At 67.7% G+C, this 111,232-nt stretch carries 105 protein-coding genes and 5 pseudogenes (1 of these 110 running past the window's edge); 64 read left to right on the top strand and 46 right to left on the bottom strand.

The genetic code is table 11. The features are described 5' to 3' along the window. Nucleotides 1-46, bottom strand: the start of a protein-coding gene (locus CR157_RS01290; protein WP_110281736.1) for a DNA topoisomerase III. It extends 1,889 nt beyond the left edge of the window; only the first 46 of its 1,935 coding nucleotides appear in the window; it begins with the start codon at nt 44-46; its stop codon lies beyond the left edge, outside the window. A 131-nt stretch (nt 47-177) separates the two neighbouring features. Here CR157_RS01290 and CR157_RS01285 point away from each other — a divergent pair, with 131 nt between their 5' ends. Both CR157_RS01285 and CR157_RS01280 read left to right on the top strand, forming a co-directional pair. Beyond that, entirely contained in the window at nt 178-1,422 is a 1,245-nt protein-coding gene (locus CR157_RS01285) for an ABC1 kinase family protein (RefSeq protein WP_110281735.1), read from the top strand. A 62-nt stretch (nt 1,423-1,484) separates the two neighbouring features. Further along, nucleotides 1,485-3,317 (top strand): SEC-C domain-containing protein, encoded by a 1,833-nt coding sequence (locus CR157_RS01280; protein WP_110281734.1) that lies wholly within the window; start codon nt 1,485-1,487, stop codon nt 3,315-3,317. Between the two features lie 22 nt (nt 3,318-3,339). Here CR157_RS01280 and CR157_RS01275 read toward each other — a convergent pair whose 3' ends face one another. Beyond that, nucleotides 3,340-4,707, bottom strand: coding sequence for an AmpG family muropeptide MFS transporter (locus tag CR157_RS01275; protein ID WP_110281733.1), 1,368 nt, complete (start codon nt 4,705-4,707; stop codon nt 3,340-3,342). Nucleotides 4,708-4,864: 157 nt separating this feature from the next. Between CR157_RS01275 and rfaH the strand changes: the two genes are divergently transcribed. The 5 genes from rfaH to CR157_RS01255 all read left to right on the top strand — a co-directional run bounded on the left by rfaH (nt 4,865) and on the right by CR157_RS01255 (nt 7,961). Continuing rightward, on the top strand, nt 4,865-5,401 hold the full coding sequence (gene rfaH, locus CR157_RS01270) for a transcription/translation regulatory transformer protein RfaH (RefSeq protein WP_110281732.1): 537 nt from the start codon (nt 4,865-4,867) through the stop codon (nt 5,399-5,401). A gap of 52 nt (nt 5,402-5,453) precedes the next feature. Beyond that, the gene (locus CR157_RS01265) at nt 5,454-5,960 is read left to right on the top strand and encodes an FKBP-type peptidyl-prolyl cis-trans isomerase (protein ID WP_110281731.1); all 507 of its coding nucleotides are present in this window, start codon (nt 5,454-5,456) and stop codon (nt 5,958-5,960) included. A 128-nt stretch (nt 5,961-6,088) separates the two neighbouring features. Then, nucleotides 6,089-6,202, top strand: coding sequence for a cytochrome c oxidase subunit CcoM (gene ccoM, locus CR157_RS23195; RefSeq protein WP_276316473.1), 114 nt, complete (start codon nt 6,089-6,091; stop codon nt 6,200-6,202). Nucleotides 6,203-6,399: 197 nt separating this feature from the next. Continuing rightward, a complete protein-coding gene (locus CR157_RS01260; protein ID WP_181421931.1) occupies nt 6,400-6,732 on the top strand; it encodes a hypothetical protein in 333 nt (110 codons plus the stop codon). Continuing rightward, nucleotides 6,732-7,961, top strand: a complete 1,230-nt coding sequence (locus CR157_RS01255) for a PqqD family protein (RefSeq protein ID WP_110281730.1) — start codon at nt 6,732-6,734, stop codon at nt 7,959-7,961. Before CR157_RS01260 ends, CR157_RS01255 begins: the two co-directional genes overlap by 1 nt. Before the next feature lie 22 nt (nt 7,962-7,983). Here the strand turns inward: CR157_RS01255 and CR157_RS01250 are convergent, their stop codons facing one another. The 17 genes from CR157_RS01250 to CR157_RS01170 form a co-directional block, all read right to left on the bottom strand. Beyond that, nucleotides 7,984-10,677, bottom strand: a complete 2,694-nt coding sequence (locus CR157_RS01250) for a bifunctional diguanylate cyclase/phosphodiesterase (protein WP_110281729.1) — start codon at nt 10,675-10,677, stop codon at nt 7,984-7,986. Nucleotides 10,678-10,699: 22 nt separating this feature from the next. Then, nucleotides 10,700-11,356, bottom strand: coding sequence for a transglycosylase SLT domain-containing protein (locus CR157_RS01245; protein ID WP_110281728.1), 657 nt, complete (start codon nt 11,354-11,356; stop codon nt 10,700-10,702). Nucleotides 11,357-11,363: 7 nt separating this feature from the next. Next, entirely contained in the window at nt 11,364-13,085 is a 1,722-nt protein-coding gene (locus CR157_RS01240; RefSeq protein ID WP_110281727.1) for a proline--tRNA ligase, read from the bottom strand. A 141-nt stretch (nt 13,086-13,226) separates the two neighbouring features. Then, entirely contained in the window at nt 13,227-13,820 is a 594-nt protein-coding gene (locus tag CR157_RS01235) for a GNAT family N-acetyltransferase (RefSeq protein ID WP_110281726.1), read from the bottom strand. A gap of 286 nt (nt 13,821-14,106) precedes the next feature. Next, a complete protein-coding gene (locus CR157_RS01230; protein WP_110281725.1) occupies nt 14,107-14,865 on the bottom strand; it encodes a DUF3307 domain-containing protein in 759 nt (252 codons plus the stop codon). Next, entirely contained in the window at nt 14,862-15,503 is a 642-nt protein-coding gene (locus tag CR157_RS01225; RefSeq protein WP_110281724.1) for a hypothetical protein, read from the bottom strand. The genes CR157_RS01230 and CR157_RS01225 overlap by 4 nt, the downstream gene beginning before the upstream one ends. A gap of 148 nt (nt 15,504-15,651) precedes the next feature. Then, on the bottom strand, nt 15,652-16,554 hold the full coding sequence (locus tag CR157_RS01220) for an NAD(P)-dependent oxidoreductase (RefSeq protein ID WP_110281723.1): 903 nt from the start codon (nt 16,552-16,554) through the stop codon (nt 15,652-15,654). A 750-nt stretch (nt 16,555-17,304) separates the two neighbouring features. Then, a complete protein-coding gene (locus tag CR157_RS01215; protein WP_110281722.1) occupies nt 17,305-19,110 on the bottom strand; it encodes an ABC transporter transmembrane domain-containing protein in 1,806 nt (601 codons plus the stop codon). A gap of 145 nt (nt 19,111-19,255) precedes the next feature. Further along, nucleotides 19,256-20,482 carry a GGDEF domain-containing protein gene (locus CR157_RS01210; RefSeq protein WP_110281721.1) on the bottom strand — a complete coding sequence of 409 codons (1,227 nt, stop codon included), beginning with the start codon at nt 20,480-20,482 and terminating at the stop codon, nt 19,256-19,258. A 390-nt stretch (nt 20,483-20,872) separates the two neighbouring features. Continuing rightward, nucleotides 20,873-21,892 (bottom strand): nucleoid-associated protein YejK, encoded by a 1,020-nt coding sequence (gene yejK, locus CR157_RS01205; RefSeq protein WP_110281720.1) that lies wholly within the window; start codon nt 21,890-21,892, stop codon nt 20,873-20,875. A 41-nt stretch (nt 21,893-21,933) separates the two neighbouring features. Next, on the bottom strand, nt 21,934-22,695 hold the full coding sequence (locus CR157_RS01200; RefSeq protein ID WP_110281719.1) for an ABC transporter permease: 762 nt from the start codon (nt 22,693-22,695) through the stop codon (nt 21,934-21,936). Next, a complete protein-coding gene (locus CR157_RS01195; protein WP_110281718.1) occupies nt 22,692-23,615 on the bottom strand; it encodes an ABC transporter ATP-binding protein in 924 nt (307 codons plus the stop codon). The genes CR157_RS01200 and CR157_RS01195 overlap by 4 nt, the downstream gene beginning before the upstream one ends. A gap of 7 nt (nt 23,616-23,622) precedes the next feature. Continuing rightward, nucleotides 23,623-23,829: a DUF6494 family protein gene (locus tag CR157_RS01190; protein WP_110281717.1), complete on the bottom strand. Its 207-nt coding sequence runs from the start codon at nt 23,827-23,829 to the stop codon at nt 23,623-23,625. A gap of 137 nt (nt 23,830-23,966) precedes the next feature. Continuing rightward, a complete protein-coding gene (locus CR157_RS01185; RefSeq protein WP_110281716.1) occupies nt 23,967-24,245 on the bottom strand; it encodes a peptidylprolyl isomerase in 279 nt (92 codons plus the stop codon). A gap of 89 nt (nt 24,246-24,334) precedes the next feature. Continuing rightward, on the bottom strand, nt 24,335-24,664 hold the full coding sequence (locus CR157_RS01180) for a hypothetical protein (protein ID WP_110281715.1): 330 nt from the start codon (nt 24,662-24,664) through the stop codon (nt 24,335-24,337). 50 nt (nt 24,665-24,714) lie between these two features. Then, nucleotides 24,715-25,107: a gamma-glutamylcyclotransferase family protein gene (locus tag CR157_RS01175; RefSeq protein WP_110281714.1), complete on the bottom strand. Its 393-nt coding sequence runs from the start codon at nt 25,105-25,107 to the stop codon at nt 24,715-24,717. Nucleotides 25,108-25,186: 79 nt separating this feature from the next. Further along, entirely contained in the window at nt 25,187-25,819 is a 633-nt protein-coding gene (locus tag CR157_RS01170; RefSeq protein ID WP_110281713.1) for a DsbA family oxidoreductase, read from the bottom strand. 142 nt (nt 25,820-25,961) lie between these two features. Between CR157_RS01170 and CR157_RS01165 the strand changes: the two genes are divergently transcribed. The 5 genes from CR157_RS01165 to CR157_RS01145 all read left to right on the top strand — a co-directional run bounded on the left by CR157_RS01165 (nt 25,962) and on the right by CR157_RS01145 (nt 29,930). After that, a complete protein-coding gene (locus CR157_RS01165; protein WP_110281712.1) occupies nt 25,962-26,702 on the top strand; it encodes a maleate cis-trans isomerase family protein in 741 nt (246 codons plus the stop codon). An 87-nt stretch (nt 26,703-26,789) separates the two neighbouring features. Continuing rightward, nucleotides 26,790-27,773 carry an alpha/beta hydrolase gene (locus tag CR157_RS01160; RefSeq protein ID WP_110281711.1) on the top strand — a complete coding sequence of 328 codons (984 nt, stop codon included), beginning with the start codon at nt 26,790-26,792 and terminating at the stop codon, nt 27,771-27,773. 20 nt (nt 27,774-27,793) lie between these two features. Continuing rightward, nucleotides 27,794-28,111: a cupin domain-containing protein gene (locus CR157_RS01155; RefSeq protein ID WP_110281710.1), complete on the top strand. Its 318-nt coding sequence runs from the start codon at nt 27,794-27,796 to the stop codon at nt 28,109-28,111. 39 nt (nt 28,112-28,150) lie between these two features. After that, nucleotides 28,151-28,621 carry a GFA family protein gene (locus CR157_RS01150; protein WP_110281709.1) on the top strand — a complete coding sequence of 157 codons (471 nt, stop codon included), beginning with the start codon at nt 28,151-28,153 and terminating at the stop codon, nt 28,619-28,621. Between the two features lie 76 nt (nt 28,622-28,697). Then, a complete protein-coding gene (locus CR157_RS01145; RefSeq protein ID WP_110281708.1) occupies nt 28,698-29,930 on the top strand; it encodes a methyltransferase in 1,233 nt (410 codons plus the stop codon). A 5-nt stretch (nt 29,931-29,935) separates the two neighbouring features. On the opposite strand, the gene CR157_RS01140 is transcribed toward CR157_RS01145, so the two are convergent. From CR157_RS01140 to CR157_RS01130, 3 genes are all read right to left on the bottom strand, one after another. Beyond that, entirely contained in the window at nt 29,936-31,525 is a 1,590-nt protein-coding gene (locus CR157_RS01140; RefSeq protein WP_110281707.1) for a hypothetical protein, read from the bottom strand. A gap of 174 nt (nt 31,526-31,699) precedes the next feature. Then, nucleotides 31,700-32,842, bottom strand: coding sequence for an extracellular solute-binding protein (locus CR157_RS01135; RefSeq protein ID WP_110281706.1), 1,143 nt, complete (start codon nt 32,840-32,842; stop codon nt 31,700-31,702). Continuing rightward, nucleotides 32,829-34,700 (bottom strand): chloride channel protein, encoded by a 1,872-nt coding sequence (locus CR157_RS01130; RefSeq protein ID WP_258364035.1) that lies wholly within the window; start codon nt 34,698-34,700, stop codon nt 32,829-32,831. The genes CR157_RS01135 and CR157_RS01130 overlap by 14 nt, the downstream gene beginning before the upstream one ends. Nucleotides 34,701-34,727: 27 nt before the next feature. On the opposite strand from CR157_RS01130, the gene CR157_RS01125 reads away from it, so the two are divergent. Continuing rightward, nucleotides 34,728-35,267, top strand: coding sequence for a PH domain-containing protein (locus CR157_RS01125; protein ID WP_110281705.1), 540 nt, complete (start codon nt 34,728-34,730; stop codon nt 35,265-35,267). Next, nucleotides 35,264-36,799 carry a PH domain-containing protein gene (locus CR157_RS01120; protein WP_110281704.1) on the top strand — a complete coding sequence of 512 codons (1,536 nt, stop codon included), beginning with the start codon at nt 35,264-35,266 and terminating at the stop codon, nt 36,797-36,799. Before CR157_RS01125 ends, CR157_RS01120 begins: the two co-directional genes overlap by 4 nt. 19 nt (nt 36,800-36,818) lie before the next feature. On the opposite strand, the gene CR157_RS01115 is transcribed toward CR157_RS01120, so the two are convergent. Next, on the bottom strand, nt 36,819-37,685 hold the full coding sequence (locus tag CR157_RS01115) for an SDR family oxidoreductase (protein WP_110281703.1): 867 nt from the start codon (nt 37,683-37,685) through the stop codon (nt 36,819-36,821). 286 nt (nt 37,686-37,971) lie between these two features. On the opposite strand from CR157_RS01115, the gene CR157_RS01110 reads away from it, so the two are divergent. From CR157_RS01110 to CR157_RS01075, 8 genes are all read left to right on the top strand, one after another. Next, nucleotides 37,972-38,919, top strand: a complete 948-nt coding sequence (locus tag CR157_RS01110) for a TAXI family TRAP transporter solute-binding subunit (RefSeq protein ID WP_181421930.1) — start codon at nt 37,972-37,974, stop codon at nt 38,917-38,919. 74 nt (nt 38,920-38,993) lie between these two features. Beyond that, complete coding sequence (locus tag CR157_RS01105) at nt 38,994-41,318, top strand: TRAP transporter permease (RefSeq protein ID WP_219999865.1); 2,325 nt, start codon at nt 38,994-38,996, stop codon at nt 41,316-41,318. A 22-nt stretch (nt 41,319-41,340) separates the two neighbouring features. Continuing rightward, nucleotides 41,341-42,375, top strand: a complete 1,035-nt coding sequence (locus CR157_RS01100; protein ID WP_219999864.1) for a M28 family peptidase — start codon at nt 41,341-41,343, stop codon at nt 42,373-42,375. A gap of 95 nt (nt 42,376-42,470) precedes the next feature. Beyond that, a complete protein-coding gene (locus tag CR157_RS01095) occupies nt 42,471-44,993 on the top strand; it encodes an ABC transporter substrate-binding protein (RefSeq protein WP_110281701.1) in 2,523 nt (840 codons plus the stop codon). After that, nucleotides 44,990-46,102 carry an ABC transporter permease gene (locus CR157_RS01090; RefSeq protein ID WP_110281700.1) on the top strand — a complete coding sequence of 371 codons (1,113 nt, stop codon included), beginning with the start codon at nt 44,990-44,992 and terminating at the stop codon, nt 46,100-46,102. The genes CR157_RS01095 and CR157_RS01090 overlap by 4 nt, the downstream gene beginning before the upstream one ends. After that, nucleotides 46,099-47,439, top strand: a complete 1,341-nt coding sequence (locus tag CR157_RS01085; RefSeq protein WP_110281699.1) for an ABC transporter permease — start codon at nt 46,099-46,101, stop codon at nt 47,437-47,439. The genes CR157_RS01090 and CR157_RS01085 overlap by 4 nt, the downstream gene beginning before the upstream one ends. Next, nucleotides 47,439-48,422, top strand: coding sequence for an ABC transporter ATP-binding protein (locus CR157_RS01080; protein ID WP_110281698.1), 984 nt, complete (start codon nt 47,439-47,441; stop codon nt 48,420-48,422). Before CR157_RS01085 ends, CR157_RS01080 begins: the two co-directional genes overlap by 1 nt. Then, on the top strand, nt 48,422-49,435 hold the full coding sequence (locus tag CR157_RS01075) for an ABC transporter ATP-binding protein (protein ID WP_110281697.1): 1,014 nt from the start codon (nt 48,422-48,424) through the stop codon (nt 49,433-49,435). The genes CR157_RS01080 and CR157_RS01075 overlap by 1 nt, the downstream gene beginning before the upstream one ends. 16 nt (nt 49,436-49,451) lie before the next feature. Here the strand turns inward: CR157_RS01075 and CR157_RS01070 are convergent, their stop codons facing one another. The 3 genes from CR157_RS01070 to CR157_RS01060 form a co-directional block, all read right to left on the bottom strand. Then, nucleotides 49,452-51,410: a M1 family metallopeptidase gene (locus tag CR157_RS01070; RefSeq protein ID WP_110281696.1), complete on the bottom strand. Its 1,959-nt coding sequence runs from the start codon at nt 51,408-51,410 to the stop codon at nt 49,452-49,454. Next, the gene (locus CR157_RS01065) at nt 51,407-52,555 is read right to left on the bottom strand and encodes a ChaN family lipoprotein (protein ID WP_110281695.1); all 1,149 of its coding nucleotides are present in this window, start codon (nt 52,553-52,555) and stop codon (nt 51,407-51,409) included. Before CR157_RS01065 ends, CR157_RS01070 begins: the two co-directional genes overlap by 4 nt. A 127-nt stretch (nt 52,556-52,682) precedes the next feature. Continuing rightward, a complete protein-coding gene (locus tag CR157_RS01060) occupies nt 52,683-53,153 on the bottom strand; it encodes an aminoacyl-tRNA deacylase (protein WP_110281694.1) in 471 nt (156 codons plus the stop codon). 260 nt (nt 53,154-53,413) lie between these two features. Here CR157_RS01060 and CR157_RS01055 point away from each other — a divergent pair, with 260 nt between their 5' ends. From CR157_RS01055 to CR157_RS01005, 11 genes are all read left to right on the top strand, one after another. Continuing rightward, on the top strand, nt 53,414-54,517 hold the full coding sequence (locus CR157_RS01055; protein WP_110281693.1) for a heparan-alpha-glucosaminide N-acetyltransferase domain-containing protein: 1,104 nt from the start codon (nt 53,414-53,416) through the stop codon (nt 54,515-54,517). Further along, entirely contained in the window at nt 54,517-55,557 is a 1,041-nt protein-coding gene (locus CR157_RS01050) for a serine hydrolase (RefSeq protein WP_258364034.1), read from the top strand. Before CR157_RS01055 ends, CR157_RS01050 begins: the two co-directional genes overlap by 1 nt. A gap of 241 nt (nt 55,558-55,798) precedes the next feature. Beyond that, entirely contained in the window at nt 55,799-56,875 is a 1,077-nt protein-coding gene (locus tag CR157_RS01045; protein ID WP_110281691.1) for a TRAP transporter substrate-binding protein, read from the top strand. Between the two features lie 68 nt (nt 56,876-56,943). Beyond that, nucleotides 56,944-57,534, top strand: coding sequence for a TRAP transporter small permease (locus tag CR157_RS01040; RefSeq protein ID WP_110281690.1), 591 nt, complete (start codon nt 56,944-56,946; stop codon nt 57,532-57,534). A gap of 3 nt (nt 57,535-57,537) precedes the next feature. Continuing rightward, complete coding sequence (locus tag CR157_RS01035; protein ID WP_110281689.1) at nt 57,538-58,821, top strand: TRAP transporter large permease; 1,284 nt, start codon at nt 57,538-57,540, stop codon at nt 58,819-58,821. A 15-nt stretch (nt 58,822-58,836) separates the two neighbouring features. Then, nucleotides 58,837-59,349: a gluconokinase gene (locus CR157_RS01030; protein ID WP_258364033.1), complete on the top strand. Its 513-nt coding sequence runs from the start codon at nt 58,837-58,839 to the stop codon at nt 59,347-59,349. A gap of 101 nt (nt 59,350-59,450) precedes the next feature. Next, entirely contained in the window at nt 59,451-60,446 is a 996-nt protein-coding gene (gene gntR / locus CR157_RS01025; protein ID WP_110281688.1) for a gluconate operon transcriptional repressor GntR, read from the top strand. Nucleotides 60,447-60,771: 325 nt separating this feature from the next. Then, nucleotides 60,772-61,749: a metal ABC transporter solute-binding protein, Zn/Mn family gene (locus CR157_RS01020; RefSeq protein ID WP_110281687.1), complete on the top strand. Its 978-nt coding sequence runs from the start codon at nt 60,772-60,774 to the stop codon at nt 61,747-61,749. Beyond that, nucleotides 61,746-62,552, top strand: a complete 807-nt coding sequence (locus CR157_RS01015) for a metal ABC transporter ATP-binding protein (protein ID WP_240566735.1) — start codon at nt 61,746-61,748, stop codon at nt 62,550-62,552. Before CR157_RS01020 ends, CR157_RS01015 begins: the two co-directional genes overlap by 4 nt. Further along, nucleotides 62,552-63,763 (top strand): metal ABC transporter permease, encoded by a 1,212-nt coding sequence (locus tag CR157_RS01010; RefSeq protein ID WP_110281686.1) that lies wholly within the window; start codon nt 62,552-62,554, stop codon nt 63,761-63,763. Before CR157_RS01015 ends, CR157_RS01010 begins: the two co-directional genes overlap by 1 nt. Beyond that, nucleotides 63,760-64,683, top strand: coding sequence for a metal ABC transporter permease (locus CR157_RS01005; protein WP_110281685.1), 924 nt, complete (start codon nt 63,760-63,762; stop codon nt 64,681-64,683). The genes CR157_RS01010 and CR157_RS01005 overlap by 4 nt, the downstream gene beginning before the upstream one ends. Before the next feature lie 130 nt (nt 64,684-64,813). On the opposite strand, the gene CR157_RS01000 is transcribed toward CR157_RS01005, so the two are convergent. Further along, complete coding sequence (locus CR157_RS01000) at nt 64,814-66,208, bottom strand: aminotransferase-like domain-containing protein (protein ID WP_110281684.1); 1,395 nt, start codon at nt 66,206-66,208, stop codon at nt 64,814-64,816. Nucleotides 66,209-66,306: 98 nt separating this feature from the next. Here CR157_RS01000 and CR157_RS00995 point away from each other — a divergent pair, with 98 nt between their 5' ends. Next, on the top strand, nt 66,307-66,909 hold the full coding sequence (locus tag CR157_RS00995; protein WP_110282777.1) for a LysE family translocator: 603 nt from the start codon (nt 66,307-66,309) through the stop codon (nt 66,907-66,909). 27 nt (nt 66,910-66,936) lie between these two features. Here CR157_RS00995 and CR157_RS00990 read toward each other — a convergent pair whose 3' ends face one another. Beyond that, complete coding sequence (locus CR157_RS00990; RefSeq protein ID WP_110281683.1) at nt 66,937-67,344, bottom strand: RidA family protein; 408 nt, start codon at nt 67,342-67,344, stop codon at nt 66,937-66,939. 188 nt (nt 67,345-67,532) lie between these two features. Then, on the bottom strand, nt 67,533-68,480 hold the full coding sequence (locus CR157_RS00985) for a threonine ammonia-lyase (protein ID WP_110281682.1): 948 nt from the start codon (nt 68,478-68,480) through the stop codon (nt 67,533-67,535). 227 nt (nt 68,481-68,707) lie between these two features. On the opposite strand from CR157_RS00985, the gene CR157_RS00980 reads away from it, so the two are divergent. Continuing rightward, nucleotides 68,708-68,950, top strand: coding sequence for a type II toxin-antitoxin system Phd/YefM family antitoxin (locus tag CR157_RS00980; RefSeq protein ID WP_110281681.1), 243 nt, complete (start codon nt 68,708-68,710; stop codon nt 68,948-68,950). Further along, nucleotides 68,947-69,210, top strand: coding sequence for a Txe/YoeB family addiction module toxin (locus tag CR157_RS00975; RefSeq protein ID WP_110281680.1), 264 nt, complete (start codon nt 68,947-68,949; stop codon nt 69,208-69,210). Before CR157_RS00980 ends, CR157_RS00975 begins: the two co-directional genes overlap by 4 nt. A gap of 39 nt (nt 69,211-69,249) precedes the next feature. Here the strand turns inward: CR157_RS00975 and CR157_RS00970 are convergent, their stop codons facing one another. Then, nucleotides 69,250-69,405, bottom strand: a complete 156-nt coding sequence (locus tag CR157_RS00970) for a hypothetical protein (protein WP_258364095.1) — start codon at nt 69,403-69,405, stop codon at nt 69,250-69,252. Here CR157_RS00970 and CR157_RS00965 point away from each other — a divergent pair. The 4 genes from CR157_RS00965 (at nt 69,385) to CR157_RS00950 (ending at nt 71,444) form a co-directional block, all read left to right on the top strand. Beyond that, a complete protein-coding gene (locus CR157_RS00965; RefSeq protein WP_258364085.1) occupies nt 69,385-69,558 on the top strand; it encodes a helix-turn-helix domain-containing protein in 174 nt (57 codons plus the stop codon). The genes CR157_RS00970 and CR157_RS00965 overlap by 21 nt on opposite strands. Before the next feature lie 97 nt (nt 69,559-69,655). Next, nucleotides 69,656-70,030 carry a YciI family protein gene (locus CR157_RS00960; protein ID WP_110281679.1) on the top strand — a complete coding sequence of 125 codons (375 nt, stop codon included), beginning with the start codon at nt 69,656-69,658 and terminating at the stop codon, nt 70,028-70,030. Beyond that, nucleotides 70,027-70,380 (top strand): DUF1428 domain-containing protein, encoded by a 354-nt coding sequence (locus CR157_RS00955; RefSeq protein ID WP_110281678.1) that lies wholly within the window; start codon nt 70,027-70,029, stop codon nt 70,378-70,380. The genes CR157_RS00960 and CR157_RS00955 overlap by 4 nt, the downstream gene beginning before the upstream one ends. 230 nt (nt 70,381-70,610) lie before the next feature. After that, nucleotides 70,611-71,444 carry an AraC family transcriptional regulator gene (locus CR157_RS00950; RefSeq protein WP_110281677.1) on the top strand — a complete coding sequence of 278 codons (834 nt, stop codon included), beginning with the start codon at nt 70,611-70,613 and terminating at the stop codon, nt 71,442-71,444. On the opposite strand, the gene CR157_RS00945 is transcribed toward CR157_RS00950, so the two are convergent. Then, nucleotides 71,430-72,023: a LysE family translocator gene (locus CR157_RS00945; RefSeq protein WP_110281676.1), complete on the bottom strand. Its 594-nt coding sequence runs from the start codon at nt 72,021-72,023 to the stop codon at nt 71,430-71,432. The genes CR157_RS00950 and CR157_RS00945 overlap by 15 nt on opposite strands. Before the next feature lie 359 nt (nt 72,024-72,382). Between CR157_RS00945 and CR157_RS00940 the strand changes: the two genes are divergently transcribed. Next, nucleotides 72,383-74,584, top strand: coding sequence for an OsmC domain/YcaO domain-containing protein (locus CR157_RS00940; protein ID WP_110281675.1), 2,202 nt, complete (start codon nt 72,383-72,385; stop codon nt 74,582-74,584). A 73-nt stretch (nt 74,585-74,657) separates the two neighbouring features. Here the strand turns inward: CR157_RS00940 and CR157_RS00935 are convergent, their stop codons facing one another. The 6 genes from CR157_RS00935 to CR157_RS00910 all read right to left on the bottom strand — a co-directional run bounded on the left by CR157_RS00935 (nt 74,658) and on the right by CR157_RS00910 (nt 82,910). Then, on the bottom strand, nt 74,658-75,557 hold the full coding sequence (locus tag CR157_RS00935) for a hydroxymethylglutaryl-CoA lyase (RefSeq protein ID WP_110281674.1): 900 nt from the start codon (nt 75,555-75,557) through the stop codon (nt 74,658-74,660). Nucleotides 75,558-75,823: 266 nt separating this feature from the next. After that, nucleotides 75,824-77,863, bottom strand: a complete 2,040-nt coding sequence (locus CR157_RS00930) for an acetyl/propionyl/methylcrotonyl-CoA carboxylase subunit alpha (RefSeq protein ID WP_110281673.1) — start codon at nt 77,861-77,863, stop codon at nt 75,824-75,826. Continuing rightward, a complete protein-coding gene (locus CR157_RS00925) occupies nt 77,860-78,702 on the bottom strand; it encodes an enoyl-CoA hydratase-related protein (protein ID WP_110281672.1) in 843 nt (280 codons plus the stop codon). The genes CR157_RS00930 and CR157_RS00925 overlap by 4 nt, the downstream gene beginning before the upstream one ends. A 151-nt stretch (nt 78,703-78,853) precedes the next feature. Further along, on the bottom strand, nt 78,854-80,461 hold the full coding sequence (locus tag CR157_RS00920) for a carboxyl transferase domain-containing protein (protein ID WP_110281671.1): 1,608 nt from the start codon (nt 80,459-80,461) through the stop codon (nt 78,854-78,856). A gap of 98 nt (nt 80,462-80,559) precedes the next feature. Then, on the bottom strand, nt 80,560-81,729 hold the full coding sequence (locus CR157_RS00915; RefSeq protein ID WP_110281670.1) for an isovaleryl-CoA dehydrogenase: 1,170 nt from the start codon (nt 81,727-81,729) through the stop codon (nt 80,560-80,562). A gap of 239 nt (nt 81,730-81,968) precedes the next feature. Continuing rightward, on the bottom strand, nt 81,969-82,910 hold the full coding sequence (locus CR157_RS00910; RefSeq protein WP_110281669.1) for a sodium-dependent bicarbonate transport family permease: 942 nt from the start codon (nt 82,908-82,910) through the stop codon (nt 81,969-81,971). Between the two features lie 121 nt (nt 82,911-83,031). Here CR157_RS00910 and CR157_RS00905 point away from each other — a divergent pair, with 121 nt between their 5' ends. From CR157_RS00905 to CR157_RS00875, 6 genes and pseudogenes are all read left to right on the top strand, one after another. Next, on the top strand, nt 83,032-84,003 hold the full coding sequence (locus tag CR157_RS00905) for a LysR family transcriptional regulator (protein ID WP_110281668.1): 972 nt from the start codon (nt 83,032-83,034) through the stop codon (nt 84,001-84,003). 790 nt (nt 84,004-84,793) lie between these two features. Beyond that, nucleotides 84,794-85,942: a phytoene/squalene synthase family protein gene (locus CR157_RS00900; RefSeq protein ID WP_110281667.1), complete on the top strand. Its 1,149-nt coding sequence runs from the start codon at nt 84,794-84,796 to the stop codon at nt 85,940-85,942. A gap of 137 nt (nt 85,943-86,079) precedes the next feature. Continuing rightward, nucleotides 86,080-86,655 (top strand): annotated as a pseudogene (locus CR157_RS00895) (transposase); the annotation flags it as partial. A 218-nt stretch (nt 86,656-86,873) separates the two neighbouring features. Beyond that, a complete protein-coding gene (gene idi, locus CR157_RS00890) occupies nt 86,874-87,458 on the top strand; it encodes an isopentenyl-diphosphate Delta-isomerase (protein WP_219999863.1) in 585 nt (194 codons plus the stop codon). A 249-nt stretch (nt 87,459-87,707) separates the two neighbouring features. Continuing rightward, nucleotides 87,708-87,965, top strand: a complete 258-nt coding sequence (locus CR157_RS00885; RefSeq protein ID WP_110281666.1) for a hypothetical protein — start codon at nt 87,708-87,710, stop codon at nt 87,963-87,965. A gap of 107 nt (nt 87,966-88,072) precedes the next feature. Beyond that, nucleotides 88,073-89,185: pseudogene (locus CR157_RS00875) on the top strand (IS1380 family transposase); the annotation flags it as partial. A 250-nt stretch (nt 89,186-89,435) separates the two neighbouring features. Here CR157_RS00875 and CR157_RS00870 read toward each other — a convergent pair. From CR157_RS00870 to CR157_RS00860, 3 genes are all read right to left on the bottom strand, one after another. Continuing rightward, nucleotides 89,436-90,209, bottom strand: coding sequence for a substrate-binding domain-containing protein (locus CR157_RS00870; RefSeq protein ID WP_373681004.1), 774 nt, complete (start codon nt 90,207-90,209; stop codon nt 89,436-89,438). Between the two features lie 69 nt (nt 90,210-90,278). Beyond that, a complete protein-coding gene (locus CR157_RS00865; RefSeq protein WP_110281662.1) occupies nt 90,279-91,007 on the bottom strand; it encodes an ATP-binding cassette domain-containing protein in 729 nt (242 codons plus the stop codon). Next, a complete protein-coding gene (locus CR157_RS00860; RefSeq protein WP_110281661.1) occupies nt 91,004-91,708 on the bottom strand; it encodes an ABC transporter permease in 705 nt (234 codons plus the stop codon). Before CR157_RS00860 ends, CR157_RS00865 begins: the two co-directional genes overlap by 4 nt. 106 nt (nt 91,709-91,814) lie before the next feature. Between CR157_RS00860 and CR157_RS00855 the strand changes: the two genes are divergently transcribed. The 3 genes from CR157_RS00855 (at nt 91,815) to CR157_RS00845 (ending at nt 93,857) form a co-directional block, all read left to right on the top strand. After that, entirely contained in the window at nt 91,815-92,702 is an 888-nt protein-coding gene (locus CR157_RS00855) for a helix-turn-helix transcriptional regulator (RefSeq protein WP_110281660.1), read from the top strand. Between the two features lie 72 nt (nt 92,703-92,774). Then, nucleotides 92,775-93,350: a TetR/AcrR family transcriptional regulator gene (locus CR157_RS00850; protein WP_110281659.1), complete on the top strand. Its 576-nt coding sequence runs from the start codon at nt 92,775-92,777 to the stop codon at nt 93,348-93,350. A gap of 129 nt (nt 93,351-93,479) precedes the next feature. Next, entirely contained in the window at nt 93,480-93,857 is a 378-nt protein-coding gene (locus CR157_RS00845) for a group I truncated hemoglobin (RefSeq protein ID WP_110281658.1), read from the top strand. Between the two features lie 53 nt (nt 93,858-93,910). Here CR157_RS00845 and CR157_RS00840 read toward each other — a convergent pair whose 3' ends face one another. Continuing rightward, nucleotides 93,911-95,908 (bottom strand): sigma-54-dependent Fis family transcriptional regulator, encoded by a 1,998-nt coding sequence (locus CR157_RS00840; RefSeq protein ID WP_110281657.1) that lies wholly within the window; start codon nt 95,906-95,908, stop codon nt 93,911-93,913. A gap of 315 nt (nt 95,909-96,223) precedes the next feature. Here CR157_RS00840 and CR157_RS00835 point away from each other — a divergent pair, with 315 nt between their 5' ends. From CR157_RS00835 to CR157_RS23270, 10 genes and pseudogenes are all read left to right on the top strand, one after another. Further along, complete coding sequence (locus CR157_RS00835) at nt 96,224-96,733, top strand: gluconate 2-dehydrogenase subunit 3 family protein (protein WP_110281656.1); 510 nt, start codon at nt 96,224-96,226, stop codon at nt 96,731-96,733. Nucleotides 96,734-96,800: 67 nt separating this feature from the next. Continuing rightward, the gene (locus tag CR157_RS00830; RefSeq protein WP_110281655.1) at nt 96,801-98,381 is read left to right on the top strand and encodes a GMC family oxidoreductase; all 1,581 of its coding nucleotides are present in this window, start codon (nt 96,801-96,803) and stop codon (nt 98,379-98,381) included. Nucleotides 98,382-98,394: 13 nt separating this feature from the next. Continuing rightward, a complete protein-coding gene (locus tag CR157_RS00825; protein ID WP_110281654.1) occupies nt 98,395-99,375 on the top strand; it encodes a thiamine pyrophosphate-dependent dehydrogenase E1 component subunit alpha in 981 nt (326 codons plus the stop codon). Between the two features lie 16 nt (nt 99,376-99,391). Beyond that, a complete protein-coding gene (locus tag CR157_RS00820) occupies nt 99,392-100,423 on the top strand; it encodes an alpha-ketoacid dehydrogenase subunit beta (protein ID WP_110281653.1) in 1,032 nt (343 codons plus the stop codon). A gap of 12 nt (nt 100,424-100,435) precedes the next feature. After that, a complete protein-coding gene (locus CR157_RS00815; protein ID WP_110281652.1) occupies nt 100,436-100,672 on the top strand; it encodes a biotin/lipoyl-containing protein in 237 nt (78 codons plus the stop codon). An 11-nt stretch (nt 100,673-100,683) separates the two neighbouring features. Next, on the top strand, nt 100,684-101,514 hold the full coding sequence (locus tag CR157_RS00810) for a 2-oxo acid dehydrogenase subunit E2 (RefSeq protein WP_110281651.1): 831 nt from the start codon (nt 100,684-100,686) through the stop codon (nt 101,512-101,514). Next, nucleotides 101,483-102,199 carry a lipoate--protein ligase family protein gene (locus CR157_RS00805; protein WP_110281650.1) on the top strand — a complete coding sequence of 239 codons (717 nt, stop codon included), beginning with the start codon at nt 101,483-101,485 and terminating at the stop codon, nt 102,197-102,199. The genes CR157_RS00810 and CR157_RS00805 overlap by 32 nt, the downstream gene beginning before the upstream one ends. Nucleotides 102,200-102,444: 245 nt before the next feature. Beyond that, nucleotides 102,445-103,314 (top strand): class I SAM-dependent methyltransferase, encoded by an 870-nt coding sequence (locus CR157_RS00800; protein WP_219999862.1) that lies wholly within the window; start codon nt 102,445-102,447, stop codon nt 103,312-103,314. Nucleotides 103,315-103,460: 146 nt separating this feature from the next. After that, nucleotides 103,461-103,580 (top strand): annotated as a pseudogene (locus tag CR157_RS00795) (IS5/IS1182 family transposase); the annotation flags it as partial. A gap of 392 nt (nt 103,581-103,972) precedes the next feature. Further along, nucleotides 103,973-104,062 (top strand): annotated as a pseudogene (locus tag CR157_RS23270) (IS1595 family transposase); the annotation flags it as partial. A gap of 228 nt (nt 104,063-104,290) precedes the next feature. On the opposite strand, the gene CR157_RS00790 reads toward CR157_RS23270, so the two are convergent. The 5 genes and pseudogenes from CR157_RS00790 to CR157_RS00775 all read right to left on the bottom strand — a co-directional run bounded on the left by CR157_RS00790 (nt 104,291) and on the right by CR157_RS00775 (nt 108,726). Continuing rightward, on the bottom strand, nt 104,291-104,671 hold the full coding sequence (locus CR157_RS00790) for an acyl-CoA thioesterase (protein ID WP_110281648.1): 381 nt from the start codon (nt 104,669-104,671) through the stop codon (nt 104,291-104,293). Nucleotides 104,672-104,769: 98 nt separating this feature from the next. Continuing rightward, nucleotides 104,770-104,910, bottom strand: coding sequence for a hypothetical protein (locus CR157_RS22455; protein WP_181421929.1), 141 nt, complete (start codon nt 104,908-104,910; stop codon nt 104,770-104,772). 635 nt (nt 104,911-105,545) lie between these two features. Then, nucleotides 105,546-106,514, bottom strand: coding sequence for a patatin-like phospholipase family protein (locus tag CR157_RS00785; protein ID WP_306766763.1), 969 nt, complete (start codon nt 106,512-106,514; stop codon nt 105,546-105,548). Between the two features lie 603 nt (nt 106,515-107,117). Further along, nucleotides 107,118-107,981: pseudogene (locus CR157_RS00780) on the bottom strand (IS1595 family transposase). A gap of 208 nt (nt 107,982-108,189) precedes the next feature. Further along, entirely contained in the window at nt 108,190-108,726 is a 537-nt protein-coding gene (locus tag CR157_RS00775) for a hemerythrin domain-containing protein (protein ID WP_181421928.1), read from the bottom strand. A gap of 952 nt (nt 108,727-109,678) precedes the next feature. Between CR157_RS00775 and CR157_RS00770 the strand changes: the two genes are divergently transcribed. The 4 genes from CR157_RS00770 to CR157_RS23265 all read left to right on the top strand — a co-directional run. Continuing rightward, nucleotides 109,679-109,960 (top strand): hypothetical protein, encoded by a 282-nt coding sequence (locus CR157_RS00770; protein WP_110281647.1) that lies wholly within the window; start codon nt 109,679-109,681, stop codon nt 109,958-109,960. A 202-nt stretch (nt 109,961-110,162) separates the two neighbouring features. Next, a complete protein-coding gene (locus CR157_RS00765) occupies nt 110,163-110,381 on the top strand; it encodes a hypothetical protein (RefSeq protein WP_110281646.1) in 219 nt (72 codons plus the stop codon). Between the two features lie 230 nt (nt 110,382-110,611). Next, nucleotides 110,612-111,082, top strand: coding sequence for a type II RES/Xre toxin-antitoxin system antitoxin (gene parS, locus CR157_RS00760; RefSeq protein ID WP_110281645.1), 471 nt, complete (start codon nt 110,612-110,614; stop codon nt 111,080-111,082). Then, a partial coding sequence (locus CR157_RS23265; protein WP_219999893.1) for an RES family NAD+ phosphorylase occupies nt 111,082-111,232 on the top strand: 151 nt, incomplete at its 3' end. The genes parS and CR157_RS23265, both read left to right, overlap by 1 nt.

Here is a 111,232-nt window from a genome sequence, read left to right as displayed (position 1 = left end):
CGATGGCCTTGGCGAGGCTGGGTTTCTCGGCGATGATCAGTCGCATCCTGGTTCCCACCGGTTCATGATATGGACATTCTTCCAGTATTCCACGACCCTCGCCAGATGTAACATCACTCTATTCGTGTACAGCCCTTGTATCGAATGCCCTGTCTCCACTATCCGGGGAGCGACGATATGCGCGAACGCGGCCGTACCCGGCGCCTGCTGGGGCTGGGCGCCCGGACCGGCGGCGCCCTGTTGCGCACCCGGCTGGGCGGCGAGCCCGACTGGCGGGCCCTGGGCGAGGCCCTGTTCGAAGGGCTCTCCGAGCTCAAGGGGCCGGCCATGAAGCTGGCCCAGATCATGGCCCAATGGGACGACCTGCTGCCGACGGATCTCGCCGACGAGCTCGCGCGCCTCCAGCGCCAGGCCGAACCGATGCCCTGGGCCTCGATTCGCGAGACCCTGGTCGCCCAGTACGGTGACCTCGACGCCCACTTTCGCGACATCGAACGGCGTCCCTTCGCCAGCGCCTCCATGGGCCAGGTGCACCGTGCCGTGACCCGGGAGGGCGAGACCCTGGTGCTCAAGGTCCAGTACCCCGGGCTTGCCGAGGTGCTGGAGAGCGACCTGGTGCAGGTGCGACGCCTGATGCGGCTGGGGCGCTGGCTCAGGGTGCCGCAGGTGCGGCTCGACGCCCTGTTCGAGGAGCTCGCCGCGAGCCTGCGCGGCGAGCTCGACTACCATGCCGAGGCCGAGGCGCTGGCCCGCTACCGGGCGCGCTATGCCCATCTCGACGCACTGGTGATTCCCGAACCGCTGCCCCGGTTCTCGGGTCCCCGGGTACTGGCCATGCGTTATGTGGCGGGTACGCCACTACGCGAGTTGGAGATCTCCGATGTCGAGGTGCGCCAACGCCTGGCGACGACGCTGGCGGACTGGCTCACCGAGGAGCTCTTCACTCACGGTGAGCTGCACGCCGACCCCCATGCCGGCAATTTCGCCGCCGACGCCCATGGGCGGCTGGTGATCTACGACCTGGGGGCGGTGATTCCGGTGCCCGAGGCGCGGCTGGTGGCGATGATGCGGCTGCTCGAGGCCACGCTGGCCGGGGACCCCCTGGCCATGGACGAGGCGCTGCTGGCCCTCGGTGGGCGCCAGGGACAGGGCGCGCCGCTATCGCTCTACCGCGAGGCCGCCGAGGCCGTCATCCCCCTGTTCCGGCCTGGCGAGCAGGACTTCGCCGACGTCCGCGTCCATCGCCGCCTGCGCGAGCTCAGCCCCAAGGTCTGGGCCGCCATGGACCGGCTGCAGCCACCGGCGGACACCCTGCTGCTCTCGCGCACCCTCAATGGCCACTACTGGAACCTGGTGCGACTCGGGGCCCGCCTCGACATGCACGCCCGTACCCGCCCCTTGCTGGCCTGGGCGCGGCGCTGAGTGCCTGCCCAGGACGCCGCTGGACTGTTAGACTGTGCCGTTTTCTGGTTGCGGAGGCTGCGATGCTGGCGGTATGGGTGGAACAACTGCTGGGCTTTGCCTCGGGAGCCCTGGCGGCCATTCGCGAGGACGAACGCTATCCGACGCTGATGGCCTGGGCTCGGGAGGAGGGCGCCGCCCTGATGGGTGGCAATCTGGCCCACGCCCAGGCGCTGGCTCCGGAGCTGTGGTCGCAGACGCCGCTGGAGCGGCTCGACTTCGCCTGTGAGCCACTCGCCCGTCCGGGTCGCAACGAGCCCTGCTGGTGCGACTCGGGCCGCAAGACCAAGCACTGCTGCGGTGCCGTGTCGCTGCCCGGCCATGTGCCCGAGCACCTGATGTGGATGCTCTCGCTGCGCGACTGGAAGGGCGGGGTCCTCAAGGCCGCGCTGGCGAGCGGCCGGGCCCCGGCCCAGGCGCTGCTCGAGGCCGGGTTGATCGCCGCCGAGAGCGGCCAGCGGGGCCGCGCCCAGCAGATTCTCGAGTCGCTGTTCGAGCGCGCCGACTGGTCGCGCCTGCCCGAGCAGGCCGAGCCGGCCTTCGAGATCCTCGTCGACCTCTACCAGGAGCGCGGCTTCCATCGCAAGCGCACCGCCCTGCTCGACGAGGTGCTCGACCGCGGGCCGCTGTTCCTGCGCGGGGTGGCGCTCGAGCGCCTCTGCCTGATGCATCTCGACAACGACGACCTGGACAGCGCCCGGGCCGCCTTCGTGCGCGCCCAGCAGGCGCTGCCCGATTCGCCGACCCTGGCCTACATCGAGGCCATGCTGCTGCTCCACGAGGGCCACGAGCGGGAGGCCGCCGAGCGGGCCCGCTTCTGGTTCCGGCGCCTGGCCCGCCAGGGGGACCTGGACCCGGACCAGCTGCAGTTCCTGTCCGACCTGGCCGACAACCCCGGCGCCACCCTCGCCGAGCAGCTGCTCAATGCCGAGGAGGACCTGGCCACGCCGCTGGCCTCGTTGCAGGCGCTGCTCGAGGCGTTGCCGACGGCGCCACGGCTGACGATCCGGGATTCCGGCGAGGGCCGCCTGGAGTACCACGCCAGCGCCCGCGAGGACACCCTGTTCGCCGCCTGGCAGAAACACTTCCGGGTGCAGGTGGTGGGCGATGCGCCCATGGGCTTCGACGACGACCCCTGGCCCCATGCCGCCGACTGGCTCACCGAACTCTGTTCCCACCCGGAGTGGCTGGATTCGCCACGGGTGGTCCAGGGCCTGGCGCTGGCCCTGACCAGTCGCTTCGGCAGCCTGCCGTGGATGGCGCCGAGCCTCTTCGCCCCCCTGGCCGATCGACTCGAGCGCTGGCTCGAGCAGGTCCAGGCGGCGGGCGACGGTACCCTGACCTGGGATGACGCCGACAACGCCGTGCTGCTGCGCACCGGCCTGGCCCTGGTGGTGGGCATGGAGCGGGGGGCCCGGCAGCGCTCCCGGGAGCTCGCCGAGCGACTGCTGGCGCTGGATGACCAGGACGGCCTGGGGCTGCGCGAGCTGGTGCTCGACCAACTGCTGCGCGAGGGGCGTGACCGTGAGGCCCTCGCGTTGAGCGAGCGGGCCCTCGACGAGGAGGCCGCGGAGCCTGCGCCGCTGCTGGGCCTGTTGATGGGGCGTGTGCTGGCGCTCTATCGCCTGGAGCGCCGGGACGATGCCCTGGAGGCCCTGGCGGCGGCCCGCCGCCACAACCCCCATGCCCTGGCCATGCTCTGTGCCGACAACCCGCGGCCGGTGACCGCGAGCGGTGACGGCATCGCCGAGCCCGGCTCCCGGGCCGAGGCCTGGCAGTACCGCACCCTGATGCGCGACCAGTGGCGGGCCACCCCGGGGGCGCTGGAGTGGCTGCGGGAGCAGCTGCCCGGCTGAGAGATTCCCTCGCCCGGGGGGCTCAGGCCGCCCGGGTGGCGGGCCGCGGCACCAGCTCGCGGTCGCGGCTGATCCAGAGCGCCAGGGCGATGGCCGGCAGGCCGAGCGCCGTCGCCACGACGAAGAAGGTGGCATAGCCCTCGGCGGCCACCACGAGCCCGCCGAAGCCGCTGAGGAACTTCCCCGGCAGGGTCATCAATGACGAGAACAGCGCGTACTGGGTCGCGGTGTAGGCCCGCGACGTCAGGCTCGAGAGAAAGGCGATGAACACCGCGCTGGCCAGGCCGTTGGCCAGGTTGTCGCCGACGATCGCCATGACCAGGAACGGCAGGCTCTGGCCGGCCAGCGCCAGGGCCGCAAACAGCAGGTTGGTCAGCGTGGCCGCCACCGCCCCCAGTACCAGGATCGGGCCGATGCCGTAGCGGGCGACCAGCAGGCCGCCGAGGATGCCGCCACCGATGCTCATCGCGATGCCGAAGACATTGGTGACGTTGGCGATGGTGGCAAGCGAGAAGCCCAGGTCGATGTAGAGCGGGTTGGCCATGGAGGCCATCGCCAGGTCGCTGATGCGAAACATCGCGATGAAGACCAGCAGCCACAGCGCCTTGAGCCGATGGCGGCCGAGGAAGTCCGTGAAGGGGCAGACCACGGCACCGATCAGCCAGGCGCCCAGGCGTCTGGCCGGCTTGGGCTTGCCGCGGCTGGCGCGCAGGAAGGCACGCACCTTCGGCTCGTGGATCAGTTGGGTAGTGAGCGACAGCCGCGGGGGCTCGGGGCGTAGCAGCACGGTGAGCACGCCGACCCCCACCAGGGCCGCCATGGTCAGGTAGGCGGCTTCCCAGGAGAGGGCCGAGGCGACGTACAGGGCCCCCGCGCCGGCGGCCAGCAACCCCCCGCGATAGCCGATGATATAGGTCGAGGCCATGGCCGCCTGGACGTCGTCGGGCGCCGATTCGATGCGGAAGGCGTCGATGGCGATGTCCTGGGTGGCCGAGCCGAAGGCCACCAACAGGGCGAAGAGGGCGATCAGCCCCAGGTTGCCCACCGGGTCGACCCCGGCCAGGCCCACCAGCCCGGCGGCGATCGTCGCCTGGGCCAGCAGCATCCAGCCGCGGCGCTGGCCGAAGGTGCGGGTCAGCAGCGGCAGGGCCAGGCGGTCGACCACCGGCGCCCAGAAGAACTTGATCGAATAGAGGATGCCGATCCAGGAGAAGAAACCGATGGCGGCGACCTCGACGCCAGCGCTGCGCAGCCAGGCCGAGAGGGTGGAGAACACCAGCAGGAAGGGCAGGCCGGCAGAGAAGCCCAGGAACAGCATGGTGATGACCGGCGCGCGCAGGTAGATGGCCAGGGCTGCACGCCAGCTGCGGCGGACGGTGGCGGTGGGCATGATGGGCTGCACTCCTTGCGGACCTCGGACGCGGGGGCACACGACTCGCCCCCATCGATGGTAAACTCGCGAATCGGCGGCCGGGCCGCTTTCCCGCAGGGTTCGATTGTTGCAGAGCCCCGCTAGTGATACCAGCATGCCCCAGATCAGGAGTCCCATGAGCGAAGACGATCCGCGCCTGGAACATGGCGATGACGCCACCCCCCACTGGTACGTGATCCAGTGCAAGGGCGGTGAATCCTTCCGCGCCGCGGAGCATCTCGGCAACCAGGGCTATGAGGTCTTCCACCCGGTGCTCGAGGTGCAGAAGAGGCGTCGCGGCAAGCTGGAGTGGGTCATCGAACCGCTCTTCCCCCACTACCTCTTCATCCGCCTCGACCGCCTGGTCAGCAACTGGCGGCCGATTCGCTCCACCCGTGGCGTGCTCAGGCTGGTCGGTTTCGGCGACATGCCACTGGCGGTGGACGATGGCCTGGTCGAGACCCTCCGCCACCACGGGGCCGACCGCCAGGACGCCACGGTCAACCTCTACTTCCGCGCCGGCGACGTGGTGGAGATCACCGAGGGTCCGTTCAAGGACCTGCAGGCGGTCTTCTCCAGCCACAAGGGCGAGGAGCGCGCCATCGTGCTGCTCAACATGTTGCACAAGCAGCAGCGACTGGAGATGCCGGTCTCCCAGTTGCGCCGCCGCTGAGCGTGTCGTTCACGCTCGCTACTCGCCCATCACCCTGTGACAGGAGAGCCCCATGACGATCGCCCCCCAGCGGGTCGTGACCCTGCACTATGTCCTCGGCGACACCGACGGCAATGTCCTCGACGATTCCCGCGCCCGCCAGACGCCGCTGGAGTATCTCCACGGTCATCACAACATCGTCGCCGGCCTCGAGCGTGCCCTGGACGGCCAGGTCGAGGGCGCCGAACTCAGCGTCACCCTGATGCCGGCGGAGGCCTATGGCCTGCGCAACGAGGCACTGGTCCGGGAGGTGGGACGTTCGGCCTTTCCGGTGGATGACCTGGCCCCGGGCATGCGCTTCCAGACCCCGGGAGACGATGGCCCGCAGGTCGTCACCGTGGTCGAGGTGCGTGACGACACCGTGCTCGTCGACAGCAATCACCCGCTAGCCGGCCATACCCTGCGCTATCGCCTCGAGGTGCTGGGCGTTCGGGAGGCCACTCGCGCCGAGCTCGCCAAGGGGCATCCGCTGCCACCGGGCACCGATCACGGCAGCGTGGAAGACAGGAAGGCCATCTAAACCTGACCTGTGTCAACTCCATGCCCGGGCCGCCGGCATCGCCGGCGGCAAACTTGATTCAGGTCAGAAACTCCCCGGCGCCGACGGGCTACAGTCCTCCCAACACATCGAGACGGGAGGACAGCACCATGTACTGGGATGACGCCGTAATCTTCGGGCTGGTCACCGTCGCGATGATGATCGCCTTCCTGGGTGGCTGGATCGGATTCATCATTCGCGACCATCGCAAGAAGAAGCACTGAGCCAGCCGCTCACAGAGTCGTCAGGGGAGGGGGGTTCGACCCCCCAGTCGCCGACCCGCTTGGGTCGGCTTTTTTTGTGCGAATGTGCAGGCCTCGAGGAAATAGCGGGCAAGCGTCGGCCAGGTGCCGTCGTCAACTGGAACGATGCGGGCGCGACGAGTATCATGAACACTGTTCGATAACCAGGAGACAGTGTCATGAAAGCGCAGCGTCACGATACCACTCCCGACGAAGGCAAACGCCTGAACCGCCGCCGCCTGCTCGCCACCCTGGGCGTCGGCATCGCCGGCGCCTATGTGGCCCCGACCCTCTTCAGCCTGGGCCAGGCCCAGGCCTGGCATGACGAGCCGCGCGACCGTCGCTACCGCCGATCCGGTTACAGCCGTCCCAGCTACTCCCGACCCAGTTACAGCCGCCCCAGCTACTCCCGCCCCAGCTACAGTCGCCCCAGCGGCGGCTACCATCGCCATACCTACCATTACCATACGCATGACCTTTATCCCGACTACCACGGGCCGAGTCGCTGGTGATGTCGGCTCCGGTTCCGCCTGACGGCATGCGGGTGCAGGACCTGGGTTTCGAGGGCCTGGGGGCGGTGCTTCGCCTGAACGACGCCCCCGAGGTGCAGCGCCTGCTTGGCGACGTCACGCCCGGTTGGCGGTCGTTTCCTCTGACGCCTCGCGGGCCGGCACCGGCGATCCGTCTGGCTCGCGAATCGCGGGGCGCCGGACGGGGGTATCGCCAGCACTCTCCCGAGCTGCCCCGCGGGCTGCACCTGCCCACCCCGGTGGCCGCGGCCTGCAGCCTGGTCGCCGACCTGATCGGTGCCTTCTTCACGTCTCATCCCGAGCTGATCGGCCTGCACTGCGGTGCGGCGGAGGTCGCCGGCCGGCTGGTGCTCTTTCCCGAGTCGCACCGTGCCGGCAAGAGCACCCTGGCCGCGGCCTGCGCCACCGCCGGCCACCGCGTCTTCGGCGATGACGTCCTGGCGCTGACGCCGGCCGGCGAGGGCATGGCGCTGGGGATCGCTCCCCGCCTTCGCCTGCCGCTGCCGACCCGTCTCGATCCCGCCCTGCACGCCTTCGCCGAGCGACATGCCGGCCCCGAGGACGAGCGCTACCGGTACCTCGTCCTGCCGGAGGCCCTGCAGGCGAGACACGGCGAGTGTCTTCCGCTGGGGGCCATCGTGTTGCTCGAACGGGACGCAACGCTGGCCACGCCGGAATTCATCGCGCTGGCACCGGGGGAGGGGCTGTTGCAGCTGCTGTGTCAGCACCTTGCCCACGCCCAACCCAGCGAGACGCTGATGGAACGCTTCCTGCCGCTGATGGCGTCGCTGCCCTGCGTGCTGTTGCGCTACGCCGAACCCCTGGCAGCCGCGCGCTGCCTGGCCACCCAACTGGCCGGCCCGTCACCCGCCCACGGTTCGGCTGCGGTATCGTTGACCGGTCATCGCCCCGCGTCCCGTGTCGCGTCCCGGGTGCCGGCCGACCGGCGTTGGCGGGTGCGGGAAAGGGTGCGCGACTATCCCCTCGGCGACGATCTCTTCCTGATCCACGCCCCGAGCGGCGCCATCCATCGGCTCAATGCCAGTGGGCGGGCGGTATGGACGCTGTTGTCCCACGAGGCGCTGACGGCCGGTGAGATCGCCGACCTGCTGAGTGAGCACTTTGGCGGCGTGTCGACGGAACGGATCGAGGCCGATGCGAGCGCCTTGCTGGGCATGCTGGCCGAGGCGGAGCTGATCCGGCCCGCCTGAGCGTCGGGAAGGGCCGGGTGTCTCAGGCGTCGCGGCTTCCCGCCACCCGGCGCAGGAAGACGTCCATCGGCTCGGGACGCGCCAGGTGGTAGCCCTGCATCAGGGTCACGCCCTGCCGGTGCAGGAAATCCACCTGGGTGGCGGTCTCCACCCCTTCGGCCACCAGGCGCAGGTCCAGCGCCCGCGCCAGGGCGATGATCGAACGGGCCAGGGGCGCGTCCGGCCGCGTCTTGAGCGGGTCGAGAAAGACCTTGTCGAGCTTGATCTCGTCCACCTCGAGCTCCTGCAGGTAGCGTAGCGAGGAGTAACCGGTGCCGAAATCGTCCAGCGCGATCGACAGCCCCAGGGCGCGCAGGGCGGCGAGTCGCGGCATGATGCCGGGCGTCACCAGCAGCGACTCGACCACCTCCAGCACCAGGCGATGCGGCGGCAGGTCATGCGTCTGCAGCAGGGCCTCGACGCGCGCAGGGAAGCCATGGTCGCGCAGCTGCTGCACCGAGACGTTGACCGCCAGCACCAGGTCGGTGTCCCGCAGCGGTCCGGTCAGCTGCGCCAGGAGCTCCTCGAGCACCCAGTCGCCGATCGGCTGGATCAACCCGCTGTGCTCGGCCTCGGCAATGAAGTCATCGGGAGCGAGCAGGCCACGCTCGGGGTGCACCCAGCGCAGCAGGGCCTCGGCCCCGTGCAGACGGCCGCCGGGGTCGAACTGGGGCTGGAAGTAGAGCCGGAACTCCCGCCGGGTGATGGCATCGCGCAGCTCGCGCTCGAGCCGGCTCTGGTGGCGTTGCCACTGCCCCAGGGCATCGTCGTAGAAGGCCAGTCGGTGACGGGCCTCGCCGCGAGCGCGTTCGAGGGCCAGTTCGGCCCGCTGCAGCAGGCGGTCGAGGTCGCGTGAGTCTTGTGGGTAACCGGCCAGGCCCAGCGAGAAGTGCAGCGTGGCCGGGGCGTTCTCGTTGAGCCAGGGGTGGGCATGGAGCTCGTCGAGCAAGGCCACCAGGCAGCCATGCAGGCCGTTGCGATCGTCGCCGGGCAGCAGCAGGCAGAGCCGGTTGGCCGGGAGACGCGCCGGCACCCCCCGTAGCGCCGGCGCGGCGAGCCGCCGGCGCAGTAGTTCGCCGACCTCGTGCAGGGCGGCATCGCCGAAGGCCTTGCCCAGGCTGTCGTTGATCTGGTTGAGTCCCTTGACGTGAAGGATGCCCACCTGGAAGGGGCCCTGTCGCCGCAGTGACTCGATGTGCTCCTCGAGCCCATGCAGGGTCGGCAGGGCAGTGACCTCGTCGTGGTGGAGCTGGCGGTGCAGGGAGCGCTCCACCTCGCGCCGGCGCAGCGACTCGGCGAACTGGCAGAGCAGGCCCGAGAAGCTGGTCAGGGCGTTGATCTCGTCGGTGTGCCAGTGTCGCGGCCGGGGGGACTCGCAGCACAGCACGCCACGCAGCTCGCCGGCCACGAACAGGCCGATATCGAGCATCGACGCGATCTCGTGCCGGTGGAGATGGTCGTGCAGGCCGGTCAGGCGCGGGGCGGCGGGGGCATCATCGGCCACCAGGACCGGGGTGCGGCGCAGGGCGACCAGGTAGGCCTCGAGATCCTCCCCGCAGAGTTCCTCGCCGACCGTCTCCGGTACGAGACTGGCGTGGCAGATCAGGCGATCGTCGCCGCCATCGAGCAGCCAGAGGCTGATCCTGGGGATATCGAGCAGCTGCGAGCTGCGTTCGAGCAGGGCGGTGATGAACTCGTCCTCGCTGGCGTCCCGCAGGTGCAAGTCGCGCAGGTCGTGCCAGGCACGCTGCTGGGCCGTCAGCCGCGACTGGGTCTGGCGCAGCTCCCCGACGGTCGCCAGGCTGGCCCGGGCCTGGTGGCGCAGGTGCCGGAACAGCAGCGCGGAGAAGCCTCCCAGCCCCAGCAGGGTGAGCAGCAGCCAGGGAAGCGACTGGCGCAGCATCACGCTGCCGGGCTCGGAGGGGGTCCATTCCAGCCAGGCCAGGGGCTCGCCGGTCCGGGTGCGCAGTGGCAGGCGGCCGGGCTGTTCGGGAGTGTCGGTGAGGCGCAGGTCGGGCAGGTTGGTGGCCTCGCGCAGTATCCGGGCGAGGCCATTGCCGACCTCGAAGGCGAAGAGCAGCCGATGGGGCGAGGGGGCCTGGGCATGATGATCACTTTCCGGGAGTACCGGCGCGGTGGCGAACAGCACCGGTCGTTCCTGCCAGAGCGCGAAGCCCGATGTCATGGGGGTCGTGGCGGGGCGACTCTGGGTCAGCAGGGGGCCGTGGTCGGTCGCGGGGGGACGCGGTTCACCGCGCTGGACCTCGTAGAGTACCTCCTGGTCGGCCGACACCAGCAGGGCCAGGTCGATGCCCAGGTTGTCATGCAGGTTGGCCCCCATCTCCAGTTCCAGCCACTCGCGGTCCGGGCCGTCGTCGGCGTGGACGGCCAGGTGGCTGAGGTCCCAGATCGCGTAGTCCAGTACCTGGCCGACCAGTCGGCGGCGGATCTGTTCGAGCTGGGTCTCGATCTGCTCGTGGGTGTGGCGGGCATGCTGCAGGTTCTGCTCGCGGGCGGCCCACAGCAGGATGGCGAGCATCACCACCATGGCCAGGGCCAGCAGGGCGGCGAGGCCGAGGCTCAGGCGGCGATAGTCGCGCTCGGTGCGGCTCAGCGCCCGGGCGATACCGGCGGTCGGGTCGGCCTGGCTCGCGTCCTTGTCCATGGTGTCGGGCATCCTTGTCTCGCCTTGGTCGATGTCAGCGCTGTGCAGCGGCACGTGAGCCGCCCTCTCCGGGTTGGCGCCAGTGACGCTGCCAGGCGCGCATCACCCGCTCGGGGTACCAGGTCTGCCCCAGGCTGCCGTTGTAGCGGGCCAGCGCCCGGGTCAGATCGCCGCGCTCCACGGCCAGGTAGTGGGCGAGGATGGTGCAGCCGTAGCGCAGGTTGCGCCAGGGATCCTTGAGGTCATCGGCGGGCAGTCCCAGTTCGCGGATCCAGAACGGCATGATCTGCATCAGCCCCACGGCCCCGGCGGAGGAGACGGCCTCCGCCTGGAAGGCGCTCTCCACCTGGATCACCGCCAGCACCAGCTCCGGGGGCAGGCCGGCCAGGCGCGCCTCGTGGTAGGCGCGATGCAGCAGTTCAGTGCGCCGCGCCGGGTCCTTCACGAAACGGGTCAGGCGAGGCTCCATGTCGTTGAACCACTGGCGGGCGGCCCAGATCTCGGCCGGCGAGCGCGGGGACTCCAGCGAAGCGTTCAGGGTGGTGCGCAGCGAGGCGGGGATCTCGGGCCGGGTACGCACCGCCCGGTGCTGCTCCATGGCTGGTGCAGCCTGCAGGGCGCTCGTGAAGGTGCCGCCCTCGTTGGCGAGGGCGGGCGGCAGGCCGGCCGCCACCAGCAGGGCGGCGGCCATCCCTCGCCTAGCGGTCGACGCGGTCACCCAGGAAGTCGAGGATCTGCTCTTCCGGCACCATGGTGGCGTCACTGTCACGGCGTCCCTTGTATTCGAGTTCACCCTTGTCCAGGCCGCGGTCGCCGACCACCAGGCGATGGGGAACCCCCATCAGTTCATGGTCGGCGAACTTGACGCCGGGGCGCAGGTCGCGGTCGTCCAGCAAGACCTCGAAGCCCGCGGCGGTGAGCGCTTGGTAGAGCCGCTCGGACTCCTCGCGCACCCGTTGCGACTTGTGGGCGTTCATCGGCACCAGCGCAATATGGAAGGGGGCGATGGAATCGGGCCAGATGATGCCCGCCTCGTCGTGGTTCTGCTCGATGGCGGCGGCCACGACGCGGGTCACCCCAACACCATAGCAGCCCATCCAGGGGTGGGTGGCGCGGCCGTTGTCGTCGAGCACGGTGGCATTCAACGCCTCGCTGTACTTGCGCCCCAGCTGGAACACATGGCCGACCTCGATGCCGCGCTTGATGGCAAGCACGCCCTTGCCGTCCGGCGAGGGATCGCCTTCCACCACGTTGCGCAGGTCGGCGACCTTCGGCAGCGCCACGTCGCGCTCCCAGTTGATGCCGAAGTAGTGCTTGCCGTCGACGTTGGCGCCGGCGCCGAAGTCGTTCATCAGGGCCACCGAGCGGTCGATGATGAGCGGCATCTCGAGGTTCACCGGACCCAGCGAGCCGGGGCCGGCACCCACGACGGCACGGATCTCCTCTTCCGTGGCCATGGTCAGCGGCGTGGCCACCTCGGGCAGGTTCTCGGCCTTGATCTCGTTGAGTTCGTGATCGCCGCGCACCAGCAGGGCGATCAGGCCGCCCTCGGCGGCGTGCACCATCAGGGTCTTGATGGTCTTCTCGATGGGCAGGCCGTGCTGCTCCACCAGGGCGGCGATGGTCCTGGCATGGGGGGTGTCGACCAGCCGCAGCTCCTCGGCGGGGGCCGGGCGTTCGGCCGAGGCGCCGGGCGGTGCCGGCAGCGCCTCGGCCTTCTCGATATTGGCGGCGTAGTCGGACTCGGTGGAGAAGACGATGGCGTCCTCGCCGGAGTCGGCCAGCACGTGGAACTCATGGGAGTCGGTGCCGCCGATGGCGCCGGTGTCGGCCAGTACCGGGCGGAAATCCAGGCCCAGGCGCGTGAAGATGCGGGTATAGGCATCGTACATCGCCTGGTAGGTCTCCTGCAGGGAGGCCTGGTCGACGTGGAAGGAGTAGGCGTCCTTCATGATGAACTCGCGCGAGCGCATCACCCCGAAACGCGGGCGGATCTCGTCACGGAACTTGGTCTGGATCTGGTAGAAGTTGGCCGGCAGCTGCTTGTAGCTCGACAGCTCGCGGCGCATCAGGTCGGTGATCACCTCCTCATGGGTGGGGCCAACGCAGTAGTCGCGGTCGTGGCGATCCTTGAGGCGCAGCAGCTCCGGTCCGTACTGCTCCCAGCGGCCGGACTCCTGCCACAGCTCGGCGGGCTGGACCGCCGGCATCAGCACCTCCTGGGCGCCGGCGCGGTCCATCTCCTCGCGCACGATGCGTTCCACCTTGCGCAGGGTGCGCAGGCCGGTCGGCAGCCAGGTGTAGAGGCCGGAGGTGAGGCGGCGGATCATCCCCGCGCGCAGCATCAGCTGGTGGCTGACGATCTCGGCATCGGCGGGGGTTTCCTTGAGGGTGGCGATCAACAGTTGGGTGGCGCGCATGGGTCCGGCGGTTCCTCGAGCTGTTCTTCTGGGACGTCTTCTTCGACAGAAGGGCGTAGTCGGGGCCGCTGAGTCGGCGGCAGTTGGCGCATTGTACGGCCAAGCGCCATATGCGGCAAAAGGCGGTGCTCGTCCGGGGGCTCATGCCAGCGGCTTCAGCCAGAACACCATGGGCTTGTCGGTCTCGGCCGGTTCGCCGATGTCCTTCCAGCGGAAGGTGGTGGCGAGATCGGGCTGGCGCTCGTAGCCCCGGGAGTGCCAGAAGCCGTGCAGCGGCACGTAGTCGGCGGGCTTGAGTGGATGGTCATCGGGACGCTCGACGGCGCAGAAGGCCGCGATGGTAAAGCCTTCACGGGCGGCATGCCGTTCCCGCTCCGCCATGAAGGCCTTGCCGATGCCGCGGCCACGGTACTCGGGCAGCAGCACCGACTCGCCGTAGTAGAAGACCGTGGCCGGCTCGAGCCCGGCTCGCTCGAAGGGGGCACGGAACGCCTCGACATCCGCGACCAGCGGCATGCCGGTGGCGGCGCCGATCAGGTCGTCGCCATCGAAGGCCAGCACGAACAGGCTCTCGGGACAGTCGGCATAGCGGCGCAGGTAGTCCGCCTCGTAGTCGAAGTCGCCGTCGTAGAGATAGGGAAAGTCGCGAAACACCCGGATGCGCAGGCGGGCCAGGGCCGCCAGATGGGGGGCAATGTCCTGGCCCTGGCAGGTGGTGAGTCGTGTATCGCCCATGGGGCCTCCGTGGAAGGGAAGAAGGGAAAACGCTCGTCTGAACCCGGCTAGGAGCCTGTCGGATTTGACCGGCTCTCGCAGTAGATCAGCATTAAGTCCGACAGGCTCCTAGGGTAAGCTCTGGCCGATTTTGCCTGCCGGTACGTGTCCGGACAATGGCCGGTGTCGGCTGCCCGTTCTCTCAGGAAGTTTGTGCATGAACTCCCCCGGGGCACAAGCCTCGTCGGCGGTCATTCCCTCGGCGTGGCGTTGGCCTTGCGTCGCTCGAGGTCGTTCGCCGCATGAATCAACCCTCCAGCAGCAGGCGCACCAGCATGCCCAGCACCAGGGTGGTGGAGACGCTGAGCAGGGTGCCGAGCAGGACGTACTCGGTGAGCTTGCGGTCGCGCGAGTCACGCAGGTCGCCGAAGCGCAGCACCGACTTGGCGGCGAGCAGGAAGCCGACCGCGGTGAGCTGGTCGAGCAGTACCAGGGTGAGCACCAGGAGGCGCTCCAGCACACCGATGCGCGCCCCGGCCCGGGCCAGGGTGCCGGTGTCCTCGAGTTGCTCGCTCCAGCGCTGCATGACCAGGGCGATGGCGATCGACATGGGGCGCGTCACCAGCAGGTAGGCGACCGACACCCCGAGCACCGCCGGCGAGGTGAGCCAGGCGGCGAGTTCCCGCAGCGCGGCCGGGCTGCCGAGCCAGGCCAGCCAGAGACCCAGCAGCACCAGCAGGTGGCCGGCCTGGTCGAGCAGGAACCAGCGCAGTTCGCCGGCCGGCAACCGGACCTTGGCCAGGTCGATCAGCCAGTGGCTGCCGGCGACCACCAGGGCGCCGAGCGCGACGGCCGTGGCCCCCCGCGTGGCCGGTGCGGTCGCCGCGACGATCAGCAGCACCCCGCCGGCGAGCAGGCCATGCAGCAGGGCATGCTGGGCCAGGCGCCACGAGCGGTGCTTCAGCCGGTATCGCTCCTCGACCCAGCGGCGGGGTTGCAGCAGGAAATCCCCGATCAGGTGGGCCAGGATCAGCCCCAGCAGCAGCGACGGGGCGGCGGCACTCATGGGGTCGCCTCCGGGTTGGCGAGGCGTTGCCCGAAATGGGCCAGGGTATCGGCCAGCAGCTCCCAGCGAGCGGCGCGCAGGCGCTTGTGCACGCTGGGCTGGCGAATGCCCAGTCGTTCGGCCAGGGCCTGCTGGGTGGTCGTCCGATCGAGGCTGAGGATGACGATCTCGGCGGAGTAGCGTGACCAGCCGTCGATCAGGTCGTCGAGGAAGCGGGTCAGCAGCGCCAGGCAGCCGTCGTTCGGGCCCTCGAGCAGTTCCACCGCCAGATGGCTGGCATCGAGGGCGTCCAGGGCGCGCCCCGAACGCACGAAGACCTCACCGTCGGCCTCCGCGACCCCCTCGTCCGGTTGCCAGTCGTCCTGTCCGACCGCCACGGCGATGCGGGCGTCCCAGCGCTGGTGCGTTTCCGAGTGCTGGATCAGGGCGGCGCGCAACCAGACGGCGGCCGTCATGGCTTCCTCGGCATCGGGCAGGGCGAGCTGGAAGCCATCGCCCCGGTAGCGCTCGCCGCGCCCCCCGTGGCGTTCGGCCAGTTCGGCCAGGGTGGCGTCGAGCACACGGTGCAGCCGGGCCGCATCGGCGACCTTGCGCGAGTCGATCACGTCACCGGTGAGCACGGCGATCCGGCGGGACATGGCGGCCTCCCTGGCTGTTGGCTGCCCACATCATAGCCTCTCCAGGCTATTTTTCAATCTAATAGCCTTTTTAGCCAATAAGTGCTTGTTATTGCCATTCTGGGCTATAAGGCTAGCGGGCCAGTCTTTCCAATGACTGCGTATCTTGTTAGTTCTTCACCCGCGCTCCCGTCAGCGGCGGGCGGTAGGCCTTCACCAGGGTCGCCGGGTCGTGCTCGGCATGGCCCTGGTTGGCGTGGGCGCGCATCAGCTGGGCGGCCACGCCGCTCATCGGTGTGGCGCTGCCGCAGCGCTGGCTCTGGGCCACTGCCATGTCGAGGTCCTTGAGCAGGGTGCGCAAGTGCCAGGGCGGTGCCTCGAAGTCGCTCGCCGCCATGCGCGGGGTGAGGATCCGGAAGGGCTTCGAGTCGGCGAAGCCGCCGGCGAGCGCCTCGGTGAGACGACAGGCGTCGACGCCGCTGGCCTCGGCGAGTGCCACCATCTCGGCGATCACCGCCGCCTGGCAGCCGACGATCATCTGGTTGCACACCTTGGTGACCTGGCCGCTGCCCACCGGCCCCATATGGGTCACCCGGGCGGCGAGGGGGGCGAGAAGGGGGCGAATGGCCTCGATGTCGTCGACGTCGCCGCCGCACATGATCGCCAGCGTGCCGGCCTCGGCCCCGGCCACGCCACCCGAGACCGGCGCGTCGACCCAGCGAATGCCGGTTTCGTTCTCGAGCCGGGCGGCGAAGTCGCGGGTCGCGGCCGGGTCGCTGCTGGAGAAATCGATCAGCAGCTGATCGGACCGGGCGTAGTCGCCCACGCCCTCGGGGCCGAAGACCACCTCGTCCACGACCTCGGTGTTGGCCAGGCAAAGCATCACCACGTCGACGCTCTCCACCAGTTCACCGATATAGTCGGCCACGCGCACGCCGGTGTCGCGCAGGTCATTGACCTTCTCCGGCGTGCGATTCCACACGGTGACATCGAAATCGGCCTCCAGCAGCCGACGCGTCATGGGATGGCCCATCAGCCCGATGCCGATGAAGCCGAGGCGAGGCTGGGTCATGTGTCGAGTCTCCGGGCAGTCGGGGAAGGCCCCAGCATGCGCGACGCAGGGCGCTGGCAGCAAGTCGCCGACCAGGGTACGGCTTCCAGCCTTCGCTCCGTGCCGATCACCCCGGCGGATGCGCTGCCATGATGCAGTGCGACATCGAAACGGCTATGCTGTGGTGCGAAAAAGCCGCCGCGATGCCTGGTGATCACGGCGGCTTGTCAGGAGTTTTCTTGTTAATGGTATGATTTTATAGGTTTTGTTCGTTCTTGGTATGAGTTTGGCAAGGTCTGGAGTAGACGGATGCCGGACGGGGGCGATTCGACCCCGGCTTCGACTTCCACGTCCTTTGCGGTCATGCCACTGTACCGCAAAGGATGTAACGAGTGAGCTGGCGTGCTCCAACTTGGTCCCCTTCGGGGGACTTTTTTTTGCCATGAGCATACCCACGGCGGGTTACCAGCATCTCGATCGTGGAAAGGCGGGACAATGCGACCTTGGTCGATGTCTGCGCGTGTTCGGCGGCTGTCCACGTCGGCAGGCATGCATCGTCGGAGGGGCTGGCGTGTCGTGGGGTTTTCACGACGGGAGGCCTTCCGCGGCCCGAGCCAGTCGGTACGCACCCCGCCGCCGTCCACGCCCAAGTAGAGGGTGCGGGCTCGGGTGCCTGCCGGTCGTAAGGGTCAAGCTTGGCGCTGCGGGTACTGCACTCGGGCGGGGGATTGCCGCCCGGTATCGGAATGGATAGGGGCCAGGGCAGAGGATTCAAGCATCGCCCAGGCTCGGCGTGCCGGCCGGGTCGGTCGCCTGCTCGCCGCCGAACTGCAGCTCGGCCAGGTGGCGGTAGAGGGGGCTGGTCTCGAGCAGCTCCGCATGGCGTCCGGCAGCGACCAGGCGGCCCTCCTCGAGGACCAGCAGGCGGTCGGCGGCGACCACCGTCGCCAGGCGATGGGCGATCACCACGCTGGTGCGGTTCTCCATCAGGCGATCGAGGGCCTGCTGCACCAGGCGTTCGCTCTCCGCGTCCAGGGCGCTGGTGGCCTCGTCGAGCAGCAGCACCCGCGGATTCTTGAGCAGTGCCCGGGCGATCGCCAGGCGCTGCCGCTGACCGCCGGAGAGTTGCACGCCACCGGGTCCCAGGGGAGTGTCGAAACCGTGGGGCAGGGCCTCGAGGAACGCCAGGGCGTTGGCGTCCCGGGCCGCGTCGCGTAGCTCTTCCAGGCTGGCCTCGGGCTTGCCGTAACGCAGGTTTTCGGCGGCGGTGCCCGTGAACAGCGTCGGTTCCTGGGAGACCAGCCCCATGGCACGGCGCAGCGACCGGGGCGCCAGGTCGCGCAGGTCGATGCCGTCGAGCCTCAACGTGCCGCTGTCGGGGTCATGGAAGCGCAGCAGCAGGGCGAGCAGGGTGCTCTTGCCGCCGCCCGAAGGGCCGACCAGGGCGATCCGCTCTCCGGGCCGGACATGCAGGTCGAGCCCGTGGAGCGCGGGTACCTTGCGGCCCGGGTAGGTGAAGCTCACCCCATCCAGGCGAATGTCACCGGCGACGGGGTCGGGCAGGGGGGTGGGGCTGGCCGGGGCCTGGATGCGGGGCCTGGCGCCGAGCAGTTCCAGCAGCCGCTCGGCGGCCCCCGCGGCACGCTGCACGTCGCCGGCCACTTCGGCCAGGGCGGCGACGGCCCCGGCGGCCAGCACCGCATAGAAGACGAAGGCGGAGAGCTCGCCGGCGGTCATGTTGCCGGCCAGCACCGCCTGGCCGCCCTGCCACAGCATCACGCCCACGGCGGCGAACACCACCAGCATGGCGATGCCGGTGAGCCAGGCCCGCTGTCGGGTACGCTCGACGGCGCTGGCGAAGGCGTCTTCGACGCGCTTGCCGTAGTTGCGCCGTTCCATGGCCTCGTGGTTGAAGGCCTGTACGGTGCGGATGCCGGCTAGCGACTCGCCGGCGTAGCGGCCCAGTTCCGCCACCCGGTCCTGGCTGTGACGGGAAAGCCGGCGGACGCGCCGACCGAACCAGAGGATCGGCAGTACCGTGACGGGGATGCCGAGCAGCACGATGGCCGAGAGCCATGGCTGGGTGACCAGCATCAGGATGACCGCTCCGAACAGCATCAGCAGGTTGCGCAGGGCCAGCGAGACCGATGAGCCGAACAGGCTCTGCAGCACGCTGGTGTCCGCCGTCAGGCGCGCCGAGATCTCGCCGGGGCCCCTGCCGGGGTGCAGGGTGCTTTCGAAGAACCCCGGCTCCAGCTCGAGCAGGTGGTCGAAGACCCGGCGGCGCAGGTCGGCGGCCAGCCGCTCGCCGATCCAGGTCACCAGGTAGTAGCGCAGGGCCGAGGCGCAGGCCAGCACGGCCACCACGGCGAGCATCATGACGAGTGCCTGGTTGAGCCGGGCGCGGTCCTCGGCCAGGAAGCCCTGGTCGATCACCAGTCGCAGCCCCTGGCCGAGCAGCAGCACGCTGGAGGCGGCGGCCAGCAGGGCGAGGCCGGCCAGTGCCAGGCGCCAGCGGTAGGGGCGCAGTAGCCCCAGCAGTCGCAGCAGGACCCGCGGGTCCGGGGGAGAGCTCATCGGGCGCCTCGAACGGAGCGGTAGCAGGAAGGGGCACCATAGCAGTGTCCCGTGCCGCCTGCATGGCGAGGAAGCCTTCTGCCAACCCCGGCGGCTACGTCGGGGAGTTCGAGCCGGACCGGGTCGTCGGGCCCTGATTGCGCAATCAGGCTTCCACGGCGGCGAGCGAAGGACCGTGGCGGGCGACCATCACACAGTTGCGGCCCCGGGCCTTGCCGTCGTAGAGGGCCTGGTCGGCACGCAACAGGGCCGGGTCGAGCCGGGTCTCCCCGGGCTCGACCCGGCTGATGCCCACCGTCACCGACAGCGGGTTCCGTTCGGGCACCATCGGCAGCGACAGGCTGGCGACCCGCTCGCGCAACCGTTCGGCGATGGACGTGGCGGTATGCAGGTTGGCCTGGGGCAGGGCGATGACGAACTCCTCGCCGCCATAGCGGCCGATGATGTCGGTCTCGCGCAGAACCGACTGACAGCACCCCGCCACGGTGGTCAGCACGATATCGCCGATCGCATGGCCGTGGCGGTCATTGAGGCTCTTGAACAGGTCGATGTCGACCATGCACAGCACCAGCTGCGAGCCATCGCGCCGTGAGCGGCGCAGTTCCCGCTCGGCGAGTTCGAAAAAGCGCCGCCGGTTGGCGATGCCGGTCAGGTCATCGGTGCAGGCCATGTGGCGCAGTCGCTCCTCCAACTGGCTGCGCTCCTCGATCTCGGCCTGCAACTGCCGATTGATGGCGCGCTCCTCCAGCAGGGAGGCGAACTGCTCGCGCTGCAACTGGGTCAGCCGTTTCACGGTCATCCAGCCCAGCAGGTTGACGAAACCCAGCAGCAGCAGGCTGGTGGCCAGCAAGGCGCCGGGCAGGGGAGCCCACAGCAGCATGAGGGTGACGAAACCGGTGACCAGGTAGGCATTCCAGATCAGCATCCAGGGCAGCCGGTTGGGAACGAACAGGTAGAGGCCCATGCTGGCGGCCACCATCGAGGCGAGCTGGATCCCGGGCGTGTCGGGCCGCAGCGGGAGGGCCAGCAGCAAGCCACTGATGCCGAGCAGGCAGATCAGGTTGATCGGCAGCGGGCGCTGCGCCAGGGCGGGGCGCTTCCTCAGCGAGAGGGCCAGCAGGATGCAGGCCAGTGCCACCGATGTTCGCGTGGCGATCAGGACGAAGAAGGCGTTGCCGAAACCCAGCAGGCCATAGTCGGTCAGGCCGAAGGCGAGAAACAGCCCCGCGGCCACCCACAGGGCGTAGCGCATCTGGCAGGCGTCGTGGGCCTGCATGGTGCGGCGGAAGAGGGCTTCCACGGCCGAGTCTTGAAACTCGGCACGCCAGTTCAGTCCGGCCGAATCCCCTGCGTCGGTCTTGCCAGCAGCCATGCGTCACCTTCCTAGAGGGCCAGGCATAAGCACGGTTCCCTTCAGTTCGTGTCGTTATTATGGTGTTCCCTGTGACGCCGCGCGGCCTTCCGCGAGAAGAGCCGCCGGCGTACGGGGGAAGCATGGCCACGAATGTTCCGGTGCGCCAGCCGGCCCGGGACGATGTCATTCAAGACCTACATTCGTTGTAAGAGAATACCTACAGTGCGAGTGTGAGGCGCGAGTGGGAGCCTTCTCAGACCTTGCACTGCTCTCGTTGCCATCCTTTGCCGCCGGGTGAACCACTTACGGCGATGGTCACCCCTCAAGCCTTCCACCGCGCCGTTCGGGGCACGCGCACACCGGGCACATTCGATGATGATGAAAATAAGGCACGGGGCATGGTCGTCCTCAGCCCTGCCGCTTGAGCTGCTCGCGTAGCTGCTTGGGTACCTGCTTGATGATCAGCCGGTCCTGCGCCTCGTCGTACTCGACGCTGGATCCGAGCAGGTGGGAGTCGAAGCTGATCGAGACGCCGCCGGCGCGGCCGGTGAAGCGGCGGAACTGGTTCAGGGTGCGCTTGTCCGGCGGGATCTCCGGGGAGAGGCCGTAGTCGGCGTTGCGGATATGCTCATAGAACGCCCTGGGCTGCTGCTCGTCGAGTACCTCCGAGAGCTCCTCCAGGGTGATGGGCTCGCCGCGGCTGGCCTGGTCGCTGGCGTAGTCGATCAGTGCCTCGGTCTTCTCGCGGCTCTGCTCCTCGGGCAGATCCTCGTTCTCGACATAGTCGCTGAAGGCCTTGAGCAGGGTGCGGGTCTCGCCGGTGGCGTCGACGCCCTCCGCGGCGCCCAGCAGTTCGGCGAAGCCTTCGGCGAGCTTTCGGCCACCGCGGTCGCGGGTCCAGGAGAGGTACTGCTTCGAGGGCGAGTCGCCGCGCCACTGGCTCAGGTTGAGCCGCGCGGCCAGGCTCATCTGGGCCAGGTTCAGCTGGCGCACCGGGGCGATGGCCAGGTCGTCGTCGATGCCGAAGCCCTCGCGATGGTGCAGCAGCGCCAGGGTCAGGGTCTCGGTGTCGCCCTGCCGGGTATGCGCCACCAGCAGGTGGCCGGAGAGCGACAGGTGGGCCGCGACCAGGGCGGCGATGCGCTCGCCCAGCTCGCGGCTGAAGGCGACGAAGTCGAGCTCGCCTGCGAGATAGGCGATCAATGCCGCGGGAAAGGCGGAGGAGCCGCTGCCGGCGTCGCCCTCGTCGCCGTCGGCGAGGAAGTGGCCCCAGGCCTTGGGCTTGGCGTGGTAGGCCTTGTTGACGCCTTCCAGCAGGTCGTCCAGGGCGGGCGAGCCGGCCAGTTCCGCCGCTGCCGGGGCGAGCGTCGCCGGCGCTTCGCCGGTCTCCTTGTCGAGGCGATGGACGATGCTGTGCAGTACCGGCATGGGGACTCCTGGTGGGTTGGAGAGGCGCGATGATACCTGCCTCAGGGCTTCAGTCGATAGCCGCTCCTGAAGATCCAGGCCACCACCGTCAGGGCCACGCCCAGGAACAGCAGGATCATCGCCAGGCTGACCGCCGGGCTGACGTCGCTGATACCGTAGAAGCTCCAGCGGAAGCCGCTGATCAGGTAGACCACCGGGTTGGCCAGGGTCACCGCCTGCCAGAAGGGCGGCAGCATGTCGATGGAGTAGAAGGTGCCGCCGAGGAAGGTCAGCGGGGTGATCACCAGCAGGGGCACCAGCTGCAGCTTCTCGAAGCCGTCGGCCCAGATGCCGATGATGAAGCCGAGCAGGCTGAAGGTCACTGCCGTGAGCATCAGGAACAGCAGCATCATGATCGGGTGGTCGATCGAGTAGGGCACGAACAGCCGTGCGGTGACCAGCACGATGGCGCCCAGTATCAGTGACTTGGTGGCCGCCGCACCGACATAGCCGACCACCACCTCGAAGTAGGACATCGGCGCCGAGAGGACCTCGTAGATGGTGCCCGAGAAGCGCGGGAAGAAGATGCCGAAGGAGGCGTTGGCGACGCTCTGGGTCAGCAGCATCAGCATGATCAGGCCGGGCACGATGAAGGCACCATAGCTCACCCCGTTCACCTCGGTGATGCGGGTGCCGATGGCCGCACCGAACACCACGAAGTAGAGCGAGGTGGAGATCACCGGCGAGACGATGCTCTGCAGCATGGTGCGCAGGCTGCGGGCCATCTCGGCGAGATAGAGGGTCTTGACGGATTGCAGGTTCATGCGCGCTCCCGAACCAGGCTGACGAAGATGTCCTCCAGCGAACTCTGACGGGTATGCAGGTCCTTCACCCGCAGCCCCACCGCCTCGAGGTCGGCCAGCAGGCCCGAGATGCTCGAGCCGTCCTCCTGGCCGGCGGCGTCGTAGCTGTAGACCAGCGCATGGCCATCGTCGATGAGGGCCAGGGCGTGGCCGGCCAGCGATTCCGGCACGGCGTCCAGCGGCTCGTGCAGGTGCAGGGTCAGCTCCTTGCTGCCCAGCTTGCGCATCAGGGCCTCCTTCTCCTCGACGAGCACGATCTCGCCGCGACGGATCACGCCGATGCGGTCGGCCATCTCCTCGGCCTCCTCGATGTAGTGGGTGGTGAGGATGATGGTCACCCCCTGGTGGCGAAGCTCGCGGACCACTTCCCACATCTCGCGGCGCAGCTCCACGTCGACGCCGGCGGTGGGCTCGTCGAGGAACAGCACCTGGGGCTCGTGGGCCAGCGCCTTGGCGATCAGCACCCGGCGTTTCATGCCGCCGGAGAGCTCCAACTGGCGGTTGCGGCGCTTCTCCCACAGGGTCAGGGCGCGCAGCACCTTCTCGATATGGGCCGGGTCCCTGGGCTTGCCGAACAACCCGCGGCTGAAGCTCACCGTGTCCCACACCGTGGTGAAGGCCTCGTTGGTCAGCTCCTGGGGCACCAGGCCGATCAGGCGGCGTGCCGCCCGGTAGTCGCGCACGTTGTCGTGGCCATCCACCAGTACCCGACCGGCGCTGGCATTGACCAGCCCGCAGATCACGCTGATCAGGGTGGTCTTGCCCGCGCCGTTGGGGCCGAGCAGGGCGAAGATCTCGCCGCGGCGGATCCCCAGGTCGACGTTCTTCAGCGCCTGGAAGCCACCGGCGAAGGTCTTCGATACCCCCTCGACGCGAATCATCGGCGCCTCACTCAAGGGTGATGTCCCCCTCGAACTCGAGATCGAGCTCCAGGCCGGCGACCTGTACCCGCACGCTCGCCGGCAGCGACTCGTCGCCCTGGAGCCGGCCCTCGGCGAGTGCCTTCGTCACCGCCTGCTCGATCGCCTGCTGGGATCTCACGCCTACGTTCTTCAACAGCTTGCGGATGCTCTGGTGAAAGATCTCGTCATTCATCGGTGAATCCTGTTGGAGTGAGTGGTGAAGCATTCCCATCCTGTCAGTGGCACACGACCCACCGCGGCTCGCCCGCCATGACGAACGCCGCACGGGTCTCCCACGCGCGGCGTTCGAACGCTGTCGGCAGCGGCGGCTCACGACCGGCTGGTGATCTCCAGCAGGTGATAGCCGAACTGGGTCTTCACCGGGCCGTGGACCTTGTTCAGCTCGCCGGAGAACACCACCTCGTCGAACTCGCGGACCATCTGGCCCGGGCCGAAGCTGCCCAGGTCGCCGCCCTGGCGGCCGGAGGGGCAGGTGGAGTGCTCGCGAGCCACCTCGGTGAAGTCGCGGCCGCCCTCGATCTCGGCCTTGAGTTCCTGACACTTCGCTTCGCTCTCCACCAGAATATGACGTGCGGTTGCCCTGGCCATGTTGCTCTCCTGAAAGGTCGGCATGGATGCCGGTTGACGGTCCGGGAAGGATAGCATGACGCCCCCGGCGTGGGGCGACACCGGCGTGGCTATCGCTGGCCTCCGGTGCCGATCGTGAGCCGCAGCGCCTGGAGGCCGTCCAGCTCCATGCGGACCTCGTCCGAGAACACCGGATGGCCGGTCAGGCGGAGTTCCACGCTGGCCTCGGCGCCACGGTAGATGACCTCGGCCGCCACCCTGGCCTCGTTGCTCACCGGGGCCAGCGGGGGGTAGTCGACCCCTGCCACCTGGAGCGCGGTGAAGCCGAGCGCATCCAGCTCCTCCTGGATCAGCTGCTTCACGGCCACGCCGTAGTAGACGTAGAGCCCGCCATAGGCCAGGCCGGCGAGCAGTGCGAGATAGATGACGAAGCGGCCCATGGCCTCCTCCCTGGTAGCATGGATCGGGTTTCCTGTCGGTGGTGTTTATATCACAGGCGGGGCACCCAGGTGCCCTCGCGGATCACCGGATAGCCGTCCACGTCATGGTTGTAGAGATAGAGCCAGGCGGGCCCGAATGCCGTCGTGTGAATGGCGCGGTCGAAATCGCCGTGCTTCGGATACCTGACGCGGTAGTCTTCCAACTGGTCGAGCCCGGCCAGTTGCTGAGCCGTGACGCGAAAGACTTCGACCTCGATGCCCCGGGAGGGCTCCGGCTTGGCGCCCGGGAAGGGCCCGAGGTCATAGAGCGTGGCCGTGGTGAGGATGTCCTTGCCCAGGAAGTCGGCGCCATGGAGCCAGTGGTGGTTGCGCAGCCCACGCTTCAGCGTGCCATAGACGGCCACCAGGGGCGTTTGGGTGACGGCGATGGCGGGGGTGTTCATGGTCCGGGCCTCCGGGAAGAGCGGGGATGTATCGAGGAAACACAGGGGCCGGGGAGGCGGCCTGATCGATAGGCTGCGCTCAACTGGCCCCGACTATGGCCTCGCGCAGCACCTCGGGGGGCTGGGCGCCCGACAGGGCGGTCCGGCCATCGATGATGAACATCGGCACGCCGCCGATGCCGAGCCGGCGGGCGTGGGCCAGCGCGCCGCGTACCTCGGCCACCCCTTCTCTGCTCTCGAGAAACGCTGGCACGTCCACGCCGTACAGGCCTCCGGCATCAGCGGCGTCGGCGAGCACGCGGGCATCGCCGATATCCTCGCCGTTCACGAAATAGCGCGCGAACAGCTCGTCGACCACCGACTGCTGCACACCATGCCCGCCGGCCAGCCAGATCAGCCGGTGGGTAGCGAAGGTGTTGGGCGTGCGCGTCATGCGCTCGTGGTGGATCTCGATCCCGGCACGGCGGGCAGCCGCCTCCACCTGGGCATCCAGCTCCAGGGAGCGTTCCCAGGAGCCGAACTTGGCGGTGCGGTAATCACGGCGCGACATGCCGCCCGGTGGCATCGCCGGGTTGAGCTCGAAGGGCTGCCACGCCACGCTGACGGCGATTTCATCGGGTAGGTCGGCCAGGGCCAGCGCCAGGTGGCGCTTGCCGATGAAACACCAGGGACAGATGGCGTCGGAGATGACCGTGACGTCGACATGGGGCATGGTGGTTACACCTGCGGGGCGTTGGAGGGGACGATACCACCTCGGTGGCTCGGGGCGTAACCGCCGGACCCCTGTCGAATCCGGGACAACACGATATGCTGGTCCGGCGAGGCCACAGCATTGACTGACGGGGAGAACGACGATGTCGCTTGATCAGTGCCTGGGAATCCTGCTTCCCGAGGACGGGCCGACCGACTACGAGTGGTATGCGTTGGGCCCGGCAGGGGCTTCCGCCGGTGGGGACCTGCCCGGGATCGAGGTGGGGAAGATACCGAGCGATGGTCACCATGAGCCAGCGGCGTTGACGGCGCTGGGGGCCGTGGACCGACTGGCGCCGGTGGGGGAGGCGCTCGTGCACCAGGCCGGGGCGCAGGCCGTCGTGTGGGCCTGCACCAGCGGCAGCTTCATCGGCGGGCTCGCGGGGGCCAGGGCCCAGGCAGAGGGGCTGGAGACGGCGCTGGGTGTGCCGGTGACCAGTACGGCGCTCGCCTTCCTCGAGGCGCTGTCGGCACTGGGCCATCGCCGCGTGGACCTGCTCAGCCCTTACCCGCAGGAGGTGACCCGGCGGCTGGTACATTTCCTGGGGGAGGGGGGCGTGGCAGTCGGGCACCTCGAGGTACTCGACTGCCCCTATGCCGCGGACTCGCATCGGGTCGACATTGCCGAAGCGGTGCGCACCTTCTGCCGGGAACACCGCGATTCCGAAGTACCGCTGCTGGTTCCCGATACGGCGGTAAACACCCTGCAATGGCTGGACACGCTGAACCGACAAGCCGGGCGGGTGGTGCTGACGGCCAACCAGGTGAGCCTGTGGGCGGGCCTGAAGCGCCTGCGGTGGTCCCGGATGCCGCCACGATACCTGAATTGCCTGGCCTCGGCATGAGGCTGCCTCGGGGCCGCGAGACGCATTGCCCGACAACCTTCCCTCGGATTGGCTGTCTCGATCGGGTAGCCATCTAGGAGACAATCGATGATCCGACTCGCACTGAGTGCCCTGATGTTCACCCTGGGTGCCAGCGTGGCATTCGCCCAGCCCGACAGCGACGAGCAGGACCCGGGCATGCCGGGCGTGATGACGCAGGAAGAGCTCGAGCGTGAGCCCATCACCTTCGAGCTCGACGTCCCCTATGCACAGACCGACGACCCGCGCCAGAGCCTCGATCTCTACCGGCCCCGGGAGCCGTCCGAGGAGGCGCTGCCGGTGATCGTGTTCTTCCACGGCGGTGGCTGGTACCAGGGCGACAAGGCCGATGGCGCGGCGCGCGTGATGCCCTTCGTGAGCAGCGGCGACTACGCCGCGGTCTCGGTGGGCTACCGGCTGTCGGGCGAGGCCACCTGGCCCGCCCAGCTGCACGACAGCAAGGCGGCGATTCGCTGGATCAAGGCGAATGCCGACGAACATGGCCTGGACCCCGACCGGCTGGCCGTGTGGGGTCGCGGTGCGGGCGGCCATCTCGCCCTGATGCTCGGCATGACCGGCGACGAGCCGAAACTGGAGGGCGATCTCGGGCCCTACGACGAGGTGGCCAGCGAGGTCGCCGCGGTGGTGAACTTCTTCGGCGTGACGGACATGATGGCCCTGGTCGATCAGCCCGGCGAGTTCGACCGATCGAGCCCCGAGGTACCCGAGGCCCTGCTGCTGGGGGGGGCGCTGCCGGAGAACGAGGAGCAGGCCATCGGGGCGTCGCCGGTCACCTATGTGAGCGAAGGTGATCCGCCGGTGCTCACCCTGCATGGTGACGAGGACACCGTGGTGCCCTACGATCAGGCCGTTCGTCTGGACGTCGCCCTGACCGATACCGGCGTACCCAGCTACTTCATCACCGTGCCCGGGGCCGGCCATGGCGACTTTCCGGAGGAGGCCGAGAAGCGCGTGTCGATCTTCCTGTCCCGGGTACTGCTCGGCGAGGAGGGCGAGATTCCCACCGAGCCCCTGGTGACGGCGCAGGAGTGACGGATTGGAGGCTGGGCCCGATGAAGAACCTGTTTGCGTCGATTCCCGACGCCCTCGATGACGAGCTGTTCGAGGAGCTCGTGCGCGGCGAGAATGTCCGGGTGGAGCGCATCGTGTCACGTGGGCACCGCTCGCCGGCCTCCGGCTGGTATGACCAGCCGTGGCACGAGTGGGTGCTGCTGCTCGAGGGTGAAGCCATCCTGGCGTTCGAGGAGGGCGATGCGGTGGTGCTCGAGGCCGGCGACCACCTGGCGATACCGGCCCATCGCAAGCACCGGGTCGAGTGGACGACGCCGGAGCGGACTACCCTGTGGCTGGCCGTGCACTACCGAGCTTGAGCGCCCTGGCCGAAACCCGTGAACACTGGAGGTGACCCCATGCTGCTGGAAGGTTCCTGCCACTGCGGCGCGATTCGTTTCAGCGTCGAATCGCCGCATCCCTATCCCTACCAGCGCTGCTACTGTTCGATCTGCCGCAAGACGGCCGGGGGCGGCGGCTATGCCATCAACCTCAGCGGCCGCGCCGACACCCTCAGGATCGAGGGCGCCGTGCACAAGAAGGTCTACCACGCCGTGATCGGCGGCGAGGAGAGTCCCGGCGAGCGGCACTTCTGTGCGCACTGCGCCAGCGCGCTCTGGGTCTTTGATCCCCGCTGGCCGGAGCTGGTGCACCCCTTCGCCTCTGCGGTCGACACCGAGCTGCCGGTGCCGCCGGAGCGGGTACACCTGCTGCTGGACAGCAAGGCCAACTGGGTGGAGCCCGAGGTGCGTGATGGCGACAAGTGCTTCGCCGGCTACCCCGAGGAGAGCATCGCCGAGTGGCACGAGCGGCTGGGGCTGGTCCGCTAGTCGGCAGACCTATCTGGCCCCGCACCCCCTATGAACCGGGGCTGCGCAACGCAATCCAGGAAGCCGAGTTCACGCCTTGTCGATACCCCATGCCGACCGCCTGACGCGGCTCACCGTGCTGCTCGCCGAGTGGCAGGCCGTCTGGCGGCCGTTGCCGTTCCAGTCTCGCCGGCCGCCCTGGGCCGGGCACCTTCCCGGGCTCGAGCAGGCGCTGCTGGCGCTCTCCGATGAGGCCTGCGAGCGGCTCCAGGCCGCCCCCTGCGGGACATCGCCGCTCGCGGCCTGGCTGCCGGTGGCGGAGTTGGGCGAGCTGGTGGACCTGCCCGACCTGGCGGGTGGGGACGCCGGCCTGCCGGCGTCCTGGAGCCAGCATGTGGGGGGGCGCAAGTGGCAGCAGATCGAGGCCTTCGTCCCCCGGGTGGCGCTGGCGCCGGGTCAGTCGCTGGTGGAGTGGTGTGCGGGCAAGGGGCACCTGGCGCGCACCCTGGCCCGCTGGCACGGGACCGAGGTCACGGCGCTGGAGTGGCAGCCGGCGCTGTGCGACGAGGGCCAGGCACTGGCTGACCGCCAGGGTGTGGCGGTGCACCTGGAGGCCCGGGATGTCCTGGCGCCGGACGTGGCCCGGTGGCTGACACCCGATACGCATGTCGCCGCGCTGCATGCCTGTGGCGACCTGCACGTCCGGCTGCTGGAGCTGGCCGCGGCGAGCGGCTGTGGGGTGACCCTGGCACCATGCTGCTACCAGCGCACCGCGGCCGAACATTACCGGCCGCTCTCACGGCTCGGCCGCGACCTGGCCGGTCGGCAGGGCCTCGAGCTGTCCCGCGACGACCTGGCCCTGGCGGTACGGGAGACCGTTACCGCCCCGCGCCACGTGAGGCGAAGCCGCGAGCGGGCCGGTGCCTGGCGGCTGGGATTCGACCTCCTGCAGCGGGAGCTGCGCGGCCGTGACGACTACCTGCCGGTGCCAAGCCTCGCCTATGGCCGCCTGCCCGAGACCTTCGCCGGCTTCTGCCGCTGGGCGGCGGAACGGAAGGGACTGACGCTGCCGGCTTCCGTCGACTGGGGGGCATACGAGCGGGCGGGCCGGCGTCGCCAGGCCGAGGTGCGGCGCCTGGAGCTCGTCCGCCACCTGTTTCGTCGCCCGCTGGAGGTCTGGCTGGCCCTCGACCGGCTGCAGCTGCTGGAGGAAGCCGGCTTCACGGTGGCACTCGGCACCTTCTGCGAGCGCGAGCTGACCCCGCGCAACCTGCTGCTGCGGGCCTCGCTGCCGGCTAGAGCATGCGGCACTCGAACGCCGCCCTCTTGAGCCGCTCAAAAGCGCGACGCCGGCAGCCAGACGTCGGCTCGCGCCCAGGCCTCCTCGAACTGCTCCTCGACGCTGGCGGCCGCTTCCTCCTGTCCCTGGGCGGCCAGGCTCTGGGTCAGCCCCTTCAGCGCCCAGCCATTGCTCGGGTAACCCGCCAGGGAGTCGCGGTAGACCGCTTCGGCCGCCTCGGCGTCCCCGGCCTCAAGCAGGATGGCGCCGAGCACGTGGCGGGCGTGGAGCGGCCAGGGTTCCGGTTCGCTGTAGGGGAGGCCATCCTCGAGTTCGATGGCTCGGCGCAGTTCCGACTCGGCCTGCTCCAGGTGACCCTCGGCGGCGGCGAGTTCACCGGCCAGGATGTGCTGCGCGATGCCCAGCAGGTCGCGCTGCGAGTGCAGGAAGAAGTGGTAGGTGGCGTCCTCCCGGGTCTCGTCGCGAATGCCGCGAATGGCATCCAGCGCGGCCATGGCGGCCTGGGTATCACCGGTGCGCAACTGGGCGAGGCCGCGCGCGAATCGCCACATGGCGGCCTGGAAGGGCTCTTCCGGCGCGGTCGTCCGTTCGAGCAACTCGTTCCAGCGCCCGAAGCGAGCGAGTTGCAGATACTGATGGAAGGCATGGGGGGCGCGCTCGCGCGCCAGGTCCCGGGCGGCCGACAGGGCCACGCCGCTCTGCCCGTCCATCCAGGCCGCGAAGACCAGCATCGCCGTGTTGTGCGCCGCATAGACACTGGCCCCTTCGCCTTGCCGTGCGGCCTGGTCCACCATCCGCGCCTGCTGGTTCGCCCGCACCGCATCACCGTAGCGGCCGATGTTCATGTAGATATGCGAGGGCATGTGCTGGATATGGCTCACCCCCGGAACGGTGTCATCCAGCCGGTCGGCACAGGCTTCGGCGCGTTGCGGCTCCCAGGCCTCCACCGCGTGGATGTACAGGTGGCAGGCACCGGGATGCTCGAGGTCTGCCGCCAGCACGGCCTCCAGCTCCGCGATCGCCCTGTGCGCCACGGGATATGGCTGGCCGTCCTCGCCCAGCAGGTCCCACGGGCGGAACATCATCAGCGATTCCGCGTGGAGGGTGCGCACCTCGGGGTCGTCCCCATGCGCTGCCGCCGCGGCGGCCATGGCCTCGGCGTAACCCTCGGTCGCCACTTCGCCGCCCGGGCTGTCCGGGTAGCGTACGGCCATGGCCTCGATCAGCGCCCGTTCCCAGGGGGCGGTGCCGTCGGCGCGCTCCAGGGCGGCCTGGGCGGCATCGGCGGCGTCTTCGTGGTCGCCGACCCCGCCGGGATTGTTCTGGTAGGGTCCCAGGGCCCAGGCCTCGCCCCAGTGGCACAGGGCGCAGCCCGGATCATGCGCCTGGGCGGCCCGGAACGATCGAGCGGCCCGTGCGCGGGCGAAGCCATAGGCCAGGCGGAGCCCCTGGTCGAAGTACGCCTGTGCCGTCTCCGAAGCGGTGGTGATCGAGCGGCTGTAATTCCCCAGGTCAACGGCCAGGGGAAGGGGGGCGTCCGCCTGTCCGGGCAAGGCGGCGAACCCGGCCGCTGCGGTCACGGCGACACCGGCCAGGATGCGGGTGGTCGAGCGTGGTGCTGGCATGGGCTGTCCTCCCTTCGGCTGCTAAAAAGCCCGCAGGCTCGCTGGTAGTGTCCGCCCGCGGGTGGGGGTGAGGTAAGGGGCATATCGACCATGATCGGTCCATTCGTGCCAGGAGAGTCCAGGTGGTGGGTGGCGAGGGCGTCTCCTTCCCTGAGCCGGCGATCCGCGAAGCGCTCAATCGCGTTGCCGGGCCGCCAGCCAGGCGTCGAAGTAGTCGTTGATGCGGCCCAGGGTGCGGGCGTACCACGCCTCGTCCTTGGCCAGCGCCCGCTCGGCGTTCAGCGGATGGGTGGGGATGTGCAGGCGCATGTCCACGCCGTTGTCGGGGTGGGTGGTGACCCGAAGGGCCGCCGAACGGCGTGCCGGACCGTAGGGGATGCGCCGCGCCAGCTCGGCGAGGCGCTCGGTGGTGGTGGCGAAGCGGATGAAGTCCCGGGCGGCCTCGGGATGGGGGTTGCCATGGGGGATCGCCCAGGTCTCGTGTTCCTGGACCTGGCCGTCCCAGAGGATCTCGATCGGCACCCCCCGGTTGACCATGGCGTCGAAGAAACGCCCGTTGTAGCCCGACGCCATGACCACCTTGCCCTCGGCCAGCAGCCGTGGCGGCGTATCGCCGGCCTCCCACCAGTGGATCTCGTCCAGGCCGTCGAGGCGCCCCAGCGCCAGGTTCAGGCCGCGTCGGGTGCTGAGCAGGCCATAGAGCTCCTGCTGGGGCACGCGGTAGGAGAGCAGGGCCCACTCCAGGTTGACCGCCGGGGTGCGCTGCAGGGCGCGCGGCCCGGGAAACCGCTGCTGGTCGAAGAGATCGGCGATGGTGGTGGGGCGCTTGCCGGGGAAGGCGTCTCGCCGGTAGGCGACCACCGTGGCGAAGATGGTGTGGGTGATGGCGCAGCGGCCGAAGGCGTCGGGCAGGAAGTCCTGCGCCGCTGGGGTGCCATCCGGGGCCGGGGCCAGCAACGCGGGCGAGAGCGGGCGCAGCAGGCCCTCCTCGCAGGCGGCCATGGCCTCGCTGCGGGTCATGTCGATGACGTCCCAGGGCACCTCGCCGGTCTCGGCGGCGCGGCGCAGGCCATCCAGCCCGCCGTCGTACTGCATCACCTCGACCCGCCGGCCGGTGCTGGCCGTGTAGGGCTCGAAGAGGGCGGCGCGCTGGGCGCGCTCGTAGGCACCGCCCCAGCTCAGCACGGTCAGGGGCCCGTCGTCCGCGGCCGCGGCCGGCGCCGCCAGTCCCAGCAGCGCCAGTCCCAGTAGTGCCAGTCCCAGTAGCGCCAACCTCGTCACGCCGGCCAGTCGCCGCCGTCGCTCAACCCGTGCCATGTTCCTCCCGTCGCATCTCGTCGCTGTGGCGCAGGTAGGCGCGGGCGATGCTCGCCTCGAAGACCACGCCGAGGAAGGCATCCTCGGCGGCGTCGACCACCGGCAGGGCCTCGCCGGTGACGTCCTGCAACCGCGCCATGGCGTCCCACAGCGAGGTGTCCGGCCGCAGTAGCGGCCGGTCCGCGGCGGTGACCCCGCCCACCGTCTGCGGGCCGTCCCGTGCCTCGCGGGCGGCCTCCAGGTCGGCGAGGGTCACGCAGCCGCGATACCGCCCCCGGGCGTCGACCAGATAGGCCTCACCATGCCGGGCCTGGCCGAGGGCGGTCATCGCCTCCGCCACCGCGGTCTCGGGGCGCAGGGTCACGCAGTCCCGGGTCAGGTGCTCGGCCACCGGGGTGCTGAGCAGCACGGCGCGCCCGCGCCCGGCCGAGAGGTCCAGGCCACGCGTCTCGAGCTGGATGTCGAACAGCGAGCGGCCGAAGAGCTGGGCGGCGATGGGGCTGGCCAGGATCACGCTGGCCAGGGCGGCGGTGGTCAGCGCATAGCTGCCGGTCAGCTCGAAGACGATCAGCAGCGTCGTCAGCGGCGCGCCGATCACCGGTGCCGTCACCGCCACCATGCCGCAGACGGCGTAGAACACGAAGGTCTCCTGGGGCGCGCCGCTGAGCTGCCCCACCAGGCTGCCGCACAAGGCCCCGAACAGGGTGCCGATCACCAGGGCGGGGCTGAACACGCCACCGCTGAAGCCCATGCCCAGGCAGAGCGCCGTGGCGGCGATCTTGAGCCCCAGCACCAGCAGCAGTTCGGCGCTGCCGAAGGCGCCGGCGATGGTGGCGAAGCGCAGGGTCTCCTGGCCCATGCCGAGGATGTCGGGTACCCAGAGGGCGGTGAGTCCCAGCAGTGCCCCGGCCAGGGCCGGGCGCAGCGGCGGGGCGAGCGGCAGGGTGCCGGCCAGGCGCGTGACCCCGAGGATGGCACGCATGTAGGCGCCGGCGACCAGGGCGCCGAGGCCGCCGATGACGAGGAAGACGGCGAATTCCCAGGGCCGTGGCACGGCGGTGTCGGCGACATGGAAGAGCGCCCCGCGCTCCAGCACGTTGGTGGCGATCACGTAGCCGACGATGGCGGCCGCGGCCACCGGGGCGAAGGCGCGCAGGGCGTAGTGGCGCAGCACCACCTCGTGGGCGAAGACGATGCCCGCCAAGGGGGCGTTGAAGGCGGTGGAGATGGCCGCGGCGACCCCGCAGGCGATGGCGATGTTGTCGTCCGACCGCCCCAGCCGCAGCAGCCGCGCCCCCAATGAGCCCAGGGTGGCGCCCAGGTGTACCAGGGGGCCGTACTGGCCCACCGAGGCCCCGGCACCCAGCGAGATCAGCGCGCTCAGGGCCGACAGGCCGCCGGCCCTGGCGGGCAGTCGACCGCGTCGGGTCTGGACGGCGGCGATCACGTCGGCCGGCGCATGGGGGCGCCGTTCGGGGATGGCGAGGTGCAGCAGGCCGACGACCAGGCCGCCCAGCGCCGGCACCGCCACGGTAATGGCCATCAACGCCCCGGCGTGATCGAACATCATGCGACTGCGCGGCGAGATCAGCAGCAGCTCGTTGAGTTCCAGCACCGCGGTGACGAAGGCCACGGCGAAGAGGGCGGCGATGGCGCCGATGATGGCTCCCAGGAGCACCAGGCCCAGGAAACGGACGACCGCCAGGGGACCCCGGCCGGGGCCGATGAGTGCCGGAATCGTGTCCATCTTCAAGGTGTAGGTGCGAAGGGCGTGCAGGGCAAGCGCCGGCCCGCCGGCGGTCACGGGCCTTGCCTGCCGCTCGCCTCCCGGCTCCGGCGCCGTTCGCGTATCTGACATGGGGTCCGGCTGCTACTCTCTGGAACCATGACGCACACCAATGTCCCGCTCGACCCCGAACGCCTGCCCCGGCTGGAAGAGGCACCGCTGACGCCCGTGTCGCCACGGCTGGCCCCCTGCCAGGCCCTGCAGCAGCTCTGGCGCTGGTGGCTGCTGGCCGTGCTGGCGAGCCTGGTCCCCCTGTCGGAGCCACCGCTGGCCGACTGGCAGGGGAGGCTGGCCGTCGGCATCGCCGTCCTGGGGCTGGCGATGGCCGTGCTCGCCTGGTTCGAGGCACGGCGTCGCGCCTACGGGCTGCGCGAGCATGACCTCAGCTACCGGCGAGGGCTCTGGGTCCGGCGCACCCAGGTGCTGCCGCTGGTGCGCCTGCAGCACGTGGAGACGCTGAGCACCCCCCTCGAACGGGCCTTCGGCCTGGTGCGCCTGGCCTGCTTCACCGCCGGCGGGCGCGGCGCCGACCTGGTCCTCGAGGGCCTGCCCGCCGCGCGCGCCGAGGCGGTCAAGCAGCACCTGCTGGCCCGCCTGGAGGCGGAGCCGGCCGTACCCCCGGAGGAGCAGGCGCCATGACCCGCGACGCCCCGGGGGGCGACGGGCTGGCCGAGTGGCAGCGCCTCTCGCCCTGGGCCATCGGGTTGACGCTGGCGACCACCGGCGTGTCGCTGATCCGCGAGCACCTGCCGCTGCTGCTGGCAGCCGGGGCGGGCCTCGCGGTCAGCGACCGTGTCGGACTGCGCGAGGCGCTGCTGGGCGGCGGCCTGCTGCTGGTGGGGGCGCTGCTGCTGAGCCTGCTCTACTACCGGCGTTTCCGCTTCCGCTTCGACGCCGACGTGCTGGTGATCCAGAAGGGGCTGTTCGTCCACCGGGAGTTCAAGGTCGCGGCCCACCATGTGCAGCAGACCAGCGTGCTGCAGCCGGCCTGGATGCGCCCCCTGGGCCTGGTGCAGTGGGAGGTGGAGACCCTGGCCGGCGAGGCGGCGTCCATCGCCCTGCCCGGCATCCGGCGCGAGCTGGCCGAGGCGCTGGAGGCCCGCCTGGGCGGGGCCGCGTCGCGCAGCGGCCCGACGACGACCCCGGACGAGATGCCCGCGCCGCTGGTGCGTTTCGCCGTCACTCCCGGGGCCCTGGTGCTGCACGGGCTGACCAGCCGCTCGCTGGTGGTGATCGCCGCGCTGCTCTCGCCCCTGGTGCGGCCGCTGGAGCGCTGGTTGCACGACCGCCTGCCGACGCTCGACCTCTGGGCCTGGCTGCCGGCGTCGCCGCCGCTGGCGGTGGGCCTGGGGCTCGTCGCCGCGCTGGCGGTGCTGATGCTGCTCGCGGTGCTGGCGGCCTGGTGGCGCTTCCATGGCTATGTGCTGCGCGACGACGGCGAGCGCCAGGTCCAGGTGAGCGGTTTGCTGCACCGCCGCTCGCAGACCCTGACCCTGCGCCGGCTGCAGGTGGTGGAGTGGGTGCAGACCGGGCTCGGCCGGGCCCTGGGGCGGGGCTACCTGGTCTGTCACCAGTTCGGGGGGACGACAGGCGGCGAGGTCGCCGAGGCCCGGCGTTTCCTGGTGCCCGGCCTGACCGCGGCCCGGGCCGATACGCTGGTGCCGTCGCTGTGGCCCGGGCGGGTCGCGCCGCCCTCGCTGACGGCGCCGCTGCAGCGGGTGGCCGGGCTCTATCGCCGGGTGCTTTTCCTGCGCCTGCTGCTGGCCATGGTCGCGGGGCTGGGACTGCTCGTCGGGATGGCAAGTGACGGGCTGGCCGGGCTGCCGGCCTGGAGCCCGGGGCCGGTGCTGGTGGGCCTGGTCGCCCTGGCGGGCGGCTTGGCGCATCTGCGCTGGCGGTCGCTGGGCTGGTCGTGTCGCGGCGACTGGCTGCGGGTGCGCCACGGCCTCTGGGGGCAGCGCACCAGCCTCTTTCCCGCCGCGCACCTGGTGTCGCTGCAGGTACAGCAGAGCTGGCTGCAGCGCCGTCGCGGGGTGGTGACCCTGCGGCTCTACCTGGCCAGTGGTCGGTTGAGCCTGCCGTTCGTCGAGGAGCGGGTGGCGCTGGCACTGGCCAACCGGTTGCTGGCGAGCGTCGAGGGGTTGCCGGACGAGGGGGCGGCCACGGCGTGATGGCGGTGGCCGGCTGGGTTCAGGTTTCCCGTTCCCCTCGGGTCGCCCCCATCAATACCCGGTCCATGCCCCGCGTGGAGAGTAACCGCTTCAGTACCGCGAACAGGTGGGTCGGTACGGTCACGCGGTAGCGCGCCCTGGGGCGCGGGCTCTCCAGGGCATGCAGCAGCTTGTCTACCACGGCGTCGGCGCCGAGGGTGAAGGGCGTCGGAGGGCCCCCGCCGGCCAGGCGGGCCTCCACGGCGCGATAGGTCGCGGCGTGGTAGCTGCCGGCGGCATCGATGTTGTCGAGGAAGGCGCGGTAGGCGTTCTCGCGGAAGCGGCTGGTGATCGGGCCCGGCTCGATCAGGCTGACGTGGATGCCGGTGCCGTACAGCTCCTGGCGCAGGGTATCGGTCAGGCCCTCCAGGGCGTACTTGGAACAGACGTAGGCGCCGCGGTAGGGCAGGGCGGCAAAGCCCAATACCGAGCTGTTCTGCACGATGCGCCCGCCGCCCTGTTCGCGCATCGCCGGTATGACGCGGGTGGTGAGCTCATGGGTGCCGAGCAGGTTGGTTTCCAGCTGGGCGCGCAGCACCGCGCGCGAGAGGTCCTCCACGGCACCCGGCTGGCCGTAGGCGCCGTTGTTGAACAGCGCCTCGAGGCGCCCGCCGGTGCGGCCGAGTACCTCCTCGACGCAGGCGGCGATCGACTCGCTGCAGGCCAGGTCCAGCGGCAGGGCTTCCAGGCCCTCGTCGCCGAGCCGTGCCACGTCGCCCCGCTGGCGGGCGGTGGCGAAGACCCGCCAGCCGCGCCGGACCAGGGCATGGGCGGCCGCATGGCCGATCCCGCTGGAACAGCCGGTGACGAGCACGCTCGGCGCCGCTGGGCCCCTTCGGTCCTTCATGTGCCTGCTCCTTTCTCGATCCCGCTCGGGTGCACTCTGGCGCTTGTCGCGGCATCGGGCAACCTCGGCGAGGTTCGAAGCGGCGAGCGGCCATGCCGTCCGGCCAGTGAAATGTGCCGATAGCGTATAGACTGAGAATTGGCCGCACCTCTCAGTATCCCTCGGCGGCGAGCTGGCCCCGTCGTCGATGCCGAGGAATCTCCGGACCTGCCGGCGAAAGGGAGGGCGGTGCCGCAGGGGCCGCAGGGAGCCTGATTTCCTATCCATCGCATGGGGAGGGGCTGTCATGAAACGACTCATCGTAGGGCTTCTGGCGTTGGCCCTTGGGCTCGTGTCGCATCACGCGCTCGCCCAACGCCAGTTCCTGACCATCGGTACCGCCAGCGTGGTGGGCATCTATTACCCCGTCGGCGGGGCGACATCCCAGATCATCAACCAGGCCGATATCGGCCTGCGGGCCACGGTCGAGGCCACCGGAGGCTCGGCCTTCAATGTCCGCGCCCTGGCGGCCGGTGAGCTGGACCTGGCCCTGGCCCAGTCCGATGTGGTGTTCCAGGCCTATGAAGGCCAGGCCGGTTTCGAGGGCGAGGCCGTGGATCAACTGCGCACGGTGATGGGGCTGCATGCCGAGCCGCTGCATCTGGTCTGCGCCCGTGACGCGGGGGTGAGCAGTGTGCGCGATATCGTCGGCAAGCGCGTCAACATCGGCAATCCCGGGTCCGGTATCCGCTTCACGGTGGAGCAGGCCCTGGAGGCGCTGGACATCGGCCTGGACGATTTCGAGGCTGAGAGCCTGACCGCCCCCGAGGGGGTGGATTTCCTGCGTGACGGCCGGGTCGATTGCTTCTTCTACACCATCGGCATCGGCGGGGCGGCGCTGCTGGATATCAGCACGTCCCAGGACGTGGTCTTCGTGCCCATGGATGAGCCCGAGTTCGAGAGCCTGGTGGACGAGTTTCCCTACTTCGCCTTCACCGAGGTGCCGGCCGGCACCTATCGGGGCCAGGACGAGGCCGTCACCCTCTTCGGGGTGAAGGCACTGTTCGTGACCACCACCGATCTCGGCGAAGAGGTGGTCTACAACATCACCAGCACGATCCTCGACAACCTGGAGGACTTCACCAATATCCATCCGGCGCTCAACTTCCTGACCGAGGAAGACTTCCTGAGCGGGCTCGGGGCGCCGCTGCATCCCGGCGCCGAGCGCGCCTATCAGGAGGCCGGACTGCTCTGACGCGCGGCCCGGGCCAGGGGCCGCTCAGGCGGCTTCCTGGCCCCTTCTGACGTCTTCTGCAGGGAGGCGCCATCATGGCCGAACACGATCCGCGCCAGGAGGATGCCTCGTCATCCGGGGACGAGCAGCCGTTCGATGCCGAGGCGGCGCGCCGGGCGCGGCAGCTGGTCGAGGAGTTCGAGACCGGCGCCAGGGTGCCCAGCGGTATCCTGCTGTTGGCGATCGTCGGTCTGGCGCTGGCCTGGTCGCTGTTCCAGCTGGGGGTGGCCAGCGTGCTGGCGGTCGACGTGGTCATCCAACGAGCGATCCACGTGTGCTTCGGCATCACCCTGGCCTTCCTGGTCTTTCCCGCCGTTCGCGGCCGCAAGGGCCCCACCCCGTTCCAGCGGATCGTGCTCGGCGCCATCAGCCTGGGGGTGGGGGCGACCACGGTGATGCTGGTGGCCGAGGTCACCCCACTGGTCCTGCCGGGCTGGCTGGCGATCGGCGTCGGGGGCCTGCTCTGCGCGGCGGTGCTGGCGACCCTGCGCCACGATCAGGTCCATCGGGTGCCCTGGTTCGACCTGCTGTTTGCCCTGCTGGCGGGGCTGGGCGCGCTCTACCTGGTGTTCGACTACCATGGCCTGCAGATGCGGCAGGGCCTGGCGATCCCTCGCGAGATCTGGATCGGCCTGCTGTTCATGCTGCTGCTGCTGGAGGCGACGCGGCGCAGCCTGGGACCGGCGCTGGCGGTGATCGCGGGGATCTTCTTCCTCTACCAGCTGGTGGGGCCACGCGGCGCCGTCCCCTGGCTGGCCGGCTGGGTGCCCGATCTGCTGGCGCACCGCGGCGCCAGCCTGCAGCGCGCCATCAGCCAGCAGTACGTGACCACCGAGGGCATCTTCGGCGTGCCGGTGGGGGTATCCACCGCCTTCGTCTTCCTGTTCGTGCTGTTCGGCTCGATGCTCGACAAGGCCGGCGCCGGCAAGTACTTCATCGACGTCGCCAACTCCTTCCTCGGCCATATGCGGGGTGGCCCGGCCAAGGCCGCGGTGGTGGCCTCGGGGATGACCGGCATGGTCTCGGGCTCGTCGCTGGCCAATGTGGTGACCACTGGCACCTTCACCATTCCGCTGATGAAGCGCACCGGCTATCCCGACTACAAGGCCGCGGCCTGCGAGGTGGCGGTATCGACCAACGGCCAGCTGATGCCGCCGGTGATGGGGGCGGCGGCCTTCATCATCGCCGAGTTCGTCGGCGTGCCCTATATCGAGGTGGTCCGGGCGGCGGTGATCCCGGCCTTCGTGGCCTACTTCGCGCTCTTCTACATCATGCACCTGGAGGCGCTGAAGCTGGGCCTGCACGGCATCCCGCGGGACGAGCTGCCGCCGCGGCTCAAGACCTTCCTCGGTGGGATCCACTTCCTGATTCCGGTGGCGGTGCTGGTCTACTTCCTGGTGATCGAGCGGCGCACCCCCGGTTATGCGGTGATGACGGCGATCCTGGCGCTGGCGGTGCTGATGCTGGTGCAGGAGCCGGTCAAGGCCTTCCTGCAGGGGCGCCCGCTGCTGCCGGCGCTATGGGGTGGGGTGGTCACGCTGTTCCACGGCCTGATCGCCGGGGCGCGCAACATGGTGGGCATCGCCGTGGCGGTGGCGACCGCCGGCATCATCGTCGGCTCGGTCAGCCAGACCGGGGTGGGGCTGCGCCTCACCGAGATCATCCAGATCATCAGCGCGGCCATGGCCGGCGGCATCGGCCTGATCACCCTGCCGGTGGTGGAGTTCCTCGGCGGCGACGTGGGGGACTTCGACACCACCACCCAGTTCGTCATCGTGCTGCTGATCACCGCCGTGGCCAGCCTGATCCTGGGGCTGGGGCTGCCGACCACCGCCAACTACGTGGTGATGGCCACCCTCACGGCCCCGGTGATCTACAACCTGGGCAACCAGTTCGGCTTCGCCATCCCGCTGCTGGCGGCGCACCTGTTCGTGTTCTTCTTCGGCATCCTGGCCGACGACACACCGCCGGTGGGGCTGGCCGCCTATGCCGCGGCGGGGATCGCCCGCAGCAACCCGATCCGTACCGGGGTGCAGGGCTTCGTCTACGATATGCGTACCGCCATCCTGCCGTTCATGTTCATCTTCAATACCCAACTGCTGCAGATCGACGTGGAGGGCTGGTTCAACATCCTGCATATCTTCGCCAGCGCCCTGGTGGGCATGCTGGCCTTCGCGGCGGGCGTGCAGGGGTTCGTGCGCATCCGTACCCTAATCCCGGAGCGGTTGGTGCTGCTGGGTGTCGCCTTCATGCTGATCCAGCCCAACTGGTTCACCGACATCCTGGGCGTCAGCCTCTACGCCCTGGTCTACCTGTCCCAGTGGGTGCGGTTGCGGCGCCGGGCGGGCAGGGCTCGATGAGTGCGGCCGTCGGGAGGTGTCAATGAGGCGTCAAGCAGGCATGGCGGTGATGGTCGGGCTCGTGGCGGGGCTGCTGGCGCTGGCCTTGATGGCACTGGGGGGAGGCTACTGGATGATGTTTCAGATGCCGGGAAAGTCCTATCGCGAGGCGCCGCCACCCCTGGATGCCGAGGGGCTGGCCCTGCGTGAGCGCCTTCGGGAACATGTCCGGGTGCTGGCCGACGAGATCGGCGAGCGGCACTACTGGCGGCCCGAGGGCCTGCACGCGGCGGCCGACCATATCGAGCGGGCCTTCCGGGAGGCCGGCCACGCGCCGGTCCGGCACGCCGTACCGACCCGGGGGCGGGTATTCGACAATATCGAGGTGCGCCTGCCGGGCAGCGGGACGACGGACGAGATCCTGGTGATCGGCGCCCACTACGACACCGTGCGCGGTACCCCCGGTGCCGACGACAACGCCTCGGGCGTGGCCGTGCTGCTCGAGCTGGCCCGGCTGCTGCGCGAGGCCGAGCTCGACCGCTCGCTGCATCTGGTCGCCTTCGCCAGCGAGGAGGCCCCCTTCTTCGGCAGTGACGCCATGGGCAGCCTGAGGTTTGCCCGGGAGGCCCGGGCGCGGGGCGACGAGATCGTCGGCATGATCTCGCTGGAGATGCTGGGCTACTACATCGACGAGCCGGGCAGTCAGCGCCATCCGCCGCTGCTGGGCCATTTCTATCCCGACCGGGGCGACTTCGTGGCCTTCGTCGGCAACCTGGCGTCGCGGCGGCTGGTGCACAAGGCCATCGGCGCCTTCCGCGAGCATGCCGAGCTACCTTCGGAGGGGCTGGCCGCGCCGGAGCTGCTCGGCGATATCCGCCGCTCCGATCACTGGGCCTTCTGGGAAATGGGCTATCCGGCGATCATGCTCACCGACACCGCCAACTTCCGCAATCCCTACTACCACGGCCCCCACGACACCCCTGATCGGTTGGACTACGCGGCCATGGCGCGGCTGACCGCCGCGCTGGCCAGGGCCGTTGAGACCATGGCGCGGCGCCGAGCCGGCGGCAAGCGTTGAATGCCCCTGCCTCGCCGCCTGGCCATCTCGCCTACTGTGACATCATTGGACATGGTGCAGGCCAGGGCAGGCGTCAGCGGTGAGGCGGCGAGGTGATGAAGGGTGTCGTACTGGCGTGTAGCGCTCTGCTGTTCGTGGCGATGGTCGCCGTCGCCCTGTGGCCGGCGACCAGCGGGCCGTCGCACGGCCCGCCCCTTGCCGGCGGTGAACTCGACCCGGCGGCCCTGGAGGGGCGCCGCGGCGCCCTGGTGGACCAGGTCGTGTTCACCCGGGAGGCGGACGTGGGCCGGGTCACCGGGCTGATCGAGGCCGGCTCCCACCAGGTCTTCACCCAGGGCATCTCCAGCCCCACGGTGTTCCACCGCCTGCGTGACTCCCTGCATGCCACCCACGACCTCTCCTACGGCACCTCCAGCGAACTGACCCTCAATCCGGCCGGCCCCGAGCTGGCGGGCGGCGAGCTCAACCCCTTCCATGTACCGGCGATCCGCGAGGCACTCAATCGCCTGGTGGACCGCCGGTACATCGCCGAGGAGATCTTCGGCGGCCTCGCCGTCCCCCGCTACCTGCCGATCAGCACCGCCTTTCCCGACTATGCCCGCCTGGCCGACGTGGCCCGCGAACTGGAGCTGCGCTATGCCCATGACCCCGAGGCCGCCCGCGAGGCGATCCATCGCGAGATGGAGGGCCTCGGCGCGCGTTTCACGGATGGCCGCTGGTGGTACCGCGACGCCCCGGTGCGCCTGAATGTGCTGATCCGCACCGAGGACGAGCGGCGCCGGATCGGCGACTACATCGCCAACCTGATGGAGGACCTCGGCTTCGCCGTCGAGCGGCGCTATCGCACGGCGGAAGAGGCCTCGCGGCTGTGGATCGCCAGCGACCCGCGCGCCGGGCACTGGCACATCTACACCGGTGGCTGGATCATCGTGGTGATCCTGCGGGATCAGGCCGACGTCTTCAGCTACTACTACACCCCGCGGGGTCGCCCCGAACCGCTGTGGCAGGCCTACCAGCCGGCGCCGGAATTCGACGAACTGAGCGACCGCCTGGTGCGGCGCGACTACCGCAGCCGGGAGGAGCGCCGGGCGATGATGGCCCGCGCCCTCGAACTCGCCATGGAGAATTCGGCACGAATCTGGCTGGTCGATCAGCTCAACGCCTCGGCGCGGGCCGCCAACGTCGAGGTCGCCGTGGACCTGGCCGGCGGACTGTCGGGGTCGGCGCTGTGGCCCTACACCCTGCGCTACACCGACCGGGTGGGCGGGCGGATGGTGTTCGGCACACCGAACCTGCTGGTCGAGCCGTGGAACCCGGTGGCGGGCAGCAACTGGATATCCGACCAGATGATCATGCGTGCGACCCAGGACCCGGCGCTGATGCCCGACCCCTTCACCGGCCTGTACCTGCCCCAGCGCATCGAGAGCGCCGAGGTGACCGTGGAGGAGGGGGTGCCGGTCGGTCGTACCCTCGACTGGTTGAGCGTGGAGACCGCGAAGGATATCCCGGTGCCCGAGGCGGCCTGGCTCGACTGGGACGTCGGGGCCGGCCGCTTCGTCACCGCCGGCGAGCGGCAACCCGAAGGCATCTCCGCGCGCACCCGGGTGCGGGTGACGTACGAGGAGACGCTGTTCGAGCAGCGCTGGCACGACGGCTCGCAGCTGTCGCTGGCCGACTTCCTCCTGCCGTGGATCCTGACCTTCGAGCGAGCCGACGAGCAGAGCCGCCTGTTCGATATCGCCCATCTGCCCACCTTCGAGGCCTTCCAGCGCCACTTCCGCGGCTGGCACCTCGTCTCCCGTGACCCGCTGGTCATCGACATCTACAGCGACCAGATCTATCCCGATGCGGAGACCATCGTCGCGCAGCGGGCACCGGCGCCGATCCCCTGGCACACCCTGACGCTGGGCATCCTCGCCGAGCACAGCGGGGAGCTGGCGTTCTCGTCGAACAAGGCCGACCGGCTGGGGGTGGACTGGATGAGCCTGGTGGCGGGGCCCAGCCTGTCGGTCCTGGAACGCCAGCTGCGCCGGGCGCGCGAGCGCGGTACCCGGCTCTATCCGGCGGCGCTCGGCGAACTGCTCGACGAGGAGGAGATCGCCGCGCGCTACCGGGCCCTGACCGACTGGCATGCCGCACGTGGCCACTTCTGGGTCGGCAACGGCCCCTTCCAGTTGCATTCGGTCCATCCGGTGGAGGGCAGCCTGGTGCTGCGTCGCTTCGCGGACTTCCCCGACCCGTCCGACAAGTGGTTGCACTTTTCCCGCCCGGAGATCCCCGAACTCGACCTCGACGGGCCCCTGGTCGTGGCGATCGGGGAGGACGCCGACTTCCGTCTCGCCGTGACCTTCGAAGGCGAGCCCTATGCCGCCGAGGGCATCGACAAGGTGCAGTTCCTGCTCTTCGATGGCCGCGGCGAGCTGGCCCGGCGGGGCGAGGCCGAGGCGCTCGATGATGGCCTGTGGGGAGTCGAGCTGTCGCCGGAGGCAATCGCGGCCCTGGGGGCCGGGGCCAACAGCCTGGAGCTGGCGGTGACCAGCCGCCGGGTGGCACTGCCGGCCTTCGCCTCCCACGTCTTCGCCACGGTATCGCCCGGCGGCAGGGAGGGCACGCCATGAGCAAGGCTCCCCTCGCGGCGCGGCGCCGCGGCCTGTGGCGCGACCTGCGCCACCTGCTGGCCTACGCCGTTAAGCGGCTGCTGGCGCTGCTGTTGACCGTGCTGGTGGGCGTCTACCTGACCATCCTCATCGCCAACATGGGCGGCCAGGTGGACGAGCTGCGACTGGTGCAGATCCGCAGCCAGGCCGCCGAGGCGGTGCGCGCCGACCCGGCCCTCCAGGACATGCCCCCCGAGGAGCGCAACGCGCTGATCGAACGCCGGGTGTCGCTGGAGGTGGAACGGCTGCGCCTCGACCAGCCGTTCGTGGTGCGCAGCGTCGACTACCTGCAGCGCGCCATGCGCCTGGACCTGGGGCGGGCCGAGCAGATGCACAGCGACCTCGGGTCGCGGGCGGTCTACGACATCATCGTCGAGCGGCTGCCGGCGACCCTGCTGCTGTTCGGCAGCGCCAACCTGCTGGTGTTCTTCACCTCGGTGTTCATCGCGCTGTCGCTGTCGCGCCGCTACGGCAGTGCGCTGGACCGCAGCGTGATCGCCCTGGCGCCGACCTCGGCGGCTCCGGGGTGGTTCTACGGCATCTTCCTGATCCTGGTGTTCGCCTTCCTGGTGCCGCTGCTGCCCGCCGGCGGCATGGTCACCGCGCCGCCCCCGGAGAGCCCCTGGGCCTATGCGGCGAGCCTGGTGCGGCATATGCTGCTGCCGCTCACGGCGATGTTCCTGTCGTCGATCTTCGTCTCGATCTACTCCTGGCGCACCTTCTTCCTGATCCACTCCAGCGAGGACTACGTGGAGATGGCGCGCGCCAAGGGGCTGCCGTCGCACCTGATCGAGCGTCGCTACATCCTGCGCCCGACCCTGTCGCCGATCATCACCAGCTTCCTGCTGATGCTGATCGGCCTGTGGAGCGGTGCCATCATCCTCGAGCAGGTGTTCAACTGGCCGGGACTGGGGTCGCTGCTGTTCCAGGCCATCGGCCACCGGGATACCCCGGTGATCATCGGCGCCGTGGTGATCTTCGCCTACCTGCTGGCGGTGACGGTGTTCCTGCTCGATATCCTCTATGCGCTGCTGGACCCGCGCGTGCGCCTCGTGGGAGAGCGGCGATGACGGGCGGGCGGTGGCGCGACGGCTGGGGGGAGCTGCGCCGCTACCCCTCGGCGCTGGTGGGCATGGCGATCATCGCGATGCTGGTGGGGCTGTCGCTCTACACCGTGATCGCCATTCCCTACTCCGAGGCGCTGGACAAGTGGCGGGGCGGCGAGCCCTGGCGGCTGCACCCGGTCAACGCCGGCCCGGTATGGGTCGATCGCCTGACCGGTGGCCACCAGCCGCGCACCCTGATCGTCGCCAGCGACGCCGCCGAGATCGAGACGGCGCCCTTCGAGGGCGGTCGCCGCCTGCGCATTCCCCTGGCCTTCGACTACGACTACGCCGGCTTCCCCAGCGAGATCAACCTCTTCCTGCGTGCCGAGGGGCATGCACAGCGGCCCTTCGCGCGGTTGCTGTGGCAGACCCCCGACGGCCGGGAGCTCTCGCTGGGCGGGCATCGCATCGGCCGCGAGGACCGCGTCTCGATCTCCCAGGACCGGGCCCTGGAGCGTCGGCTGGGCGGGCGGGTGCCGCATATCGGGCTGCTGGCCGCGCCCGACGGCGAGGCGGTGCCACGGGTCCAGCCGGGCCGCTACCGGCTGCTGCTGGATGCGGTGGTGTTCGACGACGAGGCCGGCATCGACGCCGAGCTGGTGCTCTACGGCCGGGTGCACGGCATCGCCGGCACCGACCACCAGCGGCGCGACCTCAGCCTGGCCCTGCTGTGGGGCACGCCGGTGGCGCTGGCGTTCGGCCTGCTGGCGGCGGTGGGCACCACCCTCATCACCCTGGTCATCGCCGCGGTGGGGGTCTGGTACCGCGGCTGGGTCGACGCCACCATCCAGCGACTCACCGAGGTGAACATGATCCTGCCGCTGCTGCCGATCCTGGTGATGGTCGGTACCCTCTACTCCACCAGCATCTGGCTGATGCTCGGGGTGGTGGTGCTGCTGGGCATCTTCAGCGCCGGCATCAAGATGTACCGGGCGATGCTGCTGCCGATCCGCGAGGCGCCCTACATCGAGGCGGCCCAGGCCTACGGCGCAGGCAACCTGCGCATCGTCATGCGCTACATGATTCCACGCATCCTGCCGGTGCTGATCCCCACCTTCGTCACCCTGATCCCCACCTTCGTGTTCCTGGAGGCCTCGCTGGCGGTGCTGGGGCTGGGCGACCCGGTGCTGCCCACCTGGGGCAAGGTGCTCAACGACGCCCAGTCCCGGAGCGCGCTCTACAACGGCTACTACTACTGGGTGGTGGCACCGGCGGTGCTGCTGATGCTCACCGGGCTGGGCTTCGCCATGCTCGGCTTCGCCCTGGACCGGGTCTTCAACCCGCGACTGAGGAGCCTGTGATGAGCATACGTCCGCTGCTCGAGGTGGAAGACCTGCACCTGCACTACCAGACCCGGCGCGGCGTGGTGCGCGCCGTGGACGGCGTCGGCTTCGAGGTGCGACGCCACGAGGCCCTGGTGGTGCTGGGCGAGTCCGGCTGCGGCAAGAGTTCGCTGGCCAAGGCCCTGATGCGGGTACTGCCGCGCAATGTCCACCGCACAGCCGGGCGGGTCAGCCTGGGCGAGACCGAGGTGACGGCGCTCTCCGACGAGCGCTTCCGGCGCGAGGTGCAGTGGTCGCGGCTGGCCCTGGTGATGCAGGCCTCGATGAATGCCCTGAACCCGGTGGTGCGGGTGGGCGAGCAGGTCGCCGAGCCGCTACGGGTGCTGCGTGGCTGGTCGCGGCGGCGGGCGCTGGAGCGGGCGGCGGAGGTCTTCGCCCTGGTCGGGGTCTCCACGGACTTCCTGGCCCGCTACCCCTTCGAGCTCTCCGGCGGCATGCGCCAGCGGGCGGTGCTGGCCATGGCGCTGGTCGCCGAGCCGGAGCTGGTGATCCTCGACGAGCCCACCTCGGCGCTGGACGTGCTGACCCAGGCGAGCATCATGAATGCCTTGAAAACCATCAAACGTGAACTCGGTACCAGCTTTATCCTGATCACCCATGATGTGGCGACCTCCAGCGAGCTCGCCGATCGGGTGGCGCTGATGTACGCCGGCCAGTTCGTCGAGGTGGCCGACGCCGCCGCCTTCTTCGCCGAGCCGGCCCACCCCTACTCGCGGATGCTGATGGCCAGCGTGCCGCGGCTGCGTCAGCGGCAGCGTCCCGAGTCGATCCCCGGCCAGCCGCCGAGCCTGTTCGACCCGCCGAGCGGCTGCCGCTTCGCCGAGCGCTGCCCGCATCGCTTCGCCCGCTGCGCCGATGACCCCGAGGCGATCCGCCTGGGCGAGCGACACCGGGTGCGCTGCTGGCTGCATGACGAATCCACGCGACGGGGAGGGGCGTGATGGCAGCATCCCAGGCCGTCTTCCACCGGGAGTCCGCTGACGCGCCCTTGCTCGCGGTGCGGGACCTGCACACCTGGTTCGCACTGCGTCAGTGGGGCTTCCTGCGGGTGGGCGCCGTGCACGCGGTGGACGGCGTGAGCTTCGAACTGGCCCGCGGCGAGGCGGTGGCCTTCGTCGGCGAGAGCGGCTGCGGCAAGAGCTCGCTGGCCCGCACCCTGCTCGGGCTGCATCGCCCCACCCGGGGCGAGGTGCGCTTCGACGGGCGCTCGCTGGGTGAGCTCGACGGCCACGCGCTCAAGGCGTACCGGGCCCGGGTGGGCTATGTCCAGCAGGACCCCTACGGCGCGCTGCCACCCTTCATGGACGTGCGGCGGATCCTCGCCGAGCCGCTGATCATCCATGGGGTCAGGGACCGCGCCGAGCGCGAGCGGCGTATCCGCGCGGTGCTGGAGGAGGTGCGGCTGTCGCCGGTCGAGGAGTCCCTGGGCAAGTTCCCGCACATGCTCAGCGGCGGCCAGCAGCAGCGGGTGGTGATCGCCCGGGCGCTGATACTGGCGCCGGCGCTGCTCATCGCCGACGAGCCGGTGTCGATGCTCGACGCCTCGGTGCGCATCGAGATCCTCGACCTGCTGCGCGGCATCCAGGCCAGGCGCGAGCTGACCCTCGCCTTCATCACCCACGACCTCTCCACCGTGCGCCACTTCGCCGAGCGCATCTTCGTGATGTATGCCGGCCGGGTGGTGGAGAGCGCCCCGGTCGACGAGCTGCTCGACCACCCCCGGCACCCCTACACCCAGGCGCTGCTCGCGGCGATCGCCGACCCGGACGCGGCCAACGCCTCCCGCCTGCGCGAGGTGCCCGGCGGCGAGCCGCCGAGCCTCATTCATCCGCCTGCAGGCTGCCGCTTCCATCCGCGCTGCCCCCACGCCATGGCCGGCCTCTGCGACCGCGACGATCCCCCCGATTTCGAGCCCCGGCGCCACCACCTCTCGGCCTGCTGGCTGCACCGGTGACCCGGCGGGAGGTCTTTCAGGGCCTGAGTTCCACCCGCAGCGGCTGGCGTTCGGCCTCCCAGCGTCCCGCATCCAGAGTGTTGCCCTCGGCGTCATGCACCAGGTAGCTGTGGTGACCGTGATGAGGCAGGGCGCGGCTCAGCCGCTCGAGACCCGGGGTGTCGTCGGCGCTGACCAGCCCGATCCGGGTGTCCGGCAGCGTCCACATGCGGGCATGGCCGGCCCGCGCCAGGGAATGCGGCGGGGTCGGCAACTCGCGTTCCTCCAGCCAGTCGGCCACCGCCGCCGTGGTGCCGATGACCAGCAGGGGGGCGTTGTCGGGTCGATCGCCCGTGACCGTCTCCGCCTCGCGGCCCAGTATCCGCCGACCCGGGGGGGTGAGGGTCTCGTCCAGCGCCAGCACCCGGGTCGCCGGGTCCAGGGTCAGGCCGCGCAGGATGGCGGGAGGCTCGCTCAGGCGGCGCAGCAGGTGGTGGTTGGGGTCTACGGTCAGGGCCGTCGGCGCCTGGTCGACCTCGAGCGAGAAGGTCGAGCGGTGACCGTTGAGCCGGATCGTGGCATGGACCGGCTCGCCCGTGGTCTCGATCACCACCGGCACCTCGAGCGGCCAGGGAGCGTGTTCGCCGCGCTGGACCAGCTCGCCGCCGACCCGGAAGCCGGCCCCGGCGGCCTCCAGCGTCACGTCGTCCAACATCAGCTCCGGTCGCCCGGGGCGGGTCAGCCAGGGGCTGAAGAAGTCCGTCAGGTCGTCGCCGGCGGCCGCCTCGAACGCCGCCTGGAGGTCCTGCCAGGCAGCGGTGCGGAACATCCTGTCGTCGGCGAGGCGGCGCAGCCCCGCGTCGAAGGCGTCGTCGCCGATCCGACGGCGCAGCATGTGGAAGACCATGGCGCCGTGCTGGTAGCCGATCAGTCGCCCCGCCGGGTCCGGGCCGCCGCGAAAGCTCGCCAGGGGACGCTCCTCGGTCACGGGCAGCGCCGCGAGATCGGCCAGCCAACGCCGCCGGGTCTCGTGCGCCTCGCCGCGTGCCTCGTCCAGGGCGTAGTCGGCCAGGTAGGTGGTCAGGGCCTCGGACCAGTTGCCGCTGGCCTCGTCGACGCCCACCCCGGCGCCCCACCAGGCGTGCATCAGCTCGTGGGCCAGCGAGGTGTGGGGAATGAAGGGCAGCGGAATGACCCGCTCGCCGAGCAGGGTGAAGCCGGGGAAGGCCAGCCCCACCGGCTCGGGGAAGGCGGCCAGGGTGAAGCTGTCGAGCGGGTAGGGGCCGAGGCGCCGCTGGAACATCGCCAGGTAGCGCGCCGTGTGCGCCAGGTAGGTGTCGGCGAAACGCGCATCGAGGGCGTCGGGAAAGAGGGTGCGCAGCCGGATGCTGTCGGCCTCGCGCTCCCGTGGCAGCCAGGGGCCGGCGGCGATCTCGATGTCGCGGGTGTGGGGGTGCGCGTAGCGCGAGGTCATGCCTTCGCCGTCCTCGCGCTCCTCGATCAGCGAGCCGGTAGCCACCGCGCGCTGGCCGTCGGGCAGGTGGATCGTCAGCGCGAGTGGGCCCGGCGGCAGGTCGTCGACCCGTGGGTACCAGCCGCCGCGGGTCGGCAGCAGGCTGCCCGTCGGCGACACGCGTAGCCGGGTCTCGGCCAGGCGCGCCGGCAGGGTGCCGCGCCAGTGGATCGTCACGTCGGTGGCTTCCTCGGGGGAGGTATCATCGGGCGGGGGCGGCAGCCGATAGTGCCCCGGCGTCGGCCGGGCCGGTACGACGGGGCGACCGCCGCGCTCCACCCCGGTCACTTCGAGGCCGTCCAGCAGGTGGAAGTCGCCGCCCGAACGCAACGCCTGTTGCATCTCGCCGCGCAGCTCGCGGCTGGCCGGGTCCAGCCACAGCGCCAGCGTGCGGGCCGGCTCGTCGGCCGTGGCATCGCCCCCGGCCATCACCAGCAGGACGAGGGCGATGCCGCCGGCGTGGCGTCGCAGGACCGGGATCATGGCGAGGGGGCCGGGAAACGGGCGAGGAGCTCCTGCACCCGGCCGTCGCGCCGCACCTCCAGCGGCAGCAGGGTGCCGGTCACCATGCGCTGTATCAGCCGGGTGAGGTCCCCCGGGGCGCTCATGGGGCGGCCGGCCGCGCGCACGATGACGTCGCCTTCCCGCAAGCCGGCCTCGGCGGCCACGGAGTCCGGCCCGACGCCGTGGATCGCCACGCCCTCGGCGTGCTCGCCGATCAGCACCCCCAGGCGCAGGGTCGCGGGTGGTTCATGGGGAGATTCGTCCCCCAGCAGGTAGTAGGCATCGGCCAGGCCCGGCTCGACTGGCCGGCAAGCGGCGTCCGGCGTCACCGGCAGCAGGGTGCTGTGGTCGCCGAGGCCCAGGTCGTCGAGCTGGTGCGGCACGCCGTGGCCGTGGGTGAGGTGGCCCTGGCCGATCAGGCCCACCACCAGGGTGTCGTCGCCGCCGGCCTCGGCCAGGGCGGTGGCCATGGCCCGGTCCCAGACCAGTTGGGCGTCGATGAAGCGGACCAGGCCGTTATCATCGTCGCCGGGGTGGCGGGCGTACTCCTCGGCCAGGGATTCCCGGTAGGCCTCGGGCGGCGCCGCCGGTGGCGTGATGCCGAAGCGCTGCGCGTCGGGGACGGCGTCCCAGCCCTCGTCCACCAGTCGCCGGCGCAGCGCGTGGTCGACGTTCAGGGCCAGCAGCGGTATCCGTTGCATGCGGGCGAAATGCAGGATCGGGAAGTAGAGCGCCGGGTCGAAGCCCCAGGCGTCATGCCATTGGCTGGCCTCGAGGAAGCCGGCCTCGTCCAGTTCGCCGGCCACCCAGGCGTCCAGGGCCGGCTGGGCCTCGCGGGGCAGCATTTCCAGCCCGATCACCAGGCGGGGACGATGGGCGTACAGGCCGGCCAGGGTGTGCAGCTGCCAGCGATGGTGCGCCAGGCGATCGTGCTGTTCACCGAGCAGCACCACCTCACGTTCGGCCAGCTCGGCCATCAGGGTATCCGGGGAAACGGGGTCGCCGCCGTCCAGGTACCACTGGCCGGTCGCGGGACACTCGTCGGCGGTCGCCGGCGGCGCGAGCCAGGCCAGGGCGAGCGCGCCGCACAGGGCGAGGCGTCGGGCTCGGGAAAGTCGCGGCATGGCACCTCCTGTGGCGGCGGGGGACGGGGCGTTCGAGCTTACCCCAGGCGAAAAGAGGCCGCGATCGCGACGATCGCGGCCATGGCAGGGAAGGCGGTTGTCCTCCCGGCCCCGCTCGAGCCTGGGGTCAGAGCTGTCGGCTGATCTGCCCGTGCGGGATCTCGGCCATCAGGCGGTCGAACTCGCTGCCGCTCATGTGGACCAGGGTCTCGTGATCACCGGCCTCGAAATAGATGTCCGGCTGATGACGCAGCATCTCGTCGAGATAGACCTGCAGGCCATAGGCCTGCCCCACCGGCGTGGTGGCACCCGGGTCGCAATCGCTGAAGCGGCTCCGGACCTCGTCTTCCGAGGCGAGGTCGACCTTCTCGTGGAACAGCTGCGACAACTTGTCGAGATCCGCCTCGCAGTCGCTCGGCACCACGGCGACATGGTAGCCGGAATCACCGTGCAGCATGACCGCCTTGGCCAGCTGACTGCCGGCGACATGGGCCTGTTGGGCGATACGACTGGTCGTCACTTCCCTCGGGTGAGTGACCTCCTCGAAGTCGATATCACAGGCCCGGAGGTACTCGCGTATCGTCATCGGCATGGCCATGACATTTCCTCCTTCGGCCGCGAGGGCCGAAAACGACGGAATTGAAGATGCCTCCCTTCGTGTTGAACTCCCCATCTCCAGCATAGCTCCGATGGACTGCGGTGGCATCGGGGCGAACCGGCCATACTCGGGCCGGCGCGAAGGCGCTATCATCGGCCGGTGGGGCAGGGGCGGCGGCTGACGCTGCAAGGCGTCGAGCCGCGGGCCGACGGCGAGTGATCGGACAGCCAGGGAGGTGGCGAGTGCAGGGAAGGGTGGTCATGGCCCGGTTGTGGGCGACCCCGCGGTTGCCGGCGGGGCAGGGGCGGATCGAGGCGATCGATCTGGCCCGCGGCGTGGCCATCGCGCTGATGATCCTCAGCCATGCGGTCAGCGGGCTGCTGGGCATCCGCCAGGTGCCCGACTGGGGCATGGTGCCGATCCATCTGCTCACCAAGTTCTCCTCGTCGCTGTTCATCACGGTGTTCGGCATCGCCCTGGCGGTGGCCTTCCTGCCGAAGACCGATGCCCCGGACTGGCCGCGCCGGCGCCTCAAGCTGATGCTGCGCGGGCTCGAGGTGCTGTTCTGGTACAAGGTGCTCACCGTCGTCGAGATGCTGCCGCTCTACGCGGCCCCGGACATCCTCGACACCCTGCTCTACCAGCGTTTCCCGATCTGGGTCGAGATTCTCGGCTTCTATGCCATTGCGTTGCTGTGGTTGCCCTGGGTCCTGCCGCTGTGGCGGCGGTTGCCGCTCTGGGCCCGGTGCGCCGGCCCACTGCTGGTTGCGCTGGTGGCGGGCTGGCTGGAGCGTCACTTCGACTTCTGGGGCATCGAGCCGCTCAAGGCGATCCTGGTCGAGGACGCGGACCACTACGCCTGGGGCCAGCTCTCGCGGTTGCCGCTGGTGATGGTCGGTCTGCTGATCGGCGAGGCCGTGCTGTGCTGCTACCGGCGGCCGCCGGCCAGGCGCCGCCTGGCGCTGGTGCTCGCCGCCGCGGGAGCCGTCATGCTGCTGGGGTTCGTGGCGATATCGCTGCCCGGCCTCGACGAGGCGCTGGTGGCGGTGGCCTGGAACGTCGGCAAGCACCCGCCGGCGCTCGCCTTCATGCTGTTCAGCCTCGGCGGCGCCCTGGTGATCCTGGCGCTCTGCCTGCTCGGTGGCGAACGCGGGGCGGCCGCCCTCGGGCCGATTACCACCATCGGCTCCGATGCGCTCATGGCCTTCATCTTCCATATCGTGGTGATCTTCCTGGGCTTCCGCTTCCTGTTCGAGGCCTGGCAGGTCTACGCCTATCCGCAGGTACTGGGCATCGGCCTGGCACTGATCCTGGCCACCGCGGGCTGGATCGCCCTGACCCGCTGGATCCGGGAGCGGAAATGATGCGCACGCTCGTCCTGGGCCTCGCCCTGATGGTGCTGCCGCTCCCGGCCCTGGCCGATCCCCCCTGGGCGGCACGGCTCGAGGCGAGGCTGGCGGCCCTGGAGACCGGGTTCGACGGCGAACTGGGGGTCATGGTCCGGCCGCTCGGCGGCGGTGAGCGCTTCGGCTGGCGGGCCGGCGAGTCCTGGTACCTGGCGTCGCTGATCAAGGTGCCGGTGGCCATCGAGCTGATGGCACGGGTCGAAGCGGGAGAGATGGCGCTGGACGAGCGGCTGGTGCTCCACGAGAGCGACTACGTCGACGGTGCCGGACCCACCAACTGGGCGCCCCCCGGGGCCGAGCTGAGCCTTCACGAACTGCTCGTGGCGATGCTCACCGTCAGCGACAACACCGCCGCCGACATGCTGATCCACCGCCTCGGCCTCGCGGCGGTCAACCGGCGCGCCCGGCGCCTGGCCGGGGGCGAGGGGCTGGGGCCGATCACCACCCTGCTGGACGTGCGCCGCCAGGTCTACGGGCGGCTGCATCCGGCGGCACGGGCCTTGGGCGGCATGGACTTCATCGAACTGCAGAAACGCCACAGCGATGCCGCCCGCCTCGACTGGCTGACCGGGCGCCTCGGGATCCCGCCCGGCGCGCTGCGGCTGACCTCGCTGGAGGCCGCCTTCGATGCCTACTACGCAACCGATCTCAACAGCGGCCGGCTCGATGCCGTCGCCGAGCTGCTCGCCGCGCTGGGCGAGGGCAGGGCGCTGGGGCCGGCGGCCAGCGCCCGGCTGCTGGCGGTGATGGAGCGTACCACCAGCGGCGACCGGCGCCTCAAGGCGGGCTTCGGTCCGGGGGTGCGCTTCGCCCACAAGACCGGTACCCAGCGCCGACGTAGCTGCGATGCCGGCATCGCGACCCTGGGCGAAGGCGCCGACAGCCGCCGGGTGGTGATCGTCGCCTGCACCCGGGGCGAGGCGGATGTCGAGCGTTCGGAACGCCTCCTGGCCGCGATCGGCCGGGCGATGCGCGAGGTCGGGCTGCTGGAGCCCTGACGCCCGTCGCCAGGGGCTTCCTTCTTAGTCGAAGGTATAAGTCGCTCGGGCGGCATTCTCGTTGACAGCCACCGGAACTCGGCCTAGTCTCACCAGTGGTTGTTACCGGTAACATAAAAAGCATGACGCCTGGGGAAAGTTCACGGCGACATCCTGCCGGTTTCGACGCTTTCTGCTGAACGAGACGCTTGCAGCAGCGCACGATCCCAACAACGTACAACCCACTTTGGAGACACACGCCATGACAGCCATCTGGCGCAGCACGCTCACCCTGGCCGGCGCGGCCACCCTGTCCCTGGGCATCGCCCAGGCCCAGACCCCGGACCTCTCGGACCCGCCCGCCATCGAGGGCGACACCGTCGCCGACCACGGTAGCCACACCATCCGCATGGGCATCGGCCTGGCCGAGTCCTCGCCGCAGTACCTCTCCAGCCAGTACTTCGCCGATATTCTCGACCAGCGCACGGACGGTCGCCTCACCGTCAACATCTTCCCCAACAGCCAGCTGGGCGACGACGTGCAGATGATGGAGATGCTCCAGACCGGCACCCTGGACATGACCTATCCCTCCACCTCACCGGCCACCACCTACGTGCCGGAGCTGGCGGCCTTCGACCTGCCGTTCCTGCTGCCGACCCGCGAGGCGGCCGTCGCGGTGATGCAGAGCGACGTCGCCCAGTCCATGCTCGACGCCTTCGACGGCACCGGCATCAAGGCACTGGCCTTCTCCGAGAACGGCTACCGCCAGCTCTCCAACAGCGCCCGTCCGGTCGCGTCGCCGGAAGACGTCGCCGGCCTGGATGTCAGCGGCCTGACCATCCGCACCATGGAGAACCCGGTGCACCTCGCGATCTGGCAGACGCTCGGCGCCAACCCCACGCCGATGGCCTTCGGCGAGCTGTTCTCGGCCATGGAGCAGGGCGTGGTCGATGGCCAGGAGAACCCCTGGAGCACCATCCTCACCTCCAACTTCCATGAGGTGCAGGACTACGGCTCCGAGACCCGTCACGTCTACACGCCCTTCATCCTGATGATGTCCGAGCGCACCTGGGACGGCCTCGCGCCGGAATACCAGGCACTGGTGCAGGAAGCCGCCCGCCAGTCGGCCGAGTACGAGATCCAGCTGGCCACCGAGTATGACGACTGGTCGCGCGAGCAGCTCGAGGAGCGTGGCATGCAGATCACCCGCCTCGACGACGAGCAGATCGCCGCCTTCCAGGAGGCCGTGCAGCCGGTCTACGACGAGTGGGCGCCGCGCATCGGCGAAGACCTGATCGCCGAGATCCAGGCGATCGTCGAAGAGACCGCCAACGACTGATCCCTTCCTTCTACTGACCGGGCAGCGGCAGGGGGCATCGGCCCCTTGTCCTGTCGCAGGAGCGTCGCATGTCAACGTCCACTCCCCCGCCCGTCGATCCCGGCGTGTTTCTCGACGACCCCAATCGCGAGCCCCTCGAGCTCGACATCGAGGCGCGCAAGGGGCCGGCGGTCTTCCGCTGGCTGACCGTGATCATGGAGCAGCTGATCGCCGCCATCCTGGTCGCGCTGATCGTCTCGGTCTCGGCCAACGTCATCGGCCGCTCGCTGCTCAACCGCTCGCTGCCCTGGGCAGACGAACTGGCGCGGATGCTGTTCATCTGGCTGATCTTTCTCGGGGCCGCGGCGGCCTTTGCCCGCTTCGAGCACATCGCCGTGGACTTCCTGGTGCGCAAGCTCCAGCCGCGCGGGGCCCATCTGCTCTACATGCTGCAGAACCTGATCATCACCGTCCTGATGGGCATCGTCGTCTGGGGCGGCTACCTGGTGATGTCCCGTTCCACTGGGCGCACCGCCATCCTCGGCGTGCCCTGGAACCTGATCAATGTCTCGCTGGTGCTCTGCGCCGGCTTCATTGCGGCCGTGGCACTGTGGCGTGCCTGGCAGTGCGTGCGGTTGATCCGCGACCCGTCATCTCCTGCATACCGCGGAGGGCACTGAGCCATGTTGTGGATCTTCCTCGCCATCCTGTTTGCCTCCATCACCATCGGCCTGCCGATCGCCTTCGGCCTCGGCGTCGCGGCGGTGGTCATGGCGGTCATGTCCGATATCCCGCTGTCGATCCTGATCGAGCAGTCGATCCGCGGGGTCAACAACTTCCCGCTGCTGGCGATTCCGTTCTTCATCCTGGTCGGCGAGGTGATGAGCGCCGGCGGCATCGCCCGGCGGCTGATGGACCTGGCCGGGGCGCTGGTCGGCTTCGTGCGCGGCGGCCTGGGCCAGGTGGCGATCACCGGCTCGATGTTCTTCGGCGGCATCAGCGGCTCGGCGGTGGCCGACACCGCCGCCACCGGGGCGATGATGATCCCCTCGATGAAGCAGCAGGGCTATTCCGGCCCCCATGCCACCGCGATCAACACGGTCTCCTCGGTGATCGGCATCATCATCCCGCCGTCGATCCCGCTGATCCTGTTCGGCATCGTCACCGAGACCTCGATCAGCCGGCTGTTCATCGCCGGCATCGTGCCGGGGCTGCTGATCGGTTTCGGCCTGATGGTCACCACCTTCATCATGGCCAGCCTCGAGCACGCCGGGCAGACGCGGAAGTTCCGCCTCGACCTGCTGTGGCAGGCCTTCAAGGCCGCCTGGCTGGCCCTGGTGCTGCCGGTGATCGTGATCGGCGGCATCATCGGCGGGGTGTTCACCGCCACCGAGGCCGCGGTGGCGGCGCTGCTCTACTCGCTGGCCATCTCGCTGCTGGTCTACCGCGAGTTCCGCCTGCGCGACCTCTGGGGCATGCTGATCCGCACCGCGCGCCTGACCGGCATGGTGCTGCTGCTGCTGGCCTTCGCCACGGTGATCGCCTGGTTCCTGACCATCAACATGGTGCCCCAGACCCTGGTGCGCCAGGTGCAGGCGATCACCCAGGAGCCGTTCTGGCTGCTGATGATCGTCGCCGGCCTGCTGCTGCTGGTGGGCTTCGTGATGGACCTGACCCCGGCCATGGTGATCATGGCCCCGATGCTGACGCCGATCGTCACCTCGGTGGGGGTCGACCCGGCCTACTTCGGTGTGCTGATGGCCTTCATCCTCGGCATCGGCCTGCTGACGCCGCCGGTGGGCACCTGCCTCTACGTCGGCTGCGGGGTGGGCAAGGTGTCGATGGAGGCGCTGGTCAAGGCGATGCTGCCCTACTATGCGGCGTTGCTGGTGGTGCTGGTGGTACTGATCGCCTTCCCGGCCATCGTCACCTGGCTGCCCGACCTCACCGCCGTGCGCGGCAACTGACGACAGGGTGTTCATGTGAAGGATTCCACCTACCGTATCCTGGTGATGGGCGTATCGGGCTCGGGGAAGTCCCTCGTCGGCCGCCTGCTGGCCAGCCGGCTGGGCGCCGATTTCATCGATGGCGACGACCACCACTCACCGGCCAGCATCGACAAGATGGCCAACGGCATCCCCCTGGACGATGCGGATCGCGGCGAGTGGCTCGCGACCCTGGCGGGCTTCTTCGCCGACTACCGGCGCCGCGAGGCGTCGGTGGTGATCGCCTGCTCGGCGCTGAAGCATCGCTACCGGGACACCCTGCGCGAGGGCGACGGCGGTCTCGCCATCCTGTTTCTCGAGGGCGATCGCGAGCAGCTTCGCCAGCGGCTGGGAAGCCGGGAAGAGCACTTCTTCAGGGGCGACGCCATGCTCGACAGCCAGCTCGGCGACCTCGAGCCTCCCGGTCGTGATGAAGCCGTCGTCGTGGATATCGGCCAGCCGCCGGAGCAGATCGTCGATGCCTTCCTGGCGGCCCTGGAGCGGCGCTGACGGCGGCACGGGGTGTCGACCGGCACATGAATCGTCGCGGAAAGTTGGCTATGGTGGTCGGCTTTCCAGACACTTCTCCATCGAGCGGGGCACCGGATGCCGTGAAGAAGAGACGACCGACCCTCCAGGACATCGCCGACCGGGTGGGGGCGACGAAGATGACCGTCAGCCGCTGCCTGCGCAACCCCGAATCGGTGTCCGAGGGGCTGCGGGAGCGTATCTTCACCGCGGCCGAGCAGGTCGGCTACATCCCCAACCGGGCGCCGGACCTGTTGTCCAAGGCCACCAGCCGCTCGATCGGCGTGCTGGTGCCGTCCCTGACCAACCAGGTGTTCGCCGATGTCATCGTCGGGATCGAGACGGTGACCGAGCCGGCCGGCTACCACCTGATGCTCACCCACTATGGCTACAGCCCGGAGTTGGAGGAGCGCAGCCTGGCCTCGCTGCTCTCGTACAACGTCGACGGGGTGATCCTCTCCGACAGCCGTCACACGCCACGCAGCTGCCGCATGCTGGAGACGGCCGGCATTCCCTCGGTGGAGATCATGGATACCCACCTGCCGCCGATCCACCAGGCGGTCGGCTACGATAACGTGGCCGCCGCCCGCGACATGGTCGCGGAGATGATCGGCCGCGGCCGTCGCCACATCCTCTACCTGGCGGTGCGCCTCGACGAGCGCACCCGCCAGCGCGAACTGGGCTACCGCCAGGCCATGGAGGCCCATGGCCTGGCGCCCCTGACCCTGCAGCGGACCCAGCGCTCCTCCTACAGCGTGGGGGCCGCGCTGCTGGCGGAGATCCTCGCCGAGCACCCCGAGACCGACGGCATCTTCTGCACCAACGACGACGTGGCCGTGGGCGCCTACTTCGAATGCCTGCGGCGGGGCGTCCCGGTCCCCGGGCAACTGGCCATCGCCGGCTTCCATGGCCACGACGTGGGCCAGGTGATGTCGCAGCGGCTGGCCAGCGTGGTCACCCCGCGCGAGGCGATTGGTGAGCGCGCCGCCCGCGAGCTGCTGGCGCGCATCCGCGGCGAGGCCCCGGGCGACCCCGTCATCGATCTGGGGTATCGCATCGAGATCGGCGCTACACTCTAGCCGGCTTTAGATATGCGCTCTGGCGATGAGTCCGCTAGTCTGTCGCCATTAGCAAGTGGCGCCCGACACGGTAGGCTATAGGCAGGGCAATCGCCGTTACCCAAAGCGAGAGGCGCCGGGGACAGGTCGAAGAGGGGGTCCGATTCCAGGGATGGAATCGGTAGCGCCCAGGGAGGGGTTCACAGCGCCCCCTCGCCGACCTGTCGCCGGATCAGCCTCGAGTGTTACCGCCATCAGCGATAGCCCTGAGGTTATAGGGAATGCGCTTGACGACGCGTCCCGCCGGGGTCAGTCGTTCTGCACACATCACACAAGGAGTGCTCATATGTCGTTTGCTCGCCGTCTCCCGTCGTTGCTTTTCCTGACGGTGCTGCTGGGGCTGTTCGCCGTGCCGGCGGCGGCGGAGTCCGGCCGTCTGAAACTGGTGGCGACGACCGGCATGATCACCGATGCCCTGCGCCAGGTCGGCGGCGAGCAGGTCGAGGTGCAGGGCCTGATGGGCGAGGGCGTCGACCCCCACCTCTATCGCCAGACGCGCCGCGACGTCACCGCCATGACACGGGCCGACGCGGTGTTCTGGAACGGGCTCTACCTGGAGGCGCAGCTGGAGGAGTTTCTCGACCGCCTGGGCAAGCGCAAGCCGGTGTTCGCCGTGGGCGAGGCGGTGCCGGAAGAGGCACGCCGGGCCGATGAGGTGTACCCCGACCAGTCCGACCCCCACGTGTGGATGGATCCCGGCCGCTGGCGGTACGCGGTGCTGGCCATCCGCGACGCCCTGAGCGAGCTCGCCCCCGAGCACGCCGAGGCCTTCGCGCGGCAGGCCGACGCCTACCTGGAGGAGCTCGAGGCGCAGGACGCCTATGCCCGCGAGGTGCTCGCCAGTGTGCCGGAGGAAGCCCGCGTGCTGGTGACGGCCCACGACGCCTTCGGCTACTTCGGCGAGGCCTACGGGTTCGAGGTGCTGGGGATCCAGGGCTTCTCCACCGAGAGCGAGGCCGGCCTGGCGCGGATCGAGTCGATGGTGAACGTGCTGGTGGAGCGGGGGATCGGTGCCATCTTCATCGAGTCATCGGTCTCGGACCGCAACATCCGTGCGCTGATCGAGGGGGCGGCGGCCAAGGGGCACGAGGTACGCATCGGCGGCGAGCTCTTCTCCGACGCCATGGGCGCCAGGGGAACCTACGAGGGCACCTGGCTCGGCATGATCGACCACAATGTCACCGTGATTGCCCAGGCGCTGGGTGGCGAGGTGCCCGAGGGAGGCCGCCTGAGACGTCTCGCCTGGGCGGGGGGGACACCGTGAACCGTGCCACGAGGGTCAGCGAGGAGGTCGCGGCGAGCCCCCTGGCGGTCCAGGGCCTGACCGTCAGCTATGACCACCGTCCGGTGGTCTATTCGGTGGACTACGTCACGCCGCCGGGCAGCATGACGGCCATCGTCGGACCCAACGGTGCCGGCAAGTCGACCCTGCTCAAGGCGGCGATGGGCATCACCCGGCGGCTGACCGGCGACGTGCGCGTCTTCGGCCAGCCCATCGAGCGGATGTCGCGGCACATTGCCTATGTGCCGCAACGCAACAGCATCGACTGGGACTTCCCGGCCACGGTGATCGACGTGGTCACCATGGGGCTGTTTCGCAACCTGCGCTGGTGGCAGTTCACTCGCCGGCATCACCGCGAGCAGGCCATGGAGAGCCTGGCCCGGGTCGGCATGGAGGCCTTCGCCGAGCGGCAGATCGGTCAGCTCTCCGGCGGTCAGCAGCAGCGGGTGTTCCTGGCCCGGGCGCTGACCCAGCAGGCCGAGCTGACCATCCTCGACGAACCCTTCGCCGGCGTGGATGCGGCCACCGAGAAGGCCATCGTCGAGGTGCTCAAGCGGCTGCGCGAGGAGGGCAGGACCCTGCTCTGCGTGCACCACGACCTCGCCACGGTGCGCGACTACTTCGACCAGGTGCTGCTGCTCAACGTGCGCCGCATCGCCGCGGGGCCCGTCGAGGAGGTGTTCACCGAGCGCCACCTCCAGGCGACCTACGGCGGTCGCCTGAGTACCGTCCAGCTGGCGCGGCTGGTCGACGATCAGGTCCCCGTGACGCTGGGGAGCGCGTGATGGAGATCTGGTGGCGCGCCCTGACCTTCACGCTGGGCTACAACACCAGCCTGGTGACCGTCGGCAGCATGCTGCTCGGCGCTGCCGGGGGCATGATCGGCAGCTTCGTGCTGCTGCGCAAGCGCTCGCTGGTCAGCGATGCGATCAGCCACGCGACCCTGCCGGGGCTCGCCCTGGCCTTCATCCTCGCCGGCCTGTGGCAGGGCGACGGTCGCTGGCTGCCGGGGCTGCTGCTCGGTGCCGCCCTGAGTGCCGCCGTGGGGCTCTGGGCGGTACAGACGATCAGCGCGCGGACCCGGCTCGGCGAGGATGCCGCCATCGGGGCGATCCTCTCGTCGTTCTTTGCCTTCGGGGTGGTGCTGATCACCGTCATCCAGTCGATGCAGGTGACCGGCCAGGCGGGCCTGACCGGCTACCTGGTCGGTGCCACCGCCGGCATGCTGGCCGCGGAGGCACAGTTGATCGCGCTCTGTGCCCTCGGCCTGCTGCTGGCGATCTTCGTGATGCGTCGCAGTTTCCTGCTGGTCTGCTTCGACGCGGAGTTCGCCCGTACCCAGGGGGTGAGCACCGGGCGGGTCGACCTGCTGATGCTGCTGCTGCTGATGGCGGTGGTGGTGATCGGGCTCAAGGTCACCGGGCTGATCCTGATCGTGGCGCTGGCCATCATCCCGCCGGTCACCGCACGCTTCTGGACCGACCGTCCGTTGCGCATGGTGGCGCTGGCCGCGCTGCTGGGGGCGGCGGCCGGCTATCTCGGCGTGACGCTCTCCAGCGTCCAGGAAGGCTTGCCGACCGGGCCCTTGATCGTGCTGGCCGCCTTTGCGCTGTTCATGGTCTCCTTCCTGTTCTCGCCGTGGCGCGGTGTGCTCGCCGCGCTGCTGGCCTATCAGCGCTTCCGTCGCCGGGTCCACGTGCGCCAGGGCCTGCTTGCGCTGGCCCGGGAGGAGTCGATCTTCGACAACCTGACCCTGAAGCTGCTGCAGCGCCAGGGGTATATCCGCCGCGACGGCGTGGCGACCCTCCCGGGGCGCGCCGCCGCGCGCGATGCCGAGCATGAGGAGCGCCTCTGGGCGCTCTACCGCGAGCGCCACCCGGATGATGCCCTGCAGCAGGAGCACTCCGGTTTGACGCCCCTCGCGCAGGTGCTCTCGCCGGATGCGATCATGGCGCTGGAGGCCCAGTTGCCGCCGAAACCGGAGGGTGGGCGATGAGCGATTTCATGATGTTCAGCCTGGTGCCGCTGACGGTGGCGGTGGTCATCAGCATGACCTGTGCGCTGCTGGGCAATTTCCTGGTGCTGCGCCGCCAGAGCCTGATCGGCGATGCCATCAGCCACGTGGCATTGCCCGGCATCGTGGTCAGCTTCCTGCTCACCGGCACCCTCGCCTCCACGGCGATGATGCTGGGGGCCGGGGCCTCGGCACTGGGCACGGTGGCGATGATCGAGCTGATCCGCCGGCTCGGCCGGGTGGAGATCAGCGCGGCCATGGGCGTGACCTTCACCAGCCTGTTCGCCGTGGGCGTGCTGCTGCTGGAGTGGCACCAGGCCAGCGGGGTGCACCTGGACGTGGAGCATGCCCTCTACGGCAACCTGGAGAGCCTGATCTGGTTCGACGGCACCGGGCCGGCCGCGCTGTTCGACCCCGTGGCCCTGGCGGACCTGCCGCCGCAGCTGGCCAGGGTCGTCTGGGTGGGGCTGGTGGTGGCGGCTTTCGTGGTGGTGTTCCGCCGTCAGCTGATCCTCGGCAGCTTCGACCCGGACTTCGCCGCCAGCGTCCGGTCGTATCCCGCCCTGGTCGACCTGCTGCTGGTGACCATGGTGGCGGTGGCGGCCATCGCCGCCTTCGAGGCGGTGGGCTCGATCATCGTCATCGCCATGTTCATCTGCCCGGCCGCTGCGGCGCGGCTGATGACCAATCGACTCCGCGCCCAGATCGCGTGGAGCCAGCTCTTCGCCGTGGTCTCGGCGGTGCTTGGCTACCTGCTGGCGGGGCAAGGCCTCGGCTGGCTGGGCTTCGATGTCTCGGTGAGCGCCGCCGGCACGATCGCCACCCTGGCCGGGGTGATCCTGCTGCTGGCCTGCCTGTGGGGGCCGCACCGGCACCGCACCGGTGTCGCGGCATCACCCTGACGGGGGGCGGCCGAGGTTGCCGCCGGTGATCACCACCACGATGTCGTCGCGGCCGCAGTCTCCGCCAAATGCCGGCAACCAACTCCCAACCTGATGATTTTCCGAAAATATATCTGGAAATTCCTCAGGATCAGAGGGTTCGCCAGGGCCGCGGGGGTGGCTCGTGCAGGGCCTCGGCAACGATCTCCAGCGCCCGGGCCAGGGCCTCGCGGGAGGCGGCGGCACTGAGGCAGAGGCGCAGCGCCTGGGGCGCCGGTTCGCTGCCCACGCAGAAGGGCTCGGCGCTGTTCAGGCGGACCCCGCGCTGCTCGAGCACCTCCAGCAATTCGGCGCTGCGCAGCTCGCCCGTCAACGGCAGCCAGAGATTGGCGCCGTGGTCGCGCCCGCGGGGCGAGAAGGCCGCGAGTCGCTCGTGGGCGAGCCGCTGACGTGCACCGAGCTCCTCGGTCTGCCAGGCCAGCAGCCGATCGCCCTCGTCGCTGGCCGCCCAGCGACAGACCGCCTCCACCATCAGCGGCGGCACCATCCAGCTCTGGGCGCGCAGGGCGGTGCAGAGCCGGTCCTGCAGCGGCTCCGGCACCGCGAGGGTGCCGATGCGCAGGCCGCCGGCGAGCACCTTGGAGGTGCTGAAGATGAACAGGGTGCGCTCCGGCGCCAGCCGGTGGAGCGGCGTGCCCCGTTCGGCCTCGGGCAGGTACTGGACGCCGTCCTCGAGGATCCAGAAGTCGTGGCGGCGAGCCAGCTCGGCCAGCCGCTCGCGCTTCGCCTCGCTCAGTACCGCTGCGGTGGGATTGTTCTGGTCCGGGGTGACGTAGACCAGCCGCGGCGGCTGCTGGGCACAGAGCCTGGCCAGGGCGTCGAGGTCCATCCCCAACTCGGTGAGCGGCACGCCGAGCACCTTGAGGTGCGCCTGACGGGCCGCGCCAATCAGCCCGGGGTAGGTGAGGGCATCGGCGGCGATGCGCTCGCCGGGGCGGGTCAGCGCCTGGAGCGCCAGGCTGATGCCGTGCTGGCCGCCCTGGGTCACCAGCAGGGCGGCCGGGTCCGTCGCCATGCCCAGGCGGGTCATCCAGGCGGCCAGCTGCTCGCGATGGGCCGGCACGCCACGCTCGGACTGGTACTCCACCGCACGCTGCAGCAGCTCGGCATCGGCGGCGATGCCGCGCAGCGCCCGGCCCAGGGCGTCGGCCCGCAGTGGGTGGGGCGGCGGCAGGCTCAGGCTGAGGTCGATCATGCCGTCCTCGACCCGGCGGTCGGCCATGAAAGCGACCCTGCCGGGCGCCGTGTCATCCCGCACATAGGTGCCGCTGCCGACCCGGGCCTCGACCCAGCCCTGGCGTTCGGCCTCGGCGTAGGCGCGGGTCACGGTGCCGACGGTCACTCCCAGTTCGTCGGCGAGGCGCCGCTGGGGCGGCAGGCGCTCGCCGGGGGCGAGGTCGCCGGCGAGGATGGCGCCGGCGATGGCCTCGGCGATGCCGCGGTAGCGGGGCCCCTGGTCGGTCAGTTGCGGTGTCCAGATTGTCATGGTGACAATAAAACCTTTGACGCCGATATTGCACCCATTATGCTGAGGAATGTCCGCAATTCCAATCGATTCAATCAAAATTGTATGGGTTCAATGACATGGAAGCCTTGGCATTCCTCGGGCCGGCGGCCCTCTACATGATCTCGATGACCATCACCCCGGGGCCCAACAACGTGATGCTCACCGCCTCGGGCGCCAACTACGGGTTCCTGCGTACCCTGCCGCATATCTTCGGCATCCTGGGTGGCTGTTTCCTGCTCTTCGCCGGGATCGCCCTGGGCCTGGGGCTGGTGTTCGAGCGCTATCCGCTGGTGCAGACGGGGCTGCGCCTGGTGGGCAGCGCCTACCTGCTCTACCTGGCCTGGCGCATCGCCACGGCACCGCCCCCCGACCTGCGGCAGCGGGGCGAGGGGCGTCCCCTCAGCTTCTGGCAGGCGGCGGCCTTCCAGTTCGCCAATCCCAAGGCCTGGGTGATGGGGCTGGCGCTGATGGCGGGTTTCCTGCCCGCGGGCGGCGACACGGTGGTCAACGCCCTGCTGCTGGCGGCCTTCGCCGAGCTGGTGGCGCTGCCCTGCATCGCCATGTGGGCCGGCTTCGGCACCGCCATCGGCCGCTGGCTGAACAGCCCGCGGGCCTGGCGGATCTTCAACGGCGTGATGGGGGCACTCACCGCCGCCTGCGTGATCTTCATCCTCGGCTGAGTGCCCCGGCCGGTCCGAGGCATCGAATCAGGTGGCGTGGCCGTCGCTCTGCCGGCGGCGCCTGGCCATCAGGGTGATCTCGACATGGGCGCCGCCGTACAGGTGCGGCGCCTGGGTGCAGGTGCGGGCCGGGTAGCGGTGATCCTCGAAGAACTCGGCATAGACGGCATCCATCATGCGGATCTCGTCGAGGTCGGTGATATGCACGTCGACCCGCACCGCATCGTTCAGGCTACAGCCCACCGACGCGAGCATGAGCTGGATGCGTCGCATCACCAGCCGCGTTTCCTCGCGGATGTCGCCGAGCACCGTCTCGCTGCCCTGGATATCCTCCGCGGTCAGGCCGGAGAGGAAGACATAGTCGTCGTCGATCGCCATGTGGCTGCCCGGGAAGAGCGGCGTGGGCAGGGTGGGGTCGTTGCGATGATCCGGCATGAGGCGCCCTCCGTGTCTCGGGATTCACCGTCACTATAGTCGCTCGGGCGCTTGTCTCACCGCGGCTATACTGGGCAGGCATCGAGCAGGAGGGCCATACCAGGAGCCTGTCGGACTTAACGCTGATCTACTGCGCGAGCCGGTCTTTCTCGCGACGATCGGTCAAGTCCGACAGGCTGCTAGCGGTGTTACAGGAACTCCTCCAACTCCTCGCTGCCCAGGTTGCCGCCGGTGATCACCACCACGATATCGCCCTCCGGCGGCAGCGCCACGGCCTCTTCCAGCAGGGCGGCCACGCCCACGGCGGCACCCGGCTCGGCGGCGAGCTTGGCCTGGTAGAGCAGATGGTGCATGGCGCGGCGGATGGCGGCCTCGTCCACGGCGACGAGCTCGCGGACATTCTGCCGGCTCAGCGGATAGGTGTGCTCGCCGACGATGGCGGCGGCCAGGCTCTTGGCGCAGGTGCTTACCCGCTCTAGCCTTGCCGGGCCACCCTGGGCCCAGGCGTGGGCCATGCTGGCCGCTCCGACCGGCTCCACGCCGATCAGCGAAAGCGCCGGGCGTAGGCTCGAGGCGGCCACGCCGATGCCGCCGATCAGCCCGCCGCCACCGATGGGGCAGAGGATCGCCTGGGCCTCGGAGGCCTGCTCGAGGATCTCCAGGCCCACCGTGCCCTGGCCGGCCATGATGCGCTCGTCGTCGTAGGGGTGCACCAGGGTGAGGCCGTGCTCCTCGACCAGCCGATGCATCAGCTCCCAGGCCTCGTTGATGTCGCCGTGCAGGATCACCTCGGCGCCGAGCTCACGACTGCCTTCCACCTTGAAGGGGCTGGCGTTCTCGGGCATCACGATGGTCACCGGCACCCCGACCTGGCGCGCCGCCCAGGCCAGGCCCAGGGCGTGGTTGCCGGCGGAGACGGCGCCGAGCCCGCCCTCGAGCGCTTCGCGGCCGGCGGTGCGCAGCCAGTTCAGGGCGCCGCGCGCCTTGAAGGAACCGGTGCGCTGGAAGAGCTCGCCCTTGAGCCACACCCGCCGCCCCAGTCGTTCGGTGAGGGTGTGGTCGAGCACCAGGGGCGTGGGGGAGAGGGTGTCGGCGATGCGCGCCTGCGCCTGCTGAAGCCGTGCCAGATTGATCATCTCGCCTCCATGGGGGATCGCAGGACCGTCCAGTCGGCCTGGCTATCCTTCAGTGTAACGTCGCGGCGAGTCGTGGTGTCGATATCGACTGCGGGCTTGGTAGCGAGCCGAAGCCGGACAGCGATGATCTTTGGCTACTGAACTCAGGGATCATGCATGTGTCGTACTATTTGACGTACGTGCGTGAAAGCGTACGCTCATTTTGAAAGCTCAACCGGAGGTGTACCATGCCGACCATGACTGCCAGCGAAGCCCGCGCCAACCTCTATCGGTTGATCGACGAGGCGGCCAGTTCGCATCAGCCCTTGCTGATATCGGGCAAACGCAACAAGGCGGTATTGATCTCGGAGGAGGACTGGGAGGCGATCCAGGAGACGCTCTTTCTGCTCTCGGTTCCCGGCATGCGCGAGTCGATTCGCGAGGGCATGGCGACTCCCGTTGACGAGTGCAGCGAGGAGCTGGATTGGTGACGTGGTGGTTGGTCTACACCAAGCAGGCCCAGAAGGATGCGAAGAAACTGGCGTCGAGCGGTTTGAAGCCGAAGGCCCAGGAACTGTTGAACCTGCTGGCCGAAGATCCCTTCCAGAAACCCCCTCCCTTCGAAACGCTCGTCGGTGATCTTTCCGGTGCCTCTTCCAGGCGAATCAATATCCAGCATCGTCTGGTCTACCAGGTCCTTGAGGGCGAGCGGATCGTCAAGGTGCTACGGCTCTGGAGTCACTACGAATAGTCGAAGGCCCCGTGCGGCGGCACGGGGCCTTCGTCGTACTCAGGGCCGGTAGACGAAGTAGTCGTTCATGATGTCGTGCTCGAGCTGGTGGACCCGGATGTTGCGGAAGCCGGCTTCCTCGAGGTAGGCCAGGGCGCGCTCGCGGCCCCACATGGTACCCAGCCCCTCGCCGCCCTGGGCCAGCGAGACCGTCACTGGGCCTCTTGCGACGCGCCCATCGACGAGGTGGCCGAGCAGGTGGGCCATGCCGACCCGAGCTTCTTCCGCCGCCTGTTCGGGCGCCGGGTGGGCCTGACGCCGAGCCAGTACCGCCGGCGCTTTCGCGCCATGCGATTGCGCCTGCAGTGACGGGGCCGAGCGAAAAGTCCCGACCCCGGTGTCGATTCCTCTGCCCACCGTTCGACCCAGCAGAGGACACCCCGACACACAAGGAGGAGCGAGCCGGATGAAATACGCCGCACTGGTCTATTACCAACAGAGCATCATCGACGCCATGACCGAGCAGGAGTGGCACGACCTCAACCAGGAGTGCCTGGCCGGCGTGGAGCGCCTGACGGACAAGGGCCACTACCTGGGCGGCGAGGCCCTGCAGCCGGTGGGCACCGCCACCAGCGTGCAGGTGCGCAACGGCGAGGTGCTGGTCTCCGACGGCCCCTTCGCCGAGACCAAGGAGCAGTTGGCCGGCTTCTACCTGCTCGACGCCCGGGACCTGGACGAGGCCCTGCAGCTGGCCAGCCGGATTCCCCCCGCCCGCTTCGGCACCATCGAGGTGCGCCCGGTGCGGGAACTGCCGCCCAAAGATGAAGGAGTACAGTCATGACTTATGTTGATGGATTCGTTGCCGCCGTTCCCACCGCCAACCGGGAGAAGTTCATCCAGCATGCCCGCGACGCCGCGGTGGTGTTCAAGGAGCACGGTGCCCTGAAGGTGGTGGAGTGCTGGGGGGATGACGTGCCGGAGGGCCAGGTCACCTCCTTCCCCATGGCGGTGAAGTGCCAGCCGGACGAAACCGTGGTCTTCTCCTGGCTGGTCTGGCCCTCCCGTGAGGTGCGCGACCGGGCCATGGCCAAGGTCATGGAGGACCCCCGCCTGCAGCCCGACGTGAACCCCATGCCCTTCGACGGCCAGCGGCTGGTCTACGGCGGCTTCGAAGTGATCGTCGACGAGTAGCCTCGCTGTCAGCGAAAACCTGGCGGGCGCTGCGGGTCTTCGGAAAAGTGCCTGGCCGAGCGGCACTGGCCGGGGGAGGGCCACCTGACGCCCCGCGGCTATACTTGTCGAGCAGCCAAGCGGCGAACCCGAGGGGCAGGCCATGGCCAGCAGCGACGCCTACCGCATCCATCGGCTCAGCGTCGAGGACCCGCCCATGGGGTGACCCCTTGCACCGGAGCACCACGGCCATGACCAACCCCAGCAAGCCCCTGTTCTGGCGTGACCCGCGCATGCCCCATGTGGAGCTGCGCAAGGTCGATGACGGCCGCAAGGTCTGCTATGCGCCGCACAGCCATACCCAGTGGTCGCTGGGCGCCATCACTGCGGGGGAGAGCACCTTTCGCTATCGCGATGACGAGTACCGGCTCCGGGCCGGGAGCCTGGTGCTGATGAACCCGGACTGGGTACACGCCTGCAACCCCATCGACGACCGGCCCTGGGCCTACCTGATGCTGTATGTGGATGCCGACTGGCTGACGCACCTGCGCCACGCCGCCGGCCTGCTCGAGGCGCCGCGCTGGCAGGACATTCCCACCGCGGTGATCGCCGAACCCGCCTGGTACCAGGGTTATTGCCGGATGGCCGCCTGCCTGCTGGACCCGCAGCGCGACCTGCTGGACAAGCAGAGCGAGGTGGTCGAGTACCTTTCGGCCCTGATGCACCACCTGGCCGGCCAGCCGACCCATCCGCGGCCGATGCCGCCGGCCACCCTGCGGGAGCTGGCCGCCTACCTGGACGAGCACGCGGTGGAGGAGGTGTCGCTGGACGCCCTGTGCCAGCGCACCGGCTACAGCCCTGGCCACCTCATCCGCGCCTTCAAGCAGCACTTCGGCCTCACGCCCCATGCCTACCTGATCAACCGCCGCATCCAGTTGGGGCAGCGTGAGCTGAAAGATGGCACGCCCATCGCCGAGGTGGCGCTGAATGCCGGCTTCAGCGACCAGCCGCACTTCCAGCGCACCTTCAAGCGACTGGTGGCCGCCACGCCCCACCAGTACCGCCGGTCGCTACTCGATCAGTAGGTAGACACAGCTGGCGGCGAGCAGGGCGGCCAGGACCCGGTTGACGCTGACCAGGACCGCGGGGCGGTGGACATGGCGGCGCAGGAAGGCCCCGGCGTAGACCCAGCAGCCCAACGACAGCCAGCAGATGGGCAGGTAGAGGGCGGCGAACAGCAGCACCTGCTGCAGGTCGTGGCCGCTGGTGTAGGCCCCGATGCCCGAGGCCGAGGCCAGCCACGCCTTCGGGTTGAGCCACTGCATCAGCGCACCGGTCAGGAAGCCCGGCGCCCGCTGGCTGTCGCCCGCCGGCAGCCGGCCGTCATCCCGGGCCAGCCGCACGCTCAGGTAGAGCAGGAAGGCGACCCCGGCCCAGCGCAGGGCGTCGTTCAGCCCCGGCACCACCGCCAGCAGCGAATAGAGGCCCAGCCCCACGGCAATGAACAGGGCGATGAACCCCAGGGTGGCGCCGGTGACGAAGACCAGCCCCCTGGGCAGGGGATAGCGGGTGCCGCTGCTCAGGCACACCAGGTTCACGGGACCCGGCGAAATCGAGGCCGCCAGGGCAAAGGCCGACATCGGCAGAATCATGGCAAGGCTCATCGTCATCCTCCTGGGTGGCAATGGCCTAAGTCTGCGATGGCGGTCGCTGGTGGTATTGAACGAAATTGCGGTGCCCCGCCCAGCCGGTAGCGGTTCGCGCTGCGGTGAGCGCGTGCGTGTCTGCGGCCCCATCACGATGCGCATCGTTCCCCGGCGACGGAGTTTCTCGAGGCCGAGGGCATTCCCTACGTGGATGAGTAGGCCCTTCGCGGCTCGTTGCCGCGAGAGCCGGCCTTGTCAGGACCGCCGGTCGGTAGTTTTTTGTCAAGGGCCGAGACGGACGGCGGCAAAAACGGGATAATGGCGGGTTTTCCTCCATCGCTCTGCCGCCCACGCTCAACCGTTCGGTGCCGTTCCCCATGGAAATCAAAGTCAATTTTCTCGAAAACCTCCGGCTGGAGGCCAAGTTTGACGATTTCACCGTCGTCACCGATCAGCCCATCCGCTACAAGGGCGACGGCTCCGCGCCCAGCCCCTTCGACTACTTCCTGGCCTCCTCGGCGCTCTGTGCGGCCTACTTCGTGCGGGTCTACTGCAACGCGCGGGGCATCCCCACCGAGAACATCCGCCTGTCGCAGAACAACATCGTCGATCCGGAGAACCGCTACAACCAGGTCTTCAGGATCCAGGTCGAGTTGCCGGAGGACCTCTCCGACAAGGATCGTGAGGGCATCCTGCGCTCCATCGAGCGCTGCACGGTCAAGAAGGTGGTGCAGACCGGTCCCGAGTTCCAGATCGAGACCGTGGAGAACATCGACGAGGATGCCCAGGCCCTGCTGATGGCCAAGCCGGAGGGGGAGGCCAGCACCTGGATCGAGGGCAAGGACCTGCCGCTGGAGCAGACCATCGCCAACATGACGGGCATCCTGTCGGAGCTCGGCATGAAGATCGAGATCGCCTCCTGGCGCAATATCGTGCCGCATGTGTGGTCGCTGCACATTCGCGATGCCGCCTCGCCGATGTGCTTCACCAATGGCAAGGGGGCCACCAAGGAGAGCGCGCTGTGCTCGGCACTGGGCGAGTTCATCGAGCGCCTGAGCTGCAACTTCTTCTACAACGACCAGTTCTTCGGCGAGGAGATCGCGGGCAGCGCCTTCGTTCACTACCCGGACGAGGAGTGGTTCCAGCCGGGGCCGAACGACGCGCTGCCTGCGGGGATCCTCGATGACCACTGCCGGGCGATCTACGATCCGGATGGCGAGCTGTGCGGCTCGCACCTCATCGACACCAACTCCGGCAAGGTGGCGCGCGGCATCGTCTCCCTGCCCTTCGTGCGCCAGTCCGACGGCGAGACGGTGTACTTCCCCTCCAACCTGATCGAGAACCTCTACCTCAGCAATGGCATGAGTGCCGGCAACACTTTGCATGAGGCCCAGGTGCAGTGCCTGTCGGAGATCTTCGAGCGGGCGGTGAAGAAGCAGATCATCGAGGAGGAGATCGCGCTGCCGGATGTGCCCCTGGAGGTGCTGGAGAAGTACCCCGATGTTCTCGAAGGCATCAAGGCGCTGGAGGCCCAGGGCTTCCCGGTGCTGGTCAAGGACGCCTCCCTGGGCGGTCAGTTCCCGGTCATGTGCGTCACCCTGATGAACCCGAAAACCGGCGGCGTCTTCGCCTCCTTCGGGGCGCACCCGAGCTTCGAGGTGGCCCTCGAGCGCAGCCTGACCGAGCTGCTGCAGGGCCGTAGCTTCGAGGGCCTGAACGACTTCATGGCGCCCACCTTCAACTCCCACGCCGTCTCCGAGCCCAACAACTTCGTCGAGCACTTCATCGACTCATCAGGGCTGATCTCCTGGCGCTTCTTCAGTGCCAAGGCGGAGGTCGAGTTCGTCGAGTGGGATTTCTCGGGAACCAACGAGGAGGAGGCCGCTTGCCTGTTCGGCATCCTCGAGGAGCTGGGCAAGGAGGCGTATGTGACCGTCTTTGATGACCTGGGCGCGCCGGTGTGCCGTATCCTGGTGCCAGGCTACTCCGAGGTCTATCCGGTGGAGGACCTGATCTGGGACAACACCAACATGGCGCTGGACTACCGGGAAGACATCCTCAACCTCCACGCCTTGAGCGATGACCAACTGGCCGACCTGCTGGAGCGCCTCGATGAGAGCCAGCTCGACGACCATATGGACATCATCACCCTGATCGGCATCGAGTTCGACGAGAACACCGTCTGGGGCCAGCTCACCACTCTCGAGCTGAAGCTGCTGATCAACCTGGCGCTGCAGCAGCACGAAGAGGCGCTGGAGCGGGTCGAGATGTTCCTGCAGTACAACGACAACACCGTCGAGCGCGGCCTGTTCTACCAGGCGATGAGGGCGGTGCTGGAGATCACCCTGGACGACGAGCTGGCGCTGGGCGACTACCTCTGCAACCTCAGGCGCATGTTTGGCGATGAGGCCATGGAGGCGGTGGTGGGCTCGGTGACCGGCGAGGTGCGCTTCCACGGCCTGACCCCGACCAGCATGCGGCTGGAAGGCCTGGAGAAGCACCAGCGCCTGATCGAGAGCTACAAGAAGCTGCACGCGGCGCGGGCCGCCAGGGCCGGGATGACGGCCTCGACGGCGTAGCCTTCATTCGCCCGTGATGACAAAGCCCCCGAGCCAGGCGACTGGCTCGGGGGCTTTGCGTTCCGGGGCGCGATTACCTGGCGGCGAGTGCCACGCCCACCTTGGAGCGGTTGGGCCGCTTGATCGTCTGGGTGATCCAGGTGCCGGTCTCGGCCAGCGCCTCGAGGTCGATGCCGGTCTCGATGCCGAGGCCGTTGAGCATATACACCACGTCTTCGCTGGCGACGTTGCCGGAGGCTCCTTTGGCATAGGGGCAGCCGCCGAGGCCGGCCACGGAGCTGTCGACCACCGCGATGCCTTCCTCCAGCACGGCGTAGAGGTTGGCGAGTGCCTGGCCATAGGTGTCGTGAAAGTGGGCGGCGAGCTTGTCCATGGGGATCTCGCGGGCCACGGCCTCGAGCATGCGCTTGGCCTTGAGCGGGGTGCCGGTGCCGATGGTGTCGCCCAGCGAGACCTCGTAGCAGCCCATGTCATGGAGCGCCTTGCTCACTTCAGCGACCTTGGCGGGGGCGATCTCGCCCTCGTAGGGGCAGCCGAGCACGCAGGAGACATAACCACGCACCCGCACGCCCGCCGACTGCGCGCGTTTCAGCACCGGGGTGAAGCGCTCGAGCGACTCGGCCACCGAGCAGTTGATGTTCTTCTGCGAGAAGGTCTCGGAGGCGGCGGCGAACAACGCGATCTCCTCGACACCGCACACCAGTGCCGCTTTCAGCCCCCTGAGGTTGGGGGCCAGGGCCGCGTAGGTGACGCCGTCGCGGCGGGAGATGTTCTGCATTACGTCGCAATGGTCGGCCATTTGCGGCACCCACCTGGGCGAAACGAAGCTTGTCGCCTCGATGTAGCGCACGCCGGCCGCGGCCAGGCGGTCGATCAGCTCGAGCTTGGTGGCGGTGGCGATCGGCTCGGGCTCGTTCTGTAACCCGTCGCGGGGGCCGACCTCGACCAGGCGAACGGATTTAGGGAATGTCATCGTTCATCTCCAATCTCTTCAGGGCTTACCGGACCGGTAGCCCGCCGGAGCCGACCTGAGCGATTTCGAATGCCTCGACGATGGTGCCACGTTCGCCGAGAAAATCGCCGAAGCCGCCCCTATGGGGTCAGACCCCGGCGGTATCGAATCCGCTCGCCGAGTGCACCATGAAAGGCCCGCAACTCGGCCGGGGTCTGACCCCATAGGGCCTCCCCGCGCTGGCAATCCACCACCGCCCAAAGGCTACCGCCGCGGCGGGCGCAACATCACTCGTCCGCGGCGAACTCCAGCAACACATCGCCCTGGCCCACGGTATCGCCGGCCTGGAAGTGGAAGCTTGCCACATGGCCGTTGGCGGGGGCGGCCATGGTGTGCTCCATCTTCATGGCTTCCATGACCATCAGCGGCATGCCCTTCTCGACGCTGGCCCCGGGCTCCACCAGCAGTGCCACCACGGTGCCGTGCATGGGCGCGGTGAGGGTCGATTCGACCTCGTGGTGGCCGTGGTCGATGGCATCGATACGGCGCCAGAACAGCCGGGTCTCGCCGCGCGGGTCGACCATCACCACCACATGGCCGTCGCGACGCGCCTGCAGGCGGCGGCGGTGGCCGTCGAGCGTGACCGCCACGGCGTCGCCGGCCAGTGGCTCCAGGCTGGCGGTGAGGGTCTCGCCGCCGATGGTCAGCTGCCAGGTGGTCTCGGTGCCGTGCTCGCGCCTTCCCTCGACCACTACCACCCCCTCAGCGTCGGGGGACTGGGCGTGGGCCTGGTTTTGGGTAGTGGGACACAGGGCGATGCGGATGGTGTGCGGGGCGTTGAGGCGAAAGCCGTCGTGGCGGTCCCAGGGGGAGTCGCTCTCGCACTCGCGGGCCAGCTGGTTGAGGCCTACCAGGGCGGCGCCGGCGTACTCCTCGATGCTGTACTGGCGTGGGGCGAACAGGGTGGCCTCGTTGCGCTCGATAAAGCGCGTATCCAGTTCGGCGTTCTTGAAGCCGGGATGCGTGGCCAGCCGCTGCAGGAAGGTGCGGTTGGTGACCACTCCCTGCACGTCCAGGGCCGCCAGCGCGCGGGCCAGGGTGGCCAGCGCCTGGTCGCGATCGTCCCCAAAGACGATCAGCTTGGCCAGCATCGGGTCGTAGTGCATCGAGACCGCGTCGCCGGTCGCCACGCCGCTGTCGAGGCGCACGCGCTCCGGGTCCAGGCCGGCGCCCTCCAGGTCCATGGCGAAGCGGGTCAGGGTGCCGGTGGCGGGCAGGAAGTCCTGCTCGGGGTCCTCGGCATAGAGCCGCGCCTCGAAGCTATGGCCGGTGATGGTCAGCTCGTCCTGGGAGCTGGGTAAGGCCTCGCCCATGGCCACGCGCAGCTGCCACTCGACCAGGTCCTGGCCGGTGATCATCTCGGTGACCGGGTGCTCCACCTGCAGGCGGGTGTTCATCTCCATGAAGTAGAAGGAGCCATCGGCATCCAGGAGAAATTCCACCGTACCGGCGCCCACATAGCCGATCTCCTGGGCGGCACGTACCGCGGCCTCGCCCATCTCGCGGCGCAGCTCGGCGGTCATGCCCGGGGCGGGGGCCTCCTCGAGCACCTTCTGGTGGCGGCGCTGCACGCTGCAGTCGCGTTCGAACAGGTAGACGCCGTTACCGTGGGAATCGCAGAACACCTGGACCTCGACGTGACGCGGCTGGGTCAGGTACTTCTCGATCAGCATGCGCGCATCGCCGAAGGCGGCCTGGGACTCGCGGCGGCAGCCGTCCAGGGCGGCCTGGAAGCCGTCACCGGATTCCACCACCCGCATGCCCTTGCCGCCGCCGCCGGCACTGGCCTTGAGCAGCACCGGGTAGCCGATCTTGTCGGCCTCGGCGCGCAGCAGGGCATCGTCCTGGTCGTCGCCGTGGTAGCCGGGCACCAGGGGCACGCCGGCATGGTGCATGCGCGCCTTGGCGGCGGATTTGTCGCCCATGGCGGCGATGGCCGAGGCGGGTGGGCCGACGAAGGTGATGCCGGCGGCATCGAGTGCCTCGACGAAGGCGCCGTTCTCGGAGAGGAAGCCGTAGCCGGGGTGGATGGCGCCGGCGCCGGTGCGCCGGGCGGCTTCCACCACCGCCTCGACGTTGAGGTAGCTCTCGCGCGCCGCGGCTGGCCCCAGATGCACGGCTTCGTCGGCCTCGCGCACGTGGCGGGCGTTGGCATCGGCGTCGGAGTAGACGGCCACGGTGCGCAGGCCCATGGCGCGCGCCGTGCGCATCACCCGGCAGGCGATCTCGCCACGGTTGGCGACCAGCAGGGTGTCGAACTTGGTCATGAGTTGGGCTCCGAGGCAGGCTTGTCGGGGGCGTTCTTATCAGAGGCCCAGGCGGGGTGGCGCTTCTCGAAGAAGCTGGCCAGGCCCTCCTGGCCCTCGGCGCTGACGCGCAGCTCAGAGATCACCCAGCAGGTGCGCTCGCGGGTGGCATCGGCGTCGGGCTCACGGGCCACTTCGGCGAGCAGCGCCTTGGTGGCGCGCTGGGCCTGGGGCGAGCCGGCCAGCAGCGTCTCGATCATGGTCTCGACCTCGTCGTCCAGGTCGCCGTGGTCGACCACCTGGTGGACCAGGCCCAGCCCGAGGCCGGTCGTGGCGTCGAGCACTTCGGCGGAGAGGGCGAAGCGACGCATCTGGCGCGGCCCGAGGGCGCGCTGCACATAGGGGCTGATCACCGCGGGTGACAGGCCGATCTTCACCTCCGAGAGGCAGAATCTGGCCTTCTCGGAGGCGATGACGATGTCGCAGCAGGCGGCCAGGCCCACGGCGCCACCGAAGGCGGCCCCCTGCACCCGGCACAGGGTCGGGCAGGGCAGGGTGTCCAGGCCGTGCATCAGCTTGGATAACTTGCGCGAGTCGGCCAGGTTGCCGTCGAAGTCGTACTCGACCATGCGCTTCATCCAGCCGAGATCCGCCCCGGCCGAGAAGCTCTTGCCTTCGGAACCCAGCACCACCAGGCGCACCTCGCCGCGGCCGGCGGCCTCGTGGAGCCGCTCGAGGTGGGCGTTGAGCTCGGCGATCAGGCTATCGTCGAAGGCGTTGTGGACCTCGGGGCGGTTCAGCGTCAGCCAGGCGACGCCGCGGGGGTCGATCTCCAGGCTTGAGTAAGTCTCTGTCGTCATATCGGTATCCTGCTGGCTTCGAGCTTCGAGCTTCGAGCTTCGAGCTTCGAGCTTCGAGCTTCGAGCTTCGAGCTTCGAGCTTCGAGCTTCGAGCTTCGAGCTTCGAGCGGTCGTGGCGCGTAGCCCGGTGCTCGTGACTGGCGCGAAGCGCCTACATACGGAAGACGCCAAATTTCGTTTCCGCGATCTCGGCGTTCATGGCCGCGGCCAGCGACAGGCCCAGGACATCGCGGGTCTGCATCGGGTCGATGACGCCGTCATCCCACAGCCTGGCGCTGGCGTAGTGGGGGTGGCCCTGGTGCTCGTACTGCTCGCGTGTCGGCGCCTTGAAGGCTTCCTCGTCCTCCTTCGACCACTCGCGGCCCTCGCGCTCGAACTGCTCGCGCTTGACCTGGGCCAAGACGCCGGCGGCCTGTTCGCCGCCCATCACCGAGATGCGGGCGTTGGGCCACATGAACAGCAGGTTGGGGTCATAGGCGCGGCCGCACATGCCGTAGTTGCCGGCGCCGAAGCTGCCGCCGATCAGCACGGTGAACTTGGGCACCCTGGCGCAGGCCACGGCGGTGACCAGCTTGGCGCCGTGCTTGGCGATGCCCTCGTGCTCGTACTTCGAGCCGACCATGAAGCCGGTGATGTTCTGCAGGAACACCAGCGGGATCTTGCGCTGGGCACACAGCTCGATGAAGTGCGCGCCCTTCACGGCGGACTCGGAGAACAGCACGCCGTTGTTGGCGACGATGCCCACCGGATAGCCGTGGAGATGCGCGAAGCCGGTGACCAGGGTGTCGCCGTAGTAGCGCTTGAACTCGTCGAAGTCGGAGTCGTCGACGATGCGCCCGATCACCTCGCGCACGTCATAGGGCTTCTTGAGGTCGGTGCCGACGATGCCGTAGAGCTCGGCCGGATCCAGGCGCGGTGGCTTCGACTCCTGCATCTTGAGCTGGCCGCGCTGCTGCCAGTTGAGCCGCGACACGCAGCCGCGCGCCAGCTGCAGGGCGTGGGCGTCGTTCTCGGCGTAGTGGTCGGCCACGCCGCTGACCCTGGCGTGGACGTCGGCGCCGCCCAGGTCCTCGGCACTGATGCTCTCGCCGGTGGCGGCCTTCACCAGCGGCGGGCCGCCGAGGAAGATGGTGCCCTGCTGCTTGACGATGATCGACTCGTCGGCCATGGCCGGCACATAGGCGCCGCCGGCGGTGCAGGAGCCCATGACCACGGCGATCTGCGGGATGCCCTCGGCGGAGAGGGTGGCCTGGTTGTAGAAGATGCGCCCGAAGTGGTCGCGGTCGGGGAAGACCTCGTCCTGGCTCGGCAGGTGGGCGCCGCCGGAGTCGACCAGATAGAGGCACGGCAGGCGGTGCTTGCGGGCGATCTCCTGGGCGCGCAGGTGTTTCTTCACGGTGAGCGGGAAGTAGGTACCGCCCTTGACGGTGGCGTCGTTGGCGACGATCACGCACTCGACGCCCGAGACGCGGCCAATGCCGGTGACGATGCTGGCGGCGGGCACCGGGTCGTCGTAGACCTCATGGGCGGCCAGCGCCGAGAACTCGAGGAAGGGCGAGCCCTCGTCGAGCAGGTGGTCGATGCGGTCGCGCACGAACAGCTTGCCGCGGGACTCGTGGCGGGCGCGGGCCTTCTCGCCGCCGCCCTGGCTGATCGCGGCGGTCAGCTCGCGCAGCTTCATCACCTCGTGGCGCATCGACGCCTCGTTGGTCTGGAAGCCCTCGCTGCGCGGATTGATCTGCGTTTGCAGGATTGCCATGTACCCCTCCGGGGAGCTTTAAGCTGTAAGCCTGAAGCTGTAAGAAAACCCCGTGAAGCAGTTGCTTACAGCTTACAGCTTATAGCTTACGGCTTGGGTTAAACGGATTCGTTGAAGATCTCGCGGCCGATCAGCATCCGCCTGATCTCGCTGGTGCCGGCGCCGATCTCGTAGAGCTTGGCGTCTCGCAGCAGGCGACCGGTCGGGTACTCGTTGATGTAGCCGTTGCCGCCGAGCAGCTGGATGGCGTCGAGCGCCACCTGGGTGGCTTTCTCGGCGCAGTAGAGGATCACGCCGGCGGCGTCCTTCCTGGACGTCTGGCCACGGTCGCAGCCGGCGGCCACGGCATAGAGGTAGGCGCGGCAGGCGTTCAGGTTGGTGTACATGTCGGCGATCTTGCCCTGCACCAGCTGGAACTCGCCGATGGGCTGGTCGAACTGCTTACGCTCGTGGACGTAGGGCACCACCACGTCCATGGCCGCCTGCATGATGCCGATGGGGCCGGCGGCGAGCACGGTGCGCTCGTAGTCCAGGCCGCTCATCAGCACCTTGGCGCCCTTGTTGATCTCACCGAGAACGTTCTCGACTGGCACCTCGCAGTCCTGGAACACCAGCTCGCAAGTGTTGGAGCCGCGCATGCCGAGCTTGTCGAGCTTCTGGGCGGTGGAGAAGCCCGTGAAGTCCTTCTCGATGATGAAGGCGGTGATGCCCTTGGAGCCGGCCTCGGGGTCGGTCTTGGCGTAGACCACCAGGACGTCGGCGTCGGGGCCGTTGGTGATCCACATCTTGTTGCCGTTGAGCACGTAGTGATCGCCCTCGCGACGCGCGCGCAGCTTCATGGAGACCACGTCGGAACCGGCGCCCGGCTCGGACATGGCCAGCGCGCCGACATGTTCGCCACTGATCAGCTTGGGCAGGTACCGGGCCTTCTGGGAGGCCGAAGCGTTGATCTTGAGCTGGTTGACGCACAGGTTGGAGTGGGCGCCATAGGAGAGGCCCACCGAGGCGCTTGCCCGCGAGATCTCCTCCATGGCGATGCAGTGCGCCAGGTAGCCCATGCCGCTGCCGCCGTCCTCGTCCGGCACGGTGATGCCGAGCAGGCCCATGTCGCCGAACTTCTGCCACAGGTCGTTGGGGAACTCGTTCTTCTCGTCGATCTCGGCGGCACGCGGGGCGATCTCGTCGCGGGCGAAGGCATTGACCTGGTCGCGCAGCATGTCCAGGGTCTCGTCGAGGCCGAAGTCGAGGGGCTTGTAGGGCGTGAGCATGGCGGCACTCCGTGATGTCGAGTCAGCGGTCGTTGTCAGGTAGAGCGGCTGCCGTCGCGCAAGCACGCAGGCCCCCGCTCGCAACTCTGTAAGGCGATGCTCCAAGCCTAGGTCAGGTTGACGTTAACGTAAAGTGAAGGTTGTGGTGGCTAAGACGAATGTCGAAGAGGGTGTGATCAGTGAGGGGGGAGTGGAGTGAGGGGTGAGGCAGGCCACCGTGCGGTGGCCTGCCTCGGCGTTCAGCCGGTGAGCACGGCGATCAACGGGTGATAAAGCGGAATGCCCAAGATGACGTTCAGCGGGAAGGTCAGGCCCAGGGCGGCGAGCATCGCCAGGCCGATATTGGCCTCGGGAACGGCGGTGCGCATGGCGGCGGGCGCGGCGATATAGGAGGCGCTGGCGGCGAGCGCCGTGAGGATCAGCAGCGACCCGCTGGGCAGGCCCAGCGCCAGGCCCACGCCAAGGCCGGACAGGGCCAGCAGCGGCGGGGCAATCAGGGCGAAGGTCAGCAGCCGCCAGTGGCGCCAGGGCAGGGGGCGCAGGGTCTCGGCGGCGGTCAGGCCCATCTCCAGCAGGAAGATGGCCAGCACCGCATGGAAGGCGCCGGTGAGCAGGTCAGTGACGTTGGCGCCCTGGGCCGGGCCGTACATGGCGCCGATCACCACGCCGCCGGCCAGCAGGATGACGCCGCGGTTGGTCAGGGTCTCGTGCCACAGGCCCTGCATGGCGGCCGCGGCCTCGGCGCCCCGGTAGCGGCGGTAGAGGGCGATGGCCACCATGATCGCCGGCAATTCCATCATCACCAGGTAGAGGGTCACCTCGGCGCCGATGGGCAGGCCGCGGCCCTCGGCGAAGGCGAGGGCCACGGCGAAGGTGCCGGCGCTCACCGAGCCGTAGTGGGCGGCCAGGCTGGCGCTGTCGGCGGCGGAGAGGCGCACCAGGCGACGCAGCACCGGCATCAGCGCCAGCGGAATCAGCGCGCCCAGCGCTGCTACCGTGGCCAGCTCCGGCACCAGCGACCAGTCGAGGTTGCCGTAGAGCGCCATGCCGCCCTTGAGGCCGATGGTCAGCATCAGCAGCAGGCTCAGGGTATCGTAGGCGGCGCGGGGGATGGTCAGGTCGGACTTCACCAGCCCGGCCAGCAGGCCGAGCAGGAAGAACATCACCACGATATCGGGCATCAGCGGATCTCGCGCAGTGGGGGAAGGGAATCGCCGCGCATTATGTGAACTCGCTGCTATTGATACCAATTAAGTCTTTGGCAATGCATCATAGATAATCATCTATGAACGACAGTGACCCATGAATATCCGTCACCTGACGTTTCGTCTACTGCAGGTCTATGTGGCGGTGGTGCGCGCAGGCTCCATCAGCGAGGCGGCCCGCCAGCTCCACCTGACCCAGCCCACCGTCTCCCAGCAGCTCAAGCGGCTGGGCGAAGCGGTGGGTGAACCGCTATTCGAGAGCCGCCAGGGCCGCCTGGTGTCGACCGAGGTGGGCAGCGAGCTCTATCGGGCCAGTCGCGAGGTGCTGGGGCGCTTCGACGATTTCGACGACTATCTCGTGGCCCTGCGTGGCGGTGAGCGGGGGCGCTTCTCCATTGCCCTGGTCAACACCGCCCAGTACGTGCTGCCCCGGCTGCTGGGGCCCTACAGCCGGGTGCATCCGGAAGTGGACGTGACGGTGCATATCGGCAACCGCCGGCAGATGCTCACCCGCTTCGAGCGCCAGGACGACGACCTCTACGTGTTCAGCCATCCGCCGTCGCTGGCTCATGCCCTGGCCGGGCGCTTCCTGCACAACCCGCTGGTGGCGGTCGCCCCGCGCGGCCATGCCCTGGAGGGCTCCGAGCAGGTGGCGATGGGCGAACTGCTCGAGGAGCGCTTCCTGCTGCGCGAGCCGGGGTCGGCCACCCGCATGCTGTTCGAGCGCTGGCTGCAGGAGCAGGGGCTCTCCCTGGGGCCGACCCTGCAAATGGCCAGCAACGAGGCGATCCGCGTGGGCGTGGCCTCGGGAATGGGGCTCGCCGTGCTCTCCGAGCACGTGCTGCCGCCGGAGCACCCCGACCTGGTGATCCTGCCGGTGGTCGGACTACCCATCGAGAGTCATTGGCAGTTCATCGTTCGCCGCGATCGGCGCCTGCCCCATGCCGCACTCGGCTTTTTGCGCTTCGCCGAGGCGCATCTCGACGAGTGCGTGGAGCCGCGCTTGCTGTGCAACGAGCTGGGGAGACTGTTGTCTGGGCTGGAAAAGCAGCCCTGGCACCAGTCGTGATCTCTCGATATCCGACTCCCGACCCACACGGAGCACCAGAGCGGGGGAAGATGGCATGGTGAGGGTCTTCACTACTCGTCTACAGTCGCGATAAGTGAGGAAGGTTTGTCGGGCATCACATCTTCAGGCAGGGCGGGAGGGTGACTCATCGGCCACGGGGCCAGGGTAAGTCCCGGAGGCAGGTGGCCGCACTCCCCAGACGACACGAGCATGACCTAGATTGTCATTTCCCGACGCCTGCCTTCTTGTGTCGACACTCGGGTGGCTTCGCTCAGTTGACGAGCTCAAGGCCGAGCTATACGAACTTGATGGATGATATACGGTTCAGTGACACCAGTCACACTTCGGTGCTGATCATCGTCATGCCCCCTTGCTATAAAGCTGTCGTATTTTGCACCATAAAACTTTATATTATAATATAGTTAAATACGATTCGCATCGGATGCGTCGATGATCGCAATCGGGCTGTAAGCTTTTACCGTCAGGGAAGACTACATAAGAATACAGCAATGCAGAACAGCAGGGATGCGGGGTTCCGATTGTCGAGATTTTGGTGTCAGCCGTCATCGAGGAGAGTGTCGTGTTCCGTTTGGAAGGGCGCGACAAGGTGGCATCTTGGGTCAGGCGTGCGCCTGGATGTGGCCGGGGGGCGGTAGCGTGCTGAGATGTTTTTCTCCCTGGACGAAACAGCCTTCACGATCATGCCAAGATAGCAGTCGGCCGGTACTCCTGTACCTAGTGAGCAAGGGGCCGGATTAGGTCGATGCTCAGTATATAAATGGTGAATGCCATGAATCATAATCCTTCGACAAGACTCAGGATTGTAGAGGCAGAAGCCTACCAACAAAACATCCTATCCGGTGTGTCTCGCACCTTTGCTCTCACCATACCCCAACTCCCGACGGCTCTTCGTTCGGTCGTGACTAATGCCTATCTGCTTTGTCGGATTGCAGACACCATAGAGGATGAGCCTGCGATTTCAGCCGCGCAGAAGGCCGTCTTGCATGAATGGTTCCTGGCGGTGCTGAAAGGCGAAGAAAAAGCACAGGACTTCGCTGAAGGAGTCACTCCACGGCTCTCCGATGCCACTCTGCCAGACGAACGAGAGTTGATGGCCAACACCTCGTTGATCGTGAGCTACACCCATAGTCTTGCGAAACCTCAACAGGAGGTGCTGGTCAAGTGTGTGAATATCATGTGCCGGGGCATGGGGCGCTACCAAGACAATGCCAGCTTGAAAGGCCTGAAAGATCTGAATGAGGTTGACTGCTATTGTTATCATGTCGCTGGTGTCGTTGGCGAAATGCTTACCGATCTTTTCTGCCAATATTCCAGTCAGGTGAACGAGAGAAGGACGGAGATGCTGGCTCTTGCTCCCTCGTTCGGCGAAGGTCTGCAACTCACCAATATTTTAAAGGACCTATGGGATGATAGGCAGCATGGTGTCTGCTGGCTTCCGTATGAAGAGTTTCGGGAGTTTGGTGTGGAGTTGACTGGCATGGCTCCGGGCCGAAGTGACAAGGCGTTCGCAGCAGCACTGCGCTACATGATCGGCATTGCACACGCCCATTTGCGCAATGCCTTTCTCTATACCCTCGCCATTCCGCCACAAGAGGTGGGTATCCGACGCTTCTGCCTATGGGCCATCGGCCTTGCCGTACTCACACTTTGGCGGATAGGCGCTCATCCGGCTTATAGCAGTGGCCGGCAGGTCAAGGTTTCTCGTCGCATTGTCAGAGCCACCATCATTGGTACCAGCCTGACGGCACGTCACGACTGGATGCTCAAGCTGTTGTTCTCCGGTGTGACCACGGGGCTACCATTCACGCAACTCCCGAGACTGGATCCGCAACTTAGCGCCTGGGTGACCAAGTCGACGTTAGACGGTGGCTCTCGAGTTGCAAGTGGCAGCCAACTGCTGCGTGATGTCGATAAGTAGGCAGATTGTCTTGGGCATGGCCAACGTCGTTGCGGAGGAAATCCCAAATATGGATGACGTGGTACGCATGACCCCGGGATATTCACCAAGTAGGCCTGAAAAAGAAGATAGCGAGCGGTTTCTCTTGTAGAATCAAGATGTTCCTAGCCGAACACGATTCAAGAGAACCACTCGCCATGGGTGAAACACTAACGTCCTGGTCGCCCGCCTGCAACGGCTCCGTCAACGTCCAGCTGAGCGGTGACACCACCACCAGTGACGGCGGCGCCTTGCTGCTCCGTGAGGCCCTCGATCGCAGCGGTGTCATCGAGGCGCTGGACGCTTATCTGGTCGATCCGCGTGACCCGCTGCGGGTCCGCCATTCGCTGGCCAGCCAGCTGCGTGCCGTCGTCCTGCAGCGCGCCATGGGGTGGTACGACCTGAACGATACCGGCACGCTGCGTCAGGATCCGCTGTGGCAATTGGCCAGCAGCGATGCGCGCGGTCTGACGCCACTGGGCGAGGCGCGCCACTCTCAGGCAACGCTGTCCCGGCTGCTCAAGTGCTTGGGATCCGATGACAATATCGATGTTGTCCACGAAGGCCTCCTGCGCCTGGCCTTCTGGCGTTGGCGCTCCCTGACCCCGGTACATCGGCCACGTCAGGTGACCCTGGACATCGATGGTCTGCCCATCGAGGTGTTTGGCCATCAGGGCAGCTCGGCTTACAACGGGCATGCCTATGTGCGACGCTGCCCAGTGCTGAGATAGCACCACCCGTCGCTCAGTAACGCTGCGGAGGCCCAAAATCCCCACCGATGGCCGCCGTGATGAATGAGGCGGGCTAACGGGTAGTGGCGGCGGCGGTTCCATTGTCGCCCTGTGTCCGCAGTAACCCGAACGCGTCGTCAACTCTCTGAATGAAGCCGGCTACAAGGCCATGGAGGTGACCATTGGCTGAACAAGACAACACAGTGCGCGACGAAATTGTCTCCTTTGATAGCGAGGAGCTTATCCTCGTCGACAATGAGGATTGTGAGATTGGGTGTTTAAGCAAAGCCCAGTGTCATGAAGGCAATGGCGTCTTGCACCGTGCTTTCTCATTGTTCGTGTTCAATCGTGCCGGTGAGCTACTCCTGCAGCAGCGCGCTAGCGGTAAACGATTGTGGCCATTGTACTGGTCCAATAGTTGTTGCAGCCATCCGCGGCGGGGCGAGGACATGAATGAGGCGGTGCATCGTCGCCTATGGCAAGAGATCGGCATTGAAGCAACGCTCGATTATCTCTATAAATTTCAGTATCAAGAGCGGTTCGGGTCCCGTGGCAGCGAACACGAGCTCTGCTGGGTATACCTGGGATTCAGTGATGAGGAGCCGCGACCCAATCGGCGGGAAGTTGCCGACTGGTGCTGGGTGAGTCCGACACGACTCGACACCGAGTTGAGTGAAGGTGAGAAGCAATTTACACCCTGGTTCAAGATGGAGTGGAAGAGGATGAGAGGCGAGTTTGAAAGTGAGTTAAAGAGATATATCAACTGAATAAATAAGGTAATCCCCCGGCTTTGCCGGGGGATGCTTACTATGGATGGCGAGATGGCACCGGAAATGCCAGTAACTTATGATAAAAAGAACCAGAAAGAGAAAAAATCCCGGTGCAGGAGGTTAAGGACTGATAGTGATATTGACCGCTCGGATAGTCTCATCGCCTGGCTGATAGAAGCCGTATTACAGCGAAACCATACCTGACAACAGCCTTTCGTTTTCTCAACAGTAGAGTCGCGAGACGCCATGAACAACCGAAGACTGGGGGTACTGGTCGGCATGCGCTGGGAGGCGGATACGCTGGGACCGCTCAGGTGGACGGATGATCTGGTCTGGCTGGTCGGCACTTATGTGCCGCTGCTGCGCTATTACGGCCTCACGGTGGCCTGGGCCCTGACGCTGCTTGTGGCCGCGACACTCTACCTGGGGATGACCTGGCTTTCGGCCTGGCAGTACCTGCGGGGCACCTGTGCCCGATGGCGAGGGCGACCCTATACCGCTTAATCGAGGCGGAAGAGTGCTTCGTCCTCGATGGCTCCCACATGCCGGTCATGGAATACTTTGTGCATGGTGGAGCCGTCGGCAAATGCCAGTTCAGTGGCATGTGGGACGGGATGCGACGGCTCGACGGCCGCTTCCCGACCTCCCAAGGGGGGCCGTGCCAGCGACATCGTCAAGGCCTATCTGGGGCTGCTGTGTCTCGGCATGAGTGACTGCGATGCCATCGAGAACTTCCGCCGGGACAGGCCGTTTCAGCAACTGCTCAATCTGCAGAAGATCCCCAGCACCGCCACACTGCGTCAACGGCTGGAAAAGCTGGCCGCCAACGACCTCCAGGCCCGCACGGCGGAGTGGTCAACGACCCTGCTGTCGCTGGTGGAGGCGCCCATCACCGCGTACCTGGGCAACGAGGGCTGGTGCCTGGGCCTGGAGCTGCGTCCTGGTAAGCGGCACACCATGAAGGAGAGCAACGCCTTCCTCGACGCGTGCTGCCGCGTGCTTACCCTCTGACCCAGGCACCGCTGCTGGTGCGCGAAGATAGCGGCTTTGATAGCCAGGCTCACCTGGCTCTTCTGGAGCAGCAGCGTCAGGTCTTCGCCGATGACGGGCGCGTCCTGGACTATATCGTGAAGTGGAACCCCCGCCGCGCGGCCAAGGAAGACCTGCGCCCCGGCAAACGCCAAGCCCTGTGGACGCAGACGGTCTCCCTCCGCCACGGGAACGTCGAGCATGAAGCCAAGCGCGTCATGCGGCTGGTGGAACGCACCACCCAGCCGCATGGCCTGTTTCTGCTGGAACCCGATTATGAGCTGGAGGGCTGGTGGACCAGCCTGGACGACACTCCGCAGGCCGTGATCCAGCGCTACCAGGCGCATGCCACGCACGAACAGTTCCACAGCGAGATCAAGACGGATCTCGACCTGGAACGCCTGCCCTCGGGCAAGTTCGCCACCAATGACCTGATCCTGCACCTGGCTCAGTTGGCTTACAACATCCTGAGACTGATGGGGCAGCTCGGCATGACCGGCGAGCTCAGTCCGGTGCGTCATCCGGCGAAACGTCGCCGGCTGCGCACGGTGCTGCAAGAGCTCGTGCATCGCGCCGCCCTGGTGATTCGCAAGGCCCGGCAGATCATTCCCAATATCGGCCAGGGCGTCGGGCGCATGACGGTGCTGTCCATCCTACGTCGCCGATTGCGATATCTCCGCGCCTCGCCATGCTGATCGGTCGATACTGTCGGATCCTCAGGGAACTGACGCTGCCACAATGGCCGGCGGGCAGGGTGGTGCCTGGCTGCCGGTGATCAAAAATTGCTCAGCGGAAGAGCCAGGGAAGATCTCGGCTTCGGGCTCACGGATTCAGGTTATCTTGATCGAGGCCATACATTGAATGGACGCTTACGGGCCTTCGCATTTCCCACGTCCATGTGGGTCACAAGGAAAAAAGGTAAAAATACGTAGTTTGTGAGCAGAATTACCGCGAGGCGTTGGGGAAGAAGAGCTGCTGACCCTTCACCTCGAAGCCGGCGATGGCCCGCTGGCCCTCCTCGGAGAGCAGCCAGCGGTGCCACCGTTCGGCGAGGTCGTGCTTGAGGTGCGGGTGGCGCCCAGGGTCGAGCAGCAGGCTGCCGTACTGGTTGAACAGTGCCTCGTCGCCCTCGAACAGCAGCGCCAGGTTCTGGCGATTGTCGAAGGCGACCCAGGTGGCACGGTCGGCCATCACGTAGGCGTCCATGGCGGCGGCGGTGTTCAGCGTCGGGCCCATGCCGCTGCCCAGCTCGCGGTACCAGGCGCCATCGGGCTCGACACCGGCCGACTCCCACAGACGCAACTCGGCGCGGTGGGTGCCACTGTCGTCCCCCCGCGAGGCGAAAGATGCCTGGGCCTCGGCGATACGGGCGAAGGCTTCGGTCACATCGGCGGCTTCGCGGATGCCGGCCGGGTCGTCGTCCGGGCCGACGACAACGAAGTCGTTGACCATCACGTCGGCGCGCTCGCTGGCCCAGCCGTCGGCGACGAATTGCTCCTCGCCCCGGGTGTCGTGCACCAGCAGGGCATCGGCGTCGCCGCGGCGGGCGATCTCGAAGGCCTGGCCGGTGCCGACCGCCACGACCCTTACCTCGATGCCGGTGGCCTCGGTGAACGCAGGGATGATGGCATCGAAGAGCCCCGAGTTCTCGGTGGAGGTGGTGGAGGCCAGGGTGATATGGCCGACGCTCTGGGCGGTGGCGTTAAGCGACAGCCCCATCAGGCCGAGTGCGGCGAGGATGAGTCCGGCTTTCGGCATCTTGTCTTCCTTCTGTGGTTGTCATCCGAGCTACCAGACCAGGTCGCCGTCGATGAAGGCGCGGGTGGTCGGTGAGGCCGGTGTGGTGAAGAAGCGCTCGGCGTCGCTGTGTTCGATCAGGCGCCCCTCGTGGAGCAGCACGACGTCGTCCGCCAGCCGTTTCGCCTGGTTCAGGTCGTGGGTGGTCATCAGGATGCGCGTGCCCCGGGCATGGAAGTCGAGGACTGCCGCTTCCACGGCGCGCATCGAGGCCGGGTCCAGGGCGGCGGTGGGTTCGTCGAGGAACAGCACCTCCGGTGCGAGCAGCCAGGCGCGGGCCAGGGCCAGGCGTTGCTGCTCGCCGCCGGAGAGGACCCGCGCCGGGCGTCTTTCCAGGAGCCCCAGGCCGAAACGCACCAGTGCCTCGCGGGCCAGCGGCTTGCGTGCCCGCCAAGGTGTGCCACTGACGGCCAGGGCGTAGGTGAGGTTGTCCAGGGCGGAACGCTTGAGCAGCACCGGGCGCTGGAAGACCATCGCCTGGCGCGGTGGCTTGCCCCCCCAGTACACCCGTCCGGTGCTGGGGAGCAGCAGGCCGTGGGCCAGGCGCATCAGCAGGCTCTTGCCGGCCCCGTTGGGCCCCATCACCAGGGTGCGCCGGCAGCCGTCGAGGGTGAGGGTCAGCGGCTGGAGCAGCGTCTGGCCGCGGTGGACCATGCTCGCACCCTCGAAGCGCAGGGCGGGAATCGCCACCTCGGGCAACTGGTGGGCCACGTGGGTCATCCCAGTCGCCTCCTGGCCGTCTCGCCCACCACATAGGCGGCGCCGTTGATCAGGGTGACCAGAGCGAGCAGCACCAGGCCGAGCCCCAGGGCCAGCGGCAGGTTGCCCTTGCTGGTTTCCAGCACGATCGCCGTGGTCATTACCCGGGTGACGCCGTCGATGTTGCCGCCCACGATCATCACCGCGCCCACCTCGGCACTGGCGCGACCGAAGCCGGCCAGTATCACCGTCATCAGGCCGAAGCGGGCATCCCACAGCAGGGTGGGGATCCGGCGCAGCCGTGACAGCCCGAGCGACTGCAGCTGCTCGCGGTACTCGGCGTGCAGCTCCTCCACCTGCTGGCGGGTCAGGGCGGCGATGATCGGCAGGATCAGCAGGACCTGGGCGACCACCATGGCGCTGGGCGTGAAGAGCAGGCCGAACTGCCCCAGCGGGCCGGCGCGAGAGAGCAGCAGGTAGACCGTGAGCCCCGCCACCACCGGCGGCAGTCCCATCAGGGCATTGAGTACCACGATCACGGCACCGCGACCGGGGAAACGCCACAGCGCCAGGGCCGCGCCCAGTGGCAGGGCGACGAGCGCGGCGAGGGCCACCGCCGACAGCGAGATCTGCAGCGACAGGGCGACGATCTCCCGCAGCGCCGGGTCGAGGTTCAGCACCAGGCGCAGGGCGGTGGCGAAGGCGTTGTCGGCGGTCGGCATGGTACTCCCTCGTGACTTCCTTGCATCATCTGCATTACAAGACGCCGGTGCATCCTATGCTGAAATTCATGCAGGATGATGCAGTGAAACGACGAGAGACGATCCGATGGCGACGCCCTACACCTACCTCACGACCGCCGAGGCAGCCGACTACCTGCGGCTCAAGGAGCGCAAGGTCTACGATCTGGTCGCCCAGGGGGTGATTCCCTGCACCCGGGTCACCGGCAAGCTGCTCTTCCCGCGCCATAGCCTCGATCTCTGGTTGATGCACCACCTGGAGGGAGACCAGGCCAGTCGACGACCGGCGCCGCCGGTGCTGGCCGGTAGCCAGGATCCGCTGCTGGAGTGGGCGGTGCGCGAGAGCGACTGCGACCTGGCGCTGCTCTGTCACGGCAGCGGCGATGGGGTGCGTCGCCTGGCACAGGGCGAGGCGATGCTCGCCGCGGTGCACCTGATCGACCCCGAGAGCGGTGACTACAATGCCCCGCTGCGTCTCGGCCTGGGCGGCATGCGTGACCTGGTAGGGATGCGTTGGGTGCGGCGCTGCCAGGGGCTGCTGCTCGCGCCGGGCAACCCCCGAGGGCTCACCGGCCTGGCCGATCTCGACCGGCCGGGGCTGGTGGTGGCGCGCCGTCAGCCGGATGCCGGGGCGCAGCGGCTGCTGCGCCACCTGTTGACCCGGCAGGGGTTGGACCTCGAGGCGCTGACCTTCGCCCCCCATCTGGCGCTGAGCGAGGACGACCTGGCCCTGGCGATCCGCCAGGGAGAGGCGGACGTGGGGCTCGGGATCGAGGCGGCGGCGCGCCGCCAGGGTGTCGACTTCCTGCCACTGCATTGGGAGCCCTTCGACCTCCTGCTGCGGCGGCGCGACTATTTCGAGTCGCCGGTGCAGCGCCTGCTGGCCTTCGCCCGGGAGCCGCGCTTCACCGAGCGGGCCGAGGCGCTCGGCGGCTATGACCTCGGCGAGCAGGGGAAGGTGGTCTATAACGCCTGAGGTGGGCGACTTGACGCCTTGCGCCTGTGGGCGATACTGCAGATTAGACCGGTCGGTCTGAAAGGATGGTGTATGACGCATATGACGAAGGAGCGCTTGCTCGAGGCGGGACTCGCCATGCTGCTGGAGCACGGTTACAACGACCTGGGAATTCAGGCGCTGCTGGAGGCGACGGGGACGCCGAAGGGGTCCTTCTATCATCACTTTCGCAGCAAGGAGGACTTCGCCCTGCAGGTCATCGACCGCTACATGGAGGAGGTCCACCTCGGGCTGGACCTGAGCCTGGGCAACGCCAGTCTGCCGCCCCTGGAGCGGGTGCGAAGGTTCTTCGAGCTGTCGCAGGAGAAGTACCGCCAGGAAGGCTACCTGGGCTGCCTGCTCGGCGGGGTCGGCCAGGAGCTGTCGGGGATCAGCGAGACGTTCCGGCGCAAGATCGAGACCTGCTTCGCCGGTATCGCCGAGCGGGTCGCCGACTGCCTGGAGGAGGCACGCCAGCAGGGTGACCTGCCGCCGGACAGCGATCCTCGCCAGATGGCGGACCTGCTGGTGGACTGCTGGGAGGGCGCGGCCTTGCGTAGCCGGTTGCGCCGCGACCCAGGCCCACTCGGGGCCATGCTCGACTTCTACTTCTCGGCCGCCACGAAGTGAGCCTTGCGGGGGGCCGCGAGCGGGTAGTCGTCGGGCGACGCTTGTACCGACTGGTCTGTTCCGGACGGCTTGAGGCCGTCCACCACCAGTGGTGAGGGTCGGCTATCCGGCCGACTCGGGAGGTGTCAAATGACAAGTACCAACCTCTACGAACGCCTGGGCGGAGAGCGGGGCATCGCCTCGCTGGTCGACGACATCGTCGAGTCCCATATGCAGAACCCGCGGATCCGGGCGCGCTTCCTGCCCTATCGCGAGGACCCCGATCACCTGAAGGTGGTCAAGGACCACCTGCGAGACTTCCTCGCCGCCGGGAGCGGCGGCCCCGTGGAGTACCGGGGACGCAGCATGCCCGAGGCGCATCGCGGCATGAATATCAACGAGGCGGAGTACATGGCCGCCATCGACGATATCCTGGGCGTCCTCGACCGCCATGGCATCGATCCCCAGACGCGTCAGGAGGTGCTCGGCATCGCCTACTCGCTGAAGGGGGAGATCATGCACGTCTGAGGCGTCCTGGCCAGCCCGGCCTCTCGACCGCCCGGGGCTCTCCCCGGGCGGTCTCATTGCGGTGGCTGCTGGTTGGGCGGCACGATGCCCATGCGCTTCATGCGCCGGTAGATGGTGGGTCGCGACAGCCCGAGTTCGCGGGCCACGGCACTGATGTTCCACTGGTGACGACACAGCGAGCGATGGAGCAGATCCTGCTCGGGGCCTCGGCGAGCCGCCGCGGACGTCATGCCGGTCGTGTCCTGGGCAGCCAGGCCGGGGCTGGCACCGGGGTGGGCCAGCTGGCCGTGGGTGCACTCCTCGGGCAGGTCGTTCACCACGATCTCGTCGCCCTCGCAGGTGGCCAGGGCGTAGTGCAGGGCGTTGTGCAGTTCGCGGATGTTGCCGGGCCAGGGGTAGGCGAGCAGGGCGCTCATGGCATCGCCGCGCAGGCGCACCCGGGCGTCGCGCTGCTGGTTGAGCTCGTCGAAGATGCGGCGGATAAGGTAACCCTTGTCGGCCCGCTCGCGCAGCGGCGGCAGGCGCAGGCTGGCGCCGTTGAGGCGGTAGAACAGGTCCTCGCGAAAACGCCCCTCACCGATCAGCCCACGCAGGTCGCGGTGGGTGGCGGCCACCACCCGCAGGTCGACCTTGATGGGGCGGCTGGCGCCGATCGGCAGCACCTCCTGCTCGGCGAGTACCCGCAGCAGCCGGGTCTGCAGCTGCAGCGGCATATCGCCGATCTCGTCGAGGAAGAGGGTGCCGCCGTCGGCCTGGGCGATCAGCCCCTTCATGCCCTTGCTGCGGGCGCCGGTGAAACTCCCCGGCTCATGGCCGAACAGCTCGCTCTCGATCAGCGATTCGGGCATCGCCGCGCAGTTGATGGCCACGAAGGGCTTGTCGCGGCGTCGGCTCGACTCGTGCAGCGCGCGGGCCATGCGTTCCTTGCCGGTACCGGTCTCGCCGATCACCAGGATGTTGATCGGCTCGTTGCGCAGTCGCGCGGCCCGGGTGAGGGTGTCGCGCATCGCCGGGTCGTCGTCGGCCAGGGCCTCCAGGGGTGCCAGGCTCGAGTCGCGCCGCGCGCCGGTGCCGGGCGCTGCGTTGGCCCGCCGAGGTGGCTCGATCAGGGTGGCGAAGTGGAGTTCGCGATGGCGGTGGGTGCGGAAGGCGCGCACCCGGTCGTCGCTGTGCTGGGGAATGGCCAGCACCTCGTCGACCTCGGCGTCGAGCAGGTCCTGGATGTGCCAGGCCCGGAAGGGGCGTGCCTCGCCGGCCTCCGGCAGCGGGAGCTCGTGGTGGCGCAGCAGCTTGCGCCCGGCGGTGTTGGCCGCCACCAGGCTGCCGTCCGGCTCCATGGCCAGCAGGTAGCGGCGGTTGATCTGCACGAACTCCCGCGAGCGGTCCAGGCAGACGATGGGATGGTCAGCGTAGCGCTGCAGGAAGTAGGCATCCTCGATCATCTTGGCGGTGTACTTGACCAGTTGCAGGGCGAAGGTCTGGGAGTGCTTGGACTCCGGCGAGTGGTAGGCGGAGATGTCGAGCACCGCCAGCAGCTGGCCGTGGGGGTCGAAGACCGGCGCCGCGGTACAGGTCAGCTGGATATGGTGGGCGCTGAAGTGGTCGCTGTGGTGGCAGGTGAGGGCGCTGCGCTCGTGGATGCAGGTGCCCACCGCGCAGGTGCCGGCACGGGATTCGCTCCAGTCGGCGCCCAGGTAGAGGCCGGTGCGCTGGTGCTCGCGCTGGTCGCACTTGGCGCCAAGGAACTGCACGGCGATGCCCCGGGCGTCGGTTAGCAGCACCACATAGCCCAGCGAGGCGACCTGGCGGTAGAGCTGCTCGACCCCGGCCCGGGCCACCTGGAGCAGTGCATCGGCCTGGTCCTGGTGCTCGCGCAGGGTGGCCCCGGGCACGTAGCGCGCGGGGGTCGGGCGCGCCGGGTCGAGGCCGTAGCGGTCGATGCAGCGCCGCCAGGAGCGCTCGATCATCGCCGCCTCTCCCTCGGCGCTAGGGCTGGCCAGGGCCTGGAGGATGGTGTCGATATGCTGGCGTTGGCTCAGGGTGGGGGGCATGGCGTGCCTCTGCCGGTCGCGGTCTTGTCGTTGTCTTTTCTTCAAGGTAAGGGCTGGGGTCTCGCCCCGAGATACGACCTTCGTCGCCCCTGTTACAGGTGTAACGCCGGTGTCACGCGGTGTTCGCCCGCGGTTGTCACGACGGTGTAAAGCCGGCTCCCGGACCGGCCCCGTCCCGCCTGATATTCCCCCTTTTCATTCAAGGTTTTACTGCACAGTGCGGCATGCCTGGCATGAATGCTGCCCGGTAGGGGTGTGGCCGCCGCCCCGGCGAGCGGCCCTCGACGAAGAACAAAGAGATCGAGGAGTCACGCCATGACCGAAGCTTCCCGGACGATGCTCAGCCGTCGCCGCTTCCTCACCCTCACCGGCGCCCTGACCGCCGGCAGCCTGGCGCTGGGCGCCACCGGCCTGTGGCCGCGCTGGGCACTGGCCGAGCCCGAGCTGGCCAACCGCCTGTTGCGCCTGGGGCGCGACATCTATCCCCACGAGGCGATCGAGGATCGCTACTACCTGGAGCCGCTCACCCCGCTGCTCGAAGAGCAACGCCACATGATCGCCGCCGGCCTCGACGACCTGGATAGTCGCGCCCGGGACGCCCATGGCCACGACTACGCCGGGATCGAGGATCCCGCCGAGCGCGAGGCGCTGCTGCGCGAGATCCAGGACGGCGACTTCTTCCAGACCGTACGCAACACCCTGGTGGTGGGCCTCTACAACAACTCGGAGCTGTGGGAGACGCACTTCGGTTACCAGGGCTCCTCCTGGGAGCAGGGCGGCTATATCAACCGTGGCTTCAACGACCTGGTGATCGACTGGCTGTGATGGGCCCCTGAGTCCAGCACCCCCGACCAATAACAACCGACAACGAGTGAACGAGAGGAGACACGCCATGAGTACCCGATTCACCCATGACGATGATGGGGTGGTGGTGATCATCGGCTCCGGGGCCGGCGGCGGCACCCTGGCCAACGCCCTGGCCCGCAAGGGTATCAAGAGCGTGGTGCTGGAGGCCGGCAAGCGCCACGCCCTGGATGACATCGAGAACGACGAGTGGGCCATGTTCGAGAAGCTCTCCTGGCTCGACGAGCGCATCACCGCCGGCCCCCGTCAACTGACCGAGACCTTCCCCAACCTGCCGGCCTGGATCGTCAAGGGGGTGGGCGGCAGCACCATCCACTGGGCCGGGGTGTCGCTGCGTTTCCAGCCCCACGAGTTCCGCCTGCACAGCAAGGTTGGCGACATCGCCGGCGCCAACCTGCTGGATTGGCCGATCTCCTATGAGGAACTCGAGCCCTACTACGTGAAGGCCGAGCGCCACATGGGGGTGACCGGCGAGTCCACCGGCATGCCGCTGCACGACTGGAACAACAACTTCAAGGTGCTGGCCGAGGGCGCCAGGCGAGTCGGCTACGAAAAGCTGCGCGCCGGTCCCATGGCCATCAACACCCGGTCCTATGACGATCGGCCCCCCTGCCTGCACGCCGGCTTCTGCATGCAGGGCTGCCGGTTCGGCGCCAAGTGGTCGACCATGTACACCGACATTCCCCGCGCCGAGGCCACCGGGCACTGCGAGGTGCGACCCCATGCCATGGCGCTCACGATCGAGCACGACGCCGATGGGCGGGTCACGGCGGTGGTCTATGCCGACGGCGACGGCAACCTGCAGCGCCAGCGGGCCCGCGCGGTCTGCGTGGCGGGCAACTCCATCGAGTCGCCGCGGCTGCTGCTCAACTCTCATTCGTCGCTGTTCCCCGAGGGGCTCGCCAACTCCTCCGGCCAGGTGGGGCGCAACTACATGACCCACGCCACCGCCTGCGTGTTCGCCGAGATGCCGAAACCGGTGAACATGCACCGCGGCACCACCTTCGCCGGGATCATTTCCGACGAGGCGCGCCTCGACCGCTCGCGCGGCTTTGTCGGCGGCTACACCCTGGAGGTGATGTCGCTGGGCATTCCCTTCTTCGCCAAGTTCATGGACCCGGCCAACGGCGGCTGGGGGCGCGACTATGCCGGCATCCTCGAGAAGTACGACCACCTCTCCGGGGTGTGGATCTGCGGCGAGGACCTGCCGGTAGAGCGCAATGGCATCACCCTGCATGACTCCCGCAAGGACCGGTACGGCCTGCCGGTGCCGATCGTCTACAAGGGCGACCATCCCAACGACGAGCGCCTGCGCCGCCACGGCCAGCAGCAGGCCGCCAAGTGCTACGAGGCGGTGGGCGCGGTGCGCGTCTTCGACGTGCCGGACTTTCCCACCAGCCACAACGTGGGCACCAACCGCATGAGCGCCCGGCCCGCCGACGGCGTGGTGAACCAGTGGGGCCAGACCCACGACATCGACAACCTCTTCGTCTCCGACGGTAGCCAGTTCACCACCAGCGGCGCCGAGAACCCGACCCTGACCATCGTCGCCCTGGCCCTGCGCCAGGCCGATCACATCGCCGAGCGCATGTCGCGTGGCGAACTCTGAGAGGAGGACCCCTATGCAACCGACAGCCGACCAACGTCGCTGGATGTACCGCCACATGGTGCTGAGCCGTTACCTGGAGGAGCGCATCGAGGCGCTCTACATGGAGGGCAAGACCCCGGTGTTCAACATGGCCAAGGGGCCGATCCCCGGCGAGATGCACCTCTCCAACGGCCAGGAGCCCTGCGCCGTGGGCGTCTGCGCGCACCTCGAGGCCGGCGACATCGTCACCGCCACCCACCGGCCCCACCATATCGCCATCGCCAAGGGCGTCGACCTGGACGCCATGGTCGCCGAGATCTTCGGCAAGGCCACCGGGCTCGCCGGCGGTCGCGGCGGCCATATGCACCTCTTCGACGAGGCCGTGAACTTCTCCTGCTCGGGGATCATCGGCGAGGGCCTGGGTCCGGCGGTGGGCGCGGCGCTATCGAGGAAGCTGCAAGGAAAACCTGGAGTCGCCGTGGCCTTTATGGGCGAAGGCGCCGCCAACCAGGGCGCCTTCCACGAGGCACTGAACCTGGCGGCGGTGTGGCAACTGCCGGTGGTCTTCGTGATCGAGGACAACGCCTGGGGCATCTCGGTGGCCAAGCAGACTTCCACCGCGGTGCCGCGCAACGACCAGCGCGCCAGCGCCTATGGCATGCCGGGTCACCACGTGGCCGACAACGACGTGGAGGGCGTCTTCGCCGCCGCCGGCACTGCCATCGCCCGGGCCCGGGAGGGGGCGGGACCGAGCCTGATCGAGATCGAGACCGTGCGTCTCGCCGGCCACTTCATGGGCGACGGCGAGGACTACCGGCCCAAGGGCGAGAAGGAGGGGCTCACGGATCCGATCCCTCGCTATCGCCGGGCGCTGCTCGACGCGGGCGTGTTCGACGAGGCCGGCGACGCCGAGTTGGTCGCCGAGGCCCACGAGCGGGTCGAGACGGCCATCCGTTTCGCCCAGCAGAGCGACTTCTTGCCGCCCGAGGCGGCGCTGGAAACCGTCTTCATCTAACGCCAGGAGAACTGTGATGACGACTACTACCAAGAGCGCCAGCCGCAAGCTGACCATCGCCCGGGCCATGGCCGAGGCCACCGCCCAGGAGATGCGTGCCGACCCCCGGGTCTTCGTGATGGGCGAGGACATCGGCCCCCTGGGCGGGGTCTTCGGCAACACCCGGGGTCTGTATGACGAGTTCGGTGCGGAGCGCGTCCGGGATACGCCCATTTCCGAAACCGCCTTTATCGGTGCCGCCGTGGGGGCCGCCTCCGACGGCATGCGGCCCATCGTCGAGCTGATGTTCGTCGACTTCTTCGGCGTCTGCATGGACGCCATCTACAACCTGATGGCCAAGAACAGCTACTTTTCCGGCGGCAAGGTCAAGGTACCGATGGTGCTGATGACCTCCACCGGCGGCGGCTACTCCGATGCCGGCCAGCACTCCCAGTGCCTCTACGCCACCTTCGCCCACCTGCCGGGCATGAAGGTGGTGGTGCCGAGCAATGCCCATGACGCCAAGGGCCTGATGACCGCAGCGATCCGCGATGACAACCCGGTGGTGTTCATGTACCACAAGTCGCTGCAGGGCATGGGCTGGCTGGGCACCGAGAAGGGGGCCACCGTGGCGGTGCCCGAGGAGAGCTACACGGTCGAGATCGGCAAGGCCGCGGTGGCGCGCGAGGGCCATGACCTGACGCTGGTCAGCCTCGGTGCCGGCGTGCACCACTGCCTGCGCGCCGCCAGGGCGCTGGAGGAGGAGGGGGTCTCCGCCGAGGTGGTCGACCTGCGCAGCCTGGTGCCGCTGGACCGCGACACCGTGCGCGCCTCGGTGGCCAGGACCGGCCGGCTGATCGTGGTCGACGAGGACTACCACAGCTACGGGGTCAGCGGCGAGATCATCGCCAGCGTGGCCGAGCACGCCGCCACCCGGCTCAAGGCCGCGCCCAAGCGGGTGGCCTATCCGGACATTCCGATTCCTTTCGCGCCGACCATGGAGCAGTGGGCCCTGCCCAGTGCCGACAAGATCGTCGCCGCCTTTCACCAGATGCTGAACGAGAGTTGAGGAGAGACCCATATGACGACCGAGATCACCGTACCCGAGGACCTCTGGGAGGGCGACACCGAAGGCGTGATCACCGCCTGGCTGGTGGACGATGGCGCCGAGGTCGCCCAGGGCGACCTGGTCGCCGAGGTAATGGTGGAAAAGGCCCAGTACGAGATCGAGGCGCCGGTTTCGGGGAAGCTGAGCATCGCCAGGGCCGAGGACGACGTGGTGGCCAAGGGAACGACCATCGCCCGCCTCGAGGCTTGAGGAGACTAACCATGAAACTGGAAACCCATGACACTGCCCCGCCCGCCCCCGAGGGGGCGGGCCCCGCAGCCTCGGGGGCGTCGCCTCCGAGAGTGGTGCCGTTGCGCGGGATGCGCGGCATGATCGCCTCGAAGATGCTGCAGAGCCTGCAGTCGGCGGCCCAGCTCACCCTCCATGCCAGCGCGCGACTCGATGCCCTGCAGGCGCTGCGGGAGCGCTGCAAGGCGCACGGCCGGACCGCACCCTCGGTGCAGGATCTGCTGCTGCGCCTGGTGGTGCAGACCCTGGCTGACTTCCCTGCATTGAACGCCACCCTGGAGGAGAACCGCATCACCGAGCATGGTGCAGTGCACTTGGGACTGGCGATCCCGCTGCCCGGCGACCTGCTGGTGGCCCCGGCGCTGTTCGATGCCCAGACACTGACCCTGGGCGAACTGCCCGAGGCACGCCGTGCCCTGGTGGCCAGGGCCCAGGCCGGTAAGCTGAGCGTCGGCGTGCTCACCGGCGCGACCTTCACGGTCTCGAACCTGGGTCGCTCCCGGGTGCATCACTTCACGCCGATCCTCAACGTCCCCCAGGTGGCGATCCTCGGCATCGGTGGTGTCGAGACCCGGGCCGTGCCAGTATCGGATGGCTGGCGGGCGGTCGATGTCATCGGCCTGTCGCTGACCTTCGATCACCGCGCCGTCAACGGTGCCCCGGCGGCGGCGTTCCTCGATGCCCTGTGTGAACGTATCGAGACCCTGGCGCCCGAAGCGTTCGACGGCGAGCTGGCTCCGCCCAACGAATCAATGCATAGAGGAGCTGGCCATGACGGCCCTGTCACCCCTGGAGGAGTTTGACCTGCAGCGGCCTACGGTCGAAGGGGGCCTTGCGCTCGACGAGGCGCTGCTGGAGTCGATCTGCCAGGGCGAAAGACGGTTCGGGCTTATTGCCTGGTCGTCCACCGATCACGCGTTGGTGATGCCGCGGCGCCATGAGCGCCTCGAAGGCTTTCCCATGGCACGCCGGGCCCTGCTGGACCGGGGCTGGCCGATCCTGTTCCGGTCGACCGGGGGGACCCCGGTGCCCCAATCCCCGGCGGTGGTCAATGTGGCCCTGGCGCTGCGCTGCCGGGTCGGCAGCTCCGCGGCGCACCTGGAGTGGGGTTATCGTCGGCTCGGCGACCCCTGGTGCGACTGGCTCGCCTCGCTCGGTGTGCAGGATGCCGATCTCGGCTCGGCCCCCGGGGCCTACTGCGACGGCCGCTTCAACGTGCGCATCGCCGGGCGCAAGCTGGTGGGCACCGCCCAGCGCTGGCGCCGGGTGCGCGGCTGCAAGGACATGGCGATGCTGGCCCACGGCGCCATGCAGGTGGGGGAGACCCCCGAGGCGCTGGTCGAGGTGGTCAACGCCTTCCAGGACGCCATCGGCGACCCGCAGCGCTTCCATGCCGCCAGCCATGTCGCGCTTGCCCAGGCGCTGCCCGGCCTCGACCTCGATTCGGCGCTGCCGGGGCTGCTGGAGCGGCTGGCGGAAGCATCATGATAGATCCTCCCTGCGGCGACCATGGACGCCGAGGCGTCAGGCGAATACCGCTTCACACGCTCAGAGTGCTGTCCTGGGGGCGCGTGTAGCGCCATCCATTGTGGGCGAGCCGCCGATCGATCGCTCTACGGCGGCTTCCAGTACTAGACTGGTCCAAGGCGATCATCATTGCGACGGGTCATTCGACCCCCGGGTAGCCTGCCGGCATCGCTTCCCTGGTGGGTGCCACACGCGGAGACATGACAATGACTCAGACAACGCAGCAAACCAGTGAATACGTGGAGTTCTGGAACGACACCCTGGCCGAGAAGTTCGATCGCTTTCAGGAAATCCTGATGAATGGCCTGAGCTACCACAGCCAGGTCCCGCTCGGGAGACTCGAGGTGGCGCCGGGCGCGCGGATCCTCGACGTGGGTTGCGGCTGGGGCGATACCGCCATCGCGCTGGCGCGCAAGACCGGCCCCGAGGGCCAGGTGCTGGGCATGGACTGCGTCGAGCAGTTCCTGGAAGACGCCCGCCGGCGCGCCGACGAGGCCGGCCTGGCCAACGTTCGCTTCGTGGCCGCCGACGTCGAGCATTACCCCTTCGAGCCGGAGTACGACCTGTGCTTCTCGCGGTTCGGCATGATGTTCTTCGAGCACCCGGTCGTCGCCATGCGCAACATCCACAAGGCGCTGCGCCCCGGTGGCGAGCTGATGTTCATCGTCTGGCGCGACATCGAGGACAACCCCTGGCTGGGCCTACCCAAGCAGGTGGTGCTGGATTTCCTGCCGCCGCCCGGAGAGGATGCCCGCACCTGCGGCCCCGGGCCGTTCTCCATGGCCAACCCGGACGTGGTCACCCAGCAGCTCGAGATCGCCGGTTTCGAGGAGATCCACTTCGAGCGCAACGACGGCCCGGTCGAGGTCGGCGATTCGGTGGAAAACGCCATGCGCTTCCAGCTTGCCCTGGGGCCGGCGGGGGAGGTGTTCCGCGAGGCCGGCGAGGAAGCCGAGCGCCAGCGTCCGCAGATCGAGGAGGCGCTGCGCAGCACCCTGGCACCCTATGAGCAGGCGGGAAAGATCGTCATGGGCTCGAGCTCCTGGACCATCACGGCACGCAAGCCGGCCGGCTGATGCCTCCCCCGGTCCGGCGTGGCTTGCCTCCGAGCCACGCCGGGCCGACGATCGGCGTCAGGCGGTGGGCACTGCCCTCGTGCTACTATCCATAAACGTTCGGCACATCAAGGAATTAGCCCGGAAATCTCACCGACAGAATGGAAAAGGTTCGCTACAAGGGGCTGGCCAAGAATCAGGCGCAGCTGTTCACCCTGTTCGCCCTCGGCAATCTGGTGCTGGCTGGCCGATGCCAAGGCCATGCTGACGGGGCCAGTGTTTCTTGAATCTGACTTGGCAGCCGGATAAACCGGCTGCCAGGGTAAAAAGGCCACCAACAGTAGTCAGAAAGTGACCGCTGACGCGGTAAATGTGCCGCCCTGAGCGCTTTGCTGCTCAGAGATGGTTTGATCAGCGATTCCCTTAGAAGAGTAACCCACTGATTATAGTGAAAGCACGCTTCCATAATTGGCACTACAACAGCTGGCAATCAGCGTAGATATTTGATTTCATGGTAAAAAATCAGCCCTCCTTTCAGTAGCTATGCGCCAGCACGATACTGCCACGCTGGCCAAAAAATGGCAAAGAGTCCGAAGGCAAAACGTGTCACTACAAAAGTCGCTGAAACAATAAAATCAATTACTTATGTTGAAAGCTGTCGAACTCGGGGCAGCAGGTCCATCATTACCATCATCAGACCTCGCTCACCGCCGGCACCATCTTCCATGCCTCCCATCTGCCGCTCACCACTTGGTTTCTGGCCATCTACCGAGATGGCCATGCCGGGGTTCTGCTTCTTCTCGGTCACTCCACCAGGCACAGCTCGAGCAGAGTGCGACAAGATGTATCGGCCGGACGGCATAGCCTGTTCGCAGTGAGAGGGTCAAGGGATATTGACATGGAAGAACGCTTCGACTATGACTTGCGGATTATCGATCGAGTATTCCGCTTCTACAAAGTCAAGGAATCGACATGACCCACCAGTTCACCCCTTGTCTTAGCCGGCTTCGAGTCGACATGGCTTGGCTATGCCATGGGGTACCGGTTTGCAATTCTCATCCACATGAACGAAAACGATTCGCTCCACTTTGGTGATGGTTTGCTGTGTCTCTCGGTTGCGAACCTCGCAGCGGACCGTGATCGACGACCGGCCGATTTCGACCACCTCGGTACCGATCTCTACCAAGTCACCGCGACGTGCGCTGGCAACAAAGTAGACTTCGGAAATGCTGGCAGTGACCACCGACGCTGTGTCGAGCTGGCAGACCACGAAGATGAATGCTTCTTCATCGATCCAGGACAGAACACGGCCACCAAACAGTTGGCCATTTGAATTCAAGTCCTTGGCAGCCACCATTTTTCGAGTCCGATATTTCATGGTATCAACACCTCCCTATTGCCAGAAAATCTTTTTCTTAGTGCATAAGAAGTCGTGTGTATCAGTAGATAAACGATTCTTTCAGGCAGCCGGGCTACTCAGTCAAGATAGGCAGCTATTTCGCCCATAAAAGACAGTTGAATCCGCGTCCGTTCAGTCCATAACTCCAGGACTTCGTCATCAAATGACGTGAACATAAGTTTTTCGAATGAAGTAGATTGCAGTTTCTTGGTTGTCATGAATATTCCTCTTGGGGAGGGCCTAATGATTACGTTAGCCCAATGATTGGTGCGGTGCAACATAAAATTTTATCTTCTGACTTGTGCTAATGAAACATCTCATGATGCATGGTAAATTAACAGGTGTAAGCGGCGTTATTGCCATTGAAATGGCTGGATAATCAGAAGGATATATAAGAATCTCTAAAGAAGGTCGGATGAGCTAGGCCTGATGGAAATAACTTGATAATGCATTGACATGCTTGGAGAACATGGTCCGTTGTCAGGGCATTTCACTTCGCTTTGGTTAGTACTACTGTGTCACAAATAAGTCACAAATACGCCATCTGCTATGCAAGATCATCATGAGAGCTTGGTGCAGATGCCAGCGCGATTTTTTTAGCCCACTCCTCTCCCGACAGAGACCGATACTTGGCCCTGACAGTCACGAATCGGCGCGGGTGTTCAGCTTCTCCAGCAGATCAGCGAAGGACCGGGCGGGCGGCTTGTCGACGCGACGCTTGCGTGGCGCGGCCCCCTCGGCAGGGCGGCCAGCAATGGGGGCTCTCGTCGTGGCGGGGGCTCGGTGGTCAGGGTGTGGGGCCAATTGACCAGGGGCAGGCCAGTTAGCCTCATGCTCAAGGTTCCTGTCATCCCTAACCCTGGTGTTGGGCGCCGATGCCCTGGAACATCTGACGAAGATCGACACTCGAACGCTCGCCGATGGCTGCAAAGTTTTCGTCAAGCCAGCGTGTGACGGTGTCACGGCCGAGATCGCGCAGCTTGATGAGAAACTCCCATTCGACATTCATCTTCGATGAAGCGCCCAGCGGTTTCAGCTCCGCCTGGTTTTCCACGACGTGCACCCGCACCTGACGATATTCATCGGTCGAGAGCTTGCCCTGGCGAATCAGCCGGTCAACGAAGTCGATCCCGCGCAGTTCCTTGATCAGGCTGTTGTTGAAACTGATCTCGTTCATCCGGTTCTGTATCTCCTGGGGATTCTTCGGTTCGCCCTTGCGCTCGATCGGATTGATCTGGATCACCACGATGTCGTCTGTACCGGTCTTACCGTGAAAGGGAAACAGCGACGGATTACCCACGTAGCCACCATCCCAATAGGGGACGCCGTCGATCTCTACTGCCTGATAGAGATACGGTATACAGGCCGAGGCCATCAACACGTCCACCGTCAACTCCTCGCGAGGGAAGACCTTAACATTGCCGCTCTCCACATTGGTGGCAGAGATGAAGAGCTTGAAGGCATTGCACCTACGCACCATGTCGAAATCGATGATCTTCTCCACCAGATCGCACAACGGATTGATATTGGTAGGATTAAACTGGTAGGGCGAAGCCACACGGGAGAGCGCGTCCATAGCGTGATACATCGGGTTGTTCTCCAGCCCCCAGTTGCCCGTCAGAACATCGTAGGGCGTGCGCTTCAGCGGGCTGTTCTTCGCGCCGTCGCTCACGCATCGCCAAAAGTGTTCGAGGGCCACGCGCGCGCCCTCGGAACCATCGCGGGCGAAACCATCGGCCATCGCCACCGCGTTCATCGCCCCCGCCGAGGTGCCCGAGACCCCGGCGATGTGCAACCGCCCGTCCTTGAGAATCCGATCCAGAACTCCCTAGGTGAAGGCGCCATGCGCACCTCCACCCTGAAGGGCGAGGTTAATGGATTTGGGTTTATGTGCCATGTGACCGGTCCTATTGGGTGGTGGATGGGCCGCCTGCATTTATTGCTTAAATTCAGGTTGTTGGCGCGGCTCCCTAGGGCAAGATGGATTTCATAATGCTTCCTGATTACGCATCTTTGTCAGCTATTACGTCAGCTCATAACCATATCGATCCAAAGCCATAACGCAGCCAACCAACAGTTTGTAATTTGAGTTCAAATCCTTGGCAGCCACCATTTTACGAGTCCGATATTTCATACTATCAACACCTCAATCTTGCCAGACAGTATTGATCATGCTGCATCAGAAGCCGTGTATATCAGCAGCTTAATGAGGCTTTCTTGCAGCCGGACGATTCAGTCAATGCAGGAAGCTATTGCGCCCATGGCAGACAGCTGTATCCGCGCCTCTCTGGCCCAAAACTCCAGGACTTCGTCATCAAAGGAAGAGGACTTCAGCTTCGTGATTGTCATGACGATGACTCTTTAAGAGAGTTGCATGATTAAGATAGTTCAATGATTGCTGCGGTGCAATAAAAATCCTTACTGATTACGCATATGGCTCAGCCAGCTTCAGGAACCGATACGGCATCGGCGGTGTTCTGGCCGCCACTGTCAGCAAGCGCGGCATCATGGCTTTGAGTTCATGGCGCCGATTGAAGCGGTAGTCGAACTTGACCAGGTAGGGCGGGGCATGGTGGCCACGGATCGCATGATAGGTGCCGGTGATGGCGTTCTTGACGTTGCCCACTACGGTGTTGACCCAGTCGAACGCGGGGATCTGTGCGCTGGCCCGGCCACTGCCGGTGATGATGCGCTCATGGGTGTAGGCCGGAGACTCGAAGGCCCGGAAACACCCCAGGCCATCGCTGACCACCTGACTACCGGGGGTGATGGCCAACTGGGCATAGCGGTGTATCTCGGTGCGAGTGAAGCCGCTCACGCGACGCAACTGAACGCGCTGGGGATGGCCCTCCTCATCGGTCTGCACCGCGGCGACGAACAGGAACTTGTGCTCGGCGCCGCGACCGGGCTTTCCCGACCATTCGCCGCCCAGGTAGGCATCATCGATCTCGATGCACCCGCTCAGTGTCTCTCCCTGGTTGCGCTCGAGCATGACCTGCAGGATCTTGTGCTTGAGTTTCCAGGCGGTGTTGTAGCTGACCCCGAGCTCGCGGGACAGCTGCAGCCCCGAAAGACCGTTCTTGCGCTGGGTCAGCAGGTAGATGGCCAGGAACCAGGTGGTCATCAGCAGGTGCGTGGCATGGAAGATGGTACCGGCGGTGAGCTAGGTCTGATGATGGCAGCGATGGCACTGGCAGAGGGCCGCCTGACACTGCGCTTCCGTGCCGTACTGCTCGAGAAACGCCGGCAATGACAGACCGGGCTGGAACAGGATAGGAATGCGCGCCATGACGTTAACTCCTTGACCTTCCATATGATTCCAGTATAGGAACAGGCTAGTTTAATGGCGGATCAACATGAGTAATCAGGTCGGCAAATACCCAAGCTCGTCAATGACCTGCTCGGGCCCTCAAGGTGATTGCCGACCGGCTGGTATTCGCCGGCGGAGCGTGCTTCCCAGGCTTCTCAACATCGCTGTCACGGTGGCGAGAGCACGCTCAGGGATAACGCAATTCCGCATAGAGCTGCGGATAAGTTTCCTGCAGCGACACGAGCCGGGTGGTAATCCCCTCCGGCAACATCTCGGCCAGGTGCTCGAGGTCGGCCGCTTCAAGATGCGGGCCCAGCAGAGGAAAGAGTCGGTCACGCTCATCACACAAGTAGGTGCGATGGGCATCCAGATAGGCCTGCAGGTCATCGGCGAAGCGCTCCATGGGCACCACCGAATCCTTCAGGATGGTGTCGAGATCGTGGGACAGGCGCAACAGACGTTCATGCAGGGCGCGATAATCGCTGGCTAGCCGCTCGCTCAGCTCCTGCCCTTCGGGCACCTGGGCCAGCAGCTGATCGCAGCAGATCCGCTCCAGGGGCACAGTGAAGCCCTGCATGTAATCGAGAATATAGTCGACCACTTCGCGCATGAGCCGGAAGTCGGGACGTTCGCCCCCGGCAAGCGCCCGCTGCCTGTGCTGCAGGACCCCCAGCAATCGCGTCATGTTGGCGTGATCCCGGCGAAGTTGATTAAGGATGGGCATGGCGCTACCTTCTGTGCTGACACGCGAGCGCAAACACCGGTGACGGGTTTCGAACCCGTGGAAGCGGGGAGTCCAGCAAGCAGGCATGGCCGAATCATGGCGCTGTTGGGATTGCCCATCCCCTCGGTGCAGTACTCGAGCATTAAAAAAAGTCCCCGAAGGGGGCCAGGTGGAGCACGCCAGCTCACTTGGTTTATCGCATGCTGTCAGGCGACATCAATAGTCGGTTTCGGTGTCCTTCTCGTTCTTTTCTGATTTCTCTGGTTTTCGTTGGCTTCCCTCGTTGTCCTGGCCGCTTCTTCTCGGACCTGTTCCAATCTGGCCTTTTTCTTTTTTCCTGCGCTTTCCTTGCTATGGCTTGCGTTCTCATTCGTGCCTGGCCTGCTTGACAACTTCTATTCGAAAGCCATGCCATAATATAAAACAATTAATAATATCAGAATGTTGAATGCATCCTCCCTTGGCAAGACCACTTTTCATGCTGCAATGCAATGGCTGCAGTGCACCACTCGAGCTCTTTTACGCCTTTTGTTGCATCATCACAGCGCATCGTTTCCCTAACGCGAAGCTCAGCCGCGGCGAAGCCGTCGGCTATAGGTTGATGTTAGAGGAAATGGACCAAAAAGCGCAAAATGTCATTAATGAGAATCTCGCAATGGACATAGGAAAGTTTCAAAAAAGTGATTAAATTTAACAAGAGCATCGAGTCCGACGCAGGTATTCGCACCTGCGCGGCTCATTGCGTTAATTAGGCTTTGCTGAATGAACGCTTCTGGCTGTTGTCTGACTCTCGTTCGGATTTACTAAATGAAATTATTTGACATTTTTTGTCAAGTTTCTCTCCAAATTCGGCCGATGTCTTTTGACATGCTCCTTATACTGCGAGAGGGCGTCATCAGTGGCTCATTAGAATGTCAAAAGGTATGTCATTCGGGGTTGCTGGCTGGCGTGTGTGTTCAACAGCGACACGATCTGGGCCACCATCGCCCACTACTTCCCCGAGCGGGCCCAGCGCATCGCCGACTACGAACAGCAGTTCGGCACCACCATCGGCCGCGACAAGCTCACCGTGCTCGAACGAGCCCGCCGTGCACGCCCCTTCGAGATCGAGGACCTCGCCGCCCTCGAGCAGGCCACCCGGCCCGACTACACCCTCCCGGTGTTCGCCGCGCCCGGCACCCCCTGGGTATTGCCGGCGGGCGCCTTCCGTAGCGAAGGCTGCGGCGCCTCGTAGCCATAGGCGTCGCCCGGGTCATTGCCCTGGCCAATTCGTCACCCCGCCCTGTCATCCGCAGGGCGCTTTCTTTCGCGCAGCGTTTTTCTCCTTCGTGCCCCTCAAGGGGACTTCCCTACCGCCCGTCGGGGGGAGGGGAGCCTTACGCTTTGCCCCAGACCCCACCGCTGGCGCCAGGCGCCTGCCCACCCAAGGAGCCCACATGTCGATCTGCCGCATCCCCGAGCCCCGAGCCGACCGCATCATCCGTGACTACCGCACCCTGTACGCCAAGGCCAATGGCCAGGCCCAGCGCCTCACCCGCCGGGGTGACCGCATCATCGTCAACGACGGCGTCAGCTACACCCTGGCTGCCGTGGTCACCATGACCAACAACCTGCGCTGGCGCCTGACCGGGGAACTCAGCTGCACGATGCACTGAAGCTGGTTTGCGATGCCATTACCGATGCCGATCCAGCGCGAGGCGATCTTTGGACGCCAGGGCTTGTGAAGCTGTTCTTCGAACAGCCGGACCAGTGCAAGCGCTGGCTCGAACTGCTGCACGAACCCGAGTTCAAACCCGAATACTACGGCTAGCTACACCACGCTCTCGACTCGCCTGCCATTTGGCGCTATTCTGGTGCCAAATGGCAACGATGGGAGGGCAACGCCATGACCGTCGCCGAGAATCACGCCGATCAGGAGCCCAATCTCCTGACACGCACCCTGAAGCGCTTGATGGGCAACCGGGCCATCAAGGCGCGATCCGCCTTCGAGATCCACGAGATGATCGAGAAGGGGCTGCCGTCGCAAGACATCATCCACTTCGTCGAGTCGGTCGAGCTGTTCCATGACAAGATTATCGTGGCCAAGGTGATCGGCATGTCCGAGCGGACGCTGTATCGTCGCGTCAAGAAGCCGGAACCACTCACCGCGGAGCAGAGCAGTCGCACCTGGCGGTTTGCCGAGATCCTCACCAAGGCGGAAGACGTCCTCGGCGATCCCAAGGAAGCCCAGCGCTGGATGAACACGCCGGCCATGGGGCTGGAGGGGCGTAAGCCGATCGACCTGATCACCACTCAGGTGGGCTATGAGCTCGTCGACGACTTCCTGACGCGCATGGATTACGGGGTTTACACCTGATGGTTGAGCGGCCAGGGAACGGCGATATCTTCCTGTGGCGCCTGGAGCGGAAGCGCCACCTTGAGACCTGGGACAGCGGTATCGGCGCCGAGCTGGGCGGTGGGCGCTGGAATTCGAAGGGTCGGGCGGCAGTCTATGGTTCGCTCGACC

This window comes from Halomonas sp. LBP4 (assembly GCF_003202205.1).
GTDB lineage: Bacteria > Pseudomonadota > Gammaproteobacteria > Pseudomonadales > Halomonadaceae > Halomonas > Halomonas flagellata.
The sequence above is the reverse complement of the archived record's forward strand: the minus strand, read 5'-3'. Positions and strand labels throughout refer to the sequence as shown.

What these genes read in the sequence shown, in the direction of transcription:
- CR157_RS00990 (WP_110281683.1), bottom strand. Translation starts at nt 67,344, where the DNA reads ATGCCGGATCATCGCAACGACCCCACCCTGCCCACGCCGCTCTTCCCG.
- CR157_RS01275 (WP_110281733.1), bottom strand. Translation starts at nt 4,707, where the DNA reads ATGCCCACCGCCACCGTCCGCCGCAGCTGGCGTGCAGCCCTGGCCATC.
- CR157_RS01000 (WP_110281684.1), bottom strand. Translation starts at nt 66,208, where the DNA reads ATGACAATCTGGACACCGCAACTGACCGACCAGGGGCCCCGCTACCGC.
- CR157_RS01280 (WP_110281734.1), top strand. Translation starts at nt 1,485, where the DNA reads ATGCTGGCGGTATGGGTGGAACAACTGCTGGGCTTTGCCTCGGGAGCC.
- CR157_RS00840 (WP_110281657.1), bottom strand. Translation starts at nt 95,908, where the DNA reads ATGCCCCCCACCCTGAGCCAACGCCAGCATATCGACACCATCCTCCAG.
- CR157_RS01165 (WP_110281712.1), top strand. Translation starts at nt 25,962, where the DNA reads ATGTCGCTTGATCAGTGCCTGGGAATCCTGCTTCCCGAGGACGGGCCG.
- CR157_RS01160 (WP_110281711.1), top strand. Translation starts at nt 26,790, where the DNA reads ATGATCCGACTCGCACTGAGTGCCCTGATGTTCACCCTGGGTGCCAGC.
- CR157_RS22455 (WP_181421929.1), bottom strand. Translation starts at nt 104,910, where the DNA reads ATGACAACCAAGAAACTGCAATCTACTTCATTCGAAAAACTTATGTTC.
- CR157_RS01170 (WP_110281713.1), bottom strand. Translation starts at nt 25,819, where the DNA reads ATGCCCCATGTCGACGTCACGGTCATCTCCGACGCCATCTGTCCCTGG.
- CR157_RS01055 (WP_110281693.1), top strand. Translation starts at nt 53,414, where the DNA reads ATGGCCCGGTTGTGGGCGACCCCGCGGTTGCCGGCGGGGCAGGGGCGG.
- CR157_RS01125 (WP_110281705.1), top strand. Translation starts at nt 34,728, where the DNA reads ATGACGCACACCAATGTCCCGCTCGACCCCGAACGCCTGCCCCGGCTG.
- CR157_RS01190 (WP_110281717.1), bottom strand. Translation starts at nt 23,829, where the DNA reads ATGAATGACGAGATCTTTCACCAGAGCATCCGCAAGCTGTTGAAGAAC.
- CR157_RS00915 (WP_110281670.1), bottom strand. Translation starts at nt 81,729, where the DNA reads ATGCTCACGCCCTACAAGCCCCTCGACTTCGGCCTCGACGAGACCCTG.
- CR157_RS01105 (WP_219999865.1), top strand. Translation starts at nt 38,994, where the DNA reads ATGGCCGAACACGATCCGCGCCAGGAGGATGCCTCGTCATCCGGGGAC.
- CR157_RS00810 (WP_110281651.1), top strand. Translation starts at nt 100,684, where the DNA reads ATGAAACTGGAAACCCATGACACTGCCCCGCCCGCCCCCGAGGGGGCG.
- CR157_RS00845 (WP_110281658.1), top strand. Translation starts at nt 93,480, where the DNA reads ATGACAAGTACCAACCTCTACGAACGCCTGGGCGGAGAGCGGGGCATC.
- CR157_RS01230 (WP_110281725.1), bottom strand. Translation starts at nt 14,865, where the DNA reads ATGAGTGCCGCCGCCCCGTCGCTGCTGCTGGGGCTGATCCTGGCCCAC.
- CR157_RS00905 (WP_110281668.1), top strand. Translation starts at nt 83,032, where the DNA reads ATGAATATCCGTCACCTGACGTTTCGTCTACTGCAGGTCTATGTGGCG.
- CR157_RS00825 (WP_110281654.1), top strand. Translation starts at nt 98,395, where the DNA reads ATGCAACCGACAGCCGACCAACGTCGCTGGATGTACCGCCACATGGTG.
- CR157_RS01100 (WP_219999864.1), top strand. Translation starts at nt 41,341, where the DNA reads ATGAGGCGTCAAGCAGGCATGGCGGTGATGGTCGGGCTCGTGGCGGGG.
- CR157_RS01140 (WP_110281707.1), bottom strand. Translation starts at nt 31,525, where the DNA reads ATGCCAGCACCACGCTCGACCACCCGCATCCTGGCCGGTGTCGCCGTG.
- CR157_RS01200 (WP_110281719.1), bottom strand. Translation starts at nt 22,695, where the DNA reads ATGAACCTGCAATCCGTCAAGACCCTCTATCTCGCCGAGATGGCCCGC.
- CR157_RS00820 (WP_110281653.1), top strand. Translation starts at nt 99,392, where the DNA reads ATGACGACTACTACCAAGAGCGCCAGCCGCAAGCTGACCATCGCCCGG.
- CR157_RS00950 (WP_110281677.1), top strand. Translation starts at nt 70,611, where the DNA reads ATGACCAACCCCAGCAAGCCCCTGTTCTGGCGTGACCCGCGCATGCCC.
- CR157_RS00955 (WP_110281678.1), top strand. Translation starts at nt 70,027, where the DNA reads ATGACTTATGTTGATGGATTCGTTGCCGCCGTTCCCACCGCCAACCGG.
- CR157_RS01225 (WP_110281724.1), bottom strand. Translation starts at nt 15,503, where the DNA reads ATGTCCCGCCGGATCGCCGTGCTCACCGGTGACGTGATCGACTCGCGC.
- CR157_RS01260 (WP_181421931.1), top strand. Translation starts at nt 6,400, where the DNA reads ATGAAAGCGCAGCGTCACGATACCACTCCCGACGAAGGCAAACGCCTG.
- CR157_RS00765 (WP_110281646.1), top strand. Translation starts at nt 110,163, where the DNA reads ATGTCGATCTGCCGCATCCCCGAGCCCCGAGCCGACCGCATCATCCGT.
- parS (WP_110281645.1), top strand. Translation starts at nt 110,612, where the DNA reads ATGACCGTCGCCGAGAATCACGCCGATCAGGAGCCCAATCTCCTGACA.
- CR157_RS00885 (WP_110281666.1), top strand. Translation starts at nt 87,708, where the DNA reads ATGAACAACCGAAGACTGGGGGTACTGGTCGGCATGCGCTGGGAGGCG.
- CR157_RS00910 (WP_110281669.1), bottom strand. Translation starts at nt 82,910, where the DNA reads ATGCCCGATATCGTGGTGATGTTCTTCCTGCTCGGCCTGCTGGCCGGG.
- CR157_RS01175 (WP_110281714.1), bottom strand. Translation starts at nt 25,107, where the DNA reads ATGAACACCCCCGCCATCGCCGTCACCCAAACGCCCCTGGTGGCCGTC.
- CR157_RS01115 (WP_110281703.1), bottom strand. Translation starts at nt 37,685, where the DNA reads ATGAAGGACCGAAGGGGCCCAGCGGCGCCGAGCGTGCTCGTCACCGGC.
- CR157_RS00850 (WP_110281659.1), top strand. Translation starts at nt 92,775, where the DNA reads ATGACGCATATGACGAAGGAGCGCTTGCTCGAGGCGGGACTCGCCATG.
- rfaH (WP_110281732.1), top strand. Translation starts at nt 4,865, where the DNA reads ATGAGCGAAGACGATCCGCGCCTGGAACATGGCGATGACGCCACCCCC.
- CR157_RS00870 (WP_373681004.1), bottom strand. Translation starts at nt 90,209, where the DNA reads ATGGGGCTGTCGCTTAACGCCACCGCCCAGAGCGTCGGCCATATCACC.
- CR157_RS01085 (WP_110281699.1), top strand. Translation starts at nt 46,099, where the DNA reads ATGACGGGCGGGCGGTGGCGCGACGGCTGGGGGGAGCTGCGCCGCTAC.
- CR157_RS00945 (WP_110281676.1), bottom strand. Translation starts at nt 72,023, where the DNA reads ATGAGCCTTGCCATGATTCTGCCGATGTCGGCCTTTGCCCTGGCGGCC.
- CR157_RS00930 (WP_110281673.1), bottom strand. Translation starts at nt 77,863, where the DNA reads ATGACCAAGTTCGACACCCTGCTGGTCGCCAACCGTGGCGAGATCGCC.
- CR157_RS01035 (WP_110281689.1), top strand. Translation starts at nt 57,538, where the DNA reads ATGTTGTGGATCTTCCTCGCCATCCTGTTTGCCTCCATCACCATCGGC.
- CR157_RS01120 (WP_110281704.1), top strand. Translation starts at nt 35,264, where the DNA reads ATGACCCGCGACGCCCCGGGGGGCGACGGGCTGGCCGAGTGGCAGCGC.
- CR157_RS01130 (WP_258364035.1), bottom strand. Translation starts at nt 34,700, where the DNA reads ATGTCAGATACGCGAACGGCGCCGGAGCCGGGAGGCGAGCGGCAGGCA.
- CR157_RS00980 (WP_110281681.1), top strand. Translation starts at nt 68,708, where the DNA reads ATGCCGACCATGACTGCCAGCGAAGCCCGCGCCAACCTCTATCGGTTG.
- CR157_RS01150 (WP_110281709.1), top strand. Translation starts at nt 28,151, where the DNA reads ATGCTGCTGGAAGGTTCCTGCCACTGCGGCGCGATTCGTTTCAGCGTC.
- CR157_RS01050 (WP_258364034.1), top strand. Translation starts at nt 54,517, where the DNA reads ATGCGCACGCTCGTCCTGGGCCTCGCCCTGATGGTGCTGCCGCTCCCG.
- CR157_RS00995 (WP_110282777.1), top strand. Translation starts at nt 66,307, where the DNA reads ATGGAAGCCTTGGCATTCCTCGGGCCGGCGGCCCTCTACATGATCTCG.
- CR157_RS01155 (WP_110281710.1), top strand. Translation starts at nt 27,794, where the DNA reads ATGAAGAACCTGTTTGCGTCGATTCCCGACGCCCTCGATGACGAGCTG.
- CR157_RS00925 (WP_110281672.1), bottom strand. Translation starts at nt 78,702, where the DNA reads ATGACGACAGAGACTTACTCAAGCCTGGAGATCGACCCCCGCGGCGTC.
- CR157_RS01070 (WP_110281696.1), bottom strand. Translation starts at nt 51,410, where the DNA reads ATGATCCCGGTCCTGCGACGCCACGCCGGCGGCATCGCCCTCGTCCTG.
- CR157_RS01065 (WP_110281695.1), bottom strand. Translation starts at nt 52,555, where the DNA reads ATGCCGCGACTTTCCCGAGCCCGACGCCTCGCCCTGTGCGGCGCGCTC.
- CR157_RS01095 (WP_110281701.1), top strand. Translation starts at nt 42,471, where the DNA reads ATGAAGGGTGTCGTACTGGCGTGTAGCGCTCTGCTGTTCGTGGCGATG.
- CR157_RS01090 (WP_110281700.1), top strand. Translation starts at nt 44,990, where the DNA reads ATGAGCAAGGCTCCCCTCGCGGCGCGGCGCCGCGGCCTGTGGCGCGAC.
- CR157_RS01245 (WP_110281728.1), bottom strand. Translation starts at nt 11,356, where the DNA reads ATGGCCGCCGCCCTGCTGGTGGCGGCCGGCCTGCCGCCCGCCCTCGCC.
- CR157_RS01110 (WP_181421930.1), top strand. Translation starts at nt 37,972, where the DNA reads ATGAAACGACTCATCGTAGGGCTTCTGGCGTTGGCCCTTGGGCTCGTG.
- CR157_RS00835 (WP_110281656.1), top strand. Translation starts at nt 96,224, where the DNA reads ATGACCGAAGCTTCCCGGACGATGCTCAGCCGTCGCCGCTTCCTCACC.
- CR157_RS00800 (WP_219999862.1), top strand. Translation starts at nt 102,445, where the DNA reads ATGACTCAGACAACGCAGCAAACCAGTGAATACGTGGAGTTCTGGAAC.
- CR157_RS01285 (WP_110281735.1), top strand. Translation starts at nt 178, where the DNA reads ATGCGCGAACGCGGCCGTACCCGGCGCCTGCTGGGGCTGGGCGCCCGG.
- CR157_RS00830 (WP_110281655.1), top strand. Translation starts at nt 96,801, where the DNA reads ATGAGTACCCGATTCACCCATGACGATGATGGGGTGGTGGTGATCATC.
- CR157_RS01045 (WP_110281691.1), top strand. Translation starts at nt 55,799, where the DNA reads ATGACAGCCATCTGGCGCAGCACGCTCACCCTGGCCGGCGCGGCCACC.
- CR157_RS01255 (WP_110281730.1), top strand. Translation starts at nt 6,732, where the DNA reads ATGTCGGCTCCGGTTCCGCCTGACGGCATGCGGGTGCAGGACCTGGGT.
- CR157_RS01220 (WP_110281723.1), bottom strand. Translation starts at nt 16,554, where the DNA reads ATGACCCAGCCTCGCCTCGGCTTCATCGGCATCGGGCTGATGGGCCAT.
- CR157_RS01210 (WP_110281721.1), bottom strand. Translation starts at nt 20,482, where the DNA reads ATGGCTGCTGGCAAGACCGACGCAGGGGATTCGGCCGGACTGAACTGG.
- CR157_RS00855 (WP_110281660.1), top strand. Translation starts at nt 91,815, where the DNA reads ATGGCGACGCCCTACACCTACCTCACGACCGCCGAGGCAGCCGACTAC.
- ccoM (WP_276316473.1), top strand. Translation starts at nt 6,089, where the DNA reads ATGTACTGGGATGACGCCGTAATCTTCGGGCTGGTCACCGTCGCGATG.
- CR157_RS01075 (WP_110281697.1), top strand. Translation starts at nt 48,422, where the DNA reads ATGGCAGCATCCCAGGCCGTCTTCCACCGGGAGTCCGCTGACGCGCCC.
- CR157_RS00790 (WP_110281648.1), bottom strand. Translation starts at nt 104,671, where the DNA reads ATGAAATATCGGACTCGAAAAATGGTGGCTGCCAAGGACTTGAATTCA.
- CR157_RS00815 (WP_110281652.1), top strand. Translation starts at nt 100,436, where the DNA reads ATGACGACCGAGATCACCGTACCCGAGGACCTCTGGGAGGGCGACACC.
- CR157_RS00775 (WP_181421928.1), bottom strand. Translation starts at nt 108,726, where the DNA reads ATGCCCATCCTTAATCAACTTCGCCGGGATCACGCCAACATGACGCGA.
- yejK (WP_110281720.1), bottom strand. Translation starts at nt 21,892, where the DNA reads ATGCCGGTACTGCACAGCATCGTCCATCGCCTCGACAAGGAGACCGGC.
- CR157_RS00960 (WP_110281679.1), top strand. Translation starts at nt 69,656, where the DNA reads ATGAAATACGCCGCACTGGTCTATTACCAACAGAGCATCATCGACGCC.
- CR157_RS00805 (WP_110281650.1), top strand. Translation starts at nt 101,483, where the DNA reads ATGACGGCCCTGTCACCCCTGGAGGAGTTTGACCTGCAGCGGCCTACG.
- CR157_RS01250 (WP_110281729.1), bottom strand. Translation starts at nt 10,677, where the DNA reads ATGCCCGACACCATGGACAAGGACGCGAGCCAGGCCGACCCGACCGCC.
- CR157_RS00920 (WP_110281671.1), bottom strand. Translation starts at nt 80,461, where the DNA reads ATGGCAATCCTGCAAACGCAGATCAATCCGCGCAGCGAGGGCTTCCAG.
- CR157_RS01215 (WP_110281722.1), bottom strand. Translation starts at nt 19,110, where the DNA reads ATGAGCTCTCCCCCGGACCCGCGGGTCCTGCTGCGACTGCTGGGGCTA.
- CR157_RS00860 (WP_110281661.1), bottom strand. Translation starts at nt 91,708, where the DNA reads ATGCCGACCGCCGACAACGCCTTCGCCACCGCCCTGCGCCTGGTGCTG.
- CR157_RS00985 (WP_110281682.1), bottom strand. Translation starts at nt 68,480, where the DNA reads ATGATCAATCTGGCACGGCTTCAGCAGGCGCAGGCGCGCATCGCCGAC.
- CR157_RS00935 (WP_110281674.1), bottom strand. Translation starts at nt 75,557, where the DNA reads ATGACATTCCCTAAATCCGTTCGCCTGGTCGAGGTCGGCCCCCGCGAC.
- CR157_RS01040 (WP_110281690.1), top strand. Translation starts at nt 56,944, where the DNA reads ATGTCAACGTCCACTCCCCCGCCCGTCGATCCCGGCGTGTTTCTCGAC.
- CR157_RS00865 (WP_110281662.1), bottom strand. Translation starts at nt 91,007, where the DNA reads ATGACCCACGTGGCCCACCAGTTGCCCGAGGTGGCGATTCCCGCCCTG.
- CR157_RS01010 (WP_110281686.1), top strand. Translation starts at nt 62,552, where the DNA reads ATGGAGATCTGGTGGCGCGCCCTGACCTTCACGCTGGGCTACAACACC.
- CR157_RS01265 (WP_110281731.1), top strand. Translation starts at nt 5,454, where the DNA reads ATGACGATCGCCCCCCAGCGGGTCGTGACCCTGCACTATGTCCTCGGC.
- CR157_RS01005 (WP_110281685.1), top strand. Translation starts at nt 63,760, where the DNA reads ATGAGCGATTTCATGATGTTCAGCCTGGTGCCGCTGACGGTGGCGGTG.
- CR157_RS01060 (WP_110281694.1), bottom strand. Translation starts at nt 53,153, where the DNA reads ATGGCCATGCCGATGACGATACGCGAGTACCTCCGGGCCTGTGATATC.
- CR157_RS00940 (WP_110281675.1), top strand. Translation starts at nt 72,383, where the DNA reads ATGGAAATCAAAGTCAATTTTCTCGAAAACCTCCGGCTGGAGGCCAAG.
- CR157_RS01080 (WP_110281698.1), top strand. Translation starts at nt 47,439, where the DNA reads ATGAGCATACGTCCGCTGCTCGAGGTGGAAGACCTGCACCTGCACTAC.
- CR157_RS01235 (WP_110281726.1), bottom strand. Translation starts at nt 13,820, where the DNA reads ATGGGCGATACACGACTCACCACCTGCCAGGGCCAGGACATTGCCCCC.
- CR157_RS01020 (WP_110281687.1), top strand. Translation starts at nt 60,772, where the DNA reads ATGTCGTTTGCTCGCCGTCTCCCGTCGTTGCTTTTCCTGACGGTGCTG.
- CR157_RS00900 (WP_110281667.1), top strand. Translation starts at nt 84,794, where the DNA reads ATGAATCATAATCCTTCGACAAGACTCAGGATTGTAGAGGCAGAAGCC.
- CR157_RS01180 (WP_110281715.1), bottom strand. Translation starts at nt 24,664, where the DNA reads ATGGGCCGCTTCGTCATCTATCTCGCACTGCTCGCCGGCCTGGCCTAT.
- CR157_RS01185 (WP_110281716.1), bottom strand. Translation starts at nt 24,245, where the DNA reads ATGGCCAGGGCAACCGCACGTCATATTCTGGTGGAGAGCGAAGCGAAG.
- CR157_RS01195 (WP_110281718.1), bottom strand. Translation starts at nt 23,615, where the DNA reads ATGATTCGCGTCGAGGGGGTATCGAAGACCTTCGCCGGTGGCTTCCAG.
- CR157_RS01240 (WP_110281727.1), bottom strand. Translation starts at nt 13,085, where the DNA reads ATGCGCGCCACCCAACTGTTGATCGCCACCCTCAAGGAAACCCCCGCC.
- CR157_RS01135 (WP_110281706.1), bottom strand. Translation starts at nt 32,842, where the DNA reads ATGGCACGGGTTGAGCGACGGCGGCGACTGGCCGGCGTGACGAGGTTG.